This window comes from Sphingomonas sp. FARSPH (genome assembly GCF_003355005.1).
GTDB lineage: Bacteria > Pseudomonadota > Alphaproteobacteria > Sphingomonadales > Sphingomonadaceae > Sphingomonas.
Genome location: NZ_CP029985.1, coordinates 2,061,864 through 2,176,440 on the forward strand (window position 1 = coordinate 2,061,864; position 114,577 = coordinate 2,176,440).

103 protein-coding genes (1 of these 103 running past the window's edge) are annotated in these 114,577 nt (G+C 68.7%); 54 read left to right on the forward strand and 49 right to left on the reverse strand.

Annotation, left to right across the window (positions count from 1 at the left end; all coding sequences use genetic code 11):
* Window positions 1-189 precede the first annotated feature (189 nt).
* Window positions 190-984, forward strand: a complete 795-nt coding sequence (locus DM480_RS09775) for a TorF family putative porin (RefSeq protein ID WP_115378651.1) — start codon at window positions 190-192, stop codon at window positions 982-984.
* Between the two features lie 123 nt (window positions 985-1,107).
* On the opposite strand, the gene DM480_RS09780 is transcribed toward DM480_RS09775, so the two are convergent.
* From DM480_RS09780 to DM480_RS09800, 5 genes are all read right to left on the reverse strand, one after another.
* On the reverse strand, window positions 1,108-1,518 hold the full coding sequence (locus tag DM480_RS09780) for a DUF3035 domain-containing protein (protein ID WP_115378652.1): 411 nt from the start codon (window positions 1,516-1,518) through the stop codon (window positions 1,108-1,110).
* Entirely contained in the window at window positions 1,511-2,020 is a 510-nt protein-coding gene (gene lspA / locus DM480_RS09785; RefSeq protein WP_115381115.1) for a signal peptidase II, read from the reverse strand. Before lspA ends, DM480_RS09780 begins: the two co-directional genes overlap by 8 nt.
* Window positions 2,013-4,823, reverse strand: coding sequence for an isoleucine--tRNA ligase (gene ileS / locus DM480_RS09790; RefSeq protein WP_115378653.1), 2,811 nt, complete (start codon window positions 4,821-4,823; stop codon window positions 2,013-2,015). The genes lspA and ileS overlap by 8 nt, the downstream gene beginning before the upstream one ends.
* A 99-nt stretch (window positions 4,824-4,922) precedes the next feature.
* Entirely contained in the window at window positions 4,923-5,135 is a 213-nt protein-coding gene (locus tag DM480_RS09795; RefSeq protein ID WP_115378654.1) for a hypothetical protein, read from the reverse strand.
* A 151-nt stretch (window positions 5,136-5,286) separates the two neighbouring features.
* Complete coding sequence (locus DM480_RS09800; RefSeq protein ID WP_115378655.1) at window positions 5,287-7,257, reverse strand: OPT family oligopeptide transporter; 1,971 nt, start codon at window positions 7,255-7,257, stop codon at window positions 5,287-5,289.
* 366 nt (window positions 7,258-7,623) lie between these two features.
* Here DM480_RS09800 and DM480_RS09805 point away from each other — a divergent pair, with 366 nt between their 5' ends.
* Together DM480_RS09805 and DM480_RS09810 are read left to right on the forward strand one after the other, a co-directional pair.
* A complete protein-coding gene (locus DM480_RS09805; protein ID WP_115378656.1) occupies window positions 7,624-8,919 on the forward strand; it encodes a homoserine dehydrogenase in 1,296 nt (431 codons plus the stop codon).
* Window positions 8,919-9,419, forward strand: a complete 501-nt coding sequence (locus DM480_RS09810) for a methylated-DNA--[protein]-cysteine S-methyltransferase (protein ID WP_115381116.1) — start codon at window positions 8,919-8,921, stop codon at window positions 9,417-9,419. Before DM480_RS09805 ends, DM480_RS09810 begins: the two co-directional genes overlap by 1 nt.
* A 32-nt stretch (window positions 9,420-9,451) precedes the next feature.
* On the opposite strand, the gene DM480_RS09815 is transcribed toward DM480_RS09810, so the two are convergent.
* The gene (locus DM480_RS09815) at window positions 9,452-10,762 is read right to left on the reverse strand and encodes a sigma-54-dependent transcriptional regulator (RefSeq protein ID WP_115378657.1); all 1,311 of its coding nucleotides are present in this window, start codon (window positions 10,760-10,762) and stop codon (window positions 9,452-9,454) included.
* Window positions 10,759-12,510, reverse strand: a complete 1,752-nt coding sequence (locus DM480_RS09820; protein WP_232833946.1) for a sensor histidine kinase — start codon at window positions 12,508-12,510, stop codon at window positions 10,759-10,761. Before DM480_RS09820 ends, DM480_RS09815 begins: the two co-directional genes overlap by 4 nt.
* A 200-nt stretch (window positions 12,511-12,710) precedes the next feature.
* On the opposite strand from DM480_RS09820, the gene DM480_RS09825 reads away from it, so the two are divergent.
* Window positions 12,711-14,051 carry a dicarboxylate/amino acid:cation symporter gene (locus DM480_RS09825; RefSeq protein WP_115378658.1) on the forward strand — a complete coding sequence of 447 codons (1,341 nt, stop codon included), beginning with the start codon at window positions 12,711-12,713 and terminating at the stop codon, window positions 14,049-14,051.
* 29 nt (window positions 14,052-14,080) lie between these two features.
* Window positions 14,081-15,571: an alginate export family protein gene (locus DM480_RS09830; protein ID WP_232833947.1), complete on the forward strand. Its 1,491-nt coding sequence runs from the start codon at window positions 14,081-14,083 to the stop codon at window positions 15,569-15,571.
* A 61-nt stretch (window positions 15,572-15,632) separates the two neighbouring features.
* On the opposite strand, the gene DM480_RS09835 is transcribed toward DM480_RS09830, so the two are convergent.
* Window positions 15,633-18,782, reverse strand: a complete 3,150-nt coding sequence (locus DM480_RS09835) for a hybrid sensor histidine kinase/response regulator (protein WP_115378659.1) — start codon at window positions 18,780-18,782, stop codon at window positions 15,633-15,635.
* A gap of 100 nt (window positions 18,783-18,882) precedes the next feature.
* On the opposite strand from DM480_RS09835, the gene DM480_RS09840 reads away from it, so the two are divergent.
* A complete protein-coding gene (locus tag DM480_RS09840) occupies window positions 18,883-19,956 on the forward strand; it encodes an enoyl-CoA hydratase/isomerase family protein (protein WP_115378660.1) in 1,074 nt (357 codons plus the stop codon).
* A 10-nt stretch (window positions 19,957-19,966) separates the two neighbouring features.
* On the forward strand, window positions 19,967-20,743 hold the full coding sequence (locus DM480_RS09845; protein WP_115378661.1) for an enoyl-CoA hydratase: 777 nt from the start codon (window positions 19,967-19,969) through the stop codon (window positions 20,741-20,743).
* A 42-nt stretch (window positions 20,744-20,785) separates the two neighbouring features.
* On the opposite strand, the gene DM480_RS09850 is transcribed toward DM480_RS09845, so the two are convergent.
* The 4 genes from DM480_RS09850 to DM480_RS09865 form a co-directional block, all read right to left on the reverse strand.
* Window positions 20,786-21,637 (reverse strand): trypsin-like serine peptidase, encoded by an 852-nt coding sequence (locus DM480_RS09850; protein ID WP_157968783.1) that lies wholly within the window; start codon window positions 21,635-21,637, stop codon window positions 20,786-20,788.
* A 25-nt stretch (window positions 21,638-21,662) separates the two neighbouring features.
* On the reverse strand, window positions 21,663-22,034 hold the full coding sequence (locus DM480_RS18085) for a hypothetical protein (RefSeq protein WP_157968784.1): 372 nt from the start codon (window positions 22,032-22,034) through the stop codon (window positions 21,663-21,665).
* Window positions 22,035-22,156: 122 nt separating this feature from the next.
* Window positions 22,157-22,798: a dTMP kinase gene (tmk, locus tag DM480_RS09860; RefSeq protein ID WP_115378664.1), complete on the reverse strand. Its 642-nt coding sequence runs from the start codon at window positions 22,796-22,798 to the stop codon at window positions 22,157-22,159.
* Window positions 22,795-23,073: a chorismate mutase gene (locus DM480_RS09865; RefSeq protein WP_115381122.1), complete on the reverse strand. Its 279-nt coding sequence runs from the start codon at window positions 23,071-23,073 to the stop codon at window positions 22,795-22,797. Before DM480_RS09865 ends, tmk begins: the two co-directional genes overlap by 4 nt.
* Before the next feature lie 107 nt (window positions 23,074-23,180).
* Here DM480_RS09865 and DM480_RS09870 point away from each other — a divergent pair, with 107 nt between their 5' ends.
* Window positions 23,181-24,191 carry a polyprenyl synthetase family protein gene (locus tag DM480_RS09870; RefSeq protein WP_115378665.1) on the forward strand — a complete coding sequence of 337 codons (1,011 nt, stop codon included), beginning with the start codon at window positions 23,181-23,183 and terminating at the stop codon, window positions 24,189-24,191.
* Between the two features lie 94 nt (window positions 24,192-24,285).
* Here the strand turns inward: DM480_RS09870 and DM480_RS09875 are convergent, their stop codons facing one another.
* From DM480_RS09875 to DM480_RS09885, 3 genes are all read right to left on the reverse strand, one after another.
* Entirely contained in the window at window positions 24,286-24,756 is a 471-nt protein-coding gene (locus tag DM480_RS09875) for an OsmC family protein (protein ID WP_157968785.1), read from the reverse strand.
* Window positions 24,734-25,711 (reverse strand): cation diffusion facilitator family transporter, encoded by a 978-nt coding sequence (locus tag DM480_RS09880; protein WP_115378667.1) that lies wholly within the window; start codon window positions 25,709-25,711, stop codon window positions 24,734-24,736. Before DM480_RS09880 ends, DM480_RS09875 begins: the two co-directional genes overlap by 23 nt.
* A gap of 195 nt (window positions 25,712-25,906) precedes the next feature.
* A complete protein-coding gene (locus DM480_RS09885) occupies window positions 25,907-26,248 on the reverse strand; it encodes a hypothetical protein (protein WP_115378668.1) in 342 nt (113 codons plus the stop codon).
* A gap of 70 nt (window positions 26,249-26,318) precedes the next feature.
* On the opposite strand from DM480_RS09885, the gene hrpB reads away from it, so the two are divergent.
* The gene (gene hrpB / locus DM480_RS09890; protein ID WP_115381124.1) at window positions 26,319-28,808 is read left to right on the forward strand and encodes an ATP-dependent helicase HrpB; all 2,490 of its coding nucleotides are present in this window, start codon (window positions 26,319-26,321) and stop codon (window positions 28,806-28,808) included.
* A 79-nt stretch (window positions 28,809-28,887) separates the two neighbouring features.
* On the forward strand, window positions 28,888-29,169 hold the full coding sequence (locus DM480_RS09895; protein ID WP_115378669.1) for an ETC complex I subunit: 282 nt from the start codon (window positions 28,888-28,890) through the stop codon (window positions 29,167-29,169).
* Window positions 29,170-29,184: 15 nt separating this feature from the next.
* On the opposite strand, the gene DM480_RS09900 is transcribed toward DM480_RS09895, so the two are convergent.
* From DM480_RS09900 to DM480_RS09925, 6 genes are all read right to left on the reverse strand, one after another.
* Window positions 29,185-30,258 (reverse strand): M48 family metallopeptidase, encoded by a 1,074-nt coding sequence (locus tag DM480_RS09900; RefSeq protein ID WP_232833948.1) that lies wholly within the window; start codon window positions 30,256-30,258, stop codon window positions 29,185-29,187.
* Between the two features lie 46 nt (window positions 30,259-30,304).
* Window positions 30,305-31,408 (reverse strand): YjgN family protein, encoded by a 1,104-nt coding sequence (locus DM480_RS09905; RefSeq protein WP_115378671.1) that lies wholly within the window; start codon window positions 31,406-31,408, stop codon window positions 30,305-30,307.
* 83 nt (window positions 31,409-31,491) lie between these two features.
* Window positions 31,492-32,409, reverse strand: a complete 918-nt coding sequence (locus DM480_RS09910) for an alpha/beta fold hydrolase (protein WP_115378672.1) — start codon at window positions 32,407-32,409, stop codon at window positions 31,492-31,494.
* The gene (locus DM480_RS09915) at window positions 32,406-32,615 is read right to left on the reverse strand and encodes a helix-turn-helix transcriptional regulator (protein WP_115378673.1); all 210 of its coding nucleotides are present in this window, start codon (window positions 32,613-32,615) and stop codon (window positions 32,406-32,408) included. The genes DM480_RS09910 and DM480_RS09915 overlap by 4 nt, the downstream gene beginning before the upstream one ends.
* Complete coding sequence (locus DM480_RS09920; protein ID WP_115378674.1) at window positions 32,612-33,016, reverse strand: hypothetical protein; 405 nt, start codon at window positions 33,014-33,016, stop codon at window positions 32,612-32,614. Before DM480_RS09920 ends, DM480_RS09915 begins: the two co-directional genes overlap by 4 nt.
* A 69-nt stretch (window positions 33,017-33,085) precedes the next feature.
* Complete coding sequence (locus tag DM480_RS09925; RefSeq protein WP_115378675.1) at window positions 33,086-34,588, reverse strand: glutamate ligase domain-containing protein; 1,503 nt, start codon at window positions 34,586-34,588, stop codon at window positions 33,086-33,088.
* A 67-nt stretch (window positions 34,589-34,655) separates the two neighbouring features.
* On the opposite strand from DM480_RS09925, the gene DM480_RS09930 reads away from it, so the two are divergent.
* From DM480_RS09930 to DM480_RS09945, 4 genes are all read left to right on the forward strand, one after another.
* On the forward strand, window positions 34,656-35,471 hold the full coding sequence (locus DM480_RS09930) for an LD-carboxypeptidase (protein WP_115378676.1): 816 nt from the start codon (window positions 34,656-34,658) through the stop codon (window positions 35,469-35,471).
* Window positions 35,472-35,694: 223 nt separating this feature from the next.
* Window positions 35,695-37,701: a threonine--tRNA ligase gene (thrS, locus tag DM480_RS09935; protein WP_115378677.1), complete on the forward strand. Its 2,007-nt coding sequence runs from the start codon at window positions 35,695-35,697 to the stop codon at window positions 37,699-37,701.
* Between the two features lie 76 nt (window positions 37,702-37,777).
* Window positions 37,778-38,311: a translation initiation factor IF-3 gene (infC, locus tag DM480_RS09940; RefSeq protein WP_115378678.1), complete on the forward strand. Its 534-nt coding sequence runs from the start codon at window positions 37,778-37,780 to the stop codon at window positions 38,309-38,311.
* A 428-nt stretch (window positions 38,312-38,739) separates the two neighbouring features.
* Window positions 38,740-41,568: a TonB-dependent receptor gene (locus tag DM480_RS09945; protein WP_115378679.1), complete on the forward strand. Its 2,829-nt coding sequence runs from the start codon at window positions 38,740-38,742 to the stop codon at window positions 41,566-41,568.
* 288 nt (window positions 41,569-41,856) lie between these two features.
* On the opposite strand, the gene DM480_RS09950 is transcribed toward DM480_RS09945, so the two are convergent.
* Window positions 41,857-44,601 carry a [protein-PII] uridylyltransferase gene (locus DM480_RS09950; protein WP_198665792.1) on the reverse strand — a complete coding sequence of 915 codons (2,745 nt, stop codon included), beginning with the start codon at window positions 44,599-44,601 and terminating at the stop codon, window positions 41,857-41,859.
* A gap of 34 nt (window positions 44,602-44,635) precedes the next feature.
* The gene (gene mutS / locus DM480_RS09955; protein WP_115381126.1) at window positions 44,636-47,215 is read right to left on the reverse strand and encodes a DNA mismatch repair protein MutS; all 2,580 of its coding nucleotides are present in this window, start codon (window positions 47,213-47,215) and stop codon (window positions 44,636-44,638) included.
* A gap of 165 nt (window positions 47,216-47,380) precedes the next feature.
* Here mutS and DM480_RS09960 point away from each other — a divergent pair, with 165 nt between their 5' ends.
* The gene (locus tag DM480_RS09960) at window positions 47,381-49,636 is read left to right on the forward strand and encodes an NADP-dependent malic enzyme (RefSeq protein ID WP_115378681.1); all 2,256 of its coding nucleotides are present in this window, start codon (window positions 47,381-47,383) and stop codon (window positions 49,634-49,636) included.
* A gap of 67 nt (window positions 49,637-49,703) precedes the next feature.
* Here DM480_RS09960 and DM480_RS09965 read toward each other — a convergent pair whose 3' ends face one another.
* Together DM480_RS09965 and DM480_RS09975 are read right to left on the reverse strand one after the other, a co-directional pair.
* Window positions 49,704-50,492 (reverse strand): SDR family oxidoreductase, encoded by a 789-nt coding sequence (locus tag DM480_RS09965; RefSeq protein ID WP_115378682.1) that lies wholly within the window; start codon window positions 50,490-50,492, stop codon window positions 49,704-49,706.
* Window positions 50,493-50,700: 208 nt separating this feature from the next.
* Window positions 50,701-51,846 carry an acyl-CoA dehydrogenase family protein gene (locus DM480_RS09975; RefSeq protein ID WP_115378684.1) on the reverse strand — a complete coding sequence of 382 codons (1,146 nt, stop codon included), beginning with the start codon at window positions 51,844-51,846 and terminating at the stop codon, window positions 50,701-50,703.
* A 474-nt stretch (window positions 51,847-52,320) separates the two neighbouring features.
* Between DM480_RS09975 and DM480_RS09980 the strand changes: the two genes are divergently transcribed.
* Window positions 52,321-52,833 carry a CHAP domain-containing protein gene (locus DM480_RS09980; protein WP_115381128.1) on the forward strand — a complete coding sequence of 171 codons (513 nt, stop codon included), beginning with the start codon at window positions 52,321-52,323 and terminating at the stop codon, window positions 52,831-52,833.
* Window positions 52,834-53,080: 247 nt separating this feature from the next.
* Here the strand turns inward: DM480_RS09980 and msrB are convergent, their stop codons facing one another.
* Window positions 53,081-53,572: a peptide-methionine (R)-S-oxide reductase MsrB gene (gene msrB, locus DM480_RS09985; RefSeq protein WP_115378685.1), complete on the reverse strand. Its 492-nt coding sequence runs from the start codon at window positions 53,570-53,572 to the stop codon at window positions 53,081-53,083.
* Between the two features lie 116 nt (window positions 53,573-53,688).
* On the opposite strand from msrB, the gene DM480_RS09990 reads away from it, so the two are divergent.
* Window positions 53,689-53,970 carry a hypothetical protein gene (locus tag DM480_RS09990; protein ID WP_115381130.1) on the forward strand — a complete coding sequence of 94 codons (282 nt, stop codon included), beginning with the start codon at window positions 53,689-53,691 and terminating at the stop codon, window positions 53,968-53,970.
* Window positions 53,971-54,060: 90 nt separating this feature from the next.
* On the opposite strand, the gene acnA is transcribed toward DM480_RS09990, so the two are convergent.
* Both acnA and DM480_RS18505 read right to left on the reverse strand, forming a co-directional pair.
* Complete coding sequence (acnA, locus tag DM480_RS09995) at window positions 54,061-56,748, reverse strand: aconitate hydratase AcnA (protein WP_115378686.1); 2,688 nt, start codon at window positions 56,746-56,748, stop codon at window positions 54,061-54,063.
* Window positions 56,749-56,925: 177 nt separating this feature from the next.
* Window positions 56,926-57,612, reverse strand: coding sequence for a L,D-transpeptidase family protein (locus DM480_RS18505; RefSeq protein WP_232833949.1), 687 nt, complete (start codon window positions 57,610-57,612; stop codon window positions 56,926-56,928).
* 257 nt (window positions 57,613-57,869) lie between these two features.
* On the opposite strand from DM480_RS18505, the gene DM480_RS10005 reads away from it, so the two are divergent.
* From DM480_RS10005 to DM480_RS10020, 4 genes are all read left to right on the forward strand, one after another.
* Window positions 57,870-58,499, forward strand: a complete 630-nt coding sequence (locus DM480_RS10005; protein WP_115381134.1) for a helix-turn-helix domain-containing protein — start codon at window positions 57,870-57,872, stop codon at window positions 58,497-58,499.
* A 33-nt stretch (window positions 58,500-58,532) separates the two neighbouring features.
* Window positions 58,533-58,883, forward strand: a complete 351-nt coding sequence (locus DM480_RS10010) for a hypothetical protein (protein ID WP_115378687.1) — start codon at window positions 58,533-58,535, stop codon at window positions 58,881-58,883.
* Window positions 58,884-58,976: 93 nt separating this feature from the next.
* Complete coding sequence (locus DM480_RS10015) at window positions 58,977-59,423, forward strand: hypothetical protein (RefSeq protein WP_115378688.1); 447 nt, start codon at window positions 58,977-58,979, stop codon at window positions 59,421-59,423.
* A 63-nt stretch (window positions 59,424-59,486) separates the two neighbouring features.
* Window positions 59,487-59,954 carry a hypothetical protein gene (locus DM480_RS10020; protein ID WP_115378689.1) on the forward strand — a complete coding sequence of 156 codons (468 nt, stop codon included), beginning with the start codon at window positions 59,487-59,489 and terminating at the stop codon, window positions 59,952-59,954.
* A gap of 7 nt (window positions 59,955-59,961) precedes the next feature.
* Here DM480_RS10020 and DM480_RS18510 read toward each other — a convergent pair whose 3' ends face one another.
* Window positions 59,962-60,324 (reverse strand): hypothetical protein, encoded by a 363-nt coding sequence (locus DM480_RS18510; RefSeq protein WP_232833950.1) that lies wholly within the window; start codon window positions 60,322-60,324, stop codon window positions 59,962-59,964.
* On the opposite strand from DM480_RS18510, the gene DM480_RS10030 reads away from it, so the two are divergent.
* The 17 genes from DM480_RS10030 (at window position 60,323) to DM480_RS10110 (ending at window position 78,030) form a co-directional block, all read left to right on the forward strand.
* Window positions 60,323-60,697, forward strand: a complete 375-nt coding sequence (locus tag DM480_RS10030) for a phasin family protein (protein WP_232833951.1) — start codon at window positions 60,323-60,325, stop codon at window positions 60,695-60,697. The genes DM480_RS18510 and DM480_RS10030 overlap by 2 nt on opposite strands.
* A 78-nt stretch (window positions 60,698-60,775) precedes the next feature.
* Window positions 60,776-61,297 (forward strand): CcdC protein domain-containing protein, encoded by a 522-nt coding sequence (locus DM480_RS10035; protein WP_115378691.1) that lies wholly within the window; start codon window positions 60,776-60,778, stop codon window positions 61,295-61,297.
* A gap of 73 nt (window positions 61,298-61,370) precedes the next feature.
* Entirely contained in the window at window positions 61,371-64,529 is a 3,159-nt protein-coding gene (locus DM480_RS10040) for a YdbH domain-containing protein (protein WP_115378692.1), read from the forward strand.
* Between the two features lie 56 nt (window positions 64,530-64,585).
* Window positions 64,586-64,774 (forward strand): YnbE family lipoprotein, encoded by a 189-nt coding sequence (locus DM480_RS10045; protein ID WP_198665794.1) that lies wholly within the window; start codon window positions 64,586-64,588, stop codon window positions 64,772-64,774.
* The gene (locus DM480_RS10050) at window positions 64,774-65,145 is read left to right on the forward strand and encodes a YdbL family protein (RefSeq protein WP_115378695.1); all 372 of its coding nucleotides are present in this window, start codon (window positions 64,774-64,776) and stop codon (window positions 65,143-65,145) included. Before DM480_RS10045 ends, DM480_RS10050 begins: the two co-directional genes overlap by 1 nt.
* Window positions 65,146-65,365: 220 nt before the next feature.
* Window positions 65,366-65,689 carry an AtpZ/AtpI family protein gene (locus DM480_RS10055; protein ID WP_115378697.1) on the forward strand — a complete coding sequence of 108 codons (324 nt, stop codon included), beginning with the start codon at window positions 65,366-65,368 and terminating at the stop codon, window positions 65,687-65,689.
* A gap of 38 nt (window positions 65,690-65,727) precedes the next feature.
* Window positions 65,728-66,519: a F0F1 ATP synthase subunit A gene (locus DM480_RS10060; protein ID WP_115378699.1), complete on the forward strand. Its 792-nt coding sequence runs from the start codon at window positions 65,728-65,730 to the stop codon at window positions 66,517-66,519.
* Between the two features lie 44 nt (window positions 66,520-66,563).
* Window positions 66,564-66,794: a F0F1 ATP synthase subunit C gene (locus DM480_RS10065; RefSeq protein ID WP_115378701.1), complete on the forward strand. Its 231-nt coding sequence runs from the start codon at window positions 66,564-66,566 to the stop codon at window positions 66,792-66,794.
* A gap of 58 nt (window positions 66,795-66,852) precedes the next feature.
* Window positions 66,853-67,347: a F0F1 ATP synthase subunit B family protein gene (locus tag DM480_RS10070; protein ID WP_115378703.1), complete on the forward strand. Its 495-nt coding sequence runs from the start codon at window positions 66,853-66,855 to the stop codon at window positions 67,345-67,347.
* Window positions 67,340-68,002, forward strand: a complete 663-nt coding sequence (locus DM480_RS10075) for a F0F1 ATP synthase subunit B family protein (RefSeq protein WP_115378705.1) — start codon at window positions 67,340-67,342, stop codon at window positions 68,000-68,002. Before DM480_RS10070 ends, DM480_RS10075 begins: the two co-directional genes overlap by 8 nt.
* Before the next feature lie 239 nt (window positions 68,003-68,241).
* Window positions 68,242-68,562 (forward strand): DMT family transporter, encoded by a 321-nt coding sequence (locus DM480_RS10080; RefSeq protein ID WP_115378707.1) that lies wholly within the window; start codon window positions 68,242-68,244, stop codon window positions 68,560-68,562.
* 85 nt (window positions 68,563-68,647) lie between these two features.
* Entirely contained in the window at window positions 68,648-69,115 is a 468-nt protein-coding gene (locus tag DM480_RS10085; RefSeq protein WP_115381138.1) for a hypothetical protein, read from the forward strand.
* A gap of 155 nt (window positions 69,116-69,270) precedes the next feature.
* Entirely contained in the window at window positions 69,271-71,193 is a 1,923-nt protein-coding gene (uvrC, locus tag DM480_RS10090) for an excinuclease ABC subunit UvrC (RefSeq protein ID WP_115378709.1), read from the forward strand.
* An 89-nt stretch (window positions 71,194-71,282) separates the two neighbouring features.
* Window positions 71,283-72,233 (forward strand): polysaccharide deacetylase, encoded by a 951-nt coding sequence (locus DM480_RS10095; RefSeq protein WP_115378711.1) that lies wholly within the window; start codon window positions 71,283-71,285, stop codon window positions 72,231-72,233.
* Window positions 72,230-73,111, forward strand: coding sequence for a GNAT family N-acetyltransferase (locus DM480_RS10100; protein WP_232833952.1), 882 nt, complete (start codon window positions 72,230-72,232; stop codon window positions 73,109-73,111). The genes DM480_RS10095 and DM480_RS10100 overlap by 4 nt, the downstream gene beginning before the upstream one ends.
* A gap of 144 nt (window positions 73,112-73,255) precedes the next feature.
* A complete protein-coding gene (locus DM480_RS10105) occupies window positions 73,256-75,811 on the forward strand; it encodes a TonB-dependent receptor domain-containing protein (RefSeq protein WP_232833953.1) in 2,556 nt (851 codons plus the stop codon).
* A gap of 122 nt (window positions 75,812-75,933) precedes the next feature.
* Complete coding sequence (locus tag DM480_RS10110; RefSeq protein ID WP_232833954.1) at window positions 75,934-78,030, forward strand: hypothetical protein; 2,097 nt, start codon at window positions 75,934-75,936, stop codon at window positions 78,028-78,030.
* Here the strand turns inward: DM480_RS10110 and DM480_RS10115 are convergent.
* The 6 genes from DM480_RS10115 to DM480_RS10140 form a co-directional block, all read right to left on the reverse strand.
* Window positions 77,999-78,673, reverse strand: a complete 675-nt coding sequence (locus DM480_RS10115; protein ID WP_115378715.1) for a DUF6445 family protein — start codon at window positions 78,671-78,673, stop codon at window positions 77,999-78,001. The genes DM480_RS10110 and DM480_RS10115 overlap by 32 nt on opposite strands.
* Window positions 78,670-80,190 (reverse strand): tryptophan halogenase family protein, encoded by a 1,521-nt coding sequence (locus DM480_RS10120; protein WP_115378717.1) that lies wholly within the window; start codon window positions 80,188-80,190, stop codon window positions 78,670-78,672. Before DM480_RS10120 ends, DM480_RS10115 begins: the two co-directional genes overlap by 4 nt.
* Before the next feature lie 40 nt (window positions 80,191-80,230).
* Complete coding sequence (locus tag DM480_RS10125; RefSeq protein ID WP_115378719.1) at window positions 80,231-80,650, reverse strand: hypothetical protein; 420 nt, start codon at window positions 80,648-80,650, stop codon at window positions 80,231-80,233.
* 7 nt (window positions 80,651-80,657) lie between these two features.
* Window positions 80,658-80,999: a hypothetical protein gene (locus DM480_RS10130; protein ID WP_232833955.1), complete on the reverse strand. Its 342-nt coding sequence runs from the start codon at window positions 80,997-80,999 to the stop codon at window positions 80,658-80,660.
* A 53-nt stretch (window positions 81,000-81,052) separates the two neighbouring features.
* The gene (locus DM480_RS10135; RefSeq protein WP_115378721.1) at window positions 81,053-81,484 is read right to left on the reverse strand and encodes a CoA-binding protein; all 432 of its coding nucleotides are present in this window, start codon (window positions 81,482-81,484) and stop codon (window positions 81,053-81,055) included.
* Window positions 81,485-82,152: 668 nt separating this feature from the next.
* Window positions 82,153-83,100, reverse strand: a complete 948-nt coding sequence (locus DM480_RS10140) for an Mrp/NBP35 family ATP-binding protein (RefSeq protein WP_115378723.1) — start codon at window positions 83,098-83,100, stop codon at window positions 82,153-82,155.
* Between the two features lie 74 nt (window positions 83,101-83,174).
* Between DM480_RS10140 and hflK the strand changes: the two genes are divergently transcribed.
* From hflK to DM480_RS10165, 5 genes are all read left to right on the forward strand, one after another.
* A complete protein-coding gene (gene hflK, locus DM480_RS10145) occupies window positions 83,175-84,308 on the forward strand; it encodes an FtsH protease activity modulator HflK (protein WP_115378725.1) in 1,134 nt (377 codons plus the stop codon).
* The gene (hflC, locus tag DM480_RS10150) at window positions 84,305-85,180 is read left to right on the forward strand and encodes a protease modulator HflC (RefSeq protein ID WP_115378727.1); all 876 of its coding nucleotides are present in this window, start codon (window positions 84,305-84,307) and stop codon (window positions 85,178-85,180) included. Before hflK ends, hflC begins: the two co-directional genes overlap by 4 nt.
* A gap of 135 nt (window positions 85,181-85,315) precedes the next feature.
* On the forward strand, window positions 85,316-86,881 hold the full coding sequence (locus DM480_RS10155; RefSeq protein ID WP_115378729.1) for a Do family serine endopeptidase: 1,566 nt from the start codon (window positions 85,316-85,318) through the stop codon (window positions 86,879-86,881).
* Window positions 86,882-86,992: 111 nt separating this feature from the next.
* Complete coding sequence (locus DM480_RS10160) at window positions 86,993-88,627, forward strand: helicase HerA-like domain-containing protein (RefSeq protein ID WP_115378731.1); 1,635 nt, start codon at window positions 86,993-86,995, stop codon at window positions 88,625-88,627.
* Between the two features lie 148 nt (window positions 88,628-88,775).
* The gene (locus DM480_RS10165) at window positions 88,776-89,993 is read left to right on the forward strand and encodes a M20 metallopeptidase family protein (RefSeq protein WP_115378733.1); all 1,218 of its coding nucleotides are present in this window, start codon (window positions 88,776-88,778) and stop codon (window positions 89,991-89,993) included.
* A gap of 245 nt (window positions 89,994-90,238) precedes the next feature.
* Here DM480_RS10165 and DM480_RS10170 read toward each other — a convergent pair whose 3' ends face one another.
* Window positions 90,239-91,231, reverse strand: coding sequence for an isopenicillin N synthase family dioxygenase (locus DM480_RS10170; RefSeq protein ID WP_115381144.1), 993 nt, complete (start codon window positions 91,229-91,231; stop codon window positions 90,239-90,241).
* 342 nt (window positions 91,232-91,573) lie between these two features.
* Between DM480_RS10170 and DM480_RS10175 the strand changes: the two genes are divergently transcribed.
* The 8 genes from DM480_RS10175 (at window position 91,574) to DM480_RS10210 (ending at window position 100,689) form a co-directional block, all read left to right on the forward strand.
* Window positions 91,574-92,305: a M23 family metallopeptidase gene (locus DM480_RS10175; RefSeq protein WP_115378735.1), complete on the forward strand. Its 732-nt coding sequence runs from the start codon at window positions 91,574-91,576 to the stop codon at window positions 92,303-92,305.
* Between the two features lie 103 nt (window positions 92,306-92,408).
* On the forward strand, window positions 92,409-92,741 hold the full coding sequence (gene erpA, locus DM480_RS10180; RefSeq protein WP_115378737.1) for an iron-sulfur cluster insertion protein ErpA: 333 nt from the start codon (window positions 92,409-92,411) through the stop codon (window positions 92,739-92,741).
* A 3-nt stretch (window positions 92,742-92,744) separates the two neighbouring features.
* Complete coding sequence (gene xth / locus DM480_RS10185) at window positions 92,745-93,515, forward strand: exodeoxyribonuclease III (RefSeq protein ID WP_115378739.1); 771 nt, start codon at window positions 92,745-92,747, stop codon at window positions 93,513-93,515.
* A gap of 74 nt (window positions 93,516-93,589) precedes the next feature.
* Window positions 93,590-95,632 carry a M13 family metallopeptidase gene (locus DM480_RS10190; RefSeq protein WP_115378740.1) on the forward strand — a complete coding sequence of 681 codons (2,043 nt, stop codon included), beginning with the start codon at window positions 93,590-93,592 and terminating at the stop codon, window positions 95,630-95,632.
* Window positions 95,629-97,029 carry an amino acid permease gene (locus tag DM480_RS10195; protein WP_115378742.1) on the forward strand — a complete coding sequence of 467 codons (1,401 nt, stop codon included), beginning with the start codon at window positions 95,629-95,631 and terminating at the stop codon, window positions 97,027-97,029. Before DM480_RS10190 ends, DM480_RS10195 begins: the two co-directional genes overlap by 4 nt.
* Complete coding sequence (mtnP, locus tag DM480_RS10200; RefSeq protein WP_115378744.1) at window positions 97,026-97,895, forward strand: S-methyl-5'-thioadenosine phosphorylase; 870 nt, start codon at window positions 97,026-97,028, stop codon at window positions 97,893-97,895. Before DM480_RS10195 ends, mtnP begins: the two co-directional genes overlap by 4 nt.
* A 685-nt stretch (window positions 97,896-98,580) precedes the next feature.
* Entirely contained in the window at window positions 98,581-99,489 is a 909-nt protein-coding gene (locus tag DM480_RS10205) for a tyrosine-type recombinase/integrase (protein ID WP_115378746.1), read from the forward strand.
* A 6-nt stretch (window positions 99,490-99,495) separates the two neighbouring features.
* Entirely contained in the window at window positions 99,496-100,689 is a 1,194-nt protein-coding gene (locus DM480_RS10210; RefSeq protein WP_115378748.1) for an IS91 family transposase, read from the forward strand.
* A gap of 966 nt (window positions 100,690-101,655) precedes the next feature.
* On the opposite strand, the gene DM480_RS10215 is transcribed toward DM480_RS10210, so the two are convergent.
* The 3 genes from DM480_RS10215 to DM480_RS10225 are packed head-to-tail and all read right to left on the reverse strand — an operon-like array spanning window position 101,656 to window position 105,127.
* Window positions 101,656-102,891 (reverse strand): cytochrome P450, encoded by a 1,236-nt coding sequence (locus DM480_RS10215; RefSeq protein ID WP_115378749.1) that lies wholly within the window; start codon window positions 102,889-102,891, stop codon window positions 101,656-101,658.
* 44 nt (window positions 102,892-102,935) lie between these two features.
* Window positions 102,936-104,183 (reverse strand): ABC transporter permease, encoded by a 1,248-nt coding sequence (locus DM480_RS10220; protein ID WP_115378751.1) that lies wholly within the window; start codon window positions 104,181-104,183, stop codon window positions 102,936-102,938.
* Window positions 104,180-105,127, reverse strand: a complete 948-nt coding sequence (locus DM480_RS10225; protein WP_115378753.1) for an ABC transporter ATP-binding protein — start codon at window positions 105,125-105,127, stop codon at window positions 104,180-104,182. Before DM480_RS10225 ends, DM480_RS10220 begins: the two co-directional genes overlap by 4 nt.
* A 56-nt stretch (window positions 105,128-105,183) precedes the next feature.
* Between DM480_RS10225 and queG the strand changes: the two genes are divergently transcribed.
* Together queG and DM480_RS10235 are read left to right on the forward strand one after the other, a co-directional pair.
* Complete coding sequence (queG, locus tag DM480_RS10230) at window positions 105,184-106,218, forward strand: tRNA epoxyqueuosine(34) reductase QueG (RefSeq protein WP_198665796.1); 1,035 nt, start codon at window positions 105,184-105,186, stop codon at window positions 106,216-106,218.
* A complete protein-coding gene (locus DM480_RS10235) occupies window positions 106,197-107,117 on the forward strand; it encodes an alpha/beta hydrolase (RefSeq protein WP_232833956.1) in 921 nt (306 codons plus the stop codon). Before queG ends, DM480_RS10235 begins: the two co-directional genes overlap by 22 nt.
* Before the next feature lie 8 nt (window positions 107,118-107,125).
* Here the strand turns inward: DM480_RS10235 and DM480_RS10240 are convergent, their stop codons facing one another.
* Both DM480_RS10240 and DM480_RS10245 read right to left on the reverse strand, forming a co-directional pair.
* Window positions 107,126-107,497 carry a hypothetical protein gene (locus DM480_RS10240; protein WP_115378755.1) on the reverse strand — a complete coding sequence of 124 codons (372 nt, stop codon included), beginning with the start codon at window positions 107,495-107,497 and terminating at the stop codon, window positions 107,126-107,128.
* On the reverse strand, window positions 107,494-108,162 hold the full coding sequence (locus DM480_RS10245) for an EI24 domain-containing protein (RefSeq protein WP_115381150.1): 669 nt from the start codon (window positions 108,160-108,162) through the stop codon (window positions 107,494-107,496). Before DM480_RS10245 ends, DM480_RS10240 begins: the two co-directional genes overlap by 4 nt.
* A 110-nt stretch (window positions 108,163-108,272) precedes the next feature.
* Here DM480_RS10245 and DM480_RS10250 point away from each other — a divergent pair, with 110 nt between their 5' ends.
* Window positions 108,273-109,271 (forward strand): adenosine kinase, encoded by a 999-nt coding sequence (locus tag DM480_RS10250; protein WP_115378757.1) that lies wholly within the window; start codon window positions 108,273-108,275, stop codon window positions 109,269-109,271.
* Between the two features lie 78 nt (window positions 109,272-109,349).
* Here the strand turns inward: DM480_RS10250 and DM480_RS10255 are convergent, their stop codons facing one another.
* The 8 genes from DM480_RS10255 to DM480_RS10285 form a co-directional block, all read right to left on the reverse strand.
* A complete protein-coding gene (locus DM480_RS10255) occupies window positions 109,350-110,969 on the reverse strand; it encodes an amino acid permease (protein ID WP_115378759.1) in 1,620 nt (539 codons plus the stop codon).
* Between the two features lie 126 nt (window positions 110,970-111,095).
* Entirely contained in the window at window positions 111,096-111,473 is a 378-nt protein-coding gene (locus tag DM480_RS10260; RefSeq protein ID WP_115378761.1) for a histidine triad nucleotide-binding protein, read from the reverse strand.
* Between the two features lie 12 nt (window positions 111,474-111,485).
* Window positions 111,486-111,797: a phosphoribosyl-ATP diphosphatase gene (locus DM480_RS10265; protein ID WP_115378763.1), complete on the reverse strand. Its 312-nt coding sequence runs from the start codon at window positions 111,795-111,797 to the stop codon at window positions 111,486-111,488.
* Between the two features lie 47 nt (window positions 111,798-111,844).
* Window positions 111,845-112,000 carry a hypothetical protein gene (locus tag DM480_RS18255; protein WP_198665797.1) on the reverse strand — a complete coding sequence of 52 codons (156 nt, stop codon included), beginning with the start codon at window positions 111,998-112,000 and terminating at the stop codon, window positions 111,845-111,847.
* 35 nt (window positions 112,001-112,035) lie between these two features.
* Window positions 112,036-112,809 (reverse strand): imidazole glycerol phosphate synthase subunit HisF, encoded by a 774-nt coding sequence (gene hisF / locus DM480_RS10270; protein WP_115378765.1) that lies wholly within the window; start codon window positions 112,807-112,809, stop codon window positions 112,036-112,038.
* Window positions 112,810-112,939: 130 nt separating this feature from the next.
* A complete protein-coding gene (gene hisA / locus DM480_RS10275; RefSeq protein ID WP_115381152.1) occupies window positions 112,940-113,686 on the reverse strand; it encodes a 1-(5-phosphoribosyl)-5-[(5-phosphoribosylamino)methylideneamino]imidazole-4-carboxamide isomerase in 747 nt (248 codons plus the stop codon).
* Complete coding sequence (hisH, locus tag DM480_RS10280; RefSeq protein WP_115378767.1) at window positions 113,683-114,300, reverse strand: imidazole glycerol phosphate synthase subunit HisH; 618 nt, start codon at window positions 114,298-114,300, stop codon at window positions 113,683-113,685. The genes hisA and hisH overlap by 4 nt, the downstream gene beginning before the upstream one ends.
* Window positions 114,297-114,577 carry the 3' portion of a YciI family protein gene (locus DM480_RS10285; protein WP_115378769.1) on the reverse strand. Its footprint extends 37 nt past the window's final position, so 281 of the gene's 318 nt are visible here — the last part of the coding sequence; its start codon lies off the right edge, out of view — the gene reads right to left on this strand; the stop codon is at window positions 114,297-114,299. The genes hisH and DM480_RS10285 overlap by 4 nt, the downstream gene beginning before the upstream one ends.

Consider the following 114,577-nt stretch of genomic DNA (forward strand, 5'->3'; position numbering starts at 1 on the left):
GCGGCATTTCGGCAACATTCCGTTACGAATCGCTCACCGGCCGTACACAAATTGTTGTGCGGTGCAGGATAGTCGCGCATCCTCGTCGCGCTTCGGACGAGTCTCGCGCGCTGCCCGGTAACGGCGGAAGATGCGGGCCACCGGAGGCATGCAGGCGGGGACATCGACCTTGATCCGAAAGGGGACACGATGCGCTTCACCACTATCCTGCTTGGCGGCCTTGCGCTGGCGAGCGCCGCGCCCGCGCTCGCGCAGGACGAAACGGCGCCACCACCCGCGCTCAAGCTATCGGGCGGCACGACGCTGATCAGCGACTATCGCTTCCGCGGCGCGACGCAGAGCGACAGCAGCCCGGCATTGCAGACGACGCTCAACCTCAACCACAAGTCGGGCTTCTATGTCGGCACCTTCATGTCGACGATCGACGGGTCGGGCCGCACGCCCGCGCTGACCGGCTATGGCCAGGCGGAGGTCGATCTGTACGGCGGCTTCACCAAGACGCTGAAGAACGGCGTGGGTGTCGATGTCGGCCTGCTCTATTATTACTATCCGGGCGGTCTCAAGGGCCAGAACACCGACTTCTTCGAACCCTATGCCTCGGTCACCTACACCGTCGGACCGGTGTCGACGAAGGCGGGCGTCGCTTACGCGTGGGACGGGCAGAAGGGTCTCGCCGGCTTCGACGTGCGCACCAACAACAACAGCAACATCTATGCCTATGGCGAGGCATCGGTCGGTATCCCGACGACACCAATCACGCTGAAGGGGCATCTGGGCTATTCGAAGGGCGCGCTCGGCTCGCTCAACATCCCGGGCAGCCGCGACGACGACTATTTCGACTGGTCCGCGACCGCCGAGGCGGTGGGCGGTCCGCTCAAGGTCGGCGTCAGCTATGTCGGCACCGACATCAGCAACCAGAACCGCTTCGCCGAGCGGCTGGGCCGCGGCTCGACCGTGCTCGCCTATGTGGGGACGAGCTTCTGATCTTGATGCAAAGCCCCTCCCCTTCAGGGGAGGGGTTGGGGTGGGGGAGACACGGGCGCCGGTCTAGGTGAGACACGCCCCACCCCCAGACCCCTCCCCTGAAGGGGAGGGGCTCATAGGTGATTACTTCGCCGCGGCGCGCGCGTCCTGGCCGTCGCCTTGCGGCGCGGCGACGATGTCGCGTGTCGTCGCGCCCTTGTCGACGACGTTGGTGTCGGGATCGCCGACCGACGACCGGATGCCGGCATCGGCGGTGTCAGCGCCCGCCTGCTGCAGCACGCCGTTCTCGCCCTGACTGCGCTGCGTGTTGCCGCCGAACAGCGCGTCGAGCGTCTGCGCGGTATTGGCATTGTCCTGCGGCCGCGCGGCACCCGGCTGCGGCGGGACGAGCGAATAGTCGGGCGGGATCACCAGCGGCGCCTGGCGCGCCACCGCGAATTCGTCGGGACGCGCGCGGTCGTAGCCGCGCTTGCCGCAACCGGACAACAGGGCGACGCAGGCGAGGCCAGCGGCAACGGCAACGAACTTACGCATGGGGATTCTCCGAAACTGCGTCGCGCTTGTCGCGCATCAGGAGCGCGCGGACAAGCAGCACCAGCACGCCAAGGGTGATTGCCGCATCCGCGACGTTGAAGACGAGGAACGGCCGCCATTCGCCGAAATGCAGGTCGGCGAAATCGACGACGTAACCCAGCCGCACGCGATCGACGATATTGCCGAGCGCGCCGCCCAGGATCGCGCCGAGGGCGATCTGGTCGGCGCGGTGCGTCTCGCGCGTCATCCACACGCCGACCGCGATCGCGATCGCACCGGTCATCGCGACCAATGCCCAGCGCATCGCGTCGGTATCGGCGTGCAGCAGGCCGAGCGACACGCCGTGATTGGCGACGAAGCGCAGGTTGAAGAAGGGCGTTACCTCGCGTGCATCGGCGAGCGCATCGAGCTTCAGCCCCTGCGTGACACCGATCTTGGTCAGCTGGTCGAGCACGAACAGCATCCCCGCCGCGGCGAGGCCAATCAGCGGCGGCTTACGCATGCGCCACCACCTGTTCGCAGCGGCCGCACAGCGCGCCGTCCGCATCGACATCGGGCAGGTGCCGCCAGCAGCGCCCGCATTTGTGATAGGCGGTGCGCGATACCGCGACGCCGTCACCGTCGGAAACGCGTGCGACGATGAACGTCTCCGCCAGCGCCTCGGCTGGCAGCGGCAGGGCGGGGACCGTCACTTCCGCCTCCAGGCTGGAGCGTACCGTCTTTTCCCGGCGCAGCGGTTCGATCGCCTCGGTCACCGTCTGGCGCAGCGTGCGCACGTCCGCCCAATCGGTCGACAGCGGATCGTCGCCCGCGACCGCCGGCAGCTCCGGCCATTCGAGGAAATGCACCGACTGATCCTCGCTCGGGAAGCGCGCCTGCCACACCTCCTCCGCGGTGAAGCACAGCACCGGCGCGGCATAGCGGACGAGCGCGTGGAACAGCAGGTCCAGCACGGTTCGATACGCCCGCCGCTTCGGATCGTCCGCCGCGTCGCAATACAGCGAATCCTTGCGGATATCGAAGAAGAACGCCGAGAGATCCTCGTTGGCGAAATCGGTCAGGCGGCGCAGATAGCGGTTGAGCTCATAGCCTTCCGCTGCCTCGCGCAGGTCGGCGTCGAGCTGGCCGAGCAGCGTCAAAATGTAGCGTTCCAGCTCCGGCATCCGCGCGACCGGCACCTTCTCCGCCTCGGTAAAGCCGTCGAGCGCGCCGAGCAGGTAGCGGAAGGTGTTCCTGAGCTTGCGATAGGCGTCCGACGCGGTCGCCAGCACTTCCTTGCCGATGCGCACGTCGTCGAAATAGTCGGTCGAGGCGACCCACATGCGCAGGATGTCGGCGCCGCTCTCGCCGATCACCTTGAGCGGATCGACGACGTTGCCGAGGCTCTTCGACATCTTGCGCCCCTTGTCGTCGAGCGCGAAGCCGTGCGTCAGCACCGCGTCATAGGGCGCGCGCCCGCGCGTGCCGCAGCTTTCGAGCAGCGACGACTGGAACCAGCCGCGGTGCTGGTCGCTGCCTTCGAGGTAGAGGTTGGCGCGGACGTCGGCGCCATAGCGCGCCTCGACGGTAAAGACGTGCGTCGATCCCGAATCAAACCACACGTCGAGGATGTCCTCGACCACCTCGTAATCGGCGAGGTCGTAATCGGGGCCGAGCAGCGCCTGGTGGTCGGCGGTGAACCAGGCGTCCGCGCCACCCGCCTCGAACGCCGCGACGATGCGCGCATTGACCGCGGCATCGACCAGATATTCGCCGGACTGGCGATGGACGTACAGCGCGATCGGCACGCCCCAGGCGCGCTGCCGACTGATCACCCAGTCGGGCCGTCCCTCGACCATCGAGCGGATACGGTTGCGGCTGCGCTCCGGCACCCAGCGGGTGTGTTCGATCGCGTCGAGCGCGGTCTCGCGCAGCGTCGCGCCGTTGCTCGGCGTGTCCGGCCCGTCGCCCAGGATGGCGCGGTCCATCGGGATGAACCATTGCGGCGTCGCGCGGAAGATCACTTTCGCCTTTGACCGCCAGCTGTGCGGATAGCTGTGCGCGAAATCGTCGGACGCCGACAGCAGCGCCCCCGCGTCGCGCAGGTCGGTGCAGATCGGACCGTCGGCGGCGGTGAATTTCTTGTTGATGACGCTGCCCTGGCCGCCCAGCCACGCCCAGTCGGGCCGGTACATGCCCGCGCCGTCGACCGCGAAGACCGGATCGATGCCGTGCGCCTTGCACAGCAGGAAATCGTCCTCGCCATGATCGGGCGCCATGTGGACGAGGCCCGTGCCCGCGTCGCGCGTCACGAACTCGCCCGCCAGGAACGGCCGCGGTTTCGCGAAGAAGCCGCCCAGGCCATGCATCGGATGCTTCGCGGTTGCGCCTTCCAGCACCGCGCCCTTCACCAGCGCGACGAATTCCTCCATCTTAATGCCGGTGCGCTTCATGAACGCGGGCATCAAATTTTCTTCGACCAGATACCGCCGGCCGCCGCAGGCGAACAGGATGTAGTCGAGTGCCGGATTGTAGGCTAGCGCCTGGTTGACGGGGATCGTCCACGGCGTCGTCGTCCAGATCACCGCGGTCGTGCCGACCAGGATGTCGGCCTCGGGCGCATGGTCGATCTCGAAGCCGACGTCGATCTGGGTCGAGACGATGTCCTCATATTCGACCTCCGCCTCGGCGAGCGCGGTCTTTTCCACCGGCGACCACATGACGGGCTTGGCGCCGCGATACAGCTGGCCGCTTGTCGCGAACTTGAGCAATTCGCCAACGATCGCGGCTTCCGCGGCATAGTTCATCGTTAGATACGGGTCGGCCCAGTCGCCCATCACGCCCAGCCGCTGGAACTGGTCGCGCTGCACGCCCACCCATTTGTCGGCATAGGCCCGGCATTCGGCGCGGAAATCGGCGACGGGGACGTCGTCCTTGTTCTGCTTCTTGGCGCGATACGCTTCCTCGACCTTCCATTCGATCGGCAGGCCGTGGCAATCCCAGCCAGGGACGTAGGGCGCGTCCTTGCCCATCAGCGACTGGGTGCGGACGATGATGTCCTTGAGCACCTTGTTCATCGCATGGCCCATGTGGATGTCGCCATTGGCATAGGGCGGGCCGTCGTGCAGGATGAACAGCTCGCGGCCACGGCGGATTTCGCGCAGGCGATCGTACAGGCCGATCCGCTGCCACCGTGCGAGGATCGCGGGCTCCTTTGCGGCGAGCCCGGCCTTCATCGGAAAGTCGGTTTTCGGAAGGAAAACAGTATCGCGCCAATCGGTCGCGGCAGTGGGGGCGGCGTCTGGCGCAGGCGTAGCGTCGGTCATAGGTCGGGCGGTCTTAGACCAACTCTACGAACCATTCACTATGCATAATGCGCCATACGCCGCCCCCCGGTCGGGGCCGCGCGTCACGCCGGACGTGCCTCAGACCCCGGTCTCACGCGCGATCGGCGCGGCATCGTCCTGCCGGGCACGCACCGGGCGCAGGACCGGCGGCGTCCGGCCCACCTGCGACAGGCGGGTGAGCAGAAGCGGAATGTCTTCGGTGATATACGTATCGGTCGGCACCGCCACGCCCCGGCGCAGCGCCTCGCCGATGGCGGAAAGGCGGATGCGGTCTTCTTCTCGCGACGTCACGCCCGACCCTATCCTACGCATACGATAGAACCCGGTGATCGCCGTCCGGGGGGGGAGGGCAGGCGATCACCGGGTTCGTGTTGCAGAACGGCGCGCCCGCCATCCTGTTCCGCCCGGTCTTCAACCGTTCGTCGCAAAAACGGGCCGGCGCTCAGACTGCCGCCGCCATCCGCCGCGTGTAGCGATAGAGCGCCGCGACCAGCGCGAGGAACGCGATCGTCCCGCCGACCAGCGCGATCGTCGCGAAACCGTCGCCGACGAGCGCCAGCGGCGCGTCGGAGTTGGTCAGGTAGACGATCACCGCGAAGGCGACGCCCCACAGGCTTTCGCCCACGATCATGCCCGTCGCGGTCAGCACACCCATGCGCTTGGCGCCCTCGACGTCCTCGCGCCCATCGGCCCAGCGGTCGTAGAAGAAGCCGATGATCGCGCCGATCACCACCGGCAGCGTCACCGCCATCGGCAGATAGACGCCGAGCCCGATGCCGAGCGGGGGAAGGCGCAGTTTGCCCATCCGGCCGAGCATCTCGTCGAGCGCGATCACGCCGGCGCCGACCAGCGCGCCGATGCCGATCATGCCCCAGTTGAGGTCGCCGCCCAGCACGCCCTTCGCCAGGGCGGAGATGAGCGCGGCCTGCGGCGCGGCGAGCGAGTTCGGCCCCGCGCCCGGCGCGCCCTGGAAGCCCAGCGTCGTCGCGAGCAGTTCGAGCACCGGCGGCACGACCAGGCTGCCGAAGATCACGCCGAAGACCAGCGCCACCTGCTGCTTCCACGGCGTCGCGCCAACGAGCTGGCCGGTCTTCAGATCCTGAAGATTGTCGTTGGAGATGGTCGCGACGCCAAACACGATGCCGGTGACGATGAGCGCATAGGCGACGAGCGCCTGCGTCGTCTCGGGCGGCGTGCCGCGGCCGAACAGGCCGACGAGCATCAGGCTGGCGGCAAGGACGGAGAGGATGCCGATCCCCGAAACGGGGCTGTTCGACGCGCCGATCAGGCCCGCCATGTAGCCGCACACCGCCGCGATCACCAGACCGAGGACGAGGATGAAGATGAGCGCGCCCGCGATCAGCGCCACGGCCGATCCCGCCAGCGGGCCGCCCGCGATCACCGACCACAACAGCCCCGCGATCGGCACCAGCACCGCAAGGCTGACGATGCCGACGAGGCCGATCGGCAGGTCGCGCTCGCCGAGTTCGAGCACGGCGCCGCCGCGCTTCGCCTGGCTCGCGGCGATCGACGAGCGGATGCCGGCGAGCACGGGGCCGATAATCTTGAGCAGGGTCCAGATCGCCGCGACGCCGATGACGCCCGCACCGAGGAAGCGCACGTCGCTGCGGAACACGCCGCCTGCCCATGCCTCCACCGTCACGCCGACCGCGGCGGGCGACAGCGCGGTAAGATAGGGCAATGCCACCCACCAGCCGATGACGACGCCGACCAGCATCGCCATGCCGACCGAAATGCCGACAAGGTGGCCTGCGCCGATCAGCGCGAACGACAGCCCGCCCGAAATCCCGGTCGCGCCCGCGCCGACGCGGAAGAAGTGCGCGGCCTCCGCGACGACCAGCTTGGTTTGCGTCAGGATCGCAAAGCCGGCCGACGCGATCGCGTTGACGACGATCAGCTTCAGCCCGCGCGCGCTTTCCGCCTCGCCCGCGCGGCTGCCCGCGCCGACCATCAGCACCTCGGCGGCGGCGCGCCCTTCGGGATAGGGCAGGTCGGTGTCGACGACGAGCGCGCGGCGCAGCGGCACCGAGAACATGACGCCCAGGATCCCGCCCGTCGCGGTGATCCCCGCGGTGAGCAGGTAGGGGAAGCCGCTCCACCAGCCGATCATGACGAGGCCAGGCAGCACGAAGATGATCGCCGCCAGCGTGCCCGCCGCCGATGCGACGGTCTGGACGATGTTGTTCTCGAGGATCGTCGCGCCGGGCAGATAGCGCAGGACGGCCATCGAGATGACGGCCGCGGGGATCGATGTCGCGAAGGTCAGGCCGACCTTCAGCCCCAGATAGACATTGGCGGCGGTGAACAGCAACGTGATGAGCCCGCCGAGCAGGATGCCGCGGACGGTGAGTTCGGCGATCGGCCGTGCCGGCGCGGTTCGGGTATCGGTCATGCGGCAAAGCGTGGCACGAATGCCGCTGCGCCGACAAGGGCAAGCGTGGGTTTGTAATGGCGCGGCCACACGCGCCGGCGCGCGTCAACGCGAGCGAGGAACAAGCCGAGGTCTGCCAAAACCGTCTCCCGTCATCCCCGCGCAGGCGGGGATCCAGAAACGCTGCCGTCGCGCGTGGACATTAACGGACGTTGCGCGTCTGGATCCCCGCCTGCGCGGGGATGACGGGATTAGGAAGCGAGCGGCACCACCCCGTCTCGTTCTTGCGGAGAGAGGGCGGGGCGGACGCCCGCCACCTCCAAATCACCCACGAAACAACCTTGCGCCCGCTCGACAGCTGCTGTCACTTTCCGCTAGGCGGCCGGCATGGCTACCAATCAACCCTTACGCGTCGCGCTCGCCGGGCTCGGCACCGTCGGCGGCGGCGTGATCCGTTTGCTCGACGCCAACCGCGACCTGATCGAACGGCGCGCCGGCCGAGCGATCGAGATCGTCGCGGTGTCCGCACGCGATCGTGCGAAGGACCGCGGCGTCGACCTGTCGCGCTTCGCCTGGGTCGATGATACGACCGCGCTCGCCGCATTCGACGGCGCGGACGTGGTGGTCGAGCTGATCGGCGGCGCCGACGGCCCGGCGCTGACGCTGGCGCGGCGCACGCTGGCGGCGGGGCGCGGCTTCGTCACCGCCAACAAGGCGATGCTCGCGCATCACGGGCTGGAACTGGCGCAGGCGGCGGAGGCGGCGGGCGTGCCGCTGAAGTTCGAGGCGGCGGTCGCGGGCGGCATTCCGGTCATCAAGGGGCTGCGCGAGGGCGCGGCGGCGAACGCGATCGGCCGCGTCTACGGCATCCTCAACGGCACGTGCAATTTCATCCTGTCGAAGATGGAGGCTGAGGGCCGCGACTTCGCCGAGGTGCTCGCCGAGGCGCAGGCGCTGGGCTATGCCGAGGCCGACCCCAGCTTCGACATCGACGGCGTCGATGCCGCGCACAAATTGTCGATCCTCGCCAGCATCGCCTTTGGTACGCGCCCCGCCTTCGCGGACGTCGCGACGAGCGGCGTGCGCCACGTCATCGCCGCCGACATCGCGGAGGCTGCGGCGCTGGGCTACAAGGTGCGCCTCGTCGGTGTCGCCGAATCCGGGGCGAACGGGCTGTTCCAGCGCGTCCATCCGCATCTCGTACCGATCGACCATCCGCTCGCACACGTCACGGGATCGCTCAACGCGGTGGTGGCGGAGGGCAATTTCGTCGGTCGCCTGTTCTTCCAGGGCGCGGGCGCCGGCGACGGGCCGACCGCGAGCGCGGTGGTCGCCGACCTGATCGACATCGCGCGCGGCGAATTCGGCCCGCCCTACGCCATGCCCGCCGCCGCGCTGATCGCGCAGGACAGCGCCGACAGCGGCGAGCGGCGCGGCCGCGCCTATCTGCGCTTCACGGTGGAGGATCGCATCGGCGTGCTCGCAGAAATCGCGGCGGCGATGCGCGATGCCAGCGTCTCGATCGAAAGCCTGATCCAGCGCGGCACCACCGCCGACGGCAAGGCGCTGGTCGCGATCGTCACGCACGAAGGGCCCGAACGCTGCGTCGCGCAGGCGCTGGAAAAGCTGCGCGGCTCGTCCAGCCTCGCAGGGACGCCGCTGTGGATGCATATCCTGGGGTGATTGCGCTGGCGCGCCACGTCGTCGCCTCGCCGGTCGGCGCGCTGACGCTGGTCGCGGACGACGACGGCCTCGTCGCGGTCCTGTGGCCCGAGGCGGGGGAGGCGGCGCGCGTGCCGCTGCCCGCGCTGCACGACGATGCCGGTCATCCGGTGCTGCGCGCCGCGGCGGATCAACTGGCGGCCTATTTCGCGGGCGAACGCCGCGCCTTCGACCTGCGGCTCGCGCCGCGCGGCACCGCATTCCAGCGGTGCGTGTGGACGGCGCTCGCCGCCATCCCTTTCGGCGAGACGCGCAGCTACGCCGACATCGCCGCCGCGATCGGCAGCCCCGTCGCGGTGCGTGCGGTCGGCGCGGCGAACGGGCGCAACCCGATCTCGATCGTCGTGCCCTGCCACCGCGTCATCGGCAGCGGCGGCGCGCTGACCGGCTTTGCCGGCGGCCTGGCGGCGAAGCGGCGCCTGCTCGCCTTCGAAAGCGGGCAGGGTGGCTTCGGCTTCTGAGGCCGGCGGCGGGGGCGGCGCATCGCTCCGCGTCACGCCCCCCGCCGCCGGCGCAGCGCGGCAAGGTCGATGCCCAGCCGCTGCACCTTGTAGTAAAAGGTTTTGCGCGGGATGCCGAGGCGTGTGATCGCCGCGCCCACCTCGCCATCGGTCGCGGCCAGCGCCTCGACGATCGCGCCGCGTTCGAAGGCGTCGAGCCGTTCGGGCAGGGGCGCGTCAGCCGCCGGCGCCGCCCCGCCACCGGCCAGCGGATCGATCCCCAGCACCAGCCGGTCGGCGAAATGCGCGAGCTCGCGCACGTTGCCCGGCCAGTCGTGGCCGACCAGATGCGCGCGCGCCGCATCGGTCAGCGCCGGCAACGAAGCGCGCAGCCGCGCCGCCGATTGCGCGGCGAGATGCGCGAACAGCAAAGGCACGTCTTCGCGCCGCTCGCGCAGCGGCGGCAGGCGCAGGCGCACCGCGGCAAGGCGATAGAGCAGGGCAGGGTCGATCGCGTCGTCCGCGCGCTGTCCCGCCTCGCGCGCGGTGGCGATGACGCGCAGGTCGATTGCCACCGGATCGCGCCCGCGCCCCGGCACGCTGCGCGTCTCGACCAGTTGCGCCAGCCTGTCCTGCAGCCGCCGGGTCGCACGATCGATGTCGTCGAGGAACAACGTGCCGCCGTCCGCCGCGGTGACGCTGCCCTCGCCGACGCTGGCGAACATCTCGCCCTCCACCAGCGCATCGGGCAAGGCGGCGCAGGCGACCGCGACGAAGCGCCGGCGCCGGCGCTTGCCCGCACGATGGATCAGCCGCGCGAGCATCTCCTTGCCCGTCCCCGTCTCGCCTTCGATCAGCAGGTCGATATCGGCCTCCGCCAGCGCGGGGATCATCGCGCGCAGCCGCCGGATCGCGGGGGATTCGCCGATCAGCCCGTCGCCCGCCCCCGCCTCCGCGGCGGCGCGCAGGCGGCGGTTCTCCAGCGCCAGCGCGCGCGTCTGGCCGGCGCGCAGCACGCTGGTGATCAGCGCCTCGGGGTCGAACGGCTTGGTCAGGAAATCCCAGGCGCCGCGCTTCAGCGCGTCGACCGCCATCGGCACGTCGCCGTGTCCGGTCATCAGGATGACGGGCAGGGCCGGATCGCGCGCGGCGAGCGTCGCGAACAGCTCGGTACCCGACACGCGCGGCATGCGCACGTCGGTGACGACGACGCCCGGATAGTCGGCATCGATCGCGGCGAGCGCGGCGGTCGCGGCCGGGAACGGATCGACCGCCAGCCCGGCGAGCCGCAGCGCCTGCGCCAGCGAGGCGCGCAGGTCGTCGTCATCCTCGACCAGGGCGACCCGGCTGGCGATGTCGGTCATGCCGCGCGCCGCAGCGTGAGGCGGAACGCCGCGCCACCGCCGTCCGCGGCCAGCAGGTGCAACGCGCCGCCAAGGTCGGCCATGATGTCCTGCGCGATAACGAGGCCGAGGCCGAGGCCATTGGGGCGGCTCGTCGCGAAGGGGGTGAAGATGCGATCGGCGATTTCCGGCGCGATACCCGGCCCGTTGTCGCGCACGGTCAGGTGGACGAGGTCGCCGTCCGTCGCCAGGTCCAGCGCGATGCGCGCGTCGGCGCGGTCGTGTAGCGCCTCGATCGCATTCTGCAACAGATTGACCAGCACCTGCTCTAGCCGCACGCGCCCGGCGACGACGCGCAGGTCCGCCGGGATCGGCGGCACGACGAAGGCGATGCGCTGCAACCGCTCCTTCAGAATCAGCCGAGCACCGTCGATCACCTCGACCAGCGGCACGGGCTGGATCGCGCCGCTGCCCTTGCGCGCGAAACCGCGCAGTTCCGCCGTCACCGCACCGATCCGCTCGGTCAGCCGCGCGATCGCGCGCAGATTGGTGCGCACCTCCTCCGTCTCGCCGCGGTCGAGCAGCCGCTCGCCGGTCGCCGCATAAGTGCGGATCGCGGCGACGGGTTGCGCGGTTTCGTGCGCGACGCTGGCGGTGATCTGGCCCAGCGCGGCGAGCCGGTTCGCCTGGCGCAGGCTTTCGCGTAGATCCGCGGCGCGCGCCTCGACCGCGGCGCGCTCCTCGATCTCGCGGCGCAGGGCGGCGGTCCGCTCGCTCACCGCGGTTTCCAGCGCGACGGTGCGTTCGGCGCGGCGCCGGGCGCGTGCGCGCCATGCCCAACCGATGCCGATCAGCGCGAGCGTGACCAGGGCGGCGCTGCCCTGCGCGGCGCGGACGATCGGGCGCACCGCCGGCGCGGCGGCCATCGCCAGGTGGACGCGCCAGCCGCTGGCATCGGGTCGCGTCTTCGCCAATGCGACGGGACCGGCGATTCCTGCCACGCGGACGCGCCCCAGCGTCGGGTCGATGCTGACGGGCGACGGGCGCAGCGCGGCGACGCCGCCGTCCGCGAGCACCGCCGCCGCCCGCGCGGCGGGCAGCGGGCGTGTCGCGGCGAACCGCCATTCGGGGTGGCTGGTGACGCGCACGATGCCGTCGCGATCGGTCACGAACGTGTCCCCGCCCGCGGCGCGCCACGCCTGCTCGATCCGGTCGAATTCCAGCTTGACGACGATCACGCCCCCGCCGGGCGTCCGGCGCGACAGGTACAGGCCGGGGCGGCGGCTGACCGTGCCGAGCGCGAACTGCCGCCCCGCGCCCGTACGCCGCGCATCGGCATAATAGCGACGGAACCGGTAATCCTGCCCGACGAAGCTTTGCGCGGTGCCCGCATTGTTGGCGGCGATCGCGCGGCCCGATGGCGCGATCAGATAGATGGCCGCCGCACCCGCCTCCCGCGCCAGCGCGGCGAGCTTGCCGTCGAGCCGGACCGCCGCGCCCGCTTGCCCGGCGAGCGCCGCGCGCACGTCGACATCGTCGGCAAGCGCGACGGGCAGCAGCTCGAACCGCTCCAGCTCGCTGGCAAGCAGCGCCTGGCGCAGCCGCGCGTCCGCAGCCAGCCCGTTTTCGAGGTTCGCGCGCGCGCGCTGCCCCGCGATCTCGCCCGCCACATATCCCACCATCATCGCGAACAGCAGCGCGGCGAGGGCAGCGGCAAAGCGGCGGATCGCGAAGGACATGGCCGCGACGATACGCAGGGCCGCGATCATGGGCAAGTTTTGGCACATCGGCGGCCCAGCCTGTGCAAAAAGTGGCGTGGCACTTGGGGTGGATGTGGGTCAGGATACTGATAATAAACGATAATGATATTTGGCCCCTCGGCCTTTTCCCGCCGAAGCACCGATGGCACGCTGCTCGTCTGGATACGCAGGATCGCGACAGTCGATCGGCGTGAGGAGAGGAAGAGGCCATGGTCCCCGATTTGTCCATCAATCCGTCGCTGCCGCCAAAGCCGCGGCCCTGGTATGCGCATCTGTATGCGCAGGTGCTGGTCGCGATCATCGCCGGCGTCCTGCTCGGCCATTTCGCGCCGACGTACGGCGAAGCGCTGAAGCCCGTCGGCGACGCCTTCATCAAGCTCGTCAAGATGGTCATCGCCCCGGTCATCTTCCTCACCATCGTCACCGGCATCGCCGGTATGCGCGACCTGGGATCGGTCGGTCGCGTCGCGGGCAAGGCGTTCGTCTACTTCCTGTTCTTCTCGACGCTCGCGCTCATCATCGGCCTGATCGTCGCCAACGTCGTGCGGCCGGGTGCGGGGCTCAACATCGATCCGGCCACGCTCGACACCAGCAAGGTCGCGGAATTCGCCGAAAAGGCGCATGAGACGACGATCACCGGCTTCCTGATGGCGATCATCCCCGACACGTTCCTGTCGTCGCTGACGCAGGGCAACATCCTGCAGGTGCTGCTCGTCTCGATCCTGTTCGGCATCAGCCTGGCGCTGATCGGCGACCGCGGCGACAAGCTGTTCCACATCCTTGAAGACGTGTCGCTCGCCTTCTTCAAGGTGGTCAGCATCGTCATGAAGGCCGCGCCGATCGGTGCGTTCGGCGCGATGGCGTTCACGATCGGCAAATATGGCGTCGGCACGCTTGCCAATCTCGCCGCGCTCGTCGGCACCTTTTACCTCACCTCGCTACTGTTCGTGATCGTCGTGCTCGGCATCGTATCCTGGGCATGCGGCTTCTCGATCTTCCGCCTTATCAGCTATCTGAAGGCGGAGCTGCTGCTCGTGCTCGGCACCTCGTCGTCGGAAAGCGCGCTTCCGGCGCTGATCGAGAAGATGGAACGCGCCGGCTGCCCGAAGTCGATCGTGGGCCTGGTCGTGCCGACCGGCTATTCGTTCAACCTCGACGGCACGAACATTTACATGACGCTCGCCGCGCTGTTCATCGCACAGGCGTGCAACGTCGACCTGACGCTGGGACAGCAGCTGATGTTGCTCGGCGTAGCGATGTTCTCTTCGAAGGGGGCGGCGGGTGTCACCGGCGCCGGGTTCATCACGCTCGCGGCGACGCTGTCGATCGTACCCGACGTGCCGGTCGCGGGCATGGCGCTGATCCTGGGCGTCGACCGGTTCATGAGTGAGTGCCGCAGCCTGACCAATTTCGTCGGCAATGCGGTGGCGACGGTGGTCGTCTCGCGCTGGGAAGGCGTGCTGGACGACGGCCGGCTGAACGCCGCGCTGCATGGCCAGCCGCTGCCGCGTGTCGACCAGCTCGGCGCCGATGCGATCCCCGCAGAGTGATGTAACCTTTTCGCTCCAAGGAACGATCCATGTCCATCCGCATGCGTTACGCGGCCAGTGCCGCCACCCTGTCGCTCGTCCTGGTCACCGGTGCCCGGGCGCAGACCGTCAATCCCAAGGAAGCCGCCAATCCGACCAAGGCGGCGCCGCTGTCCGAAGCCTATCCCGTGGAAGGGGTGGGCGACGGGGTCACCGCCGGCGGCTACAACCAGTCGCGCTGGGTCGAGGATTGGACGAAGTACAAGAACCCCGCCAAGCGCGACGATCCGCTCGACCGGTTGAAGTTCATCCCGATCACGTCGGACGGCGACGTATATCTCACGCTGTCGGGGGAATTGCGTTTGCGCGTCAACGAAACGACCAACCCCAATCTGCGCGAGTCCGAGGCGCAGCGGCAGGACATCGTCCGCCTCGTCGGCGGCGGCGACCTGCATATCGGCAAGCATATCCGCCTGTACGGGGAACTCGCGCACGGTTCGCTGGAGGGGCAGAACCTCGGCACCGTGCTCGGCACCTTGCGCAACAGGCTGGTCGTGCAGCAATCCTTCGCCGATCTGACGGGCGAGATCGGCGGCGCCGACGTCGGCGTGCGCTACGGGCGCCAAACGTTCGCGGACGGCCCCAATTTGATGGTCGTGCCGCGCGACAACAACACCATCTTCCTCGTCTACAACGGCACCCGCGCCTGGGCACGGGGCAAGACGCTGCGTGCGGACGTGTTCGACTTCCGGCTGACGCAGCTCGGCGTCAACGGCACGGGCGACGATATCTCCGACCGGACGCGGCGCTTCAGCGGCCTGTCCGCGAGCGTCGTCCTGCCCAAGGGTTTGCTCGGCGGATCGAAGCTGTTTCTCGATCCGTTCGTTTGGCGGCTGCGCAACACAAAGGCGTTGTGGGGCACGACCACGACGCTGGAGACGCGCACCTTCTACGGTCTCCACCTGTGGGGCGACGCCGGCCGCACGAACCTGGACTGGACGCTCAATTACCAGGGCGGCACGTTCGACAACCGGCCGATCGCCGCATGGCTGTTCCTCGCGGCGCAGACCTATCGCATCGGCAAGGACAAGAACGCGCCGCGCGTCGGTTTCCACGTCGACTACGCCAGCGGCGGCGGCGCCTATGGCAAGGGCACGCTGCGCACGGCGCTCGCGCCGTTCGGCAACAACATCTATTACAGCTACCAGTTGTTCGCGACGCCGACCAACCTCGTCGCGCTCGCGCCGATGGTTTCGGTCTCGCCGCTGCGCAACCTGCGCGTCGCCGCCGAGTATCAGCTGAGCTGGCGCGATTCGCTGACCGATGCGGTCTATCGCGCCAACGGCGCCGCCTTTGCGGGCACGCAGACCCTGCGCGCGCGCAAGATCGCCGACACGATCCGCATGCAGGCGGTCTACACCGTGTCGCCGCGCGTCAGCCTGACCGGGCGGTACGAACATCTGATCGCGGGGCCTGCGCTGACCGGTGCGGGGTACCGGAACAGCGCCTTCCTCGCAGGCTGGATCAGCTTCCGCTTCTGACGCGACCCGCTGCCGCCATCGCTTCGGCACGCGGGTGCCGGGCGATGGCGGCAGCGGGTCGTCAGTCCGCCTCCCGCTCCAGTTTGCGCGACGCGGCGGCGTCAACGGGCGGTGCCGACGCGTCGCGCCCGATCGCGCCCGCGATCGCCGCCTGCAACGTTTCGAGGCCATAAGGCTTGGCAAGCAGCACCGCATCGCGCGTCGCGGGCACGCCCGCCACGTCGCCGGTCGCGAATACGATGCCCACATCGCTGCGCAACGCGCGCGCCTTCTGCGCGAACTCGGGACCCGAAATGCCGGGCAGGTTTACGTCGGTCACCAGCACGTCGATCGGCACCGTCTGCAACGCGGTCATCGCATCCTCCGCGCTTGCCGCATCGACGACGACATAGCCGCCCTGTTGCAGCAGCTCGGCGGTGGTGCCGCGGATCACCGCATCGTCTTCGACCAGCAGCACCGTCACCTGGCCCTGGCCGGCGGGCTGCGGGCGCAGCGGGGCAGGGGCGCTCGCCATCGCGCGCGCCTCCAGGCTCTGCGTCCGCTGGCGCTGGTTGGCGAGGACGTGGCGAAACTTCCGCGCCAGCGCCTCGCGCGTGTAGGGCTTGGAGAGCAGCTCGACGCCCGCATCCAGCCGCCCGCCATGGACGATCGAATTTTCGGTATAGCCGCTGGTGAACAGCACCGCGAGATCGGGCAGCCGCTCCTTCGCCTTGCGCGCCAGTTCAGGGCTCTTCAACGTGCCCGGCATCACCACGTCGGTGAACAGCATGTCGATCGGGATGCCGCTTTCGATGACGTTTAGCGCGCTTTGCGCATCCACCGCCTTCAGCACGCGATAGCCCAGGTCGCCCAGCATCTCGACCACCGTCGCGCGCACCTCGTCGTCGTCCTCGACGACCAGCACGGTCTCGGTGCCGCCGATCGCGGGGCCGGTGTCGGTGACGACCTCGACGTCCTCCGACTGGACGGAGCGGGGCAGGTACAGCTTGATCGTCGTGCCCTCGCCGACCTCCGAATAGATTTTCACATGGCCGCCGGACTGTTTGACGAACCCATAGACCATCGACAGGCCAAGGCCCGATCCCTTGCCCTCGCTCTTGGTCGAGAAGAACGGCTCGAACACCTTGTCGATGATGTCGGGGCTCATGCCGCTGCCCGTATCGCTGACCGCGAGCATGACATACTGACCCGGCTCCACCTCGTCGTGCAGCCGCGCATAATCGTCGTCGAGATGCGCATTGGCGAGTTCGATGGTCAGCTTGCCCTGACCGTTCATCGCGTCGCGCGCGTTGATCGCGAGGTTGAGCAGCGCATTTTCGATCTGCACGGGATCGATGAAGCAGTTCCACAGTCCGCCGCCGAACACCGTCTCCACCTCGATCCCCTCGCCGATCGCGCGGCGGAGCAGGTCGTCCATGCCCTGGACGAAGCGCGTGACGTTGACGACCTTGGGCTCGAGCGCCTGCCGCCGGCCGAAAGCCAGCAGCTGCGCGGCGAGCTTCGATCCGCGCGACACGCCAGCCATTGCGTTGCTGACGCGGCGTTCGGCGCGCTCGTTGCCGGCGATATCCTTGGCGAGCAGCTGGAGGTTGCCCGACACGACCTGCAGCAGGTTGTTGAAATCGTGCGCGACGCCGCCGGTCAGCTTGCCGATCGTCTCCATCTTCTGCGCCTGCGCCAGTGCGGCTTCCGCGGCGCGGCGCTCGCCGATCTCGGCAATGACGCGCGCCTCGAGATTCTCGTTGAGCTGGCGCAATTGCTCTTCGGCGCGCTCGCGGTGGCGCACCTGCCGCGCCAGCGCGTCGGCATGATCGCGCAGCGCGGTTTCGGCCGCGCGCTGTTCCGTGATGTCGGTATGGACCCCCACCCATTCGACGATCGTACCCTCGGCATCCTTGATCGGCAGGCCGCGGATCAGGCAGTTGCGCCACGCCCCGTCATGCCGGCGCACCCGATGTTCGAACACGAAGATCGATCGCGCCGCCACGGCCGCTTCCCAGGCGACGACGGTCGGCTGCGCATCGTCGGGGTGCACCGCGTTGCTCCAGCCGTAACCGGTATATTCCTCAGGCGTCTGGCCGGTCAGCGCCTGCCAGCCCGGCTGCGGGCCCTCCATCCGGCCATCGGCGGTATTGGTCCACAGCACGCCGTGCACCGCCTCCATCGCCGCGCGGAACCGCTCGTTGCTGACGCGTATCGCCGCCTCGCGGCGCGAGCGTTCCTCGACGTCGGTGGCAAGGACATGGAAGCCCGCGATCGTCCCGTCCGCGGCGACGCGCGGCAGATAGCGGATCTCTGCACGGCGCAGCGTCCCGTCGCGGTGGGGCAGCGTGCCTTCCGACACGATCGCCTCCCCCGCGAGCGCCCGTTCGATCAGCGGCAGTCGTTCGGCATAGGTGTCCTCGCCGATTACCGCGCGCAGATGCCGGCCGATGATCCCTTCCGGCGGCGTGCCGAACCACTCCTCGTAGAAACGATTGGCGAAACGGTAGATGCCGTCGCGATCGACATAAGACACCAGCACCGGCAGCGCGTCGGTGATCGTGCGCAATTCCGTCGCGCTCGCCGTGGCTGCCGATTCCGCCGCGACACGGGCGGTGTTGTCGATCACCGTGCACATCACGCCGCCGACCGTGCCGTCGCGCTGGAAGATCGGCGTGTAGAACAGGTCGAACTGCAGCGTCTCGGGCGACTGTCCGTCGCGATTGAGCGTCAGCGGCTGGTCGTGATAGGCGACGATCTCGCCGGCCATGCCGCGATCCAGGATCGCGCGGTTCCAATCCCAGATCTCGGGCCACACCTCTGCCACCCGTCCGCCCATCGCCTGGGGGTGATGGGCGCCGGCGATCGCGATATAGCCGTCGTTGTACAGCATCACATGCTCGGCCCCCCACATCAGGACCTTGGGCACGGGCGAATTGACGATGTTGGACACGGTGGTGCGGAGCGCTTCCGACCAATCGTCGACCGGGCCGAGCGGCGTCGCGCTCCAGTCGCGCTCGCGGATCAGCCGTCCGCATTCGCCGCCGCCGATCGGGAATCCGCCGCGCGGGACGGGCGGGCGTCCCGCCTCGCCGCGTTCGCGGAGCAGCTTCAGCGCGGTGCGCACCACCTCGCTGGCGTTGCCATAGTCGCCGGAAGCAAGTTCGGCGTCGATGAATCCATCGAGTTCGGCGGTGAGCGAGATGTTGCGCGACGGACGAGTGGCCATTGTGACGCGATGCCGCTGTGACATTCCTGTGTCAACAGATGGCAGGCATGCGTCGTCGTTCCGGTATGGACGCACGGTGGTTCGGGGGTAGAAGGCGGGCATGACGACGGATGTGATCATCTACATCGCCGGTACGGTCGGGCGGCTGCGGCTCAACCGACCCCGTGCCCTGCACGCGCTCAACGCCGGCATGTGCGAATCGTTGCTCGCCGCGCTCGAGAAATGGCGTAGCGACCCGGCAGTCGTCGCGGTGATCCTCGACCATGCGCCGGCGCCCGATGGCGATCCGAAGCTGTCGCGCGGCTTCTGCGCGGGTGGCGACATCCGTCTGATCGCCGACAGCGGGGCGGGCGATGGCGAGGCGGCGCGCGCCTTCTTCCACCTCGAATACCGGCTCAACCACGCGCTCTTCACCTATGCGAAGCCGACGATCGCCTTCATGGATGGCGTGACGATGGGGGGCGGGGTCGGCATCGCCATGCCGTGCCGCTACCGCGTCGCGACGGAAAACACGCGTTTCGCCATGCCCGAATCGGGGATCGGCCTGTTCCCCGACGTCGGCGGCGGCTGGTATCTCTCGCGCCTGCCCGGGCGGGTCGGGGCATTCCTCGCGGTGACCGGTCATCGCCTGAACGGCGCGGATTGCGCTGCGCTCGGCCTCGCGACCCATTACATCCCCGCCGATCGCCTCGACGACGCCAAATCCGCGATCATCGCCGACCCGCAGACCATCGCCGCAACGTTGGGCGGGTTGTCTGGCATGCCGGATGCGGCCGGCACGATCGTCGCGCATCGCGCCGATATCGACCGATTGTTTGCGTCGGGCCGGCTGGAGGACATCGTCGCCGCGCTGGAGGCGGACGGCGGCGACTTCGCGCGCGCGCAACTCGCGGTCATCCGCACCAAATCGCCGCTCGCGATGAAGGTCGGTCTGCGCATCGTTCACGAGGGGGCGTCGACCGAGATATTCGCCGACGAGATGGCGCGCGAATATGCCGTCGCCGGCCGCATGGTGCAGCGCCACGATTTTCTCGAAGGCGTCCGCGCGGTGATCGTCGACAAGGACCATGCCCCGCGCTGGGACCCCGCGACGCCCAAAGGCGTGACCGACCATGTGCTCGACCAGATTTTCGCGCCTTTGCCCTCGGCGGAGGCGTGGACCCCGCACGACTAAGGAGGACCGCATGGCTACCTACGAAACGATCCTCATCGAGCAGCGCGGCGCCGCGACGCTCGTCACGCTCAACCGTCCGCAGGCGCTGAACGCGCTCAACGCGCAGGTGCTCGCCGACCTTCTCGCCGCGCTCGCCGCCTTCGACGCGGACGAGACGCAGGGCTGTGCCGTGCTGACCGGCAGCGCCAAGGCGTTCGCGGCGGGCGCGGACATCAAGGAAATGCAGACGATGTCCTTTGCGGACATGTACGCGACCGACCATTTCGCCGGTTATGAGACGCTGACCCGCACGCGCAAGCCGGTGATCGCGGCGGTCGCGGGCTATGCGCTGGGCGGCGGCTGCGAACTGGCGATGATGTGCGACTTCATCCTCGCTGCCGATACGGCGAAGTTCGGGCAGCCGGAAATCAAGCTCGGCGTCACGCCCGGCATGGGCGGCTCGCAGCGGCTGACGCGCGCGGTCGGCAAGGCGAAGGCGATGGAGATGTGCCTCACCGGCCGGATGATGGACGCCGCCGAGGCGGAACGCGCCGGCCTCGTCAGCCGCATCATCCCCGCCGACGGCCTCGTCGAGGAAGCGGTGAAGACGGCGCAGGCGATCGCCGCAATGGCCCCGCTCGCGGTCAAAGCGAACAAGGAAATGGTCGACGCGGCGTTCGAAACCAGCCTCGCGCAAGGCGTCCAGTTCGAACGCCGCCTGTTCCACGGCCTGTTCGGCACGCAGGATCAGAAGGAGGGCATGACCGCCTTCGTCGAAAAGCGCCCGGGCCACTGGACGGGACGATAGGCGCCCCGCGCGGCCGTCCGATCGCGGCCCTCGCCGCCGCCGTCAGTCCGCGGCGAGGGGATTGCGCACGCCCGCACGATCGCGCTCGATCGCGGCGAGGACAAGCGGCATGCGGACGAGCGCGGCGGCGTCGACGGCCAGATTGGCGTGGCGCAGATCGAAGGCGGTGCGTACGCCCGGCGTGGGTTGCAGTTCGGCCGCGTTGATGCCGGCGACCAGCGGCACGCCGTCGCGCCCGGCAACGACCATCGGCGCGCCGGACGCTCCCTCTCGCGTCGCGCAATCGTGGAACAGCCAGCCGCGGCGCGGCGCGCGGGCCCGGATGCCGCATCCGCGTTGCAGGCTGAGCCGTCGCAGGCTGCGGTCGTGCGAATAGCTGGGCAGGTCGATCGTCGCGGCCAGCGTGTCGACGGTGCCGGCCGCGGCCAGGTCGTACCAGCCCAGCTGTCGCCCGGGGCAGCCGTCCAGCCGCACCAGCGCGACGTCCGGCGCCGATCCGTCGAGGCTGCCGGCATAGCGGACCCGGCCGGGACTGGTGATCGCCCGCCCGTCCCTGTCCGCCAGCGCGAAGCGGACCGTCACCACATAGGCGCTCATCGGGTCGGGGGTCAGCGTGCGGTTGCCGAACAGGACATGATAATTGGTGAGCGCGTAGCAAGGCGAGACGAGAAACGCCGTTCCCGCACCGGGCGCGACGCCGCCGAACCCGCGTTTGTCCTTCAGCACGAAGTCCGACGCGATCGCGCCGACGGGCGCCAGGCGGCGTTGGTCCGGATCGCCCGGATCGACGAACCGGCGCGGGTCGATGCCGTCGGCGTGGAAGATATTGGCCGCCGCCGCGTCGCCGCAGAGTGCAAGGAAAAGAGCGGCGGCGCTGGCGTCGCGCCACCGCATCGTCCGTGACACGCGCTGCGATCGTTCAGCGGCGGGCGTCCGGCTTGTCGTAGGGCGTGAAGCTGTCGAAGGTGCAATAGCCCGAGGGCACTGACGAGGTCGACTGGACGGTGCGGAACCGATCGCCCTGGCAAAGCTGCGCACCGCGCTGTTCGACGACGATCGTCCGCCCCGGCTGCAGCGCGTTGCACGCGCCCTTCGGATGCACGACCCAGCTGCGCCTTTCGGTGCGCGAATAGACGATGGTACGGGCATCGACGATCTGCGCGCGCGCGTCGGCATCCATGCTGCCGATGCACGTCGCCGGCGCGCCCGCGACGCGCCCGGCAAGCGGATCGTCCTTCGCGGCGGACAGCAGGACGAAGGACACGGCCAGCAGACCGGCAAGCTTGATCATCACGCGCCTTTCTTCGTCACGACAGGCAGAAAGTATGATGAGGCGAGTGGGGGAAGGTCAAGCGATCTTTGTTCTGTAATATTCGGTCAGCCAGTTAAGCAAAAGCTGGCCACCAAGAAAGATCAATTATGGAGGAAAGTCTTTGCCGCCGCGATCGCCGCCACCTGCACCGCGTCCGGCGTACCGGCGGCGTCGATCACCGCATGGCGCTCCGGCGCCGCGGCGGCCTGCGCACGGAAGGAGGCGGCGATCCGCTGGTGGAACGCGAGGTCGAGCGCCTCGAACCGCCCCTCGTCGACCGCATCCGCCGCCAGCCGTCGCTTCGACCGGGCAAGGCCGATCGCCGGATCGACGTCGAGCACGATGGTGAGGTCGGGCCACAGATCGTCAACGAGGCGCGCGTGAAGGTCGCGGATCAGGCCTTCATCCATGCCGCGGCCGGCACCCTGATAGGCGATGGTCGACCCCACGTAACGATCCGACACGACGATCTCGCCCGCCGCCACCGCCGGGCGGACGACGCGCGCGACATGCTGGACGCGCGCCGCGGTCATCAGCAGCAGTTCGGCGTGCGGCGTCCATCCCTCGCCCGCGCCGGACAGCAACAGTCCGCGCAGCGCCTCGCCCTCCGGCGTGCCGCCCGGCTCCCGCGTCGCGCGCACCGGCACCCCTTCGGCGGCGAGCGCATCGACCAGCGCCCGCACGACGCCGCTCTTGCCCGATCCGTCGACACCCTCGACAGCGATGAACCGCCCCTGGTTCACCCGCGCATCCGCTGGTGGTGGCGGATCACCTCGTCGATGATGAAGCGCAGGAATTTCTCGCTGAATTCCGGGTCGAGCTCCGCCTCCTCCGCCAGGCGCCGCAACCGGGCGATCTGGCGCTCCTCGCGGCCGGGATCGGCGGCGGGCAGACCACTCGTCGCCTTGTACCGGCCGACCGCCTGCGTCACCTTGAAGCGTTCGGCGAGCAGATGGACGAGCGCGGCATCGATATTGTCGATGCTCTTGCGATAGCCCTGGAGTGTTTCGTCGCTCATATGCCGCCCTTCGTCCGCCGTCCGTCGGTCGGCTTGCTCCATGATGCCAAGATGGCGGTCGGGCAAGGCTTGCCTTCGCGCGCGCCAACCGCCACAGCGCAGCGGCAATGACCGCCACCGTCCAGCGCCTCGATGCCCATGCCCCCTCGCTCGAGCCGATGCTCCGGCTGGTCGCCGGCGACATGGACCATGTCAACGCGGTGATCGTCGACCGGATGAAGTCCGACATTCCGCTGATCCCGGAGCTTGCCGGCCATCTGATCGCGGGCGGCGGCAAGCGGATGCGGCCGATGCTGACGCTGGCGAGTGCCCGGTTGCTGGGGTATGAAGGTACGCGGCACCACATGCTGGCGGCGGCGGTCGAGTTCATCCACACCGCGACGTTGCTGCACGACGACGTCGTCGACGGGTCCGACCTGCGCCGCGGCAAGCGCACCGCGAACATCATCTGGGGCAATCCCGCCAGCGTACTGGTCGGCGATTTCCTGTTCAGCCGCAGTTTCGAACTGATGGTCGAGGCCGAATCGCTGAAGGTGCTGCGCATCCTGTCGAACGCGAGCGCCGTGATCGCGGAGGGCGAGGTCAACCAGCTGACCGCGGCGCGGCGCATCGACCTGCCCGAGGAACGCTACCTGGACATCATCGATGCGAAGACCGCGGCGCTGTTCGCCGCCGCCTGCCGCATCGCCGCGGTGGTCGCGGAGCGACCGGAAAGCGATGAGGCGGCACTCGACGCCTATGGCCGCAACCTCGGCATCGCGTTCCAGCTGGTCGACGATGCGATCGACTATGTCTCCGACGCGGGCACGATGGGCAAGGACGCCGGCGACGACTTCCGCGAGGGCAAGATGACGCTGCCCGTCATCCTCGCGCTCGCGCGCGGTGACGAGGCGGATCGCCAGTTCTGGAAGGACGCGGTCGAGGGCCGCCGCGCCTCGGACGCCGATTTCGCGCATGCGATCGCGCTCGTGCGCAAGACCCGCGCGGTCGACGACACGCTGGCGCGCGCGCGCCACTACGGTCAGCGTGCGATTGACGCGATCGCGGGCTTCCCCGCCGGCAAGGCGAAGGACGCGATGGTCGAAGCGGTCGCCTTCGCGGTGGCCAGGGCGTACTGACGGGCACAGGCGCGGCGACGCCCGCGCCGCTGCAAGCGTAGCGCGCAGGGCCCGGCACGGCCGGCGGGTCGGCCCCGGCCGAACCCGTCCGACGTCACGCCGGCGGCTTCGCCGTCGGCGCTCCACCGCTCAACCCCGATCGTCCCACTCGATCGTCATCGGCGCATCGATCCCCAGCGCATGATGCACCGGGCAGGCATGCGCCGCGGCCTCCAGCTTGCGCTTCTGCCGCGTGTCGAACGTGCCGCGGCACGCGGACATGCACCGCCAGCCGCGCGATCCGGCGCGGCCGATCGGCCATCTCCTTTGTCACCGTCACCGACGCGCCCGGAATGTCGAATCCGACCGATCGCGCGGCGATCGCCATGATGCTGAGGATGCAGCCACCCAGCGACACCGACAGCAGTTCGCTCGGCGAAAACCCATCCTCCCGGCCGCCCAGATCGCGCGGCGCGTCGGTGACGACGACCGCGCCCGATCCGGCATGTTCGGCGCGGCAGCGGAGGTCGCCTTCGTAGGTGACGTGCGTCTCGGTCACCCGATCAGCACCCGCCGCACTCGCCATGCAGATCGACCTGCCCCGTTTCCACCTGCAGCGTCGCATGCCCGATCCCGAACCGGTCGTGCAGCATCGCCTGCGCCGCGCCGAGGAAGGCATCGCCCGGCAGGCCGCCGGGCATCAGCAGATGCGCGGTCAGCACCGGTTCCGTCGTCGACATCGGCCAGATGTGCAGGTCGTGGATCGCGGCGACGCCGGGCAGTGCGGCGAGCGCCTGCTCCACCGCATCGTAATCGATCCCGCGCGGCACCGCGGCCAGCGACATCTCCACCGTCTCGCGCAGCAGGCCCCAGGTCTGCCAGAAGATCAGCCCGGCGATGACGAGGCTGATGACCGGATCGATCCAGCCGATCCCCGTCGCCCATATCACCATCCCCGCGACGACGACCGCGGCGGACACCGCGGCATCGCTCAGCATGTGCAGATAGGCGGCGCGGACGTTGACGTCGCCCTTGCGCCCGCTCGCGAACAACCAGGCGGTGAAGGCGTTGACGAGGATGCCGACGCCCGCGACCGCCGATACGGTGAGGCCGGCGAGCGGGGGCGGGTCGCCGATCCGCTGCACTGCCTCCAGCGCGATCGCGCCCAGCGCGACGAGCAACAGCAGCGCATTGAGCAGCGCGGCGAGGATCGTCGATCCCTTCAACCCATAGGTGAAGCGCTTGGTCGGTCCGCGCTTCGCCAGCGTCGCGCCCGCCCAGGCGACCGCCAGGCCGAGCACGTCGGACAGATTGTGCCCCGCATCCGCGAGCAGCGCGACCGATCCCGTCCACAATCCCGCGCCCGATTCCGCCAGCACGTAGGCGATGTTCAGCCCGATGCCGATCGCGAAGGCGCGGTCGAAGCTCGCGGGCGCATGGCTGTGTCCGTGATGGCCATGCCCGCCATGGCCGTGGCCGTGCGCATGGCCGTGCCCGTGGTGATCATGGCCATGGTCGTGGTGATCGTGATGAAGGTGCAACCGTTCGATCCTTGCCGCGGTGAGGCCCGCCGTGCGGGCGTATCACCGCAGCGCCAGGTGATGCTAGGACGTGGCACCCTTCGGCATTTTTTCCGCGCGGGCACCTTGTCCGCCCAACGATACCACGCCCGGCGCCCGTCACCCCGGCTCTGCAGCCAGGGTGACGGGAAAGATCGGCCCGATGTTCGCGAGCCGTCAGTCCTTGCCGAACAGCCCGCCCAGCATCCCACCGATCCCGCCCGACTCGCCGTCGGCATCGCCATCGCCATCGTTGCCCGTCGCCTGGCCGAGCACGCGGCCGATGTCGCCGAGCGCGCCTTCGCCGCCCAGATGCCCCAGGATCTGGTGCAGCACGTCGTGCGGCAGGCCGGTCGATTCGGCCGCGCTCGCCACCGTGTCGCCGTCTTCGCCGTGTGCCGCGCCCAGCGCGCCGATCGCATCGCTGACCTGTTCGGGCGACAGGCCGACCTTTTCGGCGAGATTGGTGATCGCCGGATTGCCCGAAACCTGTCCCAAGATGCCGTCCAACAGACCCATGCGTCGTCTCCTTTGGTCGAGGCGCTTGTATAGCAGTGCGGCACAGCCCCGTCTCGTGCGGAGCGTGCGGATGCGCAGGTTCCGCGACCCCCGATTTCGTGCGACAGCCGCGCGCGTGTCCGACCTGCCGATTCACGCCGTCCTCCCCCATCTCGTCGCCACGCTCCGAACGGGAACGAATGCCGTGCTCGTCGCGTCGCCGGGGGCGGGCAAGACGACCGCGGTCGCGCCCGCGCTGCTGGGCGAGGACTGGTGCACGGGCGAGGTGCTGCTGCTCTCGCCGCGCCGGCTTGCCGCGCGTGCTGCGGCCGAGCGGATGGCGGCGCTGGCGGGCGAGCCGGTCGGGGGGACGTTCGGCTATGCGACGCGGATGGATTCGCGCCGATCGGCGGCGACGCGCGTGACCGTGGTGACGGAGGGTATCTTCGTCGCGCGGATCCAGGCCGATCCAGAACTCGCCGGCGTCTCGGCGGTGCTGTTCGACGAGGTGCACGAACGCAGCCTCGACGGCGATTTCGGCCTCGCGCTGGCACTCGACGCGCAGGGGGCGGTGCGGCCGGACCTGCGGCTCGTCGCCATGTCCGCGACGCTCGACGGCAGCCGCTTCGCCGCGCTGATGGGCGCCGATGGCGCGGGCGCGCCGGTGATCGAGAGCGAGGGGCGCAGCTATCCGCTCACCCTGCGCTACCTCGGCCGCGACGCGACGGCACGCATCGAGGATTCTGTCGCCGCGGCGATCCGCCGCGCGCTCGCCGAGGAGGTGGGCGGCGTGCTCGCCTTCCTGCCCGGCGTCGGCGAGATCGAGCGGGTCGACGAGCGGCTCGCCGGCCTGTCCGACGATGTCGCGCTGCATCATCTGCACGGCAGCCTCGATCCCGCCGCGCAGCGCGCCGCGATCCGTCCCGAACCCGACGGGCGGCGCAAGGTCGTGCTGGCGACGAGCATCGCGGAAACCAGCCTGACGCTCGACGGCATCCGCATCGTCGTCGATTCGGGGCTGGCGCGCCGCGCGCGCTACGATCGCGCGGCGGGGATGACCCGGCTGGTGACCGAGCGCGCCAGCCAGGCGGCGGTGACGCAGCGTGCCGGCCGCGCCGCGCGGCAGGGGCCGGGCGTCGCCTATCGCCTGTGGGAAGAGGCCGCGACCGCGGGTCTGCCCCGCTTCGACCCGCCCGAAATCCTCGAGGCGGACCTGTCGGGCCTCGTCCTCGCCAGCGCGATCTGGGGCGTGCGCGACCCGCGCGACCTCGCCTGGCTCGATCCGCCCCCCGACGCCGCGGTGCAGGAGGGGCGCGCGCGGCTGGCGCTGATCGAGGCGATCGACGAGGCCGGCCGCCCGACGCCGCACGGGCGCCGCATCGCCGCGATGCCGATGCCGCCGCGGCTCGCGCACATGCTGCTGCGCGCCGGCGCGCTGGGGCAGGGGCGCGTCGCCGCGGAGGTGGCGGTGCTCTTGTCCGAACGCGGGCTGGGCGGCGGCGACGCCGATCTCGACACGCGGCTGAAACGCTGGCGTAGCGACCGCGGCACGAAGGCGAAGGCGGCGCGCCAGCTTGCGGAACGCTGGGCGAAGCTGGCGGGCGGCGTGCAGGGCGAGGACGACGGCGTCGAGGTGGCGATCGCGCTCGCCTTTCCCGATCGCGTCGCGCGCCGCCGCGACGCGTCGGGGGAGCACTGGGCATCGGCGGGCGGCCGCGGCTTTCGCCTTGATCCCACGAGCAGCCTCGCACGCGCCGAATGGCTGGCGGTCGCGGAGACGCAGGGCGCGGCGTCGGGCGCGCGCATCCTCGCCGCCGCGCCGATCGCGCTCGCCACGATCGAGCGGCTGTTCGCCGATCGGATCGAGACGCACCGCATTGTCGCCTTCGATCCCGGGACGGGCGGCGTCACGACGCTGCGCGAGCGCCGGCTGGGCGCGCTCCGGCTGTCGAGCGGCCCCGACGCGCAGGCGGATCCGGAGGCGATCGCCGCCGCGCTGCTCGACGCGGTGCGGAGCCGCGGCATCGACCTGTTGCCGTGGAGCGCCGGCGCCACGGCGCTGCGTCGCCGGGCCGCCTATGCCGGCGTGCCGCTCGAAGAGATGATGGCGGATCGGCTGGACGAATGGCTGCCACCGTTGCTCGCCGGCCGCCGCCGGCTCGACGCGATTCCGGCAGGCGCGCTGACCGACGCGCTGCGTAACTTGATCGGCTGGACCGAGATGCAGCGGCTCGATCGCCTCGCGCCGGCCGATTTCACCAGCCCGGCAGGCAGCACGCACGCCATCGACTATGCCGCGGAAGGGGGCCCGAAGGTCGAATTGCGCGTGCAGGCTTTGTTCGGCCTGGCCGAGCATCCGACGATCGGCGCGGCGCGCGTGCCGCTCGTCCTCAGCCTGACCAGCCCCGCCGGCCGGCCGATCCAGACGACGCAGGACCTGCCCGGCTTCTGGCGCGGCAGCTGGAGCGCGGTGGCGAAGGAAATGCGCGGCCGCTACCCAAGGCATCCGTGGCCCGACGACCCCGCCGCGGCGTCGGCGACGCTGCGCACCAAGAAGGCCGACGCCCGCCGGAGCGGGTGAGGGGGCGATCGAGCATCTCCCATCGTGAGGGCGCAAACCCTGCTTCCCCGAACCGCGCGCGCGCGTTAAGGAGCGGATCATGCCTACCGCCCGCATCTTCCAGCGCCCCAAGAACGCGATGCAGTCCGGCAAATACCGGACAGACCATTGGCAGCTCGAGTTCGAGCCCGCCGAGGCCAAGAAGCCCGATCCGCTCACCGGCTGGGCGGGTAGCGGCGACACGCGCGAGCAGGTGCGTCTGAGCTTCCCGACCGAGGCGGCGGCGATCGCCTATTGCGAGGCGCAGGGCTTCGACTACGAGGTGATCCCCGCGCCGCAGCGCAAGCTCAAGCTGCAGGCCTACGCCGACAATTTCCGCTGAGCGGCAGCCGGGGCGTCAGAACCGCCAGTCGATCTTGTCGGTATCGCCGCGGCAGATGTCGCGCAGCGCCTGCCATTCGCCTGGGCTCAGCGCCGGCGTATAGCCGCCGTTCGCGCTGATACGGAAACGCCGGGCGCGGTCCGCCGACATGGGATGCGTCGCGAGATAGGCGAGCATCCGTTCCGCCCTATCCGACCTGCCCTTGCCCGGCCCGCCGCGCCCCAGCCGGTCGAAGAACGCCGCGGTCGGCAGCGGCGACACCTTGGCGGCGCGCAGCAGGCCGATCGCATAGCCGTCCGCCTTCGCCTCCGCGTCGCGGGAATAAGCGGTGGCGAGGATCGTGTTGGTGTAGCCGCCGACATGCCCCTCCATCCCGCCGAGCAGCACCGAAAGGCCGAACTGGCGCAGCAGCCCCTCCATCACGTCGCGGTGGCGGACGTGGCCGATCTCGTGCGCGACGACGCCGGCGACCTCGTCGGGCGATTTCGCCGCGCGGATCAGTCCGTCGAACACGACGATGCGGCCGCCGGGCAAGGTCACCGCATTGACCATCGGCAGCTTGACGACATCCACCTCTAGCCGCGGATCGTCCGGGTCGATGCGCGTCGCCAGCGTCTTCAGCGCGGCGCGCCCGGCGGCATCGGTGCAGCCGCGCCGACCGAAATCGCCGACCATCGCCTCGCCCAATTGGCGCTCGACCGAATCGGGCACCAGCCGCGCGAGCAATGCGGGCGTGCGCAGCACGACGACGACCGCGACCGCCGCCAGCGCGGCAAAGACGATCGCCGCGCGCCACAGGCCCAGCCGGTCGACCCAGCGCCCGTATCGCACCGCCTGCGGCAGCGCGGCGCGCAGCGCCGGCGGCATGGGGCCGGCGAAATCGATCCGCCAGCCCGGCCGCCCTTTCAGCCCGTAGCTCGCCGATCCGGCATCGGCATGGCCGGGCACGAGATCGGCGAGCGGCAGCGCCGCGCCGGTGGCGCCGTCCTCCTCCAGCACGAACGTGTCGCCCGCGACATGCAGCCGCGCGCGCCGACGCAACGCGTTGACGCCATCGTAATGCCAGACCAGCGGCGCGTCGTCGGCCACGCCTGCGCGTTCGTCAGAAGGCGCCGACGTCACCCCCGCGCCTTCTTCAGAAGGCGCCGACATCGAACGCATCCAGCAGGCCTTCGCCCTGGCCCGGCTCGCGCGTCGTCGACTGGGTCAGCGTGTCGATCTCGACGCTGCCGTATGCGGCGAGGTGGCGGACGAAGAACGCCCAGTTGCGATAGGCGATGAAGATATAGCCGATGCCGAAGGTGAAGATGACCAACGCGTAATTGCCGATGAACAGCTTCACCCAATCCCTCGTGCGCGCCTCGAACCCGAATTCCAGATCGCCGAGGCGCGTCGCGCCCACCGCCTCGCGAAAGAAGGCGGAGAAGAACGCCGCCGCTATCACCCCCAGCACGCCGAAGAAGATCACGTAGAAGGCGATGCCGAGCAGCGCGAAGGTGACGATCACGCCCGCCGGGGGCGGTGCGCCGGGCTTGATCCCCGCCATCATGCCGGCGCCGAATCCGATCGCCGCGATTCCCAATATCGCGAAGAACAGCACGACGGGCGCGAGGTAGAACAGCATGAACCGCCCGAACACCGGCTGCCAGCGCGCGTGGCTGCGGAACTGGAGCGAGCCGAAGCTCATCGCGTTCCATCGCTCGTTCCACAGCCGCGCCATCGACCAGGGCGTCATCAGATAGGCGGTCAGCGTCGCGACCATGCTGCGCCAGAACCACGACCAGCCATAGGCGATGCCCTGCCGGTCGCTGCCGCCGCGGATACCGTGCCACAGGGTGCGGCTGAGCCGATAGCGCAGCGCGCGGAACCGCGCGACGCCGAGCAGGAACAGCGCGAGCAGGTAGAGGATGCCGACCATCAGCGCGCCCGCCCCCTGATGCCCCCGCATCAGCACGCCCTGCAGCACCAGGTTGATGACGCCGAACGGCAGCACGAAGAGCACGAAGGCGAGCAGATAGCCGATGAACAGCTCCAGCCCGGTGCCCGTCCATTCCAGCCGGTCGTCGATGAAGACCGTGCGGCTCCACAGATAGCGCCGCGTCCGCGCGCGGCCCCAGAAGCTGTAGATGCCGAGCGTCACGATCGTCAGCAGCAGGTTGGTGAACGCGATCGGCGCATATTCCTGCCATGTCCCGCGAAAGCGGAACGCGCGCTGTGCCGCCGAACCCTGATCCGTCATGCAAATCCCCCCGGCCGCGAAGGTGACGCGGCCGGGGGGCGGGGGCAAGCCGATATTCGGTTAAGAATGGTTCATTTCGCGGATCAGCGCAGAAAGGCGTCGACCGCTTGCGCGAACGCTTCCGGCTGGTCGAGCATGACGAAATGCGCCGCATCGCCGATCTCGACCACGGTCAGCTTCGGCGTACCCTTGTACGCATCGCGATACAGCGCATCGACGCTCGCCTGCGGCACGGTGGCGTTATAGGGGACGATCAACGTCACCGGCGCGGCGATCCGGGGCAGGTCGGCGGAAACGTCGGTCGTCAGATCCTCGTACATCGCCTGCGCAGCGACACGCGTGTCGGCCTTCGCCACCCAGGCCTGCACCGCAGCGCGCGACGCGGGCTTGATCGCCATCGATGCGGCGAGCGCCGCACCGGTGGCGGGGTCGGCGGGCTTGCCATATTGCGCGCGCATCATGTCGCGCATCGCCTGCGCGCGCGGGGTGATCGCGGCGACCGTCATCTGCGGCCCGAACAGCCGGCCGTAAAACGGCAGCGAATCGACGATCATCACGCGCCCGACATCGCCCGGGTGCGCCAGCGCGATCTTCATCGCGAGGAGGCCGCCCATCGAATGGCCGACGAGCGCGACCTTCGCCAGCTTTTCGCGCGCCAGATAGCCGTCGAGGTCGGCGACGACGCCGTCGAGAATGCCGGGCGACAGGTTCGCGCCCGCATCGTCGCCGGCGAATCCGTTGACCTGCACGACGATGACGCGGTGATGCGGCGCCAGCTGCGCGACCGTCGCATCCCACACCGCGGCGGGCGACGACAGGCCGGGGATCAGCACCACCGGGCTGCCCGTCCCGACCGAGCGGATCGCGATATGCGGCAGCCGCACGTCGCGCGCCGCGGGGGCAGAGGCCGGGGCCGCCTGCGCTTGGCCATGATGGGGCGCAAGGACGATGCCGAGCGTGACGAGCGAGGCGGCGATACGCAGGGGGAGATGACGGATCATGAAGCTTGCTCCTTGGAAGGACTGACGAACACGTCTTCGATGGCAAGGCCGAACAGCTCGGCGATCTTGAAGGCGAGGGGAAGCGACGGGTCGTAGCGGCCCGTCTCGATCGCGTTGACGCTCTGCCGGCTGACCTCCAGCCGATCGCCCAGGTCCTGTTGCGACCACCCCCGCTCGGCGCGCAGCACGCGCAGGCGGTTGTTCATGCGGCCCTCCGTTCGAGCACCGCGTTGAGACAGGCGCCGACGCCAAGGCCGCCGAACCAGACGATCGGCCAGGCATAAGCGACGAGGTGCGGCACGAGTTCGAAGTTCTCGAGGAACCCCCAGAAGGTCGCCGCGGTCATCGCGACGCCGCTCGCGACGATCACCTGCCGCGCCATCAGCATGCGCAGATATTCGTCGCGCTCCTCGGCGAAATACACGCCGATGACCGCGAAGAAGCCCGACACCGGCAGCGCGGGCGCGACCCCCAGCAGATAGGCGAGCGGGCCGGTCGCCATGTGCCGCACGAACAGCCAGCACACCGGCAACAGGATGGCGGCATAGACGACGGAAAGGATGATGATGCGCCGGTTGTAGCGGCGTTGGGCGGGAGAACAGGCCATGTTCGAAGAACCTCCGATTCGATGTGAAGGAGGCTTTACATGGAAAGTTCGCTTTACGTCAAGTGAGCTTTACGTTTTGGCGTGCAGCCTTTCCACCATGTCGCGCGCCAGCACGCCGAGCGTATCGTCGCGCGCGCCCATCACGACGATACGGTCGCCGGGTCGCGCGGCCGCGATCAGCATCGCGGCCGCGGCGGCGCGGTCGGGGACGTGGCGCGCGTCGCGGCCGCGGGCGGTGAGGTCGGCGACGATGTCCGCGCTCGTCACCTCGCGCGCGACGGTGCCGCCGAAATAGACGGGGTCGGGCAGGACCAGCATATCCTCCGCCGCCATGCGTGCGGCGAGGCTGTCGACCAGCTCGGCGCGCATCACCTTCAGCGGGCCATAGCCGTGCGGCTGGAACAGCAGCAGCAGCCGGCCGGGAAAGGCGTGCAGCGTGTCGAGCGTCGCGCCGATCTTGTCGGGGTTGTGCCCGAAATCGTCGATCACGGTGACGCCGTGCGCCTCGCCGACCTTCTCGAACCGGCGCTTGAGGCCCGTGAATCCCTCGATCGCGCGCGCTGCTTCGTCCAGCGGCACGCCCGCCGCTACCGCTGCCCCGATTGCGGCGAGCGCGTTGGCGACGTTGTGCCGCCCGGGCACCACGAGCCGCACGCGCATCCGGTCGACACCCTCAGCCTTCCGCGCCTCCGGGGCTCCCTCCCTCTCCCGGCGGGAGAGGGAAGAGGATGCGAAGCGTCCGAAGGGTGAGGGTGATCGGACGACGAGGTCGAATCCGATCGCGAACGGCTCCGGCGTCAGCGCTTCCGCGACCAGATCGGCCTCGCCCTCCACCGCGAAGGTCAGCGTCCGGTCCATCCCCGCGACGAGCGCCGCCGTTTCCGCATCGCCGACGTTGGCGACGACGCAGCGCGCCTTGCCCGCGAAATCGCCGAACAGCTGGCGCAACTCGTCCAGCGCCTTGTGGTCGAGGCTGACGTTGTTGAGCACCGCGATGTCGGGGCGGTACAATGCGATCGACCCGTCGCTTTCGTCGACCTCGCTGACGAAGGCGGTCCCGGCCCCCACCAGCGCGCTGGCGAAGGGCGCGTCGGCATGCGCGAAATTGGTCATCACCGCGCCGTTCATCACCGTCGGATCGCGGCCTGTGGCGTGGAAGATCCAGCCGATCATGCCCGTGACGGTCGACTTGCCGCTCGTCCCCGCGACGCCGATCCGCGTCCCGCTCTGGTTGAACAGGTCGCTGAGCAATTGCGCGCGGCTTTTGCGCGGGCAGCCCAGCCGGTTCGCCGCGACGATGTCCGCGACATCGTCCTCGACCGCGGTGGAGGCGACGACGATCTGCTCGCGCGAGACGATGCCGCTGCCGTCCTGCGGATGCAGGCGGATGCCCAAAGCCTCCAGCGCGGCGAATTTCGCGGGCACGCGCCCCTGGTCCAGCCCCCGGTCGGAGCCCTCGACGGCCGCGCCGCGCCCCGCCAGGATCATCGCCAGCGGCATCATCCCCGATCCGCCGATCCCCACCAGGAAGAAACGCCGCCCGTCCAGCGGGCCGTTGTTGCTGTTCGTCATCCCGCCGCGCTATCCGGGCGACCGGACCGGGGCAAGGCCGCCCCGACGAACGGGGGCAGACGAAGACATGCGGATCGGCGTAGTGGCCCCGGCCAGCATCGGCAACCAGGAGGCGGAAGCGCCCTTCCTCGCCTTCGCGGCGCTCGCCTATCCGGAGGTCGACCTCGTCGTCCATCCGCAATGCTGGGAACGCGACGGTCATTTCGCGGGCTCCGACGCGCGGCGGGCGGACGCCTTCCTCGAATTCGCCAACGACCCCGGTTTCGACGCGATCTGGTTCCTGCGCGGCGGCTATGGCTCGAACCGCATCCTGCCGCTGGTCATGCCGCAGCTGGGGCCGGCGGCGCGGCACAAGAGCTACCTCGGCTATTCCGACATGGGGTTCCTGCTCGGCGCGCTCTATGCGCGGCGGATCGGGCGGCCGGTGCATGGCCCGATGGCGAGCGACATCCGGCGCCAGCACGGCGACCAGACGATCGCCCGCTCGCTCGGCTGGCTCGCGCGCGGCGACCGCCAGGGACTGGAGCCGGGGCTCGACGGCCGCCCCGCCGCGGCGTTCAACCTGTCGATCCTGGGCGCGCTGATCGGCACGCCGTGGCTGCCCGACCTCACCGACCACGTGCTGCTGATCGAGGAGGTGTCGGAACCGATGTACAATATCGACCGGCTGCTGTTCCACATGGGCCATGCGACGCAGCTGAAGGGGCTGGCCGGCGTGCGCCTGGGGTCCGTCACCGCAGTCACGCCCAACGAGCCCGAATGGAACGAGCCGATCGAGGCGATGGTGCAGCGCTGGTGCGGCGACCTCGGCGTTCCCTACCTCGGTCGCGCCGACATCGGCCACACGCAGAGCAACCGCATCGTTCCGTTCGGCATCGCCTAACTCATTCCTCCCCTGCCTTGCAGGGGAGGGGGGGCCGCTCGCGAAGCGAGTGGTGGAGGGGCAGCCCCAAGCGCGTCGCCCTGTTTGGCTGCCCCTCCACCACCAGCCTGTCGGCTGGTGGTCCCCCTCCCCGCGGCGCGGGGAGGACTTCGCCGGGTGACTTGCCTATATACCCCGCACCGCTTTATTCGCGGCCCTTCCACCCAAAGACCGAAAGTCCATCATGTCCGCCCACCCGGCCGAGTTGTTCCGCATCACGCTGCCCGACGGTTCCGTCCGCGAGGTTGCGCCGGGGACTACGCCCGCGGACGTGGCCGCCGCGATCGGGCCGGGGCTCGCCAAGGCCGCGATCGCCGCGCGGATCGATGGCCAGGTACGCGACCTCAATCGGCCGTTCGAGGGTGATACCGACCTCGCGCTCGTTACCTTCAAGGACGAGGCGGACGCGCTCGAACTCGTCCGCCACGACCTCGCGCACGTCATGGCGGAGGCGGTGCAGACGCTGTTCCCGGGCACGCAGATCACCTTCGGCCCCGCGACCGACGACGGATTCTATTACGACTTCGCGCCGAAAGACCGGCCCTTCACCGAAGACGATCTGCCCGCGATCGAGGCGGAAATGCGCCGCATCATCGCGAGGAACGAGCCGTTCACGCGCGAAGTGTGGAGCCGCGAACAGCTGATCGACACCTGGAAGAAGCAGGGCGAGACGTTCAAGGCCGAATGGGCCGCCGAATTGCCCGAGGGCGAGGAACTGACCATCTATCGCCAGGGCGCGTGGCTCGACATGTGCCGCGGGCCGCACATGCCGACGACGGGGCGGATCGACCCGGCGGCGTTCAAGCTGACGCGCGTGTCGGGCGCCTATTGGCGCGGCGACCAGAAGAACGCGATGCTCAGCCGCATCTATGGCACCGGCTGGCTGAGCAAGAAGCAGCTCGACGCGCATCTCTTCCGCCTGGAAGAGGCAGCGAAGCGCGATCATCGCAAGATCGGCGCGGAGATGGACCTGTTCCACCTCCAGTCGGAAGCGCAGGGCTCGGTCTTCTGGCACCCCAAGGGCTATGTCCTGTGGCGCCAGCTCGAAGCGTATATGCGCCGCCGGCTCGATGCCGCCGACTATGCGGAGGTGAAGACGCCGCAGCTCATGGACGCGCGCCAGTGGGAGCAATCGGGCCACTGGGGCAAGTATCGCGAGAATATGTTCGTCGTGCCGGACGAGATCCCGAACACCGAGGAAGAGGGGCCGGTGCTGTCGGGCGAAGGCGACCTGATGGCGCTCAAACCCATGAACTGCCCGGCGCACGTGCTGATCTTCAAGCAGGGGATCAAGAGCTACCGCGACCTGCCGATCCGCATGGCCGAATTCGGCTGCTGCCACCGCAACGAGCCGCATGGCGCGCTGCACGGCATCATGCGCGTCCGCCAGTTCACGCAGGACGACGCGCACATCTTCGTCCGCGAGGACCAATTGGTCGAGGAGGTGCGCAAATTCTGCGAGCTGCTCGACAGCGTCTATCGCGACCTCGGGTTCGAGGATTATGCGGTGAAGCTCGCGCTGCGCCCCGAAAAGCGGTTCGGCGACGATGCGATGTGGGACAAATCCGAACAGGAGCTGCGCGACGCGGTGCAGGCGTCGGGCCTGCCCGATGCGATCAAGGCGAAGTTCGAGGAACTGCCGGGCGAGGGCGCCTTCTACGCGCCGAAACTCGAATTCCACCTGACCGACGCGATCGGCCGCACCTGGCAGGTCGGCACGATCCAGTCGGACCGCGTGCTTCCAGACCGGCTCGACGCGAGCTACGTCGGCGAGGACGGCAACCGCCATCGCCCGGTGATGCTGCACCGCGCGATCCTGGGGACGTTCGAACGCTTCATCGGCATCCTGATCGAACACCACGCCGGTCGCTTCCCGCTGTGGCTCAGCCCCGTGCAGGCGGTGGTGGCGACGATCGTCTCCGACGCCGACGATTATGCCGTTGCGGCGGCGGCGAAGCTGCGGGCGGCCGGCATCCGCGTCGAAACCGACCTGCGCAACGAAAAGATCAACTACAAGGTGCGCGAACATTCGGTCGCCAAGGTCCCCGTGCTGCTCGTCGTCGGCAAGCGCGAGGCGGAGGAGGGCAAGGTCGCCATCCGCCGCCTGGGCAGCCAGGCGCAGCAGATCGTGACGCTCGACGCGGCGATCGCTATGCTGCGCGACGAGTCGTTGCCGCCCGACCTTCGCTGACGTCCTTCCAAAATCGTGGCGGTTGCCCTATATTGAAGGGGTAACCGCCACAGGAGAAATACCCATACGTCCTCCCATGATGCGCCGGCCGATGCAGGCGCCACCGATGAACGGCCCTCGGTTCAACGAGTGGATTCAAAGCCCCAAGGTTCGCGTGATCGACCATGAGGGCGAAAACCTCGGCGTGATGTACACGCGCGAGGCCATGGCCGCGGCACAGGAAGTCGGCCTCGACCTCGTCGAAGTGTCGCCAAACGCCGATCCGCCCGTCGCCAAGTTCCTCGACGTCGGCAAGTACAAGTACGAGGCGCAGAAGAAGGCGAACCTCGCCCGCAAGTCGCAGAAGACGCAGGAGATCAAGGAGATCAAGATGCGTCCGAACATCGACGACCACGATTACGACACGAAGATGAAGAAGGTCGTCGAGTTCATCGAGGAAGGCGACAAGGTCAAGGTGACGATGCGCTTCCGCGGTCGCGAGCTCAGCCACGGCCAGCTCGGCATGAACGTGCTCCAGCGCGTCGCCGAACAGGTCGCCGAGGTCGCCAAGGTCGAAGCCTATCCGCGCATGGAAGGCCGCCAGATGCTGATGGTCCTCGCACCCAAGTAAAACGCGCCGAAGTAACCCTTCGCCCCTTCCCGTAATCGGGGAGGGGCGCCGCTTTCGCGGTGCGCTTGCCCGCGTGCGTCCCGCCACTTTTTCTGTCGCTGTTGCCGCCATGGCGCGAGCAAGGGCGCCTTGCGTGCGCAACGGATGACGGCGCTCTCTGTCCGTCGCTCCCTGTCCGTCGCTGGTCACGCCGATCGTCTGTCGCACCAGCGATCCGGCACCGCTCCTGCCTCTTTTTGGCGTAACTTTCGAACAATGGGTTCGCAATCCGGACATAGAGTGTTGCGGTTTGGCGACACCGACTTTGAAAATCGGGTTTGGTCGATGACGGCAATGTGAAAAAGGTGGACGCGCCGTGCGTCCTCGCCCTAGCCTTTGTCGCAACCCGGATATCCAAAAACATACCGGGGCAATAGGAGAGGATGCCCATGCGCCTGACCGCGTATCTGCTTTCGGCCGCCACGATTGCGCTGGCCGCCCCGACCATCGTCGCAGCCCAGGACATGACGCCACCCGCCGACGCGCCCACGACGCAGGGGCAGGCACAGACCAGCACGACGGCGACCGCCAGTGCCTCGGTCGATTCGGGCGAGCTGCCGCCGGCCGGGCAGGAGCCGACCAACCTCGGCGATATCGTCATCACCGCGACCCGCCGCGCCGAGCGGCTGTCGAACGTGCCGATCGCGGTCAGCGCGGTCAGCGCGCAATCGCTGGAGAATTCGGGCGCGACCGACATCCGCCAGATGACGCAGCTGACGCCGTCGCTGCTCGTCTCGTCGACCGGGTCGGAAGCCAACGCCTCCGCGCGCATCCGCGGCATCGGCACCGTCGGCGACAATCCCGGCCTCGAAAGCTCGGTCGCGGTGTTCATCGACGGCGTCTATCGCAGCCGCACCGGCTCGGGCCTCAACGACATCGGCGAGGTCGACCGGATCGAGGTACTGCGCGGGCCGCAGGGCACGCTGTCGGGCCGCAACGCGTCCGCCGGCACGATCAACATCATCACCAAGGCGCCCTCCTACACGTTCGGCGGTTATGCCGAGGGCACGTACGGCAATTACAACGCCGTCCGCCTTGCCGGCGCGATCACCGGTCCGATCATCAAGGACATGCTCGCCTTCCGCCTCGACGGCGTCTACAACAAGCGCGACGGTTTCTATCAGGACGTCGTCAACAACACTGACTACAACAACCGCAACCGCTTCTTCGTGCGCGGCCAGTTGTTGTTCGAACCGACGTCGGACATCTCGCTGCGCCTGATCGGCGACTATACGTGGCGCAACGAAAAGTGCTGCGGCGCGGTCTATATCGACCTGCGCGAGAAGCTCGACCCGACGCCGGGCGTCCCCGGCGACTTCACGATCAACCCGAACGGCAACCGCATCGTCCAGGTGATGCAGCAGATGGGCGCGATCTTCCCCAGCGCGGGCGATCCGTACAACCGCAAGATCGCCAATACGCTCGGCCGCGCGTACAGCAACGTCACCAAGGATTACGGCGGCTCGGCGCAGCTCGACTGGAACCTCGGCGGCGCCGGTCTGACCTCGATCACCGCCTATCGCGAATACAAGTCGGGCGGCGCGGGCGACATCGATTACGGCAACCTCGACATCGGCTATCGCCCCGACGACGGCAACGCCTTCCGCCAGTTCCATACCTTCACTCAGGAACTGCGCCTGAACGGCGAGGCGTTCGACAACAAGCTCAACTGGCTGATCGGCGGCTATTATTCGAAGGAAAATCTGCTCGTCGCCGACAATCTGAAGTTCGGCACGCAATATGGCGCCTTCGCCGCGTGCCGGATCATCGCGACGATCAACCCGCTGGCGGCGCTGCGCGATCCGACCAAGCCGGGCTGTCTCGGCACCACCCCGCTCGCCGCTTTGGGCGGGGCGACCGGGCGGCAGGCGCTAGGCGCTGGCCTCGGCGCCGCGGCGGCGTTCCTGCTGCCGGGCATCGACCGGCTGAGCACCGTCAACAATGTCGGCGACACCAACTCGCGCTATTATCAGGACAGCGAGAACTACGCCTTCTTCACGCACAACATCTTCAAGGTGACGGACAAACTGTCGATCACCGCGGGCCTGCGCTACACCCACGAGCGCAAGGACTTCCGTGCGACGTTCAACAACAACAACACCGTCTGCCCGACGCAGCAGGCCGCGCTTAGCCCGCTGCTCGCCAATCCGGCGCTCGCCGCGCTGCAGCCGCTGATCGGCGGCATCATCACGCTGACCTGCACGGGCAATTCCACCTCGAGCATCAACAGTTTGACGCCGCAGGACCGGCTCAGCGAAGGTGAATTCACCGGCACCGGCGTCCTCTCCTACAAGCCGACCAGCGACCTGCTCGTCTACGCCTCCTATTCGCGCGGCTACAAGGCGGGCGGCTACAACCTCGACCGGTCGGATCTCACCGCCAACGTCTTCGCGCCGCCGACCAATGCCAGCGCCAGCCGGCTGCGCTTCGATCCCGAAACGGTCAACGCCTATGAAGTCGGCCTGAAGTACACCAGCCGCCAATTCACCTTCAACGCCGCGGCGTTCCGCCAGGAGTTCAAGAACTTCCAGCTGAATACCTTCAACGGCACCAACTACATCGTCCAGAACATCACCTCGTGCAAGAACAGCCTCAACGGGCTGGACCAGGACAACAGCTCGACGACGGGCGTGTGCACCGGCAAGACCGGTTACGGCGTGGTCAGCCAGGGCGTCGAGCTGGAGGCGGGGCTGTTCCCGGCGAAAGACCTGGCGTTCGCGCTCGGCTACACGCTCGCCGATACCCACTATCGCCACAATCTGGTCGGCAGCGATTCGGGCGAGGCGCTCGATGCGCAGCTGTTCCTGCTGCCGGGCAGCCAGCTGTCCAACGCGCCCCGCCACACCGTCACCTCGTCGATGACGTTCACGCCGGACTTGGGATCGTCGGGACTGACCGCGCTCTTCTACGTCGATGGCCGCATGACCAGCGACTATAACACGGGCTCCGATCTGTTCTACGAGAAGCGCCAGGACGGCTTCTTCCTGATGAACGCGCGCATCGGCATCCGTGGGCCGGACCAGCATTGGGCGCTGGAATTCTGGGGGCAGAACCTGACCAACACCCGTTACGAGCAGGTGGCGTTCAACGCGCCTTTCCAGGGTTCGGGCAGCCTCGCCTCCACGATCAAGCTCGGCACCTCGCCCTCGAACCAGATCTTCACCTCGTTCCTGGCCGAACCGCGCACCTACGGCGTCACCGCGCGCATCCGGTTCTAAACGCTCCGTTCGATGGGAGAGGGCGGCGGCGCAGCGATGCGCCGCCGTCTTTCTTTCGGCGTGGGCCCGTCGGGAGCGGGGATCACTATGCCCCGCTGAAAAGGAAAGACGCCGTCACCTTCCGCCCTGTCCTACACGAAACAAATCGTGTACAAGGCGACCCTCAGCTCTTTCTCAGCATCGGTCATACGTAACAAACGCAAAGCCGAACGACCGAAGATGTCGCGTTCAGGTGTCAATTCTGTCAAGACTCGCGGCGTTTATCGGGCTTCGTCAGTGCGATAGGCCTCACGCGGCGAGCGCAGCCTCGTCGCCGACGGCAGCCGCGAGCAACCGTTTCTCCAGCGCCTTCAGCCGCGCCGGGGCGAGGATGCGGTCGCCGGTCAGGTCGGTGATGTAGAAGGTGTCGACCGCACGCTCGCCATAGGTCGCGACATGCGCCGAATGCAGCGTCACCTTCGACTGGACGAGCGCATGGGCGAGTTGGTTGAGCAAGGCCGGCCGGTCGCGCGCATTGACCTCGACGACGGTGAAGCGGTTCGACGCGTGATTGTCGATCAGCACGTTGGGCGCGATGTCGAACGCCTCCGCCCGCGTCCGCGCGGCGGGTTTGGCGACGAGCCGGTCGGCGAGCTTGCCGCGATTGGCCAGCGCATCCTCGATCGCGGTCTTCAGCCGGGCCAGCTGTGCGGGGTCGTCGAACGGCCGGCCCAGCGGGTCCTGCACCAGGAAATTGTCGATCGCCATGCCATCGCGCGTCGTGTGGATGCGCGCGTCGATGATGCTGCCGCCCGCGACATGGATCGCGCCAGCGATACGATAGAATAGGCCGGGGTGGTCGGCGGCGTAGATGGTGACCATCGTCGCGCCGCGTTCGGGATAGACTTCCGCGTCGATCGCCAGCTGCGCCTCGCCCGCCGCCGCGATGAAGCGCGCGTTGCGCAGCAGCACGTCCTCCGGCTCCGCGATCCAATAGGCTTCCGGGAAACGGCGCACGAACGCCTCGTAGCGCGCCGTACCCCAGCCGAGCGCCTCGCCCAGCCGCTGCTGCTTGGCGGTGATCCGCTCGCCGCGCCCGCGCTGCTTGTGGCCCAGGCGCAGCACCTCTTCGGCCTGTTCGTACAGATCGCCGAGCAGCTGGCGCTTCCACCCGTTCCACGTGCCGGGACCCACCGCGCGGATGTCGACGATCGTCAGACAGAGGAGCAGCCGCAGCCGCTCCGCGCTCTGCACCACCGCGCAGAAATCGAGGATCGTCTTGAAATCGGCAAGGTCGCGTTTAAACGCGGTCGCGGACATCAGCAGGTGGTAGCGGACCAGCCACGCCACCGTCTCCGTCTCCGCCGGCGTCAGACCGAAGCGCGGGCACAGCCGCTCGGCGACCTCCGCGCCCAGGATCGAATGGTCGCCGCCGCGCCCCTTGGCGATGTCGTGGAGCAGCACCGCGACATAGAGCACGCGCCGCGACACGATCTGGCGGATGATCGCGGAGGCCATCGGATGATCCTCCCTCAGCAGACCGCGATCGATCTGGCCGAGCAGGCCGATCGCGCGGATCGTGTGCTCGTCGACGGTGTAATGGTGGTACATGTCGAACTGCATCTGCGCGACGACGCGGCCGAAATCCGGCACGAAGCGGCCGAACACGCCGACCTCGTTCATCCAGCGCAGCACCAGTTCGGGATCGCGCGGGGACGTCAGCACGTCGAGGAACATCGCGTTGGCGTGGCGGTCGGCGCGATAGTCGTCGATCAGCTTGGCGTCGCGCGTTGCCGCCCGCCAGGCGAGCGGGTGAATCTCCAGTCCGTGCAGGTCGGCGAGGTGGAACATCTCGACCAGGCGGACGGGATCGGCGCGGAAGAAATCGTCCTCCGGGATCGCCAGCCGCCCGCGGTCGAGCACGAAGCCGTGCAGCTTGCGGGGGCGCCGCCGGATCGTCGGCAGCCCGAACCGCCGCCCGCGCGCCGCGAACCGCTCGTCGAGATGCGCGAGGAACAGGCCGGTCAGCGTGCCGACGGTGCGCGCCTGCAGGAAGTAATATTGCATGAAGCGTTCGACCGCGGGTTTGCCGGGCCGGTCGGAAAAGCGCATGCGCGCGGCGATCTCGCGCTGCACGTCGAAGGTCAGCCGATCCTCCGGCCGCCGCGTGATGCTGTGCAGGTGGCAACGGACCGCCTGCAGGAAATTGTCGGCGCGGTGGAACAGGCGGTACTCGTCCTGCGTCAGCAGCCCGGCGTCGACCAGATCGCGCCCCTGCTGCACGTCGAACACATATTTGCCGATCCAGAACAAAGCGTGCAGGTCGCGCAGGCCGCCCTTGCCCTCCTTGACGTTGGGTTCGACGACGTAGCGCGTGTCGCCCATCTTGCGGTGGCGCGCGTCGCGCTCCGCCAGTTTGTCGGCGATGAAGGCGCGTTCGGTGCCGTGCTGCACCTCGGCGTGGAACCGGCGCGACGCCTCGTCGTACAGGTCGACGTCGCCGGTGACGTAGCGCCCCTCCAGCAAGGCGGTGCGGATCGTGCCGTCCGCCTTCGCCTGGCGCACCATCTCGTCGATGCTGCGGCTGGAATGGCCGACCTTCAGCCCGATGTCCCACAGCGCATACAGCATCGATTCGATCACCTGCTCCGCCCAGGGCGTCTGCTTGCCAGGCGTCAGGAAACCGATATCGACATCGGAATAGGGCGCCATCTCGGCGCGGCCGTAGCCGCCGACCGCGATCAGCGTCAGCCGTTCCCCCGCGGTCGGATTGTGCAGCGGATGCAGCCGCTGCGTCGCGACGTCGAACAGCACGCGCAGCAATTGGTCGACGAGATAGGCCTGCGCGTTCGACGCCTCCAGCCCGCGCGAGGGGTGGGCGAGTAGCCGGCGCTCGATCTCCTGGCGTCCGGCGGCGAGCGCGCTCTTGAGCAGGGCAGCGACCTGCTGGCGCAGCGGCGTGCCGGTTGCATCGAAGGTGGCGATCGTTTCCGCGAGCAGGCGACGATCGACGATCGCGCGGCGGTTGGGCAGATGGTCGAAGCGGCCGGACATGGCCTGCGTCATAGCGCCATCGCAGGCAGCGTCGCTATCCCTCGCGCGCCAGGGCCTTGAGGCGGTAGAGCGTGTCGAGCGCCTCGCGCGGGGTAAGCGCGTCGACGTCGAGGCTCTCGACCTCGGCGCGGATCGCGTCGCACGTCTCTTCTTCGACCTGCGCGGCGGCGGCGAACAGCGGCAGATCGTCGAGGCCGGCGGCGAGCCCGCCCGTCTTCGCGCGCCCCGCCTCCAGCTTGGCGAGCACCGCCTTGGCGCGCGCGATCGTCGCGGGCGGCATCCCCGCGAGCCGCGCGACGGCGAGGCCGTAGCTGCGATCGGCGGGACCGTCCGAAACCTCGTGCAGCAGCACCAGCTCGCCCTTCCATTCGCGCGCGCGGACGTGGTGCAGGCTGAGCGCATCGCAACGTTCGGCGAGCCGCGTCAGTTCGTGGTAATGCGTCGCGAACAGGCAGCGGCAGCGATTGTCCTCGTGGATCGCCTCCACCACCGCCCAGGCGATGGCGAGCCCGTCATAGGTGGAGGTGCCTCGCCCAACCTCGTCCAGGATGACGAAGCTGTGCGGCGTCGCCTGCGCCAGGATCGCCGCGGTCTCGACCATTTCGACCATGAAGGTCGATCGGCCACGCGCCAGATTGTCGGAGGCACCGACACGGCTGAACAGCCGGTCGACGAGGCCGAGCGTCGCGGCGGTCGCGGGGACGTAGCCGCCCGCCTGCGCAAGCACCGCGATCAGCGCATTCTGGCGCAGGAAGGTGGACTTGCCGCCCATGTTGGGGCCGGTGACCAGCCACAGCCGCGAGCGTTCGCCGAGCGCGCAGTCGTTGGCGATGAACCGGTCGCCCGATTTCGCCACGGCCGCCTCGACCACGGGGTGGCGGCCGCCGGTCACCTCGAACCGGGGATCGTCGACCAGAACGGGGCGGCTCCAACCCCCTTCGTCCGCGCGTTCGGCAAGGCCGGCGGCGACGTCGATTCGGGCAAGCGCGTCTGCGGTCGCTGCGATCGCCTCACGCGTCGCCAGTGCGGCGGCTGTCAGCTCCTCCAGATGCGCGGCCTCTGCCGCCAGCGCATGCGCGCCCGCCTGCGACACCTTGGCGGCGACCTCGTGCAGCGCGGGCGTGTTGAAGCGGACGACGCCGGCCAGCGTCTGGCGATGCGTAAAGCCGCTGTCGGCCTGCATCAGCGCGTCCGCCGCTCTGGCCGGGACCTCGACGTGGTAACCGAGCACGTTATTGTGGCGGACCTTGAGCGCGGCGATGCCGGTCGCGGCCTTCATCTCCGCCTCCAGCGCGGCGATCGCGCGGCGGCCGCCCGCGCCGGTATCGCGCAGATCGTCGAGGGCGATGTCGTACCCCGCGGCGATATAGCCGCCGTCGCTTGCCTCGACGGGCGGCGACGGGACGAGCGCGCGCTTGAGCAGGTCGATCAGCGCGCCATGTCCGCGCAGTCGCGGGGCGAGCCGGTCGAGCAGGGACGAAGGTGCCTCGACCCGGCCCAGCCGCTCGCCCAGATGCCACGCCCCGTCGAGGCCGTCGCGCAGCTGGCCGAGATCACGCGGGGACCCGCGCCCCGCCGCGAGCCGGCCGAGCGCGCGGCCGATATCGGGCATCGCCCGCAGCGCGCCGCGCACCTGTTCGCGTAAGCCGGGCTGGTCTTGGAAGAACTGGACGAGGTCGAGCCGCGCCTCGATCGCGGCGCGATCCATCAGCGGCGCGCCGATGTCGCCGGCGAGCAGGCGCGCACCCGCGCCCGTCACCGTGCGGTCGACCGCATCGAGCAACGATCCCTTACGCTGGCCGCCGGTGGTGCAGGTCAGCTCCAGGCTCTCGCGCGTCGCCGCGTCGATCGCCATCGTCTCGGCCGCACGCGACAGCTGCGGCGGGCGCAGGAAGGGCAGCGTGCCCTTGGCCGTATGGTCGAGATAGGCGACCAGCCCGCCGGCGGCGGCAAGCGCGGCGCGGCCGAACTGGCCGAAGCCGTCGAGCGTCGCGACGCCGAACAGCGCCTTCAGCCGCGCCTCGGCCGCGCCGCTGTCGAACGTCTGGCGCGGGCGGAGCGAGGTCGCCGCATCGGCATGCCCGCTGCCTTCTGAGGCCACCACCTCCGCCGCGCCGAGGCGGGCGAGTTCGGCGCCGAGCGCGTCGGCGGCGACGTCGATGACCATGAACTGCCCGGTCGACACGTCCGCTGCGGCGAGCGCGACCGCGCCGCCCGCCTCGCCGATCGCGACGCACCAATTGTCGGATCGCGCGTCGAGCAGCGCCTCCTCGGTCAGCGTGCCCGCCGTGACGAAGCGGACGATCGCGCGGTTGACCAGCGCCTTGCTGCCCCGCGCCTTGCGCGCGGCCTCCGGGCTTTCGGTCTGTTCGGCGATCGCGACGCGGTGGCCCGCCTTGATCAGCCGTTGCAGATAGGCGGTGGCGGCATGGACGGGCACCCCGCACATCGGCACCTTTTCGCCGCCATGCTCGCCACGCGCGGTGAGCGCGATGTCGAGCACGCCGCTCGCGATGCGCGCATCATCGAAGAACAGTTCGAAGAAATCGCCCATGCGATAGAAGAGCAGGCAATCCTCCGCTTCGGCCTTCAACGCCAGATATTGCGCCATCATCGGGGTGGGTGCGGTCATCGGTGGTGGGCGCTGTTCTTCGAAGGGATCGGGGGTGCCGGCGGCCGACCGGCTATAGGTCGCGGCCCTGGCAATGCCTAGCACGGGTTGAAAGCCCCGCCCGAAATGGCCAAGAGCCGTAGCGTCCCCAGCCGCCCGCGAGGTCCCATGTCCGAAAATGCGTCCGTCCAGTTCTCCGAACGCGAGGCCCTGCTGTTCCATTCCGAGGGGCGGCCCGGCAAGATCGAGATCGTCGCGTCGAAGCCGATGGCGACGCAACGCGACCTCGCGCTCGCCTATTCGCCCGGTGTCGCGGTGCCGGTGCAGGCGATCGCGGACGATCCCGCCACCGCATACGATTATACCGCCAAGGGCAATCTGGTTGCGGTCATTTCCAACGGCACCGCAATTCTGGGCATGGGCAACCTCGGCGCGCTCGCGTCCAAGCCGGTGATGGAGGGCAAGGCGGTGCTCTTCAAGCGCTTCGCCGACGTCGATTCGATCGACATCGAGCTGAAGACGGAGGACGTCAACCGCTTCATCGATGCGGTCGAACTGATGGAGCCGACTTTCGGCGGCATCAATCTCGAGGATATCAAGGCGCCCGAATGCTTCATCATCGAGCAGGCGCTCCGCGAACGGATGAACATACCCGTCTTCCATGACGACCAGCACGGCACCGCGATCATCTGCGCGGCAGGCCTCATCAACGCCTGTCTGCTGACCGGGCGCAAGCTCGACGAGATCAAGCTGGTCGTCAACGGCGCGGGCGCGGCGGCGATCGCCTGCACCGAGCTGATGAAGGCGATGGGCGTGCGCCACGACAACGTCATCATGTGCGACAAGACGGGCGTCATCTATCAGGGCCGCGACGATGTGAATCAGTGGCAGTCGGCGCACGCCGCCGCCACCGACCGCCGCACGCTGAAGGAGGCTTTGGTCGGCGCGGACGTGTTCCTCGGCCTGTCGGCGGCGGGCGCGCTGAAGGGCGACATGGTGATCGAGATGGCGGACGCGCCGATCATCTTCGCCATGGCCAATCCGGTTCCCGAGATCCTGCCCGAAGAAGCGAAGACCGCGCGCCCCGACGCGATCATCGCCACCGGCCGCTCGGACTATCCGAACCAGGTCAACAATGTGCTCGGCTTCCCCTTCATCTTCCGCGGCGCGCTCGACGTGCGCGCGACGGGGATCAACGACGACATGAAGATCGCCGCGGCCAAGGCGATCGCCGACCTGGCGCGCGAGCGCGTGCCCGAAGAGGTGGCGGCGGCCTATGGCGTCAGCCACAGTTTCGGCCCCGATTACATCATCCCCGCGCCGTTCGACCCGCGCCTGATGGAGGAAGTGCCCGCCGCGGTCGCCAAGGCGGCGATGGATTCGGGGCTGGCGACCAAGCCGATCCTCGACATGCAGGCGTATCGCCAGTCGCTGCGCGCCCGCCTCAACCCGACGACCTCGGTGCTCAGCCTCGCCTATGAGGGCGCGCGCGCGCGGCCCAAGCGCGTGCTGTTCGCGGAGGGTGAGGAAGAGGTCGTCCTGCGCGCCGCGATCGCGTTCAAGGAGGGGGGGTACGGCACGCCGGTGCTGGTCGGGCGCGACGACGTCCACGACAAGCTGCGCGACCTGGGCGTCAATCCGGAAGACTATGAGGTGCACAACAGCCGCGTGTCGCCGCTGGTCCCCAAGATGGTCGACTTCGTCTATGCGCGCCTGCAACGCCGCGGCTATCTGCGCCGCGACGTCGAGCGGATGATCAACCAGGATCGCAACGTCTTCGGCTCGGCGATGCTGCAGCTGGGCGAGGCCGATGCGATGATCACGGGCATCACGCGCACGTGGGCCGAATCGATGCGCCAGGTGAAGCGCGTCATCGATCCCGAAGCGGGGCGCACGCCGTTCGGCATCCATATCATGGTCGGCCAGAGCCACACGGTGTTTATCGCCGACACGACCGTCAACGAGCGGCCGACGGGCGAGCAACTCGCCGACTTCGCCGAACAGACCGCGCAGGTCGCGCGCCGCATGGGCCACGAGCCGCGCGTCGCGATGCTCAGCTATTCGACGTTCGGCAATCCGAAGGGCGCGTGGGTCGACAATATCCGCGACGCGGTGTCGGTGCTCGACGCGCGCGGCGTCGGCTTCGAATATGAAGGCGAGATGCCGCCCGACGTCGCGCTCAATCCGAAGCAGCTGGCGAACTATCCGTTCGCGCGCCTTTCCGGCCCGGCGAATATCCTGATCATGCCGGGCCTGCAGTCCGCGCATATCGCCGCGAAGCTGCTGCGCGAGCTGGGCGGTGACAGTGTCATCGGCCCGATGCTGATCGGCATGGAAAAGCCGATCCAGATCGCGCCGATGACCTCCACCGCGAGCGAGCTGGTGACGCTGGCGGTGCTCGCCGCGGGTGGTATCGCGCGCTGAGCCCGGACCCGGCCGCCGTCGCATTTCTCCCCTCCCGTTTGCGGGAGGGGGCACAATTCAGGGATCGTCAGCCGTCGATGCTGGTTCCCAGCGCGGCGTGGACCAGGCCGCCGTCGACAGTGATCGTCTCGCCGATCACGTAATCGCCGGCGCGGCTGGCGAGGTAGATCGCTGCGCCCGCCATATCCTCATCCGTGCCGATTCGACCTGCGGGAATCCCTTGCGCCACCGCAGCGCCATGGTCGCGCGCGGCACGGTTCATCTCGCTGGCGAAGGCGCCCGGTGCGATCGAAGTGACGTTGACATGGTCACGCACCAGCCGCGCCGCCATCCGCTTGGTCAGATAGATCAGCGCTGCCTTGGACGCATGATAGCTGTACGTTTCCCACGGGTTGAGGCGCTGGCCGTCGATCGAGGTGATGTTGATGACCTTGGCCGGGCGGTCCGGCGTCGCGGCGGCCTTGAGCAGGCCGTGCAGCGCCTGCGTAAGGAAGAAGGGCGATTTGACGTTGAGGTCCATCACCTTGTCCCACCCGCTTTCTGGAAATTCTTCGAACGGCACGCCCCACGCCGCGCCCGCATTGTTGACGAGTATGTCGAGCCGCTCCTCTCGCTCCGCCAGCGCGGCGGCGAGCGCGCGCACCCCCGCCACCGTGGAGACATCCGCGGGCAGAGGGATGCACTTTGGGCCGAGCGCGGCGGCGGTATCCTCGCACGCCCCCGCCTTGCGGCTGGAGACGTAGACCGTCGCGCCCTGCTGGATGAAGCCGCTCGCGATCATCTTGCCGATGCCGCGGCTGCCGCCGGTGACGAGGGCGATGCGGCCGTTGAGGCGGAACAGGTCAGTGGTGTTCACGAGGGCTCCTGGGACAATAGGTGCGCCGGGGCGTGCGGCAAGAAAGTCGGGCGTAAACGTACCGAACCGTCATTCCCGCGAAGGCGGGAATCTAGGCCGGCTGACGTGGCGGCTCCGCCGATGAACCTGCGCGTCTGGATCCCCGCCTGCGCGGGGACGACAATGGGCCGGGTGCGGTGTTCGATGTCATCCCCTTTCGCCCCGAGCATCACCCGCCCCTTTTCATCGTCTCGCGCGCAATGATAACCTGCTGGATCTGGCTGGTGCCTTCGTAGATGCGGAACAGGCGGACGTCGCGATACAGGCGTTCGATGCCGTAATCGGCGATATAGCCCGCCCCGCCGAAAATCTGCACCGCCTTGTCCGCGACGCGGCCGACCATCTCGCTGGCGAAATATTTGGCCGCGGCCGATTCGAGGACGACGTCCTTGCCATCATCCTTCGCCTGCGCCGTCTCCAGCACCATCGCGCGCGCGACGAGCGCCTCGGTCTTCATGTCGGCGATCATGCCCTGGATCAGCTGGTGATGCGCGATCGGCTGGCCGAACTGCTTGCGCTCGCCGGCATAAGCGACGCTGTCGGCGATCAGCCGCTCGGCGACGCCGACGCAGACCGCGGCGATGTGCAGGCGCCCCCGATCGAGCACGCGCATCGCGATCTTGAACCCCTCGCCCTCCGCGCCCAGCCGGTTTTCGACCGGCACGGGGACTTCGTCGAAATTGACGTCGGCGACCTTCGCGCCTTTCTGTCCCATTTTCTTTTCGGGTTCGCCGATCGACACGCCGGGAAGGTCGCGCGGGACGAGGAAGGCGGAAACGCCGCGCGCGCCCGGTTCGTCGCCCGTCCGCGCCATTACGGTGAACAGCTGCGCCTTGTCCGCATTGGTGATGTAGCGCTTCGTGCCGGACAGGCGGTAGACGTCGCCGTCACGGACCGCGCGCGTCTTGACGCTGCCCGAATCGCTGCCGACGTCGGGTTCGGTCAGCGCGAAGCTGGTGACGATCTCGCCGCTGGCGATACGCGGCAGCCATGCCGCCTTTTGCTCGGGCGTGCCGGCCATGACGAGTCCCTGGCTGCCGATACCGACATTGGTGCCGAAGGTGGAGCGGAAGGCAGGGGTGGTGCGGCCCATCTCGATCGCGACCTTCGCTTCTTCCAGCATCGTCAGGCCGAGGCCGCCATATTCCTCCGCGATCGACAGGCCGAACAGGCCCATCGCCTTCATCTCGTCGACCAAGGCGTCGGGGATCGCGTCCGCCGCCTCCACCTCCGCCTCGAGCGGACGCAGTCGTTCGGCGACGAAGCGGCGGATGGTGTCGATCAGCGCGTCGAAGGTTTCGGGGTCGAGGGCCATGGCCGTGTCCTTGCGATAACGGTTGCGAAGGGTAGGGTGCGGGAGCGGAGTGGGCAAACCCAAAATTCTAAATCGACGCAGATGCCAGCTTTGCCGTAGCATAAGATGATACCGGCGCAGCCATTCATCATAATCCTTTGAAGGCAGGAGCCCCGGTTTCATGAGCGGACGCCCGTCACTGGGTTTCGCGCTGAGCTCCTCAGATTGCAGGAGGATGCGCGCGTTTCTGTACGAAACCGGCCCGATCTGCGCGGAACCTTGGTAAATTGGGACAGCCTTTCGCCCTCGCTTCGTCGCACGGTGAGCCGTTCATCTGCGCTTCACAACCGTTCGCCGGAAAGCGCCCGCCGCCCCTCTATGCCGGGGGAACGATGTTGCGTAGCGCCATCCTCGACGAACGGGTTTTGACCGGGGGGTCACCAAGTGTTGAAGAAGCTGGCAGCGCAGGTTGCGCTGATATTCTCTTGCGGCCTGATGATGGCCTCTCCGGCGGCGGCGCAATTCTGGCAGTGTGCGCCCTACGCCCGCGAGGTTTCCGGCATCGCGCTGCACGGCAACGCCAACACCTGGTGGGGTCAGGCGGCGGGCCGCTACCAGCGCGGGCACAAGCCCGAAGTCGGCTCGGTCCTCTCCTTCCAGTCCACCCGCCGCATGCGCGTCGGCCACGTCGCGATGGTGTCGCAGGTGGTCAGCGATCGGGAAGTGCTGCTGACGCACGCCAACTGGTCGCGCCCCGGCCAGATCGAGCGCAACGTCCGCGCCGTCGACGTTTCCGCCGCCGGCGACTGGAGCGAAGTCAAGGTGTGGTACGGCCCGAACGGCGGTCTCGGCACGTCGAGCTACCCCACCAACGGCTTCATCTATTCGGGTCATGCGCCGGCGGATGCCGACGCGGTGCCGGCGAGCCGCGACGACGTCGCCGCCGCCAACCTGGCGATGATCGCGACCTCTGCTGTGGTGCCGGTCAAGCCGGTTGCGGATCGCTGATCCTCACCTACATCATCGCATGCGAAGAGGGGCCCGGAAACGGGCCCTTTTTTTGTGGCGTTGGGGGAAGGCGTCGCACGCGGGGGATGACATTCTTTTTCCCTGACGAAGGCCTGGGTCCATTTGGGCATCGCCTATGGCGGCCGCAACATGGGGTCATTCCGCATCCCCAGTTGGGCCCCGGCCGTCGCCGGGAGGATGGTATGGTTTGGAGGCAATACCCCTTTTCAGCGCAGGCTGACCCGGGTCACGCCGGACGGAAGGTCATCGCGACGCCGTTCATGCAATAGCGCTTGCCGGTCGGCTTGGGTCCGTCGTCGAACACATGGCCGAGATGCCCGCCGCACCGGCTGCAATGCACCTCGACGCGCTCTTCGAGCAGCGATCGGTCCGTCTTCGTCCCGATCGCGCGCGGCAGCGGCGCCCAGAAGCTGGGCCAGCCGGTGCCGCTGTCGAACTTGGTCTTCGATGAGAAAACGGGTTGCGCGCATCCTTTGCACTGGAACGTACCCGCACGATGCTCGTCATTGAGCGGGCTGGAAAAGGGACGCTCGGTGCCCTCATGCCGCAATACGTTCCACGCGGCGTCGCCCAGCTTCTTGCGCCAGGCGGCATCGCTCATCTGGACGGGATAGGTCGCGGCATCGGCGGGCGCGGCGCGACAGCCCCAGAGCACCGCGCCGGCAAAACCGGTGGCGGCGAGTGACAGCAGCGAGCGGCGGGTGGGATCGATGGTCATGACGTGAGATATGGGGACGCCGTTGCGCTTGCCCAGACCCACGCAGCATTATGATCCACGTTGGAACCGCCACGTGGGCTGCGGGGTTGAGCGCGACGAAAGGTGCAACCAAGATCATGTCTTTTCAACAACTTGAGCCGCCGCTTCCGGTCCATGTCCTCGACAAAGGATCGGGCTACGCCTTTGCGGTGATCGACTATGGGCAGGAGCATAACCTGATCTGGGTCACCGCGATCAACGATACGGGCGAGATCTGGTGTGCGCCCAATCCCCGCGTGCGTTTGCAGGCAAACTGGACGATGGGCCGGGCCAAGCCGCCCGCGCTGACGCCGCGTGACAATGGCGATTGTTCGGGCAGTGCCGAGCCATTGAAGGTGCAGACGGTCAAGCCGAACTGATCGGGTCATCGCCCTGACCGCCAGACCGCCAAGAAAAAGGGGAGGGGCCTTGCGGCGCCTCCCCTTTTTCGTTGCGGCTAATCCGGACGATCAGGCGGCGAGCTTGCGCAGCACGTACTGCAGGATGCCGCCGTTGAGGAAATATTCCAGCTCATTGACGGTATCGATGCGGCAGCGCGTCTCGAACGTTTCGATGCTGCCGTCGGCGCGCTTCAGCGTCACTTCGACGGTCTGACGCGGGCGCAGGCCGGCAACGCCCTGAATCGTGAACGTCTCCGTGCCGTCCAGCTTGAGCGTCTGGCGCGTCACGCCTTCGGCGAACTGCAACGGCAGTACGCCCATGCCGACGAGGTTCGAGCGGTGGATACGCTCGAAGCTTTCGGTGATGACCGCGCGCACGCCGAGCAGGTTGGTGCCCTTCGCCGCCCAGTCGCGCGACGAGCCGGTGCCGTACTCCTTGCCGGCGACGACGACGAGCGGCGTGCCGTCCGCCTTGTGACGCATCGCGGCGTCGTAGATCGGCATCACTTCGCCATTGTACTGCGTCATGCCGCCTTCGACGCCCGGCACCATCTCGTTCTTGATGCGGATGTTGGCGAAGGTGCCGCGGACCATGACCTGGTCGTTGCCGCGGCGCGCGCCGTAGCTGTTGAAGTCCTTGCGCGCGACCTGACGCTCGGTCAGCCACTTACCAGCGGGGCTGTCCGCCTTGATCGAGCCCGCCGGGCTGATGTGGTCGGTGGTAATCGAATCGCCCAGGATCGCGAGCGGCTTCGCCTCGATGATGTCGTGGACCGGCTTCGGGGTCATTTCCATGCCCTCGAAATACGGCGGGTTGGCGACATAGGTCGACGCCGCGGGCCAGGCGTAGGTCGCCGAGCCGGTCACGTCGATCTCGCGCCACTTGGCGTCGCCGGCGTAGACGTTGCCGTAGCGGCTGCGGAACATCTCGTCGTCGATGTTCGCCGCCATCGTCTCGGCGACCTCCTGGTTGGTCGGCCACACGTCCTTGAGGAACACGTCCTGGCCGTCCTTGCCCTGACCGAGCGGGGTTTCGACCATGTCCTGCGTTACGGTGCCCTTCAGCGCGTACGCGACGACGAGCGGCGGCGAGGCGAGGAAGTTGGCGCGGACGTCGGGCGAGACGCGGCCTTCGAAGTTGCGGTTGCCCGACAGGACGGAGGCGGCGACGAGGTCGTTTTCGTTGATCGCGGCCGAGATCGGACCCGGCAGCGGGCCCGAATTGCCGATGCAGGTGGTGCAGCCATAGCCGACGAGGTTGAAGCCGATCGCGTCGAGGTCGGCGGTGAGGCCGGACTTGTTGAGGTAATCGGTGACGACCTGCGAGCCGGGCGCGAGGCTGGTCTTCACCCATGGCTTGGGCTTGAGGCCGAGCGCGTTCGCCTTGCGCGCGACCAGACCGGCAGCGACGAGCACGCTGGGGTTGGAGGTATTGGTGCAGCTGGTGATCGCGGCGATCACGACGTCGCCGTCGCCGATATCATGGCCGCGCTCGGCGACGTCGACGCGCGAGGGGCGCTGCTTGTTGTAGAGCTTGGAGAGGTCGCCGTTGAACACCTCATCCACCTTGCCGAGCGACACGCGGTCCTGCGGGCGCTTCGGGCCGGCGAGCGACGCGGTGACGGTGCCCATGTCGAGTTCCAGCGTGTCGGTGAACACGGGGTCGGCGGCATCGTCGTGGCGCCAGAAGCCGTTGGCCTTGGCATAGGCTTCGGTCAGCGCGATCGTGTCTTCGGGCCGCGCGGTCAGGCGCATGTATTCGATCGTCTTGTCGTCGATCGGGAAGAAGCCGCAGGTCGCGCCATATTCGGGTGCCATGTTGGCGATCGTCGCGCGGTCGGCAAGCGTCATCGACGACAGGCCCGGGCCGTAGAACTCCACGAAGCGGCCGACGACGCCCTTGGCGCGCAGCATCTGCGTGACGGTGAGCACCAGATCGGTGGCGGTGATGCCTTCCTTGAGCGCGCCGGTCAGCTTGAAGCCGACGACTTCGGGGATCAGCATACTGACCGGCTGGCCGAGCATCGCCGCTTCCGCCTCGATTCCGCCGACGCCCCAGCCAAGTACGCCCAGGCCGTTGACCATCGTGGTGTGGCTGTCGGTGCCGACGAGCGTGTCGGGATAGGCGATCGCGGCGGTGCCGGTGGCGTTGTCGCCGGCTTCGGTCGACGACCAAATCGCCTGGCTGACATATTCCAGGTTCACCTGGTGGCAAATGCCGGTGCCCGGCGGCACGACCTGGAAGTTGTCGAGCGCCTTGGAGCCCCACTTCAGGAATTCGTAGCGTTCGCCGTTGCGCTGATATTCGAGGTCGACGTTATCCTCGAACGCCTGCGGCGTGCCGAATTCGTCGACCATGACCGAATGGTCGATGACGAGGTGGACGGGGACCTGCGGGTTGATCTTGGCCGCGTCACCGCCGAGCTTGGTGATCGCGTCGCGCATGGCCGCCAAGTCGACGACGCAGGGCACGCCGGTGAAATCCTGCATCAGCACGCGCGCGGGGCGATACTGGATCTCGCGGTCGCTACGACGCTCCTGTTGCCAGTCGACGATCGCCTTGACGTCCTCCTCCGTCACGGTCTTGCCGTCTTCGAAGCGGAGCATGTTCTCGAGCAGCACCTTCATCGAGAAGGGCAGGCGGCTGATATCGCCGAACTTTTCCGCCGCCTTGGCAAGGCTGAAATAGTCATAAGCCTTGCCGCCGACGTCGAGCGTCGTGCGGGTGTTGAGGCTGTCCTGGCCGATGGCGGTCATGTCGTGTCCCTTCTGTGTGGCTCGACTCGCGCCTGGGGGAACACGGCGTTTGTGGACGCCGCGCGGGCGCGCGAGGAGCGCTTGGCTAAGCCTGTCGTCGCGCGGGCCTTAGCAAGGGGTTATCGATGGGGAAAGACGGCTTTGCGGCAGAGCGGCATATCGGCCGCCGACGCGGCGTCAGGCTTGGGGCAGCAGGCTCTTGCCGCGCGTGATGATGACGCGATCGCCCAGCTTCGCCTGCGCGAACAACAGCCGCGCGAATGCGACCGGCACACCGATGCAGCCATGCGTCGCATAGCCCCATTCGACCTTCGACCCGTGGATCGCGACGCCGTCCGCGGTCAGCCGGAGCGTATAGGGCATCGGCGCGTTGCCATAGGTGCGCGACACGTGTCGCGCATCCTTCATCAGGATCGGAAAGGTGCCGAGTGGCGTCGGCTTCTCGTCGGCGCCGTACAGGATCGCCGCCGCCCCGATTTCATAGCCGCCGCGAAACACCGACAAAGTCTGGGCGGCGAGGTCGACGGTGATGATCAGCGGGCCGTCGGGAACGCCCTTGTCGTCCCAGGCATAGTCGCCGAACTTGATCGGCCCGATGTCGAGCACGCGCTTGATCGTCATGTCGACCGGCATCGGCGTCGGGACAGGCAAGGGAGAAGGCGCGAGCTTGCGGGGCGCCGACGCCGGCGCGGCGGTGGTCGGGGCGGCGGTCGGCTTAGCGGCGGCGGTTCGCACTGGGGACGTTTTGGCCGCGGCGACGGGGGTTCCGCGCGTCGGGGCATAAGCGATCATCGCGCCCGCGGCGATGCCGCCGCCCGCGAGGGCGAGGATCGTCTTCGCCAGAGCGGTGCGGGGCGGGGCCATCGGCGAATCGTCCTCCATAAAAACCGTACGGAACGGCGCGATCATCGTCGATCCAAGCGGCGCTGCCCAGCCGTGAAACGGCGACGTGCCAGGCTGGCACGAAAGTCCTTGGCATAAATCAGTCTGAACCGGCCGAATTCGGACAAAAAAGTCGCGCAATCGGGGTTTTCACCCGATCCGGTAACCATGATAGGATAGGAATTCGCCCATTATGAGGATGGTGGAACGAGTGTCGAAGTCCGGGCGTGCAGCTGGTGATGATCGCTGGAGGCGTGATGCCGTGGGACGGTGAGGGCGCCGATCCCGCGCGGTTCGATCGCCTGTCGCCGCGCCAGCGCGATTGCCTGCGCGGCGTCCGCGCGCTCAAGGGGTCGAAGGAGATCGCGGGCGAACTCGGCATCGAGAAGTCGACGGTCGACGGCTATCTGACCGAAGCGGTACGCATCCTGGGCGCGCGCAACCGGCGCGAGGCGGCGTTGGCGTTCGGCGCATATGAAGATGCGCTGGGGGTGTCAGGCGACGGGATCGATGGTGGGTCCGTTGCGCCCCCCGTATTCACCGCTGATCCCGAGACCCCCGACAAAATCGGGGGGCATTCTGCGCGGCTGGCGACGACCCCTGCCGATCCGCCAATCGCCGCTTCGCCGGACGAGACGATCGACAGGCAACCGGGGGCGCCCGGGGAGCGACCGATGCCGGTCGCCTCTCCGGGACTGCGGTTGCCCTTCCGGCGGAAAGGGCAGGCGCGCAACACGCTGACGATCGGTGACCGGTTGCTCTGGATCCAGGCCATCGCTCTGGGCATCGCCGTCGGTTTCGGCATGCTGATGACGGGTCTCCAGGCGCTGACCGGGCTGATCGCGGCGGTATCGCGCTCCCTTTCCTGACCCAACAGGACCCGACAGGGTGGAAAGGTGGCTATGTCCTACGCGAATTCGCAAGATGCGCTCGACGCCGTCGCGCAGCTGCTGTGGAAGCTTGAAACCCAGCTCGATGAGGCGTTCGCGACCGGGGGCGAATTGCTCGCCTCGCTGCCGCGCGCCCGCGCCGCCGCCAACCTTCCGGCGATCGCCGGGCAGCAGGCGTTCGAAGTTCTCAGCCAGGCGATCATGGCGATCGGCGCCGCGCGCGGTCACACCGTCGCCGGCCACCGCGTCGTCGAGAAGGTCGGGCGCCAGATCGGGTATGAGACGAGCTTCGGCGACGAAAAGCCAAAGCCCGATTTCGCCCCGACGGGCGCGGACGCAGGCCACCTGCGGATCGCGGCCTGACGACGGCTCATGGCTTGGTCACCATCATGCTCCTTTGGCTGACCAAGCCATGACCCTTCGTGCGCCATCCGATGTGTCCATGGTTCATGCCGCATGATCCACGTGCTCGTCTTCAACCTCGTACTGGGGATCGCCTGTGCGCTAGCGCTCTACGCGGGCGGCGCGCCGGAGCGCTGGACGGCGCTGATCTTCATCGTCGGGGCGGCCGCGACCTTCATCGCGCCCTTCTACAACGCGCAGCATCCGTTCGGGCGGCTCGAGCCGATGCTGCTCGGCGTCGACGTGCTGATGCTGATCGGACTGGTCGGCATCGCGGTGCGGGCGGACCGGTACTGGCCGCTCTACGTCAGCGCGCTGCATCTGATCACGATCGCGGTGCACGGCGTGAAGGCGATCCAGCCCGATCTGGTGCCATGGATGTACGCCGGGGCGAGCGGCAAGATCGCCTACCCCATGCTGCTGCTGCTCGCGATCGGCGCGGTGCGGCATCGCGACCGCGTCGCGCGCTTCGGCAGCGATCCCGACTGGTCGCCCCTGTGACTAATGGCCCTGTGACTAATGGCCCCGTGACGAATGGCCCTGTGACGAACGGCACGCCTTATCATGACCGCTGACATCCGGCTGCTGCGCTGGCCCGAACGGGATCGCGACGATTACGAGCGCCTCGCCGCCGCGATCGAGCGCGTGCGTAGCGCCGCGGCGCGCACGCGTGGCGAAATGGCGGCGACCGTGCCCACCGGGCCGGTCGAACCGAGCGATCTGGAACGTGCGAAGGCGCTGCTGGCGCAGCGGCGCGCGCGCGATCGTGCCGCCGGCGCGCTGGCGGAGGTGTTCGGCGAGCCCGCCTGGGACCTGCTGCTCGCGATGTTCGTTGCGGAAGGGGAGCAGCGCGTGCTGCATCTGGCGGAGGCCGTGGAGGCGGCGGGCATCCGCTTGCCCGTCGCGCGGCGGTGGCTGGCGGTGATGGGCGAGCGCGGCCTGATCGCGGGGGGCGACGACGATCCCGATCCGCGCCTGACGCTGAGCGCGCAGGGGCGCACTCTGGTGTTGCGCTGCGTCAGCGAGGTCTAAGCGGACTTCAGCGGTGGCCGGTCAGCCGCTCGACTTCATCGCGCATCATCTCCAGCCCCTGAAAGATATGCGTCGCGGCGACCGACTGGCCGAGATCGTCGGCGAGCCGGACGAGTTCGTCGCCCAGCGCGATCGCCCGCATCAGCAGGTCGCCGCGAATCTGGCGGTGCATGGCGTCATCGGGCTTTCCCATCATCGCGCCTTGTAGCCTCGCGGCGACGGCGCGCAACGGCGACGGTGTCCGTGCGTTCAGCCGGAACGACAGGGTGTGACGACAATCGCCACCGTTATGGAGAGAACCGATGGCCGACGAGGCGAAACCGACGGGATCCGACCAGGCCGGCCAGGGTGCCGACATGATGCGCGACATGGCCGATCGCTGGCGCGAAGCCGGCGAAAAGGCGCGCGACAGCTTTACCGATCACATGCTCGATCCGGCTCGCCGCGCCGGCGAGGCGATGCGCGCCGGCGGTCGTCAGGCCGCGGAAGGTGGCCAGGCGATCGGCCTCAAGATGCTCGAAGTCGCGGAGCGCAACACGCAGGAGGCGTTCGCGGCGATGCGGGAGGCGGCGCAGGCCCGCGATCTTGCTGAGGTGATGCGCATCCAGGGGCAGTTTCTGCGTGGGCAGGGCGAACGGGCGATGACCCAGGCACGCGAGATCGGCGAGATGATCGTGCGGATCGGCCGCGAATCGGTGGCGCAGCCGCGCGGCGACCGACACCCCGACGAGGACGCGAAATAGGAGTTCCGCTCCGCGCGGCCCGATTGCCAGCGGCGGATTTGCGACATAGCCTCCCCATCCTGAGAAGGGGGACAGGCCATGCACGCACCGCCGCAATCGGGCTGGATCAGTTATGCGATCACAGCGGGCATCATCGCCGTGGTGATGACGCTGCGTTGGCGCCGGATGCGCCAGGTGCGACCGCTGAAGATCGAGCATCTTTGGATCGTGCCCGCGCTCTACGCGGTCGCGGTCGTCGCAACGTTCGCCGCGGTGCCGCCGCACGGCATCGCCTGGCTGTTCTGTCTGTTTGCGCTAGGGCTGGGGGCCGCGCTCGGTTGGCAGCGCGGGCGTATGATGCGTCTGTCGGTCGATCCGGCGACACAAGCCCTCAACCAGACGGGGTCGCCCGCCGCGATGCTGTTCCTGCTCGCGCTGGTCGCGGTGCGCAGCGGCGCGCGATCCGTCGCCGGGATGGGCGGCGGCGCGATCGGTCTCGATCCGATGGCGGTGACCGACATGCTGATGATGCTGGCGCTCGGCCTGTTCACCGCACAGCGGATCGAGATGTATTTGCGCGGCAGACGCCTGCTGGCGGAGGCGCGCGCCGCCGCAGCGTGAACCGCGCGGGTCCGTTGCGTGATCGCCGCTTGCTCGATTGCGTGGCGGCGCCACCCCGGCCTATGGCGACGGCATGATCGATCCCGGCGCCGAAGCGGACCTGCCAGCGCCGCACCGCGGTCGCCGCGCCATCCCGTCCTTCGGGCGGGGTGGGCGGATCGCGCTGGGTGTCGCCATCGTCCTGCTCGCCGCGCTGATCGCGATCTGGGTGGTGCGCAAGCCGATCGCGGGCCGGGTCATCGATGATGCCCTTGCCAAGCGCGGCGTCGCGGCGCGCTACACGATCGGGGCGCTCGGCGTCGGCGAGCAGCGGCTGACCGATCTGGTGATCGGCGATCCGCGCCGGCCGGACCTCGTCGCCGATTGGGTGGAGACGCGCACCGCCTTCGGTGTCGGCGGCCCGCGGCTGGTCGGTGTGCGCGCAGGGCATGTCCGTGTCCGCGGCCGCGTCGTCGACGGCCGCATCACGCTGGGCGAGATCGACAAGCTGCTGACCGGCGCGCGCGCCGCGCCGGGCAAGTCGCCGGCGTTGCCGGCGATGCGCGTCGACATCGCCGATGCGCGCATGCGGCTGGAAACGCCGGTGGGCCTCGTCGGGCTGAAGCTGGCGGGCAAAGGGCGGCTCGACGACGGGTTCGCCGGGCGCGTTGCCCTGGTTGCGCCGACGCTCGCCATCGCGGGATGCGAGGTGCGCGGAGCGCGTGCGGCGATGCGGCTGCGCGTATCGAACGGAGCGCCCCGGCTGGCCGGTCCGGTGCGGGGCGACGCCGCGGCGTGCGGCGGCGTGCGGATCGCGCGGGGGGAAACGGACATCGATGCGACGGTCGGCCCCGCGCTCGATCGGTGGCAGGGACGCGTGCATCTTGCAGGCGGACCGGCGGCAGTATCGGACGCGCGCGCCGCGCAACTGGCCGGCACGATCGACTTCGCGGGCAATGCGTCTGCGACGCACGGCACGGTCGACCTGTCGCTGCGACAACTGCGCGCGGGGGGTGAAAGCGCTGCGGCGATCGGCGTCACGGGGACCTATGCGATCGGCGCGACGCAGCGCTTCGACGGGCGCGTCGCCGTGACCGGTGGCCGGAGCATGCGATTGGGGCAGCGGGATATCGCCGCGCTCGGCGCGGGCACGCCGCTCGCGCCGCTGATCCGCCGCGGCGGTGCGGCGCTCGTCGCGGCCGCAGGCCGGTTCGACGGCCGCGCGTCCATCGCGGTGGCGCAGCGCAGCGGCGCCGGCATCCTCGCCGTCTCCGCGGTCGACATCGTCGCGCAGACGGGGGCCCGGCTACGACTGGCGGGCCAGGGCATCCGCTATCGCTGGCCGGATGGTGCGCTCAGCGCCGATGCGCGCGCGACGCTGGCGGGTGGCGGGCTGCCCGGCGCCGTCGCGACGCTGTCGCGCTCGCCGGCCGGGACGATCCGTGGCCGGATCGTGATGGCGCCTTACACCGCGGGCGACGCAAGGCTCGCGCTGGCGCCGATGTCGATCGTCGCTGCGCCCCGCGCCGGCGTGCGGATCGTCACTACCGCGCGGCTGTCGGGTCCGATCGGGACGGGCGGCCGGATCGACGGCGCGATGCTGCCCGTCGACCTGCGCATCGATCCGCGCGGCGGCATAGCGTTCGATCCCGGCTGCGTGCCCTTCGCCTTCGACAGGCTCGCGGTCGGCGGGCTGGTGCTCGACCCCATCCGCACGCGGCTCTGCGCGCAGGGGGCGGCGCTGGTGTCGACGCGCGGCGGCGTGGTCGACGGCGGTGCACGGCTCGGCGCGACGCACTGGACCGGGCGGCTGGGCGCAACGCCGATCGACGTCGTCGCGACGGGCGCGGACCTGCGTCTGCGCGACCGGGGCTTTGCGATCGCGGGCCTTGCGACGCGGCTCGGCAGCGCGGATCGCGTGACGCGGATCGATGTCGCGCAGCTGACCGGACAGCTCGACGGATCGGGCATCGCCGGCCAGTTCAGCGGCGGCGCGGGGCAGATCGGCGCGGTGCCGTTATTGCTGGGCGAGGCGGCGGGCGACTGGACGTTCCGCGGCGGGCGGCTGGCGCTGACCGGCGGGCTGACGGTGCGCGATGCGGCGGACGCGCCCCGATTCAACCCGATGCGCGGGCACGATGTCACGCTGACGCTCGCCGACAACGTCATCCGCGCAGGCGGCACGCTGGCCGAGCCGACGACGGGCACGAAGGTCGCCGACGTCACGATCGTCCACGATCTGGCGACGGGGGCGGGCGACGCCGACCTCGCGGTGCCGGGCATCACCTTCACCAAGGCGTTCCAGCCCGATCTGCTCACCCGGCTGACCTATGGCGTCGTCGCGGAGGTCGCGGGGACCGTGACCGGGGAGGGGCATATCGGCTGGACCCCCGCGGGCGTCACCTCGACCGGGCGATTCGCGACGAAGGACATGAACCTCGCGGCCGCCTTCGGCCCCGTCACGGGCCTGTCGACGACGCTCCAGTTCACCGACCTGCTCAACCTGGAGAGCGCGCCGGGGCAGGTGGCGACGATCAAGAGCGTCAATCCGGGCGTCGCCGCGAACGACGGGACGATCCGGTACCAGACGCTGCCCGGCAACCGGGTGCGGATCGAGGGCGGCGAGTGGCCGTTCGCGGGCGGACGGCTGACCTTATTGCCGACGTTGCTCGATTTCTCGACCGACCAGGTGCGCCGGATGACCTTCCGCATCCGCGGCGCGGCGGCGGACCAGTTCCTGCAGCAGTTCGATTTCCAGAACATCGATGCGACCGGCGTGTTCGACGGCGATCTGCCGATCGTGTTCGATACGACCGGCGGCCGGATCGAGGGCGGCTTCCTGAAGGTGCGCGAGGGCGGCGGCGGCATCGCCTATGTCGGCGCGCTGACGCAAAAGGACCTGGGCTTTTGGGGCAATCTCGCGTTTCAGGCGCTGAAATCGCTGCGCTACCGCAGCCTGACGATCACGATGAACGGGCCGCTGGCGGGCGAGATGGTGACCGAGGTGCGCTTTGCCGGCGTGACGCAGGGCAAGGGCGCCAAGTCGAACTTCCTGATCCGCCGGCTGGCGAAGCTGCCCTTCGTGTTCAACATCCGGATCAAGGCGCCATTCCGGGGCCTGCTCGATTCGGCGCAATCTTTCTACGATCCCAGCCGGCTGGTGCAGCGCAATCTGCAACAGTTGATCCGGGAACAGGATAAACAGACACAAAAGGGCGGCATTCAGCCTCCCGCAAGCGGAACCGTGCCATGAACGCGACAGGATTGACGAAACGGCGGCGGATCACGACGTCTGCCAGGATGAGGGATATGGGCGCGATCGGACTGACCCTGGCGACGGTGATGACGGGTGCGATGACGGGCGGATGCGTCAACGTCACCGCGCCGGACAAGCCGATCGAGATCAATCTCAACATCGCGGTCACGCAGCAGGTCGTCTATCGTCTCGACGGCGAGGCGAAGTCGCTGATCCAGCAGAACCCCGGGGGCATTTTCTGATGAACAAGGTCTTGATGGTTGCCGGCCTGGTGGCTCTCACCGGCCTTTCGGTGCAAGCGTCGGCGCAGCGCGACCCCGCCTATCAGGCGGCGCGCGCGGCGAAGGAGGTCGGCGAACAGCCCGACGGCTATCTCGGCGTCGTCGGCGGCGGCAGCCCCGCGCTGCAGGCGATGGTCCGCGACATCAACATCAAGCGTAAGGCGGCCTATACGCAAAGCGCGCAGGCGAACGGGTCGACCGTCGAGCAGTTCGCCTTCACGACGGGCTGCAACCTCGTCGCGCGCGTGCCGGTCGGCGAGATGTACAAGACGCCGTCGGGCCAGTGGAAGGAAAATACCGGCACGCCGGAGCTGGACGGGCGCTGCAAGTAAGCGCTTAGGGGCGTCTCCTTCTGTCGTCATCCCCGCCTTCGCGTGAACGACAAGACCAGGCGGTCGCAACAGATCGGCAAATCCGTTCATCGCCGCGTAACAATCGCGGGCGGTTGACACCCCAAGGCCCCTTGCCTAGACGCAACCCTGCCTTGGCGGGATCGCTCGCCGATCGTGCGCTTTCCTTCCCCGGCCGATACGATTGGGCAGAGGATGGCGCATGGCGGAAGAGGGTCCGGGACAGGACTTCGGCGGCACGGCGGACGATCCGCGGCTTTCCGCGCTCGATGAGCGGCTTCGGGAAGCGCGACATCGGGAAGCGGTGCGGACGGGGCAGGCGGCACCCAATGCGGACGCGGGCTATTCGCTCGGCAACCGGGTGCTGGCGGCGCTGATCGGAAGTCTGGTCGGCTCGGCGCTGATCGGCTGGTGTATCGACCGCTGGTTCGGCACGACCCCGTGGGCGCTGATCGTGATGCTGTTCCTCGGGATAGCGGTCGCGTTCAGGCAGATCATACGGATCACAGGCACGCGCCCGGACTAAACCGGGCGTTTGTCGTATTGGAAGGCGAGCGAAGGCACGTGGCGGCAGAAGCGGGCAGCAAGATCGATCCGATGCACCAGTTCCTGATCGAACCCCTGTTCGGTCAGCGCTGGATCGTCGCGGGACACGACCTGTCCTTCACCAATTCCGCCTTGTGGATGGTCATCACGCTCGTCAGCCTGTGGCTGTTCATGCTGGGCGGGATGAAGCGCCAGCTGGTGCCCGGCCGCTGGCAGGCGGCGGTGGAGGGCTTCACCGGCTTCGTCCAGAGCATGCTGACCTCGAACATCGGGCCTGAGGGCAAGCGCTTCGTCCCTTACGTCTTCTCGCTGTTCATGTTCATCCTGTTCGCCAACATCTGGGGCCTGACCCCGGTCGGCGTCGTGCCAGGCTGGCACCCGTTCACCATCACCAGCCACCTGACCGTCACCGGCGTGCTCGCGGTGATCAGCTTCGCGATCGTGCTGATCGTCGGTTTCGGCAAGCACGGCTTCCACTTTTTCGCGCTGTTCGTGCCGCATGGTACGCCGAAGCTGATGATCCCGCTGATCTTCATCGTCGAATTGATGAGCTTTCTGGTGCGTCCCTTCAGCCTCGGTCTGCGACTGTTCGTCGCGATGACCGCGGGGCACATCCTGTTGAAGGTGCTGGCCGCCTTCGTCATCAACGGCCTCAACCTCGGCCTGGGCTACGGCCTGCTGATCTCGCTGCCCAGCTTCGCGCTGATGCTCGGCATCACGCTGCTGGAGCTGCTGGTCGCGGCGATCCAGGCCTATGTCTTCGCGCTGCTGACGAGCGTTTATTTGAACGACGCCGTCAACCTGCACTGAGTTTTCGTACCAACCGTTTAGTTTTTCGAACTGGAGTGATTGAAATGGACGCAGAAGCCGCTCGCATGCTCGGTGCCGGTCTGGCCGCCATCGGCATGGGCCTTGCCTCGCTGGGCGTGGGCAATGTGTTCGCCAAGTTCCTCGAAGGCGCGCTGCGCAATCCGGGCGCGGCGGACAGCCAGCAGGGCCGCCTGTTCATCGGTTTCGCGGGCGCAGAGCTTCTCGGCCTGCTCGCCTTCGTGACGATGATCATCCTGGTGTTCGTCGCCAAGTAATGTCGCTGCCGGCGGCGCGGTCCTTCGGGGGCGCCGTCGCCGGCAACGAGAGGACGCCATGCCCCAGATAGCCCAGCTCTCCGCCACCTACGCCTCGCAGATCTTCTGGCTGCTCGTCACCTTCGGCATCCTGTATTTCGGGATCGGCAAGCTGATGGTGCCCAAGGTGATCGCGACCGTGGATGCGCGCGAGGCGCAGATCGCGGGTGACCTCGCCGCCGCGGAACAGGCCCGCCTGTCCGCCGACAAGGTCGAGGCGGCATGGCGCGCCGAAATGGACTCCGCCCGCGCCGCGGCGCAGGCGGAAACCACCGCTGCCAAGGCGCGCGCCGCCAAGGCTGCGGAAAGCCAGATCCACGCGGTCGACGCCGAACTGGCGGAACGGCTCGCGCATCACGACCTCGCCGTCGGCAACGCCAAGGCGCAGGCCATGCTGAACCTCCAGTCGGTCGCGGCGGAAGTCGCGCAGGACCTGGTCGGCAAGGTCGCGGGCGTTCAGGTCAGCATCGAAGCCGCCGCCGACGCGGTACGCCGGAGCAGCGCACATGGCTAATCCCGCCCCCGCCAATCCCGCCCCGATCGACAATGCGGATGCGACGATCGCGACCAATCTCGCCGACGCGACGCAGACCGAAGGCCTGCAGCCGCGCGACGTGCGCGACGCGAGCGCGGTGACCAACGGCGTCGCCGAACCTACTGCGCATCATGTCGAGGAGCCGACCGCCCTCTACCTGAACACCACCGGCTGGGTCGGCATGGCGGCGTTGGTCGTGCTGATCGGCATGGTGCTCGCCAAGGTGCCCGGCAAGATCGGCAGCGCGCTCGACGGCAAGATCGCCGTGATCCGCCAGCAGCTCGACGAGGCCAAGGCGCTGCGGGCCGAGGCCGAGAAGCTGCGCGCGGAATATGAGGCGAAGGCCAAGGCCGCCGAAGCCGATGCCGCGATGATGCGCCATCATGCGCAGCAGGAAGCGAACCAGATCATCGCCAAGGCGAAGCAGGATGCGGAGGAGCTGATGGCCCGTCGCACCAAGCGCGCCGAGGACAAGATCGCCGCCGCGGAACGTCAGGCGATCGCCGAGGTGCGCGCGCTCGCCGCCGACACCGCGGCCCGCGCCGCCACGACGCTGATTGCCGAGCATCACGACGGCACCGCCGACAAGGCGATGGTCGATCGCACGATCGCGGGGCTCGGCCGCCCGCACTGATCCCCCCGCACTGATCGTTGCCGGCGGAGCGCTGCCCAACGGCCGACTGTTGTGCTCCTGCGAAGGCAGGAGCCCAGAGCCGCAGACGGAGCGTTCGTAACCCTGGGTTCCCGCGTTCGCAGGAACACGGCGGCAGGACCTCGGTAGAGCCGACCGGCAATTCTCATCCAGCGCCGTCTCTTTCCGGGTTTCCGGCGGTGCCGTTCGACATCCGAGCCCGCAACAAGGAGCATCCTTGCATGTCGTGGGCCATTCTCGCCGTCGCCGTCGTCACCGAAATCTGCTGGGCGCTCAGCCTGAAATGGGCGGCGACGCTGGGGACGTGGCAGGCGTCGAGCGTTCCGATCATCCTGTCGTTCGTCAACATGGGCCTGCTCGCGCTCGCGATGCGCGGCCTTCCCGCCGGCACCGCCTATGCGGTGTGGACGGGGTTGGGCGCGGTCGGCGTCATCATCGGCGGCGTGATCTTCTTCGGCGACAAGGTCAGCACGCTGCAGGCGTGTTTCATGGCGCTCACCGTCGTCGGCGTCGTCGGCACCAAGCTGTTCGGGCAGGCCTGACCGCCTCGTTCCCAGGCCTTTCCCGCGGCCGGCATCGTGGTAGGATCGAGGCCGGGCCGCGTCCGGTCCGGCGAGGTGCACCGTGATGTCGATCGTCGTCTCCGCCCTGTTGTTCGCGATGCCGCCCCAGACGACGGCGGCGGAGCGGGCGGACAAGTTCGCGCTCGACCTGTCGGGCACCGACACCCCCGCCGCGCCGGCGGAACCGAAGCCGCCGGAGCCCGCGGCGGCAGACGCATCACCCGTTGCCGCGCCCGCGCTGCCGGTGGCGTCGGCTCCCGCCACCACGCATTTCTCGCTCGATACGCCGATCGCCGACCTGATCGCCGATCCGGGTGCTAAGGCGGTGCTCGACAGGGATATGCCCGGCTTGAGCAGCGATGAGAATCTACCCAAATTTCGCGCGCTGTCGCTCCGCAAGCTCGCCCCGCTGAGCGGCGGCCAGATGAGCGCGGAATTGATGGACAAGCTCGCCTTCGATCTTGCCGCGCTCGGCGGCGGTGCCCCACCGCCTGCGCCGAAGAAGCGGCCAGGGCCGAGCAGCGGCCGCTAGCCTGTCCTCCCCGGCACGGGGAGGTGGCAGCGCGCAGCGCTGACGGACGGGGTTTTCCACACAGCGCCGCGTTTGTGGAAAGCCCCCTCCACCTCTCCGCTAGCGGGAAGGATAAGACTCTAGCCCCGACCGGCACCGACTCCTACATGGACCCCATGTCCGGCTACGGCCCCCCCGATCGCTTCAACGAGAAACGCGCCACCTACACCGTTCGCGGATCCGATACGCCGGATCTCGACGCAGGGGTCGCGGCGATCCGCAACGTGCTGGCGACATTGCCCAACCGCTCCGGCGTGTACCGGATGCAGGATGCGAAGGGGGACGTGCTCTACGTCGGCAAGGCGCGTTCGCTGAAGCAGCGCGTTGCCAATTACACGCAGATCAAGGCGCTGCCCAAGCGCCTGCAGCGCATGGTGTCGCAGACGCGGTCTATGACGATCGTCACGACCAACAACGAGGCCGAAGCACTGCTGCTTGAGGCGCAGCTGATCAAGAGCTTTCGCCCCGCCTACAACGTGCTGCTGCGCGACGACAAAAGCTTCCCCTTCATCCTGCTGCGCACCGATCACGATTTCCCGCGCGTGCAAAAGCATCGCGGCGCGCGCCGGGCGCCGGGCAATTACTACGGCCCCTTCGCCAGCGCAGGCAGCGTCAACAACACGCTGAATGCCTTGCAGAAACTGTTCCTGCTGCGCAGCTGCACCGACAGCTTCTTCAAGACGCGCGATCGACCCTGCCTTCTCTATCAGATCAAGCGCTGCTCCGCGCCCTGCGTCGGGCGGATCGACACGGAGGGTTACAAGGAGCTGGTCGACGACTGCCGCGACTTCCTCGCGGGCAAGTCGACCAAGGTGCAGGCAAAGCTTGGCGCACAGATGCAGGCCGCGGCTGAGAACATGGACTTCGAGCTCGCCGCGCTGCTGCGCGACCGGCTGAAGGCATTGACCTTCGTCCAGGGCACGCAGGCGATCAACGCGGAAGGGGTCGGCGACGCCGACGTCTTCGCGCTGGCGTGCAAGGACGGGGTGATCGGCATCCAGGCCTTCTTCATCCGCGGCGGCCAGAATTGGGGCCATCGCAGCTTCTTCCCCGCCCACACCGCCGAGGTGCCGGAGGAGGAGGTGATGGTCAGCTTCCTGACGCAATTCTACGAAGAGGTGCCGCCGCCGCGCACGATCCTGATCGACCGCGACCTTGCCGAGGGCGCGCTGCTGATGGAGGCGCTGGGCGAGCGTGCCGGCTACAAGGTCGCGATCTCGGTGCCGCAACGCGGCGACCGCCGCCGGCTGATGGATCAGGCGAAGCGCAACGCGGTCGAGGCGCTCGAACGCCGGCTCGCCGAATCGACGACGCAGGCCAAGCTGCTGCGCGAGGTCGCCGATCTGTTCGGGCTGGACGGGCCGCCGGATCGCATCGAAATCTACGACAACAGCCACATTCAGGGCAGCAACGCGCTCGGCGCGATGGTGGTCGCCGGGCCGGAGGGCTTTCGCAAGGGCCAGTATCGCAAGTTCAACATCAAGGGTAACGAGGCGGCGACCAACGACGATTTCGGCATGATGCGCGAGGTCTTCCGCCGCCGCTTCGCGCGTCAGCTGGAGGAGGCGCCCGATCGCGACGACGGGACCTGGCCCGACCTCGTCCTGATCGACGGCGGCAAGGGGCAGCTCAATGCGGCGAAGGCGGTGCTGGAGGACCTCGGCATCGAGGACGTCTGCCTGGTCGGCATCGCCAAGGGCCCGCATCACGGGCGCGAGGGGCGCGAGGTCTTTCACCTGCTCGATGGCCGCGAATTCCAGCTGCCGGTCAATGCGCCGGTGCTTTTCTACCTCCAGCGGCTGCGCGACGAGGTCCACCGCTTCGTCATCGGCGCGCACCGGGAAAAGCGCGCCAAGGCGATCGGCGCGAGCCCGCTCGACGAAGTGCCCGGCATCGGCCCGGCGCGCAAGAAGGCGCTGCTGATGCATTTCGGCACCGCCCGCGCAGTGCGCAACGCGAGCCTCGAGGACCTGCGCAAGGCGCCCGGCGTGTCGAACGCGGTCGCCCAGCAGGTCTACGACTTCTACCACGCGCGGTAGCGTTCGATCCTCGCGAGCGGGCGCGGGCCGGCATTCGTACGGTCGGGCGACTTTGCCTTTTGTTCATGGCAAGGCGATAGGAGCGGGGCATGGCGACGCCCGTATTCCTGACGATCGACACCGAATTCGCCTGGCGCCATCACGCCGCCGGGCTGGACGTCGCCGACATCTACGATCGCTCGATCGAACCGGCGGGGGTGGGGCTGACCTATCAGCTGCGCCGGCTGGCCGAACATGATCTGAAGGCGTGTTTCTTCGTCGATCCGATGCCCGCGCTGATCTTTGGCCTCGCGCCGATCCGGCGCATGATCGAGCCGATTCTCGCCGCCGGGCAGGAGGTGCAGCTGCACCTGCATCCCAACTGGACGGGGGCGAAGGCGGGCGACCGGGGCGCGACCTATGGCCGGTTCCAGCTGCACGAATATTCGCTTGCCGAACAGATCGACCTGTTGCGCGGGGCGACCGACCTGCTTGTCGCGGCGGGGGCGCCGCGCCCGGTCGCGTTCCGCGCGGGCGGCTATGCCGCGAACGACGACACGTTGCGCGCGCTCGCCGAACTCGGTTTCCTGTACGACAGCAGCCACAATGGCGCGGAAATCGCCGACAGCCGCACCGGCCTTGCCCCGTCGCAGATCGCACCGCTGCGCGCGCGCGTCACCGAAGTACCGGTCACCGTGATCGCCGAGGCGCCGGGCCTGTGGCGGCACTTCCAATTGTGCGCGCTCTCCGCCGCGGAGACGGAGGCCGCGCTCGACCATGCGGTAGCCGGGGAGCATGCGGCGGTGACGATCGTCAGCCACGGTTTCGAACTCGCCAACCGGCTCGGCACGCGGCCCAATGCGGTGCATGTGCGCCGGTTCGACGCGCTGTGCCGGATGCTGGTCGAGCGGCGCGCGATGCTGCCGACCGTGCATTTCGCCGACCGGCCCGACCTGACCCTGGGGCAGGACGACCGTCCGCTGGCGCGCAGCGCGCTGCGTCGGCGCCGGCGGCAGGCGGAGCAATTGTGGTCCAACTGGGTCGCCGAGCGCAAGGCGTGAGCACGATCCCGCTGCGCTTTCAGATCGGCGCCCGCACGCTCGCCAGCGTCCCGCGCCAGCTGGATCGCGTCGCGCTGTCGCTGGAGCAGGTGCTCGCCGGCGACGTGCCCGCGCTGCCGGCCGGGGGGCGGGACGGCTATCTCGTCACGTCCTTGCCCGCCGCGCGGCGTGATGCGCTCGACTGCGACGGGCTGATCGTGGCGGAGCGGCAGCGGTACACGCGTTACTATACCGATCTTGCGATCGGCCACGACGCTTGGCTCGCCGGCCTGTCGGGGCAGGCGCGCTCCACCTTGAAGCGCAAGACGAAGAAGGCGGCGGCGGCCGGGATGGCGATCCGCGCCTATCGCACGGCTGCGCAATTCGATGCCTTTCACCCGCTCGCGCGTGCGGTGTCGGCGATGACCTACCAGGAACGCCTGCTCGACGCCGGCCTGCCGGAGGATGCCGCATCCGTCGCGCATCTGCGCGCGATGGCGGATCGCGACGCGCTGCGTGCCTGGCTGCTGCTGATCGACGGCGCGCCGGCCGCCTATCTGTGCTGCACCGCGCAGGGGCAGGCGCTGCGCTACGACCATGTCGGCCATGATCCCGCGCTCGGCGATCTGTCGCCGGGCACGGTGCTGCATGCCGCCGCGATGCGCGACCTGTTCGGCGATCGCTTTCGCTGGTTCGATTTCACCGAGGGCGAAGGGCAGCACAAGCGGCTGTTCGCGACCGGCGGCGTCGCGTGCGTCGACCTGCTGCTGCTCCATCCGACGATCGGCAATCGCGCGACGCTCGGCGCGCTGGCGGCGTTCGACCGGGGGATTGCGCTGGCCAAGCGTCTCGCGCGCCAGCCCGCCCTCGCGCGGCTGGCGAAGAGCGTCCGCCGATAGCGTTGCAGCCCCGCAACACTGGCTGCGAAAACGGTTACATGGTGCAACGCTGCCCGTTGTCGCGCGTCCTGTACGGTCATAACCCGCCAAAAGAGAGCGGGTGGCCAGACTGGCCCCGCCAGTGAAATGACTCGGGAGAGGATAGTGTTGAACAATTCGCGGATCGGCCTGCGGGCCGCGCTTCTGCTCGGTGCCGCCATGACGCCGGCAATGCCTGCGCTGGCCCAGACGGCGACGGGCACCACCCCGCCGGCGACCACGCAGACGGATACCGACGTCGCGACGCAGAACGACCAGAATCTCGGCGACATCGTCGTCACCGGCACGACCTCGCGCGATCGCCCGCTGATCAGCGCATCGGCCGATATCACCTATGCCAACCGCGACGCGATCGATCGCCTTGCGCCGCGCTCGACCGCGGACATGCTCAACCTCGTGCCCGGCATCTTCGTCGAGGCGACGGCGGGCCAGGTGTCGAACAACTATTCGGTGCGCGGCCTGCAGGGCGGCGGCCAGCGCTTCATCCAGCTCGAGGAAGACGGCATGCCGATCCTCTACGGCGGCGGCGGCGCGGACTTCTTCTTCGACCAGGACCTGACTATCGACCGGCTCGAGGCGGTGAAGGGTGGCTCGTCGGGCGTGCTGACCGTCAACGGCGCCGGCGCGACGATCAATTTCATCTCGAAGCGCCCGAACTTCAACGCGGCGGAGGGGCAGGCGCGCGTCACCGCCTATAACTACGGCATGAAGCGCGGCGATTTCTATTATTCCGCGCCGCTCGCCGACGATCTCGCGTTCAACGTCGGCGGCTATATCCAGTCGAGCCCGGGTGTGCGCGACAATCCGTTCGACTATGCCGGCTGGCGTCTGAAGGGCGCGCTCGAATACAAGTTCGACGGCGGCGGCTACATCCGCCTGTCGGCGAAGGGCGGCAACGTCGAGAACGCCTATTACGCCGACCAGCCGTATCGCTTCACCAACAACAAGCCGGGCGGCATCCCCAGCCTCGACACGCAGTTCGGCAACGTCGGCGGCGACGCCTTCTCGAACATCGCGGTGCCGGTATCGACCTTCGCGCATCCTAGCGGTTTCCGTGAATTCCGCTATCGCGACGGCATCAAGTCGAAGACCGCGCAGGTCCGCCTCGACATCGAAAAGCCGGTGTCTGACACGATCGACCTGTTCGCGCACGCGCGCTACCTGAAGTATTCGTACGACTTCAACGGCCTGTTCCCCGGCTCCGGCACGGGCAATGCGGGTCTGACCAGCGCGGTCAACTATCTGACGCCGGGGGCCAGCTCGCCGATCAACGACCTGCTGACCGCGGGGCGCGCGGCCTATCCGACCGCGGTGCGCTTCGGCATCCAGAATCTGCGCACCGGCGTGGTGCTGGGGTCGAACCAGACCGATGCGCTGAACGCGCTCAACGGCAACGGCTTCCTGCAACGCACGACGCTCAACCACGATTACGTCGATGGCCGCGATCTCGGCCTGAACGTCGGCGGCCGCTGGGAAGTCGACACGGGCAGCGTCAAGAACTCGCTGACCGCGGGCGTCATGTATTACAACGTCAAGCGGTCGCAGGATCAGTCGGCGACCGCCAGCGTCGTCAACGACGTCAAGACGAACAGCGACATCTACGACATCGTCGCCCTCAACGGCAACAACCAGGTCGTCGGCGTCCTGTCGGACAACGGTCTCGTCTCCTACGGCGATTGGGGCGCGGGTATCCGCGAGCGGCTGGACAGCACCGTATCGCTCTACGCCAACGACGAAATCGCGTTCGGCAATCTGCGCGTCGACGGCGGCATCCGCTGGGAAAGCGACAAGGCGATCGCGCGCGACGGCAATCAGCTGGCGACCAACCAGGCGGTGCAGCCGGGCGTCGTCGGTGTGGTACGCAACGTCGGGTCCAGCTTCGACGGCACCTTCGCGACGCGGCGCGAGACGCGGCAGAAGGCGGCCTATACCCTCGGCGTCAACTACCTGTTCACGCCGAACTTCGCCGTCTACGCCCGCTACGCCAACGGCTTCCAGACCAACAACGTCGACCCGATCACCACGATCGAGCTGTACGAGGCGGGCGTCCGGTATCAGTACGGCAAGATCTTCTCTGGCTCGGCGACGGTGTTCCGCACCAACTTCCGCAACCAGAACTACAATTTCTCCGACCCCAACAACCCGTCGCAGCAGGTCAATCTGAACGCGAACCTGCGCACCAACGGCGTCGAAATCGATTTCGTGGTGCGGCCGATCGACGATTTCGCGATCGATTTCCAGGGCGTGTTCCAGGATCCCAAGCTGCTCAACCTGCAGCTCAACGGCGTCGATGCCGGCCGTCAATATGAGGGCAACCGGCCGGAGCGGACGCCCGCGAAGCTGTTCACGGTGACGCCGACGTACAAGCTGCCGAACGGGATCGGCGACGTCTATGCCCGGTACAAATACACCGGCAAAATCTACGCCGACAACGGCAACGGCGTCGCTTTGCCCAGCTATGGCGTCACCGGCGTCGGCGTGAATTTCAACCTCAGCGATCGGTTGCAGCTCAACCTCAACGCGGACAACATCTTCAACGTCGTCGGCCTGACCGAGGGCAACCCGCGCCAGGGCCAGACGCAGGCGGTGACCGACGGCTATTTCTACGCCCGCGGCATCGTCGGCCCGACCTACGGCGGTTCGCTGACGATGAAGTTCTGATCTCGGCGAGGACCGGCGGGGTGCGGGAACGTTTCGCCTCCGTCTGGATTGCGTCGACTACAATAATGATGGCGCGGTGGTCCGGCGGGCCGCCGCGCCCTCTTCATATCGGGAGAACGGGGATGACGCGGATCGGACGGCTGCTGCTGACGGGTGGCCTGGTGTCAGGCGGGCTCGCCGCGGCGGGGCTGATGGCGGGGCAGGGGATCGCGCAGCGCGGCGGCAGGACGCCGGAGCTCGCCTACCAGCTGACCGAGGGGCAGAACCTCAACGCCTTCGTCCGCGACGGCGCGGTGGCGGCGCATCTGCTGCTGCGCAACGGCACCGATCCGCGCATCCTCGTCGCTTTCCCGGCGGGAAACAGCGGCGTCGGCCTGTGGTTCGCGCCGCTCGCGACGCCCGCGACGTGGACGCTCGATCAGGCGCCGCGTCCGCTCGGCCTGCGCGACGGCAAGGGGCGTACGCTGAACGGTATCCAGGCGACCGCGTCGATCGCCGTGCCGCGCCTCGTCTTCAAGCAAGCGGTGCTGACCAACGTACGCTTTCTGCGCGATTATCAGGCGGTCGGCCGCTTCCCGCCGGAGGTCGCGGTCGGCGCGCCGACGGTGACGGGCAACAGCATCGTCTGGCAGCGCGACCGGCTGGACGGTGCGCCGGGCTATCGCCTCGAACTCAAGGTGCTGGAAGGGCAGGCGAGCGCCGACGGCATCGCCGCGGGCGCCAGCGGCCGCATCCGCGTGCAGATCATCGCGGCGACCGGCGACGCGCCGCTGCACGGCATCCCGCTGAACGAACTGCTCAATGCCAACGCCGCCAACGATCCGGGCGCGCGCAACGCGTTGCGTTTCCTCAGCTATCGCGAGAAGTTCAACGCCGGCTCGTGGCGGTTCAACACCTATTTCGGGCGCGACACGTTGATGTCGCTGCGCCTGCTGATGCCCGCACTGCGCGGTCCCGCGATCGAGGCGGGGCTGGGCGCGGTGCTCGCCCGGCTCGGGCCGCAGGGCGATGTCGCGCATGAGGAGGGGATCGGCGAGTTCGCGGTCGTCGAACATCGCAAGGACGGCACCGGCGGCGACGGCGCGACGCTCGATTATGGCATGGTCGACGACGACTACATGCTCGCGCCCGTCGCCGCGCCCTATCTGCTCGGTGACCGCGCCGCGGCACGCCGCTTCCTCGCGCAATCGATCCCCAGCGCCGCGCGGCCGGGCAGCAGCGAGACCGCGGGCGCGGGCCTCGTCCGCAACCTCAATTTCGTCGTCGCGCAGGCGCGGCGTTTCGCCGACGTGCCGACCGCGGCCAATCTGGTCGCGATCCACGACGGCCGGCTGACCGGCGAATGGCGCGATAGCGAAGAGGGGCTGGGGCGCGGCAAATATGCCTATGACGTCAACGCCGTGCTCGTTCCCGCCGCCCTCGATGCGGGCGCGAAATTGCTGTCGGCGGGGCTGCTCGACCCGTATCTGACGCCCGCCGATCGCGCGTCGCTGATGCGGATGGGGGCGATGGCGGTGACGTGGCGCGCGAAGGCGCCCGATCTGTTCCGCGTCAGCCTGCCCGCCGCGCAGGCGACGCCGCTGATCCGCGATTACGCGCAATCTTTGGGCGTCCCGGCCGATCCCGCGGTCGCCTCGCTCGGCAGCGTCCCGCTCGTCTATCATGCGCTGTCGCTCGACGCGAAGGGGCGGCCGGTGCCGATCATCAATTCGGACGAAGGCTTCGCCCTGCTGTTCGGCGATCCCGATCCCGACGATCTCGACACCTATGTCGCGTCGCTCGCGCGGCCGTTTCCGGCGGGCCTGATGACCGATGTCGGCCTGCTCGTCGCCAATCCGGCGCTCGCGCCGCGCGACGTGCAGGCACGCTTCACCCCCGCCGCCTATCACGGGGCGGTGGTCTGGTCGTGGCAGCAGGCGCTGTTCGCCGCGGGGCTCGCGAAGCAGCTTGCGCGGACCGATCTGCCGCCGTCGACGCGGCAGACGCTGACCGATGCGCAGGCGGGCCTGTGGCGCGCGATTCAGGCGACGCGCGCGACGCAGAGCTCGGAACTCTGGTCCTGGGCCTATGACAACGGCCGGTATCGGGTCGTGCCGTTCGGCGCGGGCAAGCAGGACGTCGACGAATCGAACGCCGCGCAATTGTGGAGCACCGTCTATCTCGCGGTGCAGCCTCCCGGCGCGCGCGCTACGCCGGCACCGCGCGCAAGAAGGCGGTGACGGTCAGCCGCCCGCGCGCCGGATCGTCGCTCAGCGTGGCATCCGGCGCGATCGCGCCGCTGTGCAGCATCGCGCTGCGATAGACGACGGCGCGGTTGAAGCGCGCCTCGATGCCGCCGATCCGCTCGAACAGCGGCGTGTCGCTCGCGATATAGGCGGGCGGCGGCGTGTAACCGGCCAGCTCGCGTTGCAATGTCGCGCCGTACCCCGGCCCGCGCGCCGCATCGATCGTCTCGAACCCCGTCGCCCGGTGGCGATAGAAAGCGGTGCCATCGCCGCCCTCGGGCGACAGGTAATGGACCAGCGCGATCCGGTCCGCGTCGACCGCGTCGACATGCGGGATGCGCTGCGCAACGCCCAGCGCCGCGGGCGGGGTGGTGACGATCGAGAAGCTCGCGTCGATCAGGGCGATCGACGCCGCGCCGAACACCTCGCGCAGCACTAGGCCGAGCGCAGGGCGGACCGCGTCGAAATAGTCTTCGGGCAAGGGCGCGCGGACGCCCGGATAATGGTGCCGGCCGGCGTCATACGTCGCGGCCAGTGCGGCGCGGCGCACGCCGTCCGGATCGGGATGGAAGCCGTCGATCGTCACCACCGGCTGCCGGTCGCCGCCGATGCGGCGCGCGCTGATGTCGGGCGTCATCGTCCCGGCGCCAGCATCGCGGCGAGCGCGGCGTCGTGCCCCGGCAGGGTCGGGGCGGCACGCGCGATCAGCGCGGCGATCTGTTCGACCTGCGCGCGGTTCGTCGCGGCGTCGATCGTGTCGGCGACCGGGTTGTAGTCGCGCGCGGTCACGCCCTGTCCGTCGAGCACCGCCAGCCAGCTCGCGTCGCGAAACAGATCGTCGCTGCCCACCATCAGCCGCCCGGCGCGGCGATAATGGTCGATCCGCGCGGCGAGCGTGTCGGGAATCTCCATCGCGCGCGTGTGCCGCCACAACGGCTCGTCCCGCGTCGTCGCGTGATAATGGAGGATCAGGAAATCCTTGATATTGTCCATGTCGGCGGCGAGCAGCGTGTCGTACCGGCGGGCGAGCGCGGGGTCCATGTCGCGGTCGGGGAACAGCGTCAGGAGCTTGGCGATGCCGCTCTGGATCAAATGGATGCTGGTCGATTCGAGCGGCTCCAGAAACCCCGACGACAGGCCGATCGCGACGACGTTGCCGATCCACGTCCGCCGCCGGCGCCCGGCCAAGAAGCGCAGGAAGCGCGGCTCGGCCAGCGCCTCCCCGTCGAGGTTGGCGAGCAAGGTCGCCGCCGCCGCATCGTCCGACAGGTGCCGGCTCGCATAGACGTAGCCGTTGCCGGTGCGATGCTGGAGCGGGATGCGCCATTGCCACCCGGCCTCGCGCGCGGTGGAGCGCGTGTAGGGCGTCGTCTCGCCGACGCGCGCGCACGGCACCGCGACCGCGCGGTCGCACGGCAGCCAGTGCGACCAGTCCTCATACCCCGCCTGCATCGCACCCTCGATCAGCAGCGCGCGAAAGCCCGAGCAGTCGATGAACAGGTCGCCCGCCAGCCGCGCGCCGGTTTCGGTGACGAGCGCGGTGACATGGCCGGTGCCGCCGTCGCGCGCGACCGTCGCGAGCTTGCCCTCGACGCGCGTCACGCCCGCCCCCTCCGCCAGGCCGCGCAGGTGGCGGGCATATAGGCCGGCGTCGAAATGGAACGCATAGCCCAGGGTCGACAGGATCGATCGCGCCTCCGCCGCGGGCTTGGCGAAGCGGTTCTGCGCGGCGAGCGTACCCGCCAGCGACAGCGCCGCCAGCGGCAGGTCGTACCCCTCGGCGCGCGCCTTCAGCCAGCGGTGGTGAAAGGCGACGCCGGGAAGCGGCGCGCCATATTGGCCGAACGGGTGGAAATAGCGGTGGCCGGGGCCACGCCAGTCGACGAATTCGATGCCCAGTTTGAACGTCGCTTTGGTCTCGCGCAGGAACGCGGCCTCGTCCAGCCCGACCAGCTCGTTGAACCAGTGGATCGTCGGGATCGTCGCCTCGCCGACGCCGACCGTCCCGATCTCGTCCGATTCGAGCAGGGTGACCGCGATTCGCCGGCCGAACGTGCGCGCCAACGCCGCCGCGGTCATCCATCCCGCGGTGCCGCCGCCCAGGATCACCACTTGCCGGACCCGGTCGCCCGGCTGCCTCTCCGCATCCTTCATCGCGCCGGGATACCCTGCCCAACGCGGGCTGGCGAGGGGATCAGGGCAGCAATTTACCCGCCGGCGGCGGCGGATCGTCGAGCGGGATCGCCACGCGGCCGCGTTTGTCTGGCTTCTTCGCAAAGGCGGACTTGATCGCCTTCGCCGCGGCGATCGCCATCGGTACGATCGGCGGGCCGAAGCCGACCCGACATCCCCATTGCGTCGCGGCGCAGGGCGTCCCTTCCAGCTCCAGAGCGCGCTTCGCCGACAGCTCGTGGTTCGCACCCTGTCCCGGCGGCGGTTCCTTCTCGTTGGGCAGCGGCAGCGTCTGCGACGACGCGCCATTGGCGCACACGACGATATCGCCCTTGTCGTCACGCGTCCCGCAGGGTGCAGGCGCGAGGATCGAGAAGCTTTGCGGCGTCGCGGGCTTCGGCGCGGGCGTGGTCGCCTGCGCTGCGAGCAGGAGCGCGATCATGCGGCGGTCACGGGGCGAGCGGCCGGTCGGTCGCGCCGGTGACGCCGCCTTGCGTGCTCATCTTGACGCCGGTCATCCCGCCCCCGACCAGAAAGGGTGTCAGGTCGCTCGTCGGGTTGGTGCGGTGGAGCAGCCGCTCGCGCTCCGCCGAGACGCTTTCATACTTCGGATCGCCGGCGTCATGGACGACGAACGGCACGCGGAAACGATCCGCGCTGCGCTTGCCGCACACGGTGACGTCGGTCGTGGTGCGATCGTAATTGCAGGGCTTTTCGACGAACGGTTGCCCGATGCGGATCGGCGGGGGCGCCACGGCCTTGGCCTGGATCAGCATCAACGCGACGATCATCGGTCACTCCCACCGCACGGCGAGGGGTATCGTCGCGCGGCAATGTGGCCAAATCAAGCCGCGATCGGCGCGACGCCCAGCCGCGGTATTTCGATCGCGGGGCATCGATCCATGACCACGGCCAGCCCCGCCGCCTCGGCACGCGCCGCCGCCGCCTCGTTGATGACACCCAATTGCAGCCACACCGCCTTGGCGCCGATCGCGATCGCCTCGTCCACCGCTTGTCCCGCGGCCTCGGGACGGCGGAAGATATCGACGATGTCGATCGTATCGCCCAGCTGATGAAGGTCGCGGAACACGAACTCGCCATGCACATGCTCACCGGTGATCTTTGGACTGACCGGGATGACGCGATAGCCGTGCCGCTGCAGCATCGCCATCACGCCGTAAGACGGCCGATCGGGCCGATCGGACGCGCCGACCATCGCGATCGTCCGCGCCTGTTCCAGCAGAGCCTTGATCGCGGCATCATCGGTCAGCGGCATTGCAAGTCTCCCGTGATTATGGGGATATAGCGCGATGGCGCGCTGCCGGTTCCTCCGTCCAGTCCGCTGTTGCCGAGTAGAGATGGGCTGCTACGATAATGACCCGAATCGGGCTTGAGGAATGGTGCTTATGAGGAAAGTGATATTTGCTGCGCTTGCTCTGCACATCGCGGTCTGTTCTGCTTCGGCGCAAGTTATCTCGGTTCCACCACCCTCGGATCCCCCTGGCCCGGAAAAGCCAGTACCTCTGCCACCAGGCTGCTTTATCGTGGATGGCCGAGTTTTCTGCGTCGATGAGCCGTTGGACGATGATCCGGTTGGTAAATGAACTCACCGAGGACGCGGGGACGCGCGTCCTCTTTCAACGGCAGCATTCCGAGGCGACTTGAGCTGCATCAAGCTTTAGCGCAGCTGTATAGCCCCCGGCGCCGAATGTGTGGGTCACCTCGGCAAGGACCGACACTACCGCGTCGATCACGGCTTTACAGCCGGTGGCGCGCGCCGGGCGGCCCCGCCTGATTACAGCGATCGTCCGCAAATGGGGCGCGAGCGGGCCGTCAGTATCGAGCGGGTATTCCCCTGATAGCCGCCTGAGAAATCAACGCTATTCTGCCGCCTTACGAAGATAGTGGCGGAGGGCTCCGCCCCTGCGGTGCGCTGCGTTTGCGCTAATGCGCCGCGAGCCAGTCGGCGACCTGCGCCGCGATCGGCGCGAACACGCGGTCGCCGGCTTCCGCGGCGGGAGGGCGCCCCGCGTCGCTCGCGGTGCGGATGTCGATCGCCAGCGGCACGCGGCCCAGGAACGGCAGACCTAGCCGCTGAGCAGTGGCTTCCGCGCCGCCGCGCCCGAACGGATCCGACACCTCGCCGCAATGCGGGCAGGCATAGCCCGCCATATTCTCGACCAGCCCGATGATCGGCACGCCCGCCTTGTCGAACAGGTCGATCGCGCGCGTCGCATCGATCAGCGCCAGGTCCTGCGGCGTCGAGACGATCACCGCGCCCGCGGGCTTGTGCTTCTGCACCATCGTCAGCTGCACGTCACCCGTGCCCGGCGGCAGGTCGAGGACGAGCGTGTCGGTCGCGCCCCAGTCCGCCTCGACCAATTGGGTCAGCGCGCCGGCGACCATCGGTCCGCGCCACGCCAGCGCGCGCCCGTCCTCGACCAGCTGCCCCATCGACAGCATCGGCACGCCATAGGGGGTGGGAATGGGGTCGAGCACCTTGTCCTTCGCGGTCGGGCGGATACCCTCCGCCGCCATCAGCCGTGGCTGCGACGGGCCATAGATGTCGGCGTCGACCAGCCCGACGCGCCGCCCGGCCCGCGACAGGCCGATCGCCAGGTTGGCGGCGATCGTCGACTTGCCGACGCCGCCCTTGCCGCTCGCCACCGCGACGATGCGGCGGCGCGCGCGTTCGGCGGTGACGATGACGCGCAATTCGCCGTTCCAGCTGCTCGCCGCGGCGGCGCGCACCTCCGCCTCCAGCGCATCGCGCGCCGCCGGGGCGAGCCCCGTCGCGTCGAGCACGATGCCGGCGCGCGCGCCCTCGATCCGTACCGTCGCGCGGTCCCCCGCAGCGGCCGCGACGGCCTGCTTCAATCCGATCTCGTCCATGTCGTGCGCGCAGATAGGGCGGCTTGCCCGGCTTGGCACTGTTTTTCCGCGATGGTCCTCCTATAAAGGTGGTCATGACCATCCTGCCGGGCCGCCGGGCACGCCCCCTTGACCTTCCCCCCGCTCTGGCCGTCGAACCGCCGAAAAGCCCGTGGGGGCAGGGCGACGGCCCGTCCGACGACGGACCGCGCAACCCCTGGGCGGTGCCGCAGGCCGGCCGCAAGGGCGGGCAGCGGCCGACTGCGCTCGACGAATTCCTGAAGAAGGCGCGCGGCGGCGACGGTGGCGGGTCCGGCAACGGCGGCGGGTTCGGCGGCGGCCTGCCGGGGGGCACCAGCGCGCGCGGGCTGTGGCTGATCGGGGCGGGCATCATCCTGCTCGTCTGGATCCTGTGGACGTCGATCCACCCGATCGCGCCGCAGCAGCGCGGCGTCGTCACGCGCTTCGGCCGCTATGTCGAGACGCTGAGCCCGGGCATCGCGCTGACGCTGCCCGCCCCGATCTCCGACGTCGTCAAGGTCGACGTGCAGAACATCCGGTCAGAGGATTTCCCGGAGAACGGCGGCGAGAATCTGATGCTGACGGGCGACCAGAACATCATCGACCTCGCCTATGCGGTGCGCTGGACGATCGCCAACCCGGAGGATTACGTCTTCCAGATCGACAAGCCGCGCGACACGGTGCGCGCGACGGCCGAAAGCGCGATGCGCGAGGCGGTCGCCAACATGCCGCTCGATCGGATCATGGGCCCCGGCCGCCCCGTCATCGAGGCGGAGGTGCAGGAGCGGATGCAGAAGGTGCTCGACGACTATAAGTCCGGCATCCGCATCGTCGGCGTCGGCATCAAACAGGCCGATCCGCCCGCGCGCGTCAACGACGCGTTCAAGGATGTGACCGCGGCGCAGCAGGATGCGCAGGGCGCGCGCAACCAGGCGCAATCCTATGCCAAGCAGATCGTCGCGCAGGCGGAGGGTGAGGCAGCGCAGTTCGACAAGGTTTACGAGCAATATCGCCTCGCGCCCGATGTGACGCGGCGACGCATGTATTACGAGACGATGGAAGCGGTATTGGCCAAGACCGACAAGACGATCGTCGAGACGCCCGGCGTCATCCCCTATCTGCCGATCGCGCCGGGGCGCAAGCTCCCCGATCCGCAGGCTGCGGCGCCCGCACCGACCCCCGCGCCGGCGCAGGGAGGCGGCCAGTGAACGCGCTCTGGAAGAATCCCGTGACGCTCGGCCTCGCCGCGCTCGTCGCGGTCATCCTGCTCGCCGCGACGGTTACGATCGTGCCGGAGACGCAGCAGGTCGTCGTGCTGCGCTTCGAACAGCCGGTGCGCACCGTCAACGCATGGCGGCCGGGGGAGGTGTTCGGCCGTACCGGCGCTGGCATGATCGCGCGTATCCCATTCGTCGATCGCCTCGTCTGGCTCAACAAGCGCATCCTCGACGTCGATTACGACAACCAGCAGGTGCTCTCCTCCGACCAGCTCCGCCTCGAGGTCGATGCCTATGCGCGCTATCGCATTGTCGATCCGCTGAAGGCGGTGAACGCGACGGGCAGCACCTCGTCCACCGAAACGCGCATCTCCGATGCGCTGCGGCCGCTGCTGGGTAATGCGATCCGTAATGAGCTCGGCAACCAGCCGTTCGCGATCCTTCTCTCGCCCGAACGCGACCGGGTGATGGACAACATCCAGGCGCGGCTGCAACGGCTTGCCGGCCAATATGGCGTGCAGATCGTCGACGTGCGGATCAAGCACGCCGATCTACCCGACGGCAGTCCGCTGGAACGCGCGCTGGCGCGCATGCGCACCGCGCGCGAGCAGCAGGCGACGACGATCCGCGCAGAGGGCAACAAGGAAGCGCAGATCATCCGCGCCGAAGCCGACGCCCAGGCCGCGCGCATCTATGCGCAAAGCTTCACCAAGGACGCCGATTTCTACAACTTCTATCGCGCGATGCAGTCCTACCGCCGGACGTTCGGCGCGGCGGGCGGCCCGGCGCCGGAAGGGTCGACGTCGATCATCCTGTCGCCGAACAACAGCTATCTGCGCGAGTTCGAGGGCAAAGGGAAATAGGGCTGGGAAGGGGACTGTCGCTGCGGCGGGAGCCTTCCACCTTTCAGACGCGTTCATATTCAAGCGACGTTCAGCGATTTGGTCCAATAAGGCACCATCCTTACCGGGACCAATACAGAAGAGGACCAAAGACTAGTGCGCAACGCCTACGCCATCACCAGTGCACTCCTCCTCGGCGGCGCCGCCGCCACCCTGGCCCTCCAGCCGTCCACCGCGCAGGTCGCGCAGAACGAACCTGGCGCGATCCAGGCGAGCGCACCGCGCGCCGGCGCGCCGATGAGCTTCGCCGACATGGTCGCCAAGCTGCAGCCGGCGGTGGTCAACATCTCCACCAAGCAGACGATCGTCCAGCGCCAGCAGGCCAATCCGTTCGCCGGCACGCCGTTCGGCGATCTGTTCGGCGGCATGGGCGGGCAGGGCGGTGCGCCGGTGAAGCGCGAGGGCGCCTCGCTCGGTTCGGGCTTCCTGATCTCGCCGGACGGCTATGTCGTCACCAACAACCACGTCATCGCGCCGGGTGCGCAGGGCGCGACGGTCAATTCGATCACCGTCACGCTCAACAACAAACAGGAATATACCGCCCGCGTCATCGGCAAGGACCAGGACTCGGACCTCGCCCTGCTCAAGATTGATGCCAAGGACCTGCCGTTTGTAAAGTGGGGCGACAGCAGTCGCGCCCGCGTCGGCGACTGGGTGCTGGCGATCGGCGAGCCCTTCGGCCTGGGCGGCACCGTTACGGCAGGCATCATCTCGTCGATCAACCGCGTTACCGGTCAAGGCGGCGCCTATGACCGGTTCATCCAGACCGACGCATCGATCAACCAGGGCAATTCGGGCGGCCCGATGTTCGACATGAACGGCAACGTCATCGGCATCAACTCGCAGATCTTCAGCCAGTCGGGCGGCAATATCGGGATCGGTTTTGCCATTCCCGCGTCGATCGCGCGGCCGATCATCGACACGTTCATGAAGGGTGGCAAGATCACGCGCGGCTATATCGGCGTGACGATCGGCGGCCCGGTCGACGACGATGCCGCCGCCGCGCTTGGCATTCCCAAGAATCGCGGGGAGCTGATCGCGCGCGTTGAGCCGAACGGTCCGTCAGCCAAGGCAGGCTTGCGCTCGGGCGACGTGGTCGTGCGGATCAACGGCCAGGAGGTGACGCCCGATCAGACGCTGACCTATCTCGTCTCGAACCTCCAGCCCGGTACCACCGCTAAATTCGAGGTGCTGCGGGGCGGCCAGCCGGTAACAATCAACATTCAGGTCGCGACGCGTCCGTCTAATGACCAGTTGCTGGCGCAAGCCAACGGCGGCGATGACTCCGGTGGCTTCGGCCCGAATGCCCCTCAGGGCGACGGCTCCGACGACAGCGATGGCGACACCGGTGTCGTGCAAGGGGCGGGCGGCCCGCTGGGGCTCAATGTCCAGCCGCTGACCCCAGGCATCGCGCGTGCGATCGGAGTCGATCCGACGACGCAGGGTGTGGTGATCGCCAGTGTCGATGCTTCGAGCGACGCGGCCGGCAAGCTGCAGCGCGGGGATGTCATTTCGTCGGTCAACGCGATCCCGGTGCGCACTGCTGCCGATGTCGCTAGGATCGTCGCGCAGGCGAAGGCCGCCGGGCGTACACAGGTGCTCGTGCTTGCACAGCGCGGCCGCGGCGCGGCGCGCTTCCTGCCGCTGAAGATCGGCAAGTAACCGTCACCTCTGTGTGACGCACGGGGCCGCCGTTTCCATCGGGAACGGCGGCCCTTTTCTTTTGCGCGGGCCAGCGTCTATCACCGGCGCACCACCACGGGAGCGTGCGACATGGCGGACGGCATCTTCATCGGCGCGGGCGAGGGCGGGGCGGACCCGCAGCGTCTCGACCTCAGACGCGCCAACCGCCACGGCCTGATCGCGGGCGCGACGGGTACCGGCAAGACGGTGACGCTGCAGGGGATCATCGAGGGGTTCTCGAAGATCGGCGTGCCCAGCTTCGTCGCCGACGTGAAGGGCGACCTCTCCGGCCTCGCGATGGCCGGATCGCCGACCGCGAAGACGCATGAGGCCTTCGCCGCCCGCGCCGCGGAGATCGGCGATACGGATTGGGCCTATGCCGACAATCCCGTGCAATTCTGGGACCTTTACGGCGAACAGGGTCATCCGATCCGCACCACCGTCAGCGAGATGGGGCCGCTGCTGCTCGCCCGGCTGATGGATTTGAACGAGGTGCAGGAGGGCGTGCTGACGATCGCCTTCCACGTCGCGGATACCGAGGGGCTGCTGCTCATCGACCTCGACGACCTGCAGGCGATGCTCGCCCACTGCGCGGAGCGCGCGGACGAGTTGACGACGACCTACGGCAACGTCTCCAAGCAATCGATCGGCGCGATCCAGCGCTCGCTGCTCCAGCTGCGCAGCCAGGGCGGCGAAAAGTTTTTCGGCGAACCCGCGCTCGACCTCGCCGATTTCCTGACCACCGACGATCGCGGGCGCGGCATCGTCAACCTGCTCGCCGCCGACAAATTGATGGCCGCACCCAAACTCTACGCGACCTTCCTGCTCTGGCTGATGAGCGAATTGTTCGAGCATCTTCCCGAGGTGGGCGATCCCGACAAGCCGAAGATGGTGTTCTTCTTCGACGAGGCACATTTATTGTTCGACAATGCGCCCGACGCGCTGCTCGACAAGATCGAACAGGTCGTGCGACTGATCCGGTCGAAGGGCGTCGGCATCTACTTCATCACGCAGAACCCGATCGACGTGCCCGACAAGGTCGCCGGGCAGCTGGGCAACCGCATCCAGCATGCGTTGCGCGCCTTCACCCCGCGCGATCAGGCGGCGGTGCGCTCCGCGGCGCAGACGTTCCGCACCAATCCCGGCGTCGACGTCGCGACGGCGATCACCGAGCTCAAGGTCGGCGAGGCGCTCGTCTCGCTGCTCCAGCCCGATGGTGCGCCGTCGCCCGTCACGCGCACGCTGATCGCGCCGCCCGCCAGCCGCGTCGGCCCCGTCACCCCCGACGAGCGGCGCGTGATGATCCAGACCGACGCGATCGGCGCCAAGTACGACACCGTCGTCGATCGCGAATCGGCGGAGGAGATCCTCGCCGCCAAGACGCAGGAGGCCGCCGCCGCGACCGCGGCCGCCCGCGCGAAGGACGATGCGGAAAAGGCCGCCGCGCTCCAGAAGAAGGAGGATGCCAGGGCCGCCAAGGACGCGGCGCGTGCGCAGGCCGCGCAGGACAAGGCGGACGCGCAGGCACGGCGCGAAGCGGCCAATTCGCCATGGGCGAAAGCGATGACGTCCGCGACGCGCGCCGCCTCCAGCTCGATCGGCCGCCAGGTCGCCAACGAGATCGGCAAGCAGGTGTTCGGCATCGGGCGCGGACGCAGCAGCAGTAGCGGCGGCCTCGTCGGCACGGTGCTACGCAACGTGCTGGGCAACCTGATGCGGGGGTAACGTCCGCGTGCTCCTGCGCACGCAGGAGCCCAGGATCACTGTCGATGGCGTATGTGGCTCTGGGTTCCTGCCTTCGCAGGAACACCGCGGGCGTGACATTCGCCGTTCCCGCGCGCACAACGGGCGTCCCATCATCAGGAGCCGCCGCATGTCCCTCGACACCCTCGATCCCGCCGAATGGACCGCGGCCGGCGAGGCGGAATTCGACGCCGTCGTCGCGCTGCGCCGCGCGATCCACGCCGAGCCTGAGGTCGGGCTGCACTGCCCGCTGACCACCGAGAAGGCGAAGGCCGCGCTCGCCGGCCTGCCGCTCGAAATCCACGACAGCATTTCCACCACCGGGTTCATCGCGATCCTGCGCGGCCAGCGCGGCGACAACGGACGCACCGTGCTACTGCGCGGCGACATGGACGCGCTGCCCATGGCCGAGGAGACGGGACTGCCCTTCGCCAGCACGCATGCGGGCAAGATGCACGCCTGCGGCCATGACGCGCATACCGCGATGCTGGTCGGGGCCGCGCGGGCGCTGTCGGCGCGGCGCGACGCTTTGCCCGGCACGGTCGTCTTCATGTTCCAGCCCGGCGAGGAGGGGCATCACGGCGCGCGCTTCATGATCGACGACGGCCTGCTGGCAAAGGCGGCGCCCGACGCCGCCTTCGCGCTCCACGTCTCGCCCAACGCGCCGGCGGGGCTGGTGGTGACGCGCGGCGGGCCGATCATGGCGTCGGCCGACACCGTCCACATCGTCGTCCACGGCCGCGGCGGCCATGCCGCGATGCCGCACGATTGCCTCGATCCGATCCCGGTCGCCTGCGAGATCGTGCTCGCGCTCCAGACCTTCGTCGCGCGACAGGTCGCCGTCACCGATCCTGCCGTGCTGTCGATCACCAAGATCGAGGCGGGCAGTGCGCACAATATCGTGCCGGGCGAGGTGCGGATGCTCGGCACGCTGCGCACCCTGTCGGAAACGACGCGCGCGACGATGCGCGCGGCGCTGCAGCGGATCGCCACGCATATCGCCGCCGCGCACGGCGCGACCGCCGAAACGCGGATCGACGAAGGCTATCCCGTGACCGTCAACGACCCGCGCGGCGCCGCGCTGATCGCGGCGTGCGCCGACGGGCTCGCCCCCGGCGCGGTGATGACGATGCCGCAACCGATGATGGGCGCGGAGGATTTCTCCTACGTCCTGCAACAGGTGCCGGGCGCCTTCGCCTTCGTCGGCTTCGCCCCCGAGGGCAGCGATCCTGCGACCAACCCGCCGCTGCACAACACCCGCATGCAGATCGAGGAGGCGGTGATGGCGAAAGGCGTCGCGCTGCACTGCGCGATGGCGACGCGCTTCCTGGAACGCGGGTTCGACTGACCATCAGCGAGATTATCTCGACGCTGGCCCTCGTGCTGGGCGTGTCCGCGACCGTAATTTGGTCACCGGAGCGGTTGATAGGAACTCGGCTCCGTAGCGTGGTCCTGCGACGTCGGGACGACAAGCCGGCACGCCGTCGATAGGCTTGGTCCGACGACCGAGGCCGTCACGGGAGTTAATCCCGTGACGTCGAAGCCCGGCCGGCCGGGCCCGGCCGGCCTTGCCCGTGTGGGGCCTAGCCTGCGCTAGGCCTGACCGGGCTGCGGCTTGATCAGGCCGATCTCCACCAGCCGTTCGTGCAGGTAATCGTGCGCGGTGATCGGCGTCGGGTAGCGGTTGGGGTTTTCCGCGCTAACCGTCTGCGGCAGCGTTTCGATCAGGAAATCGGGCGCGGGGTGCAGGAAGAAGGGCATCGAATAGCGCGAATGGCCGCGGCGCTCGGGCGCGGGGTTGACGACGCGGTGCGTGGTCGAGGGCAGCACGTGGTTGGTCAGCCGCTGCAGCATGTCGCCGACGTTGACCACCATCGCGCCCTCCGGCGGCTTGATCGCCAGCCATGCGCCGCTCGCCTTGTCGAGCAGTTCGAGGCCCGCCTCCTCCGCGCCGAGCAGCAGGGTGATGAGGTTGATGTCCTCATGCGCGCCGGCGCGTACGCCCTCCGCATCGACCGGGATCGGCGGATAGTGGAGCAGGCGCAGCACCGAATTGCCGTCCTTCACCGCCGGGTCGAACCAATGCGCGTCGAGGCCGAGGTGCAGCGCGATCGCGGACAGCAGTTTGTCGCCCGCGCGATCGAACGCGGAAAACAGCTCGACGAACGTGTCCTTGAACCCTTCCGGGCGGGTCGGCCAGACGTTCGGCGCCATCTGGTCGGCGAAGCGATGCCCTTCGGGCAGCTCGCGGCCGACGTGCCAGAATTCCTTGAGATCGACGTGACGCGCGTCCTTGGCGATCTCTGTCTTGAACGGCGTGTAGCCGCGTGCGCCGCCACCGCCCTCGACGAAATAGCCGCGCTTCTCGTCTTCGGGCAGCGCGAACAGCGCCTCGGTTTCCGACCAGGCGCGGTCGATCAGGTCCTGCGGAATGCCGTGGTCCGCGACGATCGCGAAGCCGAAGCGTTCGAACGATCCGCCGAACGCGGCGGCAAAGGCGGCCGGATCGCGCGCCTGGTCGGCCAGGCTAAGGACGGGAACCTGCGCGCTCGCGGCGGCGGCTTCATGCGTGGGGGTGTCGAGCATCGTGAACAAATCCGGTTGGTTACGAAGGTCGCTATATCCCCTTCGCCGCAAGCCGTCATCCATCCGCTCGCGTCGTCGGCCGCCCGTCGCGGCCCCGTCGCGGCAATGATTCGACCGTGCGGGTTCGGGCAGCCTTCATGTCCCAACGTCGCGGCGGGAGGAGATCGTATAACGCTTCGCCGCAGACCGCCCCCGTTTGAGCGCGCCGCGCCGCGCGAATGCTTGTCGAACAGTATCGGCCGGGGCAGGTAGCCTTCGTCGAAGCGCAGGGGGCTGCGTAACATGACGATCACCGAAGCCGGGTCCGGTCAGGGCGGATGCGGCGGATGTCTTTGGGGTCCGATGAACAGCTTTATCCGTATTGCCGCATCGTCCGGTACGCGTCTTGCCGCCCTCTCCATCACCGCCGCGCTGGTCGCCGGCCTTCCCGCCATCGCCGATGCGGCGACCACGACCGGGGCCGCCGCGACGACCGCCACCGCCGGCGCGACCGCGGCCGCGGCGGACACCGCGGAGGCGCAGGCCGACCTGAAGGCGGACGCGCAGTTCCGCACGCTGTTCCAGAGCTGGAAGAAGCTCGACACCGCGCCGCAGGGCGGCATCGCCATCCCCTCCGTCCAGCCCGTCCAGCACCTGCAGTTCACCAGCAATTTCGGCATCCGCTCCGACCCGTTCCAGGGCACCGCGCGCATGCATGCCGGCGTCGACATCCCCGGCCCGATCGGGACGCCGATCTACGCGACCGCCGACGGCATCGTCGATCACGCCGGTCGCCAGGGCGGCTACGGCAATCTGGTCGAGATCAACCATGGCAAGGGTATCGCCACGCGTTACGGCCATCTGTCGAAGATCCTTGTCGCCGACGGCACCCATGTCACGCGCGGCCAGCTGATCGCGCTGATGGGCTCGACGGGCCGCTCGACCGGCTCGCACCTGCATTATGAGGTCCGCATCGACGGCCACGCCGTCAACCCGGCGCCCTTCCTCACCACCGCCGACTATCTGCTCGCCGCGCAGGATCGGGCGGTTCACGTCATCCCCGTCTCGACCGACGGCCCGGCCGCACAGGACTGATCGGCACGGGCGTCTCGAAGGACGACGTGGTCTCCACTTCGTCCACTTCCGCGCGGGTGCACCGCTGGTTGCCCTGCCCGGGCGGCGCGCCTATCTCGGCAGCATGACCCAGCCCGACATCGCCCTTACCCCCGCCGCCGCCGCGCGCGTCGCGGCGATCGCCGGGCGGCAGAACAAGCCCGCCATCCTGCGCCTGTCGGTGGAGGGCGGCGGCTGCTCCGGCTTCCAGTACAAGTTCGGCCTCGCCGACGCACCCGAGGCGGACGACACCGTCGCGACCACCGACCAGGTGGCTTTGGTCGTCGACAGCATCAGCCTCGACCTCGTCCGCGGCGCGTCGGTGGATTACGTCGAGTCGCTCGGCGGCGCGGCGTTCCGCGTCACGAATCCCAACGCGGCGTCCGGCTGCGGCTGCGGCACCAGCTTCGCGATCTGACGCGTGAAGCTCGTCACCTATAACGTCAACGGCATCAAGGCGCGCCTGCCGCGTCTGCTGGAATATCTCGCCGAACAGCAGCCCGATGTCGTCTGTCTTCAGGAACTGAAGACCACCGACGACACCTTTCCCGCCGCGGAGATCGAGGCGGCGGGATATGGCGCGGTGTGGCACGGGCAGAAGGGGTTCAACGGCGTCGCCGTGCTCGCGCGCGGGCAGCAGCCCGTCGAGCGGCAGCGCGGCCTTGCGGGCGAGCCGGAGGACGAGCACAGCCGTTACCTTGAATGCGGCGTCGGCGATCTTGTCGTCGCCAGCATCTATCTGCCCAACGGCAATCCTCAGCCGGGGCCGAAGTTCGACTACAAGCTGCGCTGGATGGACCGTCTCGCCGATCGCGCCGCGGCCCTGCTTGCCGAGGAAGTGCTGACGGTGCTGATGGGCGACTATAACGTCATCCCCAACGACGACGACACCTTCTCCGTCCGCGCGATGGCCGACGACGCCCTGATGCAGCCCGAAAGCCGCCAGGCGTATCGCCGGCTGCTGGCGCAGGGGTGGACCGACGCGCTGCGCACCCGCAAGCCGAAGGGCGGTGTCTGGACCTTCTGGGATTATCAGGCGGGCGCGTGGCAGCGCGATGCGGGCTTTCGCATCGATCATCTGCTGCTCAGCCCTGCGGTCGCCGACCGGCTGCGCGATGCGGGCGTCGACAAGGAGTATCGCGGCCGCGACAAGGCGAGCGACCACGCCCCGACCTGGGTCACGCTTCGCTAGGACGGCACCGCTGGCGTACGGGGCGGTGCCTCGCTATCGCATCTCCAACGAACGGATAGGGAGATGATGATCCGATGAAGCGCTTCGTCCTCGCGGCCGCCGCCGGCTTGCTCGCCGGCACGGCCGCCCTGGCGCAGACCCGCCCCGCCGGTGTCGATGCGACCGCGATCGACCGCGGCGTCAAGCCCGGCGACGACTTCGACGCTTATGCCAACGGCGCCTGGCGCGCCCGCGCGGTGATCCCCGCCGACCGATCCTCGACCGGCGTGTTCCTGCGCGTCATCGAGCTCGCCGACCAGCGCAACGCGTCGATCGTCGCGGACGCCCGCGCCGCCAACGGCGCTGCGGGCAGCGATCAGCGGCGCATCGCGGATTACTATGCCGCCTATATGGACCAGGCCGGCATCGAGGCGCGCGGCATCGCGCCGTTAAAGCCCGCCTTCGCCGCGATCGACGCGGTGCGCGACAAGGCGCAGCTGTCGCGCCTGCTGGGACAGAACGTGCGCGTCGATGTCGATCCGCTCAACGCGACCAACTTCCAGACGGGCAACATCCTGGGCCTGTTCGTGACGCAGGCGTTCGACCGGCCGACCGAGACGGTGCCCTACGTGCTGCAGGGCGGGCTCGGTATGCCCGACCGCGACTATTACCTGTCGGACACGCCGGCGATGCGCGAGGTCCGCGACGCGTACCGCACCTATGTGACGACGGTGTTCCAGCTCGCCGGCTTCAGCGACCCCGCGACGCGCGCCGTGCGGGTCATCGATCTGGAAACGAAGATTGCGCGTGCGCACGTCGACCTCGTCACCAGCCAGGACGCCCACAAGGCGGACAATCCGTGGAAAAAGGCGGATTTTGCCGCCAAGGCGCCCGGCATCGACTGGGACGGCTTCTGGCAGGCGGCGGGCCTCGGCCGTCAGCAGGTTTTCGTCGCGTGGCAGCCGGGGGCGATCACCGGCCTTTCCGCGCTCGTCGCCAGCGAGCCGCTGGCCGCCTGGCAGGACTGGGTGCGCTTCCACCGCATCGATCGCGTCGCGAGCGTGTTGCCGCGCGGCTTCGACCAGGCGAGCTTCGCCTTTTACGGCAAGGCGCTGAGCGGCACGCCGGAGCAGCGCGCCCGCGACAAGCGCGCACTCAATGCCGTCAACGGCGCGCTGGGCGGCGCGATGGGGCGCATCTATGCGCAGCGCTATTTCCCGGCGAGTTCGAAGGCCGACATCCAGGCGATGGTCGGCAACATCCTGAAGGCGTTCGACACGCGCGTCGCGGGCCTGACGTGGATGCAGCCCGCGACCAAGGCGGAGGCGCGGCGCAAGATCGAGACGATGGTGGTCGGCATCGGCTATCCCGACGCCTGGGCCGACGACCGCGGGCTGGAGGTACGCGCCGACGACCCGGTCGGCAACATCGACCGCGCCGAGCTCGCCCGCACCCGCCAGCAGCTCGCCAAGATCGGCAGGCCCGTCGACCGGCGCGAATGGTGGATCGAGCCGCAGGTGGTCAACGCGCTCAACCTGCCGCTGCAGAACGCGCTCAACTTCCCGGCCGCGATTCTCGAGGCGCCCTTCTACGACCCCAAGCGCGACGCGGCGGCCAATTACGGGTCGATCGGTGCGATCATCGGCCATGAGGTGAGCCACAGCTTCGACAACCTCGGCGCGGACTTCGATGCGGACGGGCGCCTGCGCAACTGGTGGACGCCGCAGGACCTCGCCCGGTTCGAAGCACAGGGCCAGGCACTGGTCGCGCAATATGACGCCTACCAGCCGCTGCCCGGCCTGCACGTCAACGGCAGGCAGACGCTGGGCGAGAATATTGCCGACGTCGCCGGCCTGACCGCGGCGCTCGACGCCTATCACGCCTCGCTGGGCGGCAAGCCCGCGCCGGTGATCGACGGCATGACCGGCGACCAGCGCCTGTTCCTCGCCTTCGCGCAGAGCTGGGCGGAGAAGGCGCGCGACAAGGCGGTGCGCGCGCAGGTGCAGGGCGACGTCCATGCGCCGGGCCGCTTCCGCGCGGAGACGGTGCGCAACATCGACGACTGGTATGCCGCGTTCGGGGTGAAACCGGGCGACGCGCTGTACCTGGCGCCCGACAAGCGGGTGCATGTCTGGTGAGCGGCGGCGGTCTCTTCCGTCGCAAGACGATCCAGCCGACCCCGCCGGGCGAGCAGCTGGCGCGCACGCTCGGCTGGCCGCACCTCGTCGCGCTCGGCGTCGGCGCGATCGTCGGCACCGGCATCCTGACGCTGATCGGCGTCGGCGCCGACCGCGCCGGGCCGGCGGTGATCCTGTCCTTCGTCGTTGCGGGCGCGATCTGCGCGTGCGCGGCGCTCTGCTATGCTGAGATGGCGACGATGATCCCCGCGTCGGGATCGGCCTATACCTACAGCTATGCGGTGCTGGGCGAGGTGATCGCCTGGGTCGTCGGGTGGAGCCTGATCCTCGAATATTCTTTGGTCGTCTCCACCGTCGCGGTCGGCTGGTCGGGCTATGCGGTCGGGTTCCTGAAGGGGTTGGGCATCGTCGTGCCCGCGGCGCTCGCCAACGGGCCGGGCCTGGGGGGCATCGTCAACCTGCCGGCGGTCGCGATCATCGCGGTCGTCGCCGGGCTGCTGATGCTCGGCACCCGCGAAAGCGCGCGGGTCAACACCGCCTTGGTGCTGGTCAAGATCGTGACGCTGGCGCTGTTCGTCGGCGTCGCGCTGCCGCATTTCGACGTCGCCAACCTCCACCCCTTCGCGCCTTATGGCTATGGCGCGCCGGCGGGCGAGGGTGGCGTCAAATATGGCGTGATGGGCGCCGCCGCGATCATCTTCTTCGCCTTCTACGGCTTCGACGCGATCTCGACCGCGGCGGAGGAGGCGAAGAAGCCGGAGCGCGACCTGGCGATCGGCATCGTCGGATCGATGCTGGCGTGCACCGCGATCTACATGATCGTCGCCGCGACCGCGGTCGGCGCGCTCAGCTTCACCCGGTTCAGCGACAGCCCCGAACCGCTGGCGCTGATCCTGCGCGAGATCGGGCAGGGGCGGATCGCGACGATCGTCGCCGCCGCCGCGGCCATCGCGCTGCCGACGGTGCTGCTTGCCTTCCTGTACGGGCAGAGCCGCATCTTCCTGGTCATGGCGCGCGACGGCTTCCTGCCGGCCGCGCTCGCCAAGGTGTCGCGGCGGGGTACGCCGGCGCGGATCACCGCGATGACCGCCGTCTTCGTCGCGATCATCGCCGGCCTCGCACCGCTCGACGTCATCGCCAGCCTGGCCAATGCCGGCACTTTGTGCGCCTTCGTCGCGGTGGCGGCATGCGTGCTGGTGCTGCGCCGGCGCGAGCCCGACGCGCGGCGACCGTTCCGCACGCCACTGGCGTGGGTCGTCGCGCCGGTCGCGATTCTGGGCTGTTGCTACCTGTTCACCAGCCTGCAGGCGGTGACGCAGGTCGCCTTCCTCGGCTGGAATGCGGCGGGGCTGCTCGTCTATCTGCTCTACGCGCGCGGGCGGGCGCGGATCGCGTGAGCGGCTGGCATATCGGCGTCATCGGCGGGTCGGGCCTGTACGATGTCGCCGGGATCGAGGATGGCCGCTGGGTGGAGGTGGCGAGCCCGTGGGGCACGCCGTCCGACGCGATCTTCACCGGCCGCGTCGGGCATGCGCGCGTCTCGTTCCTGCCGCGGCACGGGCGCGGGCATCGCATCAGCCCGGAGGCGATCCCCGCACGCGCCAATATCGACGCGCTGAAGCGGCTGGGCGTCACCGACGTGCTCGCGATCTCCTCCGTCGGGTCGCTGGTGGAGGATCGCCCGCCGGGCAGCTTCACGATCGTCGACCAGTTCGTCGACCGCACGCGTGGGCGACCGTCGAGCTTCTTCGGCACCGGGCTCGTCGCGCATGTCTCCATGGCCGATCCGGTCTGCCCGCGACTGTCCGCGCTCGCCGGCGACGCGGCGGTGGCGGCGGGCGCGACGGTGACGCGCGGCGGCGCCTATCTGGCGATGGAGGGGCCGCAATTCTCGACGCGCGCGGAGAGCCGGCTGTACCGGCAATGGGGCTGCGCGGTGATCGGCATGACCGCGATGCCCGAGGCGAAGCTCGCCCGCGAGGCGGAGCTGCCCTATGCGCTGGTCGGCATGGTCACCGATTACGACAGCTGGCGCGAGGGCGAGGCGGGCGTCGACGTGGCCGAGGTGCTGGCGCAGGTCGCCGCCAATGCCGTGAAAGCGCGGGCTTTGGTGCTTGGCCTACTGCGCGGCCTGCCGGCGGAGCGGCCGGCGTCGCCGATCGACACGGTGCTGGACAGCGCAATCATCACCGCGAAGGCGGCGTGGGACCCGGAGTTGGTCGCGAAACTGGACGCGGTCGCGGGGCGGGCGCTGGGGCGTTAGAAAGTCGCAGTGTTTGGCGTGTCCGCGCGATGGCGGCGGTCGACTAGCGTTCGGAATAATCCTTGTGTTTAAAGGGCTTAATCAAATTTTTCGTACATGACGGAAGATTTAGAAAGTCGCAGTGTCCGAGGCGGCGGAGTGTCCGCTTTTGGGAAGAAAGCGGACAATCAGTTTTTCTCAGTGCGGCGCCATAACTGGTAAGCGCACCACCAAACCAATAATGTAATCCCTGCCTGAAAGGCTACCTCGAACCAAAACAAGCCTGGATGGATCATTCGATACGAAGGTCCACCAGTCTTGTGGTAAGCAGTCCCTGTTTGAATTTCCCAGCCCACGAATAAGGTTAGAGCGGCGGCCACTGCTGCCACAATTACCCAGCCGTGTTTGATCGGTCTGCGATTGCCTGCCATCCAGCCAAGTTATCCGCTCCTCCCATCATCGACAAGGAGCGGCACAATGAGCAGCGCGACCGAGGCATCTCAATCGTCGCGAACGTCCGCAATTAGGGCGAAAGCGGACGTTCAGCCGGCCGCCGCCGCGAGTGTCCGGTGATCGTGGATGCACGAACCCGCTGCGCGGGAGGGTCGTGTGTTGCGCGGTTGAGGTCACATCGCGGTCGTAGCGCGTCGGTTGAGCGCTGCGGGCGGCGGGCAGAGCATCGGGGTTCCAAGAAAGGAGCCCTGCCATGACCATCCTCATACCCGTTGTTGCCGTCAGCCCGCTACGCCAGCGTCTCATTGACGAGATGGACATACGCCGGTTCGGCCACGAGACGCAGCGCAATTATATCCGCGACGTCGGGCGGTTCGCGACGTTCTTGGGGCGGTCGCCCGATACCGCAACGGAAGAGGAGGTGCGGCGCTTCCAGATCGAGCAATGTGACCTGGGCGTGCCGGCGCCGACCATGAACGCCATCGTGTCGGCGTTGCGCTTCTTCTTCACGCAGACGCTCGACCGCCCGGACCTGGCGCGCAAGCTGGTCCGCATGCGGCACGTGCGCAAACTGCCGGTGGTGCTGAGCCAGGACGAGGTGGCGCGGCTGCTGGCGGCGACTACGTGCCTGAAGCATCAGGCAGCGCTGTCCGTCGCCTATGGCGCGGGGTTGCGCGCGTCCGAGATCGCCGCGCTCAAGGTCCGCGACATCGACAGCGAGCGAATGCTGCTCCGGGTCGAGCGCGGCAAGGGCGGACGGTATCGCAACGCGATGCTGCCGGCCGGGCTGCTGGCGCTGTTGCGGGAATGGTGGCGGGTCGGTCGGCGGGAGGGCGTGTTGCACGTCGATGGCTGGCTGTTCCCCGGCCAGCACTATCTCAAGCCGATCAGCACGCGGCAGTTGCACCGTATCGTCGTAGAGGCGAGCGTGGCGGCGGGCATCGGCAAGCGGGTTGGACCGCACACGCTGCGGCACTGCTTCGCCACGCATCTGCTCGAGGACGGTATCGACGTCCGCATCATCCAGACGCTGCTGGGGCACGCGAAGCTGGAAACCACCGCCTATTATACGCAGGTCGCCACCCGGGTGCTGCGCAACGTCACCAGCCCGTTCGACCGGCTCGCCACGGCCGCCAGAGAAGCGAGAACGCCGAGCGGCTGAGCGGGCATGCGTGCCTCTTTCGAGGTCGCCGACATCTTCCGCGCTGCCGGTCCCGTATACCGGACCGCCCATGCCGGGCATCTGAGCCTCGACCAGCTCAAGGTCATGTCGGCGATAGAAACCTGCCGTACCGCCGTCATGGGCGGTCACGTCGAGGCCTGCAATGACTGCGGGCACTGGCGGGTTGCCTATAACAGTTGCCGGAACCGGCACTGCCCGCGGTGCCAGGGCGCGGCCGCGCGTACATGGCTTGCCGAGCGTGAGGCTGATCTGTTGCCGGTCGGGTACTTCCATGTTGTCTTCACGTTGCCCGCCGAGGTCGCCGACATAGCGTGGCAGAACAAGGCAGCGGTCTACGGGCTGCTGTTCCAGGCAGCGTCCGAGACGATGACAACCATCGCCGCCGACCCGAAGCACCTCGGCGCCCGCATCGGCATCACGGCCGTGCTTCACACATGGGGTTCGGCGATGACCCATCACCCGCACATTCACATGATCGTGCCGGGCGGTGGGTTGTCAACGGACGGCAACCGCTGGATCTCGTCACGGCCGGCGTTCCTGCTACCCGTCCGCGTTCTCGGCAAGCTGTTCCGCCGCCTGTTCCTGACCCGGTTGATGGTACTCCACGAGACCGGGCGGCTCGCCTTCTATGGCAACCTCGGCCATCTCACCGACAGGCGCGCATTCCTGCGGCATCTGTCCCCGGTCCGGAAGAAGCGCTGGGTGGTCTATGCCAAACCACCGTTTGCCGGACCGGAGACGGTGCTCGCCTATCTGTCACGCTACACCCACCGTGTGGCGATCTCGAACAGCCGGCTCCTTCGCTTCGACCAGACCGGCGTCACCTTCCGTTATAAGGATTACCGCCGGGGTGGCGCTGACCGCCAGCAGGTCATGACGCTGGCCGCCGACGAGTTCATCCGCCGCTTCCTGCTCCACGTTCTGCCAAAGGGCTTCCACCGCATCCGTCACTACGGCCTGCTCGCCGGCGCCACCCGCAAGGCGCATCTCGAACGAGTACGCCAACTGCTCGGTGTTGCAGCGCCCGCGGCGCCCGACGCGCGGGCCGAGCCGGACGACATACGGCCGCCATGCCCCTGCTGCGGCGGGCGCATGGTCATCGTAGAAACCTTCGAGCGCCAGTGTCAGCCCCGCGCACCGCCGGACCATGATCTTCTATCCGGGATGCAGGCGTCGTGACCCGGCACGGCCCGAGGACAACATACTCCGCAGCGCGGGTGCTTGCGGAAACGGTGTCATCCGTGCCGACCGCCGCCAGAGCGCTGACCACGTCGGCCGTTACCGGGCTGCCCCCAAGGTGAACCCATCCTGCCCACCCGATTCCGGACGGTCCACCTTCAGGGGCGCGTCCACATATGCCGTGTTGCTGCGCATCCCAGCAGGCCGGAAACCGAAAACCCCATAGCGCACCGCCTGCGGCCCGCGGGTTCGGGCTTCCAAGACTTTCGTACGCCTGCCGGCGCCCGAAACCCTTCAGGTGAGCGGACATACAGCTTACATGACCGGTCACGCCGTAGGATGATGCTTTCGCATGATCCTTCGTACTCCCCATAGCTGCGCCTGCTGGCAAATCAGCGTCACAACTGAAAGGAACCCGAGAGGAAATGGCGCTAAGATGTCGTCGGCTGACTGAGCTCCTTCGACAGCGCCTTTCAGAGCGACCAAGAGCAGAGCTACTACTAGCAACAGCGGCGCCTGCAACAGGACGAGCAAGCGGTTTGTGTTCGCTCCGTCCGTGCGCCCCATCGGCAACCGCCCAGCCGGCAAAGTCGCGTTCGCGCGCCAAGCCACTACGCATATCAGGGCAAGAGTTCCCAGAACGACTGCGAGGTTAGTCAGCATCGAAGGTCTCAGTTAGCACGGATTGAAGTCCAAACCTAGCGTGACGAATGTCCGCTAGTGGTCGAAAGCAGAATGCCCGTACGCAGTCAGCTTCCGCAAGTAGACGTTTCCAAACGTCGGCTATCGCCAACGCGGCATCCCTTTAATCGAAGCGTCAGCGGCTCTGGATTCCCGCGTCCGCGGGAATGACGGGGTGGCGAGCGGGGCGTCTTGCGCTTCGCTTTCTGAAGTTGCTGACGATGGGAAAGAGCGGGTCTCCAATTTCTTTGGAACATAACACGAACACGTCCGGAAAGCAACCCGTCAATAGCGCTCCAGCCGGACCGGCATCCGGCGATAGCCGTGGACGAAGCAGGCGGCGACGCGGTCCGGTTCGCCGTCGACGACGGCGCGCATGCGGCGTTTCGCCATCTCCTCGAGCAGCACGCCCACCTGCAGTTCCGCGAGGCGTGCGCCGACGCAGCGGTGGATGCCGTGGCCGAAGGCGAGGTGGCGGCGGGCGTTGAGGCGGTCGACGCGGATCGCGTCGGCGTCCGGGCCGAACACGCTCTCGTCGCGATTGGCGGAGAGGTACCAGAGGATTAGCTTGTCGCCCGCCGCGATACGCTGCCCCATCAGTTCGGTGTCGCGCGTCGCGGTGCGGCGCATGTGCGCGAGCGGGGTCTGCCAGCGGATCAGTTCCTGCACCGCATTGGGGATGAGCGCGGGGTCCGCCTCCAGCTGCGCGCGCGCGTCGGGGTAGAGGTTCAGGCCATAGGCGAGTGCGGACATGGTGTTGCGCGTCGTGTCGTTGCCGCCGACGATCAGCAGGATCAGATTGCCGATGAATTCGTGCGTATCCATGTGCGCCATCGCGTCCGAATGGATCATCATCGAGATGAGGTCGGGCGTCTGCGGCTTGCCGACCTTGGCGTTCCACAACTCGGTGAAATAGGCGCCGCATTCGTACATGTGGGCGAGACGTTCCTTGCGTGTCGCCTCGTTCTTGACGAGCTCGATATCGCCGGCCCAGTCGGACCAGAAGGTGAGCTTGCGCCGGTCCGCCCAGGGGAAGTCGAACAGGATGGCGAGCATCTGCGTCGTCAGCTCGATCGACACGCGGTCGACCCAGTCGAACGTCTCGCCCCAGGGAAGCGCATCGAGCACTTCTGCGGTGCGCGTGCGGATGTCGGCGGACATGCGCACCATTTCCGACGGGGTGAAGGCGGGGGCGACGGTGCGGCGCTGGCCGGTGTGGACGGGACGGTCGCGCGCGATGAACATCGGCAGGCGGACCGTCTGGTCGGGCGGCATGTCGGCGATGGTGATGCCGCCGGCTTCGGAGGAATAGACGTCGGGGAGCGATTCGACCTCGACGATGGGCTTGTAGGTCGAGACGGACCAATAGGCGCCGTAGTCGCTGTGTTCGCAGCGATAGACCGGCGCGGTCTCGCGCAGCGTGCGGAAGGGCGCGTGCCAGCAGTCGTCGCGGTAGAGCGCGGCGCGGCTGACGTCGAGCGGGTCGACCGCGGCCGCGGCCTCCGTCGCGTGAGTGGCCATGGGTCCTCTCCTGTCTTTTGACCGAAGAGAAACCCTGTTGCCGGTTACGTCAAGGGCGTGGCTGCGGGCTTGCGCCGGAACCAGCGCGGCTTGGCGCTGCCCGACTGGAGGACGCCGCGGCGGAACAGCCGCGCGCCGACGGTGATGAACAGCGAAACCCACAGGAGCTGCCACGCGATCGCCGCGAGATGCGGCCAGAGCGCAGGCTCGGTCGCCGCGCGTCCTGCCATCGCGAAGGGCGAGGACAAAGGGAAGATGCGCGCGAGCCAGCCGATCGCGCTGTCGGGATGCGCGGTGCCGGCAAGCGCGAGCGCGAGCATCGCCATCTGGATGATCGAGATGGGCAGCGACAGCATCTGGATCTCGCGCGGGGACGAGGCGAGCGCGCCGACGACGAGGAAGGCGGAGCCGAGCAGCAGATAGGCCATGGTGAAATAGGTGAAGAACAACAGGCCGAAGGCGGGCAGGCCGACCGCGGTCTGCAGCGCGAGCGCGCGCGCGACGTCGGGGGGCAGGAAGGTGCCGAGCTTGGCGACGATCGTCGCCCAGAAGCCGACGAACAGGATCGCGACGCCGAACATGCCGAGCAGCTTGCCGAGGAACACGCTTTCGAGCGGGACCGCGGCGGCGAGCACCTCGATCACCTTGTTGTTGCGCTCTTCGGCCATCGTGCCGACGACCTGGCTGGCGAGGAAGAGGTTCAAGAGGAAGACGCCGAAGACCGCGAAGGAGGCGGACTGGCGGTAGCTCGCCGCGCCGCCGCCCGCGCGCGATCCGGTGACGGGCGTCTTGGTGACGGTGACGCGAGGCAGCGCGCCGCCGAGCCGCTGCGCGGCGAGCGCGTCGCCGGCGAGGAGGCCGAGATAGTCGGCGGCGCGCTTGCCGCGTGACCCGTAAAGGATGCGCGGCGCATCGAGCGGACCGTAGAGCACGGCGCTCGCCTCATAGCCCTTTGCGTCGAAGGCGGCGCGCGCCTGCGCCTCGCCGCGGCCGTCGGGGGCGAGCGTGACGAGCGCGGGCGGCTGTTCCTCGTCGCGGCGGAAGGCCGTGCGCAGGCGATCGTCGGCGGCGGTGACGGCGCGCGTCGCGGCGGCGGGGACGATCGCGACGATCCGCGCCTTGTCCGCGCGCGCATCCGCGACGCTGGCCGCGCCCATGCCGCCGACCGCCCCGAACGCACCCATGATGAGCGGGGCGAAGAGGAAGAGGAGGAAGATCGGGGTGAAGACGGTGGCGGTGAAGTCGCGGCGCGCGATGGTCAGTGCCTGGCGCAGGGTGCGGGCGAGGGTCATGCGAAGGCTCCCGCGGGTTCGGCGTGGGTGACGTTGCCGGCCGCCGCCTGGCCGACAATGCGGACGAAGGCGTCGTGCAGGCCGGGGCGCTCGATTGACAGGCCGGCGATGCCGTGGCCGCGCTCGATCAGCGTGACGAGCAGCGGTTCGATGCCCTGCGGTGGCAGCTGGAAGCGCCATGCCCGCCCGTCGCTTTCCGCATCGGCGGGCAGCAGTGTGGCGAGGTCGATCCCGGGATGCGCGGGCGTGTAGCGTACCTGCTGCGGCAAGGTAGCGCGCGCCTCGTCCACCGTGCCTTCGAAACGGCGCTTGCCGCTCGCGATGATCGCCAGCCGGTCGCAGATCCGCTCGGCATGTGCCATGATGTGCGTCGAGAACAGGATCGTCGCGCCGCGATCGCGCTCGGCGAGGATCAGCGCCTCCAGCTTCTCCTGGTTGACGGGGTCTAGGCCGGAGAAAGGCTCGTCGAGGACGAGCAGGTCGGGGCGGTGGACAACGCTGCCGAGCAATTGCACCAGCTGCGCCATGCCCTTCGACAATTTGCGGATTTTCTGGTCGATGGCGTGGCCGAGGCCGGCCGCCTCCATCATCTCCGCGGCGCGGACCCGGCCGGTCTTCCAGTCGAGACCGCGCAACGCGCCCATGAAGGCGATCGCCTCGCGCGCCTTCATCGCGGGGTAGAGGCCGCGTTCCTCGGGCAGATAGCCGATGCGGTCGCTGGCGTCGCGCGGCGCGTCGAGGCCGAAGACGGCGCGGCGTCCCTCGTCGGGTTCGATGATGCCGAGCAGCATGCGCAATGTCGTCGTCTTGCCCGCGCCATTGGGGCCGAGCACGCCGTAGATCGCGCCGCGCGGCACGGCGAGGTCGACGCCGTCGACGACGCGCCGCTCGCCGAACCTCTTGACCAGACCTTGGGCGGATATCGCCAGATTGCCTTCGCTCACCCTGCCCCCGTTTATCCCGCCTTCGATGCGGCGCGGGGATGTGGTAGCGGGCGCGCGTGCCGCAGGACAAGCTGGAAGATCGGATCAGGGCCAAGGCGGCGGAGCTGGGCTTCGTCGCATGCGGGATCACGCAGGCCGATGCCGCGCCCCGCACCGCCGAGCGGCTGCGCCAGTGGCTGGCCGAGGAGCAGCACGGCGACATGATCTGGATGGCGGAACGCGCGCATCATCGCGAGGCGCCGGCGGGGCTGTGGCCGGCGGTGCGCAGCGTCATCTCGCTCGGCATGAGCTATGCCCCCGCCGCCGATCCGCTGCGGCTGGAGGGCGTCGGCGAGGTCGGGCGCATTTCCGTCTACGCACAGGGCGGCGATTATCACGACGTCGTCAAGAAGGCGCTGAAGGCGCTTGGCCGGTGGCTGGCGCAGGAGGCGGGATGCGACCTCAAGGTGTTCGTCGACACTGCGCCGGTGATGGAAAAGCCGCTGGCGGAGGCGGCGGGGCTGGGGTGGCAGGGCAAGCACACCAACCTCGTCAGTCGCGAGCATGGCAGCTGGCTGTTCCTGGGCGCGATCTACACGACGCTGGAGCTTTGGCCGGATGCGGCGATGCGGCAGAGTTGCGGGTCGTGCGATGCGTGCCAGCGGGCGTGCCCGACCGATGCCTTTCCGGCGCCGTTCCGGCTCGATGCGCGGCGGTGCATATCCTATCTGACGATCGAGCATGCCGGGCCGATCCCGGAGGAATTCCGCGAGGGCATCGGCAACCGCATCTACGGCTGCGACGATTGCCTGGCGGTATGCCCCTGGAACAAGTTCGCCGCCGCCGCGGCGGCGAACATCGCGTTCCAGCCGCGCGCCGAGCTGACCGTGCCGCATCTCGCCGACCTGCTCGCGCTGGACGATGCAGGGTTCCGGCAGGTGTTCGCCGGATCGCCGATCAAGCGGATCGGGCGGAACCGGATGGTGCGCAACGCGGCGATCGCGGCGGGGAACAGTGGGGCGGCATCGCTGAAGCCCGCGCTGACGCGGCTGGTCGACGACGCGGATGCCGTGGTGGCGGAGGCGGCGCGATGGGCGCTGGCGCGGCTGTGACGATCGACCGGCGGCGACATCCGGAGGGCATGACGTTCCATAGCTGGCCGGCGGCGGACGGATGGCCGCTGCGCGCGTTCGACTGGCCGGTCGCGGGCCCGCGGGGACGGCTGCTATTCCTGGGCGGGCGCGGCGATTTCGCGGAGAAATACCTGGAGGCGATGGCGCATTGGCGTGGGCAGGGGTGGAGCGTCGCGGGGTTCGACTGGCGCGGGCAGGGCGGGTCGGGGCGGCTGCTCGCCGATCCGATGGTCAATCACCTCGACAGTTTCGAGCCGCTGCTGGACGATCTCGCCGGTTTCATGGCGGAGTGGCGTACAGGCGCGGGCCCGCATGTCGCGGTGGCGCATTCGATGGGCGGGCATTTGTTGCTGCGGCTGCTCGCCGAGCGGGGCGTGGCGCTGGATGCGGCGGTGCTGGCGGCGCCGATGCTGGGCATCCGCGCGGGGCCGCTGGGGACGCGTGCGATCGGACTGGCGGCGCGCGGCGCAGTTGCGGCGGGCCGGGCCGAGCGGCGCGTGTGGGAGGGCGATGCGGGCAACGTCGGCGGCCGGATGACCGCCTGCCCGGAGCGGCAGGCGGACAAGGTCTGGTGGAAGACGACGACGCCGGCCATCGCATCGGGCGCGCCGAGCTGGGGATGGACGCAGGCGGCGTGCCGGTCGCTGGCGCGGTTGCGCGCGAGCCGGCTGGAGGCGGTGGCGACGCCGTTGCTGCTGCTGGTGTCGGAGCGCGACCCGATCGTCGGCCGGCGTGCGATCCTGCGCACCGCCGCGCGGCTGCCGCGGGCCGAGGTGGAGGTCTATCCGGGGCAGGGGCATGAACTGCTGCGCGAGGCGGATGCGCGGCGGCTGGCGGTGCTGGCGCGGATCGACGGGTTTCTGGCGGAGGTGGGCTGAGGCCCGCTTTACTTGCCGCCGTCGCGGCGGGTGAGAGCGGCAACGCAGCTGGCGCGGTCGATGGTGCTGCCGTCGGGTTCGCGCGCGTCGAGATAGGTGACGCGCTGTTCGCCGCCGTCCTTCGGGTAGAGATAGGCGTCGAGCACGCAGATCGGGCCGGCGAACTGCAGCTTGCGCGCAGGGCCTTCGCGCGTGTCGGCATCGGGCTGGCCGAACAGCGCGGCGAGGCCGGCGGCATTCTGGCCGATGACGCGTTCGAGCCCGACATTGGTGTAGGGGACGACCGCGCGGTTCGCGACGGGCGGCGCGACGACGCCGGGCGCGGCGCAGCCCGACGCCGCGAGCACGAGCGCCGATGCCAGCGCGATCCGGACCTTCATGCCTTCCCCCCGTGGAACAGATGCGTCGCCATCGCCGCGCCGACGATCGGCGCGAGCAGGCCGAGCAGCGGAACCACGAACAACCCGGTCGCGACAAGCCCCAGTACGAAGCGCGGGCCGACGGTCGCCCTGCGCCAGCCCCGCATCGTCGCATCGTCGATATGGCGGCTGGCGACCATGTCGCCGAGGTCGCGGCCGAGCAGCCAAGCATTGACGGCGGTGAAGGCGACGACCGGACCGACTGCGGTGAACAGCAGCGCGATATAGACGGGCAGCATGACGAGGTTGACGAGCGCGGCACGGAGCGCGGAGGCGAGCCCCATGCGCGCGGCGCGGACCATGCCGACCGGACGCGCGGCGGCGAAGGCGGCGGGGTAATGCCGCGCCTCCACCGCGGCGACGACATCGTCGGCGAACAGGCCGATCACCGCGATCCCGACGATGCGGAACAGCAGCCAGCCCGCCAGCAATTCGATCGCGACGGCGGCGACCGCAGCCAGCCCCCGCGCCGCATCCCAGCCGGCCAGCAGATGATCGAGTAGGACGTACAGCCCCGCGCCGAGCGCGACGAACAGCAGCAGCGTGAGCGCCAGCGACTTGGCGAGGACGCGCAGGATCGCGGGGTCGCCGAGCTGGCGGAGCGTGAGCACGAGCGCGCGGATCATCGCCATCGCAGGTGGCGCGGGCTGCGGGATGCGTCAAGCGGGGGGCTCGCGCGGCGGGACAAAGGGCGGTAGGGAGCCGCTTTATCCCTATTTTCGGAGCTTCCCCTACCTTGACCCAGCCCCGTTTCGAGGTGGTCGCGATCGGCAATGCGATCGTCGACATCCTGTCCCAGGCCGACGATGCGTTCATCGCGGAGATCGGCGTCGCCAAGGGATCGATGCAGCTGATGTTCTCGCCCGAGGACGCGGATGCGCTTTATGCTAAGATGGGGCCGGGGCGCGAGGTGTCGGGCGGATCGGCGGCGAACACCGTCGCCGGCATCGCGGCGCTCGGCGGGCGCACCGCCTTCATCGGGCAGGTCGCCGACGACCAGCTGGGCGCGGTGTTCGCGCACGACATCCGCGCGGCGGGCGTGCATTTCGATACCGCGGTCCGCCCCGGCCAGCCGACCACCGCGCGCTGCCTGATCTTCGTGACGCCCGATGGGCAGCGGACGATGAACACCTATCTCGGCGCGTCGCAGTTCCTGCCCGAGAGCGCGCTGGACCTGTCGATCATCCGCGATGCGGCGATCCTGTATCTCGAGGGCTATCTTTGGGATCCGGAAGAGCCGCGCGTCGCGATGCGTGCCGCGATCGATGCGGCGCGGGGCGCGGGGCGGCGTGTGGCGTTCACGCTGTCCGACGTCTTCTGCATCGGGCGGCACGGCGGCGACTTCCGCGCGTTGATCGCCGATGGGCTGATCGACATCCTGTTCGCCAACGAGAACGAGCTGACCGCGCTGGCCGAGGTCGAGGATTTCGATGCGGCGGCGGCGAAGATCGCCGCGCAGGTGCCGACCCTGGTGGTGACGCGCGGCGCGCACGGCGCCTGCGCGATCCAGCGCGGAGAACGCGCCGAGGTTACCGCCGAGCCGATCGACCATGTCGTCGACACGACGGGCGCGGGCGATCTGTTCGCGGCGGGCTTCCTGCACGGCCAGGCGATCGGCAAGGGGCTGGAGGAATCGCTGAAGCTCGGCGCGATCTGCGCCGCCGAGATCATCAGTCATTTCGGCGCCCGCCCGATGGTGGACATGCAGGCGCTGGTGGCGGCCAAGGTAGGCTGAGCCGGCGAACCGCCGACAAAAGCAAAGGGCCGGTGGATCGCTCCACCGGCCCTTTTTTCATGCGCCCTGCCGGGCCGCTCAGTGGAGCGACCGCGATGTTTCGGGCTGGAGCGAGGGATCATCGACGGTGTCGATGATGCCGCGCCCGACGTACGACCGGCTGCGGCTGTAGCCGAAGTAGATGACCAGGCCGATCGCGCCCCAGATGGGCAGAACGAGCTTCGCGGTCAGCGGCAGCGACAGATAGAGGACGACGCAGCCGAGGATCGCGAGCGGCGCGACGACGTAGACCGCCGGCGTGCGGAACGGCCGCTTGCGCGTCGGATCGGTGCGGCGCAGCACCATCACCGAAATCGCCACCATGAAGAAGGCGAAAAGCGTACCGGCGTTCGAATAATCGGCGAGCTTGCCGACCGGCAGGATCGCTGCCGCGACCGCCGCCGCGACGCCGGTCATCAGCGTGACGACATGCGGGGTGCGATAGCGCGGGTGGACCGAGGCGAGTTTGGCGGGCAGCAGGCCGTCGCGCGCCATGGTGAAGAAGATCCGCGTCTGGCCGAACATCATCATCAGCACGACGGACGGCAGTGCCAGCACCGCGGCGAGGCCGACAAGACGGCCGATCAGCGGCCAGTTGATCGTGTCGAGAACGTGGACCAGCGCCTCCTTGGAGCAGACGAGCGGTTCGAGCGCGCCGCCCGCGACGATCGCGGCGCAGCGGCCGGCGATTTCCGGCGTGCCGGGCGACAGCACCTGGCCGGCGAGCGAAGTCACCGGCTGCGCGCCGATCGCCCCGATCGCGCCCGAGGCGACGAGGATGTAGAAGATGGTGCAGATCGCGAGGCTGCCGATCAGGCCGACCGGCACGTTGCGCTGCGGGTTCTTCGTCTCTTCCGCGGCGGTCGAGACGGCGTCGAAGCCGACGTAGGCGAAAAAGATCGACGCGGCCGCGCCGAGTACGCCGAGCCCCGACGAGCTGAACGGATTGCCGATGCCGGTGGGCAGGAAGGGGTGGAAATTGTCCGCCTTAATCACCGGAATGGTCAGCGCCACGAAGGCGGTGAGCGCGGCGATCTTGATCGCGACGAGCACGGCGTTGACGCGCGCGCTTTCGGTCGTGCCGATGATCAGCAGCCAGGTGACGAACGATACGACGACGACCGCCGGCACGTTGACCCAGCCGCCCGCCGCCATCGCCTGCGTCAGGTCCGGGCTGGGGTCCGCGCCGAAGGCGAGGTACATGTGCGCCATCAGCGCATCGGCGTTGCTGATCGCAGCAGGCACGTGGAAGCCGATGCCGTTGAGCAACCCGACGGCGTGGTTCGACCAGCCGACTGCGACCGCGGACGCGCCGACCGCATATTCGAGGATCAGCGCCCAGCCGACCATCCAGGCGAGGATCTCGCCCGTCACCGCATAGGTATAGGTGTAGGCCGACCCCGACACCGGGACCATCGAGGCGAGCTCGGAATAGCAGAGCGCGGCGACCGCGCAGATGAAGCCGGCGACCAGGAAGCTGAGCAGCATGCCCGGCCCCGCCTTCTGCGCGGCTTCGGAGGTGAGGACGAAGATGCCGGTGCCGATGACGGCGCCGATGCCCAGCATGGTCAGCTGGAACGCGCCGAGCGAGCGGTGCAGGCCCTTTTTCTCGGCGGTGGCAAGGATGGCGTCGAGTGGCTTGACGCGCCCGAATATCATGTAAGCGATCCCCCCATCTGCGTTCGAGGCCTACCCGGCCCCCCGCATGGTGAAGCGGCGGAGCCTAGTCGCAAATGATACGGGTGCAATAGCCTTATCGCAGTCGGCTCCCGGCCGTGGCGCCGCTCACCGCGCCAGCATGGGGCCGAGCGGGCGGCCGGCAAAGAGGTGGACGTGGAGGTGCGGCACTTCCTGGCCGGCGTCGCGGCCGATATTGGCGAGCAGGCGATAGCCGCCGTCGACGAGGCCGAGCTGGCGCGCGACGATGCCGACCGCGCGGACGAAGCCGACAATTTCCGCCTCGCTCCCCTTGGCGGCGAAATCGTCCCACGAGACATATGGGCCGCGCGGGATGACGAGGATGTGCGTCGGCGCGTGCGGCGCGATGTCGTGGAAGGCGACCGCCCATTCGTCTTCGTAGACGCGGTTCGACGGGATCTCGCCGCGCAGGATCTTCGCGAAGACGTTCTGGTCGTCGTACGGCAGGGTGGGGTCGATCGGCATCGGGGGCGTCCTTCAGGAGGGGCGGGCGGCCTTTTCGTCGTGGCCCGAGACGCCCTCGCGCCGGGCGAGTTCGGCGCGCACATCCGCAAGGCCGAGGCCGGCGTCGGCGAGCAGCACCATCAGGTGGAAGACGAGGTCGGCGGCTTCCGACACGAGTTTTTCGGGCTCAGCGAGTGCGGCGATGACCGTCTCGGTCGCCTCCTCGCCGACCTTCTGCGCGATCTTGGGGCGTCCCTTCGCGAACAGGCTGGCGACATAGGAGGTGCCGGCATCGGCGCCGCGGCGCCGGGCGATCGTGGCTTCGAGGCGGTCGAGCGGGTCCATGTCCCCGCTTGGCGCGGCGGGGGTGGCGGCGTCAATCGTTCCCGGCGTCAATCTTTCCTGGTGAAGCGACGGCGCAGCGCGCGGCGGACGAGCCAGACGCCGACCGCCGCGACGACGAACAGCGCGACGTCGGACAGCGCCGGCGCGGTGCGGGGATGGACGATGCCGGAATGGCCGCCCGCGATGGACAGGAGCGCGATCATGCCGGCCCTTATGCGCGCGACGCCTTGCCGAACCGCTAACCGGCGGCGAGCGGCCGGCGGACCGGGATGCCCGCGGCGGCGAGCGCGGCATGCGCGTCGGCGATGCTCGCCTCGCCGAAATGGAAGATCGAGGCGGCGAGCACCGCGCTGGCATGGCCGTCGCGCACCCCGGCGACGAGGTCGTCGAGCCCGCCGACACCGCCGCTGGCGACGACCGGCACGGTGACGCGGTCGGCAATGGCGCGGACGAGCGCGAGGTCGTAGCCCGAACGCGTGCCGTCCTTGTCCATCGAGGTGACGAGCAGTTCGCCAGCACCGAGTTCGGCGAGGCGGACGGCATGGTCGACCGCGTCGATGCCGGTGGCGCGTCGGCCGCCGTGCGTGAACACTTCCCAGCGATCGCCCGACCGGCGCGCGTCCACCGAGGCGACGCAGCATTGGCTACCGAAACGCTCCGCGATGTCGGCGACGACCTCCGGCCGGGACACTGCGGCGGAATTGACCGCGACCTTGTCCGCGCCGGCGAGCAGCAGCGCGCGCGCATCGTCGGCGGTGCGCACGCCGCCGCCGACGGTTAGCGGCATGAAGCAGACGGCGGCGGTACGGCGGACGACGTCGAGGATCGTGCCGCGCCCTTCCGCGCTGGCGGTGATGTCGAGGAAGCAGAGCTCGTCGGCGCCGGCCGCGTCATAGGCGCGCGCCTGTTCGACCGGATCGCCGGCGTCGATCAGGTCGACGAAGTTGACGCCCTTCACGACGCGGCCGTTCGCGACGTCGAGACAGGGGATGACGCGGGCGCGGACGGTCATGGCTGAACCTCGCCCCCTTCAGGGGAGGGGTGAGGGGTGGGGGACGCCGTAGGCGACAACGAGCCGGACTCCCCCACCCCAACCCCTCCCCTGAAGGGGAGGGGCTTGTGCTGCGCCGCGTGCCGCATCGTCATGCCGCCGCCGCCACGCTGAGCGCCGCGGCGAGGTCGAGGCGGCCGTCGTACAGCGCGCGGCCGGTGATGACGCCTTCGATCCCGTCTCGGGCATGGATCGCGAGGAGGTGGATGTCGTCGATGCCCTTTACCCCCCCGCTGGCGATCACCGGGATCGACACGGCGCGGGCGAGGTCGACCGTCGCCTCGATGTTCGCGCCCTTGAGCAGGCCGTCGCGGCCGACGTCAGTAAACAGCAGCGCGGCGACACCGGCATCCTCGAAGCGGCGTGCGAGGTCGACGACACTGGTGGTGGAGACGTCGGCCCAGCCCTTGGTCGCGACCATGCCGTCCTTCGCGTCGACCGCGACGACGATGCCGCCGGGGAAATCGTGCGCGGCGCCGCGGACGAAGTCCGGGTCCTCGAGCGCGGCGGTGCCGATGACGACGCGCGACACGCCGAGGTCGAACCAGCGTTCAACGCTGTCGCGGGTGCGGATGCCGCCGCCGAGCTGCACATGGCCGGGGAAGCGCGCGATGATGGCACGCACCGCCTCGCCGTTGACCGATTCCCCGGCGAAGGCGCCGTCGAGGTCGACGACATGGAGATGCTGCGCGCCGGCGTCGGCGAACAGCATCGCCTGCGCCGCGGGATCGTCGCCATAGACGGTGGCGCGGTCCATGTCCCCTTCCGCAAGGCGGACGACCTGGCCGGCCTTGAGGTCGATGGCGGGAAAGACGATGAGCGGGGCGGTGCGGGTCATGGACGCCATTTCAGGAAGGTGGCGAGCATCGCCAGGCCGTAGCGCTGGCTCTTCTCCGGATGGAACTGGACGCCCAGCATCGTGTCGCGCGCGATCGCGGCGGTGACGGGGCCGGCGTGATCGGTGGTCGCGACGATGTCCTCGCCGTCATAGGCGTAGCTATGCAGAAAATAGGCCTCGCCCGTCGGGACGAGCGGGTGGTCGCCGGCGGGGCGCACGTCGTTCCAGCCCATGTGCGGCACCTTCGCCGCCGCAGTTCCGGGCATCGTGCCGGGATCGAGGCGGCGGACGCGGCCCTTCATCCAGCCGAGGCCGCGGTGGATGCCCATCTCTTCGCCCGTTTCCGCCATCAGCTGCATGCCGACGCAGATGCCGAGGAAGGGGCGGGCGCGGTCGAACACGGCCGCGCGCAGCGCGTCCTCCAGCCCGTCGACGGCGCGCAGGTTCGCCGCGCAGGCGCCGAACGCGCCGACTCCGGGCAGCACGATGCGGTCGGCGCGGGCGATTGCATCGGGGTCGGCGGTGATCGTCACGTCGGTCGCGCCCGCCGCGGCGAGCGCATTGGCGACGGAGTGGAGGTTACCCGATTCGATGTCGATCAGCGCGAGCGTCATGCCAGCATCTCCGCCAGCGCCGGCGCGGCCATGCTCGCGGTGAAGGCGGTGACCTCCGCCCGCGCCAGCCCGCTCGCGACGAAGGGATCGGTGGCGACGAGCGCCTCGACCCGCGCGGCGTCGCCGCGGATGACGATGACGCCGCCGGTGCGCGGCACCTTGCGCCCGGAGGCGAGGATCAGGCCCGCGTCATAGCCCTGGCGCAACCAGGCGATATGGTCCGCCATGCGCGAACCGATCGCGTCGAGCGGGGCGTCATAATGCAGCGACACGATGC

Bases quoted from the DNA above. Each gene is read 5' to 3' on its own strand.
- DM480_RS09775 (WP_115378651.1), top strand. From the start codon at position 190: ATGCGCTTCACCACTATCCTGCTTGGCGGCCTTGCGCTGGCGAGCGCC.
- DM480_RS09780 (WP_115378652.1), bottom strand. From the start codon at position 1,518: ATGCGTAAGTTCGTTGCCGTTGCCGCTGGCCTCGCCTGCGTCGCCCTG.
- lspA (WP_115381115.1), bottom strand. From the start codon at position 2,020: ATGCGTAAGCCGCCGCTGATTGGCCTCGCCGCGGCGGGGATGCTGTTC.
- ileS (WP_115378653.1), bottom strand. From the start codon at position 4,823: ATGACCGACGCTACGCCTGCGCCAGACGCCGCCCCCACTGCCGCGACC.
- DM480_RS09800 (WP_115378655.1), bottom strand. From the start codon at position 7,257: ATGACCGATACCCGAACCGCGCCGGCACGGCCGATCGCCGAACTCACC.
- DM480_RS09805 (WP_115378656.1), top strand. From the start codon at position 7,624: ATGGCTACCAATCAACCCTTACGCGTCGCGCTCGCCGGGCTCGGCACC.
- DM480_RS09815 (WP_115378657.1), bottom strand. From the start codon at position 10,762: ATGACCGACATCGCCAGCCGGGTCGCCCTGGTCGAGGATGACGACGAC.
- DM480_RS09820 (WP_232833946.1), bottom strand. From the start codon at position 12,510: ATGATCGCGGCCCTGCGTATCGTCGCGGCCATGTCCTTCGCGATCCGC.
- DM480_RS09825 (WP_115378658.1), top strand. From the start codon at position 12,711: ATGGTCCCCGATTTGTCCATCAATCCGTCGCTGCCGCCAAAGCCGCGG.
- DM480_RS09830 (WP_232833947.1), top strand. From the start codon at position 14,081: ATGTCCATCCGCATGCGTTACGCGGCCAGTGCCGCCACCCTGTCGCTC.
- DM480_RS09835 (WP_115378659.1), bottom strand. From the start codon at position 18,782: ATGGCCACTCGTCCGTCGCGCAACATCTCGCTCACCGCCGAACTCGAT.
- DM480_RS09840 (WP_115378660.1), top strand. From the start codon at position 18,883: ATGACGACGGATGTGATCATCTACATCGCCGGTACGGTCGGGCGGCTG.
- DM480_RS09845 (WP_115378661.1), top strand. From the start codon at position 19,967: ATGGCTACCTACGAAACGATCCTCATCGAGCAGCGCGGCGCCGCGACG.
- DM480_RS09850 (WP_157968783.1), bottom strand. From the start codon at position 21,637: ATGCGGTGGCGCGACGCCAGCGCCGCCGCTCTTTTCCTTGCACTCTGC.
- DM480_RS18085 (WP_157968784.1), bottom strand. From the start codon at position 22,034: ATGATCAAGCTTGCCGGTCTGCTGGCCGTGTCCTTCGTCCTGCTGTCC.
- DM480_RS09865 (WP_115381122.1), bottom strand. From the start codon at position 23,073: ATGAGCGACGAAACACTCCAGGGCTATCGCAAGAGCATCGACAATATC.
- DM480_RS09870 (WP_115378665.1), top strand. From the start codon at position 23,181: ATGACCGCCACCGTCCAGCGCCTCGATGCCCATGCCCCCTCGCTCGAG.
- DM480_RS09875 (WP_157968785.1), bottom strand. From the start codon at position 24,756: ATGGCGAGTGCGGCGGGTGCTGATCGGGTGACCGAGACGCACGTCACC.
- DM480_RS09885 (WP_115378668.1), bottom strand. From the start codon at position 26,248: ATGGGTCTGTTGGACGGCATCTTGGGACAGGTTTCGGGCAATCCGGCG.
- hrpB (WP_115381124.1), top strand. From the start codon at position 26,319: ATGCGCAGGTTCCGCGACCCCCGATTTCGTGCGACAGCCGCGCGCGTG.
- DM480_RS09895 (WP_115378669.1), top strand. From the start codon at position 28,888: ATGCCTACCGCCCGCATCTTCCAGCGCCCCAAGAACGCGATGCAGTCC.
- DM480_RS09905 (WP_115378671.1), bottom strand. From the start codon at position 31,408: ATGACGGATCAGGGTTCGGCGGCACAGCGCGCGTTCCGCTTTCGCGGG.
- DM480_RS09910 (WP_115378672.1), bottom strand. From the start codon at position 32,409: ATGATCCGTCATCTCCCCCTGCGTATCGCCGCCTCGCTCGTCACGCTC.
- DM480_RS09915 (WP_115378673.1), bottom strand. From the start codon at position 32,615: ATGAACAACCGCCTGCGCGTGCTGCGCGCCGAGCGGGGGTGGTCGCAA.
- DM480_RS09920 (WP_115378674.1), bottom strand. From the start codon at position 33,016: ATGGCCTGTTCTCCCGCCCAACGCCGCTACAACCGGCGCATCATCATC.
- DM480_RS09925 (WP_115378675.1), bottom strand. From the start codon at position 34,588: ATGACGAACAGCAACAACGGCCCGCTGGACGGGCGGCGTTTCTTCCTG.
- DM480_RS09930 (WP_115378676.1), top strand. From the start codon at position 34,656: ATGCGGATCGGCGTAGTGGCCCCGGCCAGCATCGGCAACCAGGAGGCG.
- thrS (WP_115378677.1), top strand. From the start codon at position 35,695: ATGTCCGCCCACCCGGCCGAGTTGTTCCGCATCACGCTGCCCGACGGT.
- infC (WP_115378678.1), top strand. From the start codon at position 37,778: ATGATGCGCCGGCCGATGCAGGCGCCACCGATGAACGGCCCTCGGTTC.
- DM480_RS09945 (WP_115378679.1), top strand. From the start codon at position 38,740: ATGCGCCTGACCGCGTATCTGCTTTCGGCCGCCACGATTGCGCTGGCC.
- DM480_RS09950 (WP_198665792.1), bottom strand. From the start codon at position 44,601: ATGTCCGGCCGCTTCGACCATCTGCCCAACCGCCGCGCGATCGTCGAT.
- mutS (WP_115381126.1), bottom strand. From the start codon at position 47,215: ATGATGGCGCAATATCTGGCGTTGAAGGCCGAAGCGGAGGATTGCCTG.
- DM480_RS09960 (WP_115378681.1), top strand. From the start codon at position 47,381: ATGTCCGAAAATGCGTCCGTCCAGTTCTCCGAACGCGAGGCCCTGCTG.
- DM480_RS09975 (WP_115378684.1), bottom strand. From the start codon at position 51,846: ATGGCCCTCGACCCCGAAACCTTCGACGCGCTGATCGACACCATCCGC.
- DM480_RS09980 (WP_115381128.1), top strand. From the start codon at position 52,321: ATGATGGCCTCTCCGGCGGCGGCGCAATTCTGGCAGTGTGCGCCCTAC.
- msrB (WP_115378685.1), bottom strand. From the start codon at position 53,572: ATGACCATCGATCCCACCCGCCGCTCGCTGCTGTCACTCGCCGCCACC.
- DM480_RS09990 (WP_115381130.1), top strand. From the start codon at position 53,689: ATGTCTTTTCAACAACTTGAGCCGCCGCTTCCGGTCCATGTCCTCGAC.
- acnA (WP_115378686.1), bottom strand. From the start codon at position 56,748: ATGACCGCCATCGGCCAGGACAGCCTCAACACCCGCACGACGCTCGAC.
- DM480_RS18505 (WP_232833949.1), bottom strand. From the start codon at position 57,612: ATGGCCCCGCCCCGCACCGCTCTGGCGAAGACGATCCTCGCCCTCGCG.
- DM480_RS10005 (WP_115381134.1), top strand. From the start codon at position 57,870: ATGATCGCTGGAGGCGTGATGCCGTGGGACGGTGAGGGCGCCGATCCC.
- DM480_RS10010 (WP_115378687.1), top strand. From the start codon at position 58,533: ATGTCCTACGCGAATTCGCAAGATGCGCTCGACGCCGTCGCGCAGCTG.
- DM480_RS10015 (WP_115378688.1), top strand. From the start codon at position 58,977: ATGATCCACGTGCTCGTCTTCAACCTCGTACTGGGGATCGCCTGTGCG.
- DM480_RS10020 (WP_115378689.1), top strand. From the start codon at position 59,487: ATGACCGCTGACATCCGGCTGCTGCGCTGGCCCGAACGGGATCGCGAC.
- DM480_RS10030 (WP_232833951.1), top strand. From the start codon at position 60,323: ATGGCCGATCGCTGGCGCGAAGCCGGCGAAAAGGCGCGCGACAGCTTT.
- DM480_RS18510 (WP_232833950.1), bottom strand. From the start codon at position 60,324: ATGTCGCGCATCATGTCGGCACCCTGGCCGGCCTGGTCGGATCCCGTC.
- DM480_RS10035 (WP_115378691.1), top strand. From the start codon at position 60,776: ATGCACGCACCGCCGCAATCGGGCTGGATCAGTTATGCGATCACAGCG.
- DM480_RS10040 (WP_115378692.1), top strand. From the start codon at position 61,371: ATGATCGATCCCGGCGCCGAAGCGGACCTGCCAGCGCCGCACCGCGGT.
- DM480_RS10045 (WP_198665794.1), top strand. From the start codon at position 64,586: ATGGGCGCGATCGGACTGACCCTGGCGACGGTGATGACGGGTGCGATG.
- DM480_RS10050 (WP_115378695.1), top strand. From the start codon at position 64,774: ATGAACAAGGTCTTGATGGTTGCCGGCCTGGTGGCTCTCACCGGCCTT.
- DM480_RS10055 (WP_115378697.1), top strand. From the start codon at position 65,366: ATGGCGGAAGAGGGTCCGGGACAGGACTTCGGCGGCACGGCGGACGAT.
- DM480_RS10065 (WP_115378701.1), top strand. From the start codon at position 66,564: ATGGACGCAGAAGCCGCTCGCATGCTCGGTGCCGGTCTGGCCGCCATC.
- DM480_RS10070 (WP_115378703.1), top strand. From the start codon at position 66,853: ATGCCCCAGATAGCCCAGCTCTCCGCCACCTACGCCTCGCAGATCTTC.
- DM480_RS10075 (WP_115378705.1), top strand. From the start codon at position 67,340: ATGGCTAATCCCGCCCCCGCCAATCCCGCCCCGATCGACAATGCGGAT.
- DM480_RS10080 (WP_115378707.1), top strand. From the start codon at position 68,242: ATGTCGTGGGCCATTCTCGCCGTCGCCGTCGTCACCGAAATCTGCTGG.
- DM480_RS10085 (WP_115381138.1), top strand. From the start codon at position 68,648: ATGTCGATCGTCGTCTCCGCCCTGTTGTTCGCGATGCCGCCCCAGACG.
- uvrC (WP_115378709.1), top strand. From the start codon at position 69,271: ATGTCCGGCTACGGCCCCCCCGATCGCTTCAACGAGAAACGCGCCACC.
- DM480_RS10095 (WP_115378711.1), top strand. From the start codon at position 71,283: ATGGCGACGCCCGTATTCCTGACGATCGACACCGAATTCGCCTGGCGC.
- DM480_RS10110 (WP_232833954.1), top strand. From the start codon at position 75,934: ATGACGCGGATCGGACGGCTGCTGCTGACGGGTGGCCTGGTGTCAGGC.
- DM480_RS10115 (WP_115378715.1), bottom strand. From the start codon at position 78,673: ATGACGCCCGACATCAGCGCGCGCCGCATCGGCGGCGACCGGCAGCCG.
- DM480_RS10120 (WP_115378717.1), bottom strand. From the start codon at position 80,190: ATGAAGGATGCGGAGAGGCAGCCGGGCGACCGGGTCCGGCAAGTGGTG.
- DM480_RS10125 (WP_115378719.1), bottom strand. From the start codon at position 80,650: ATGATCGCGCTCCTGCTCGCAGCGCAGGCGACCACGCCCGCGCCGAAG.
- DM480_RS10130 (WP_232833955.1), bottom strand. From the start codon at position 80,999: ATGATCGTCGCGTTGATGCTGATCCAGGCCAAGGCCGTGGCGCCCCCG.
- DM480_RS10135 (WP_115378721.1), bottom strand. From the start codon at position 81,484: ATGCCGCTGACCGATGATGCCGCGATCAAGGCTCTGCTGGAACAGGCG.
- DM480_RS10140 (WP_115378723.1), bottom strand. From the start codon at position 83,100: ATGGACGAGATCGGATTGAAGCAGGCCGTCGCGGCCGCTGCGGGGGAC.
- hflK (WP_115378725.1), top strand. From the start codon at position 83,175: ATGACCATCCTGCCGGGCCGCCGGGCACGCCCCCTTGACCTTCCCCCC.
- DM480_RS10160 (WP_115378731.1), top strand. From the start codon at position 86,993: ATGGCGGACGGCATCTTCATCGGCGCGGGCGAGGGCGGGGCGGACCCG.
- DM480_RS10165 (WP_115378733.1), top strand. From the start codon at position 88,776: ATGTCCCTCGACACCCTCGATCCCGCCGAATGGACCGCGGCCGGCGAG.
- DM480_RS10170 (WP_115381144.1), bottom strand. From the start codon at position 91,231: ATGCTCGACACCCCCACGCATGAAGCCGCCGCCGCGAGCGCGCAGGTT.
- DM480_RS10175 (WP_115378735.1), top strand. From the start codon at position 91,574: ATGAACAGCTTTATCCGTATTGCCGCATCGTCCGGTACGCGTCTTGCC.
- erpA (WP_115378737.1), top strand. From the start codon at position 92,409: ATGACCCAGCCCGACATCGCCCTTACCCCCGCCGCCGCCGCGCGCGTC.
- DM480_RS10190 (WP_115378740.1), top strand. From the start codon at position 93,590: ATGAAGCGCTTCGTCCTCGCGGCCGCCGCCGGCTTGCTCGCCGGCACG.
- DM480_RS10205 (WP_115378746.1), top strand. From the start codon at position 98,581: ATGACCATCCTCATACCCGTTGTTGCCGTCAGCCCGCTACGCCAGCGT.
- DM480_RS10210 (WP_115378748.1), top strand. From the start codon at position 99,496: ATGCGTGCCTCTTTCGAGGTCGCCGACATCTTCCGCGCTGCCGGTCCC.
- DM480_RS10215 (WP_115378749.1), bottom strand. From the start codon at position 102,891: ATGGCCACTCACGCGACGGAGGCCGCGGCCGCGGTCGACCCGCTCGAC.
- DM480_RS10220 (WP_115378751.1), bottom strand. From the start codon at position 104,183: ATGACCCTCGCCCGCACCCTGCGCCAGGCACTGACCATCGCGCGCCGC.
- DM480_RS10235 (WP_232833956.1), top strand. From the start codon at position 106,197: ATGGGCGCTGGCGCGGCTGTGACGATCGACCGGCGGCGACATCCGGAG.
- DM480_RS10240 (WP_115378755.1), bottom strand. From the start codon at position 107,497: ATGAAGGTCCGGATCGCGCTGGCATCGGCGCTCGTGCTCGCGGCGTCG.
- DM480_RS10245 (WP_115381150.1), bottom strand. From the start codon at position 108,162: ATGATCCGCGCGCTCGTGCTCACGCTCCGCCAGCTCGGCGACCCCGCG.
- DM480_RS10255 (WP_115378759.1), bottom strand. From the start codon at position 110,969: ATGATATTCGGGCGCGTCAAGCCACTCGACGCCATCCTTGCCACCGCC.
- DM480_RS10260 (WP_115378761.1), bottom strand. From the start codon at position 111,473: ATGCCGATCGACCCCACCCTGCCGTACGACGACCAGAACGTCTTCGCG.
- DM480_RS10265 (WP_115378763.1), bottom strand. From the start codon at position 111,797: ATGGACCCGCTCGACCGCCTCGAAGCCACGATCGCCCGGCGCCGCGGC.
- DM480_RS18255 (WP_198665797.1), bottom strand. From the start codon at position 112,000: ATGATCGCGCTCCTGTCCATCGCGGGCGGCCATTCCGGCATCGTCCAT.
- hisF (WP_115378765.1), bottom strand. From the start codon at position 112,809: ATGACCGTCCGCGCCCGCGTCATCCCCTGTCTCGACGTCGCGAACGGC.
- hisA (WP_115381152.1), bottom strand. From the start codon at position 113,686: ATGACCCGCACCGCCCCGCTCATCGTCTTTCCCGCCATCGACCTCAAG.
- hisH (WP_115378767.1), bottom strand. From the start codon at position 114,300: ATGACGCTCGCGCTGATCGACATCGAATCGGGTAACCTCCACTCCGTC.